A 114,647-nucleotide genomic window follows, 5' to 3' on the forward strand; every position below is an offset into this window, starting at 1 on the left:
ACCGCCACCTTCTCCGACATCGCCAACAGCGTGGCCAAGGAGTACGGCTTCTGGCTCGGCGACGCCTTCGCCTCCGGCGGCTCGGTCGGCTACGACCACAAGGCCATGGGCATCACCGCCCGCGGCGCCTGGGAGTCGGTCAAGTACCACTTCCGCACCATGGGCGTCGACGTGCAGACCACCGACTTCACCGTGGCCGGCATCGGCGACATGTCCGGCGACGTGTTCGGCAACGGCATGCTGCTCTCCCAGCACATCCGGCTGGTGGCCGCCTTCGACCACCGGCACGTCTTCATCGACCCCACGCCCGACGCGGCCCGGTCGTTCGCCGAGCGGCAGCGCCTGTTCGACCTGCCCCGCAGCTCCTGGGACGACTACGACCCCTCGCTGATCTCCGCGGGCGGCGGCGTGTTCCCGCGTACGGCCAAGTCGATCCAGATCACCCCGCAGATGCGCGAGGCGCTGGGCATCGAGGCGGGCGTCAACTCGCTGGCCCCCAACGACCTGATCAGCGCCATCCTGCGGGCCCCCGTCGACCTGCTGTGGAACGGCGGCATCGGCACCTACGTCAAGGCCGGTTCGGAGTCCCACGCCGACGTCGGCGACAAGGCCAACGACATGCTCCGGGTGGACGCCGCCGACCTGCGATGCAAGGTCATCGGCGAGGGCGGCAACCTGGGCTTCACCCAGCTCGCCCGCATCGAGTTCGCCCTGAACGGCGGCCTGGTCAACACCGACTTCATCGACAACTCGGCCGGGGTGGACACCTCCGACCACGAGGTGAACATCAAGATCCTGCTCGACCAGGTCGTGCGCGACGGCGAGCTGACCGACAAGCAGCGCAACCAGGTCTTCACCTCGATGACCGACGAGGTCGCCGACCTGGTGCTGCGCGACAACCACGCCCAGAACGTGGTGCTCGACGCGACCCGCGCCCAGGCGGTCGACATGCTCCACATCCACGCCCGCTACCTGCGCAAGCTCGAACGCGACGGGCTGGTCAACCGGGAGCTGGAGTTCCTGCCCTCGGACAAGACGCTGGCCGAGCGGCGGCAGGCCAGGCTCGGGCTGACCGCGCCGGAGTTCTCGGTCCTGCTGGCCTACACCAAGCTGGTGGCCGACGCCGAGGTGCTGGGCTCCGAGCTGCCCGACGACCCGTACCTGGCGTCGTGGCTGGTGTCGTACTTCCCGTCGGACCTGCGCGAGCGGTTCCGGACGTACATGGACGCCCACCCGCTGCGGCGCGAGATCATCACGACCTGCGTGGTGAACGAGCTGGTCAACGCCATGGGCACCACGTTCATGTTCCGCTTCGCCGAGGAGACCGGCGCCTCCACGTCCGACATCGTGCGGGCGTACCTGGTGGCCCGGGAGGTCTTCGACCTGCCGAGCTTCTACCGGGCCGTGGAGGCGCTGGACAACGAGGTCGACACCGCCACCCAGATCGCCATGCTGCTGGAGGCCCGCAAGCTGGTCGAGCGCGGCACCCGCTGGCTGCTGGTCAACCGGCGTCCGCCGCTCGACCTGGCCGGGTCGGTCGGCTTCTTCCTCAAGGGCGTCAACGGGCTGTCCGCGCACATCCCCAAGCTGCTCACCGGGCCCGACCTGGCCGCGTACGAGGAGCGCCGCGACTCCTTCGTGGCCCGCGGGGTGCCGCAGGAGCTGGCCGAGCGGGTGGCGGCGATGGTGCCCGCGTACTCGACGCTGGACCTGGTCGAGGTGGCGTCCCTGACGGGCCGTCCGGTGAACGAGGTGGCGGAGGTCTACTTCGACCTGGCCGACCGCCTGCAGCTGGCCCGCCTGCGCGAACGCGTCATCGCCCTGCCCAGGGACAACCGGTGGAACTCCATCGCCCGCTCGGCCCTGCGCGACGACCTGTACGCCGCGCACGCCTCGCTGACGCGTGACGTGCTGGCCCACAGCACGTCCGGCCTGCCCCCCGAGGAGCGGCTGGCCCGGTGGACCGACGGCAACTCGGCCGCCGTGGGACGCGCCCGCCAGACGCTGTCGGAGATCTGGGAGAGCGACCACTTCGACCTGGCGACGCTCTCGGTGGCCCTGCGCGCGATCCGCACGCTGGTGGCCGCCAGCAACCTGCCTCACACGGAGGCGTAGGAACCGCCCGAAGGGGCCCTCACTCGCCGCTGGCGCGGGTGAGGGCTCCGTCGTGGGCGACGACCCGGGCGGCGGCCGGGGCCGACAGCGGGGGCACCGCCGTGGCGTACTGGTGGACCTCGGTGAGCTTGAGGCTGCGGCGCACCGACGAGGTCGAGATGGCCCAGCCCGCCTCCGGCGGCACCGGGATGATGTAGGTGTTGTTGGCGACGGTGCGGGTCGAGGTGTTGCGCGACAGCGAGTACTGGATCAGCGCGCCGCCGTCGGCCGTGCGCAGCGCGTAGACCGGCCAGTTGTCGGCGCTGAAGATCGAGTCGTAGCTGAACCCGTCCTCCCAGGCCGTCTTGCGGGTGTCGGCGATCTGCCTGGCCACGTCCGTCGTGTACGGCCCGTCGGCGAGCAGGCCCGCCGTCACCCCGGCCGACCCGGTCTCGGCCACGCTGGCGTGCACCGGGCCCATGTACTGGGGGCTGATCGTGACGGTCTTGTCGTCGGGCGTCAGCGCGGTGGCGTAGCCGTCGGCGTCGAGCTTGACCTGCGGCAGCCTCTGCCCCGGCAGGAGCTGCGCGGCCGAGCTGAGCAGCCAGTCGTCGCCGCTCTTGGCGAACGTCAGCAGCGTCGGCTGCCCGTTGCGCGTCGCCAGCGCGCTGAACCAGGGCGCCCGCTCGCCCTGGGCGAACCTGGGCACGTAGAGGGTCGGCGAGCCCCAGGCGTAGCGCGGCGGGCGGTCGCCGGTGGACTCGAAGGCGGCCTGCGTGAGCGCCAGCTGCCCGCCGCTGACCAGGTCGCTGTCCAGGTTGAGCCGCCCCGGCACGGGGCTCTCCACGCGCAGCACGTCGTCGGTGGGCAGGATCTCGGCGACCGCCTCGGCCGCCTCCTGCCGCGTGACGGCGGGCGCGGGGACAGTGGGCGAGGGGCTCGCCGCGCTGGTGGCGGCGGCCTTTCCCGAGGGCCCGGCGGGGGACGTCTGGGCCGGGCCCGTGCACGCGGCCGCCGTGGCCAGCACGCCGACGGCGAGCGCCAGCATCTTCCCCCGACCGTATGCACGCACCTCGCCATGTTATTCGTGCACGCGAGGGTCGCGTACCCTAGGGAGACGTGGCAGGCATCGATCCGGCAGAAGAGATCAACGAGCTCGCGAACACGCTCCGCAGCATCCAGGACGTGCTCGACCTCGACGCGATGCGCAAGCAGATCGAGGAGCTGGAGCAGCAGGTTGCCGCCCCAGACCTGTGGGACGACCCCGAGCAGGCGCAGAAGGTCACCAGCAAGCTCTCCCACCTCCAGGGCGAGCTCAACCGCGTCGAGGGCGTCGCGCGCCGTCTCGACGACCTGAAGGTGCTCTACGAGCTCGCGGACGAGGAAGGCGACGACGACACGCGCCTCGAGGCCGACAAGGAGCTGGAGTCCCTCAAGACCGACATCGGCGCCCTCGAGGTGCGCACGCTCCTGTCGGGCGAGTACGACGCCCGCGAGGCGCTCGTCACCATCAACTCCCAGGCAGGTGGCGTCGACGCCGCCGACTGGGCCGAGATGTTGCTGCGCATGTACCTGCGGTGGGCCGAGCGCAAGGGCTACTCCACCGAGGTCTACGACACCTCCTACGCGGAGGAGGCCGGCATCAAGTCGGCCACGTTCACCATCAAGGCCCCCTACGCCTACGGCACGCTGCGCGGCGAGCACGGCACCCACCGGCTGGTCCGCATCAGCCCGTTCGACAACCAGGGCCGCCGCCAGACCTCGTTCGCGGGCGTCGACATCGTGCCGGTCGTCGAGCAGACCGACCACATCGACATCAACGAAGACGACCTGCGCATCGACGTCTACCGGTCCTCGGGCCCCGGCGGCCAGGGCGTCAACACCACCGACTCGGCGGTGCGCATCACCCACCTGCCGACCGGCATCGTGGTCTCCTGCCAGAACGAGCGCTCCCAGCTCCAGAACCGCGCCTCGGCCATGAACGTGCTCCAGGCCAAGCTGCTGGAGCGCAAGCGGCAGGAGGAGGCGGAGAAGATGTCGGAGCTGCGTGGCGCGACCACCACGTCATGGGGCACGCAGATCCGCAACTACGTGCTGCACCCGTACCAGATCGTGAAGGACCTGCGCACGGGCACCGAGGCGGGCAACCCGTCGGCGGTGCTCGACGGCGACCTCGACGGGTTCATCGAGTCGGAGATCCGCTGGATGCGCAGGGCGGAGTCAGGCACCGACTAGGTGCCTGAGCACCAGCGTCGCGAAGAGCAGTACGAGGAGCAGGACGGCGACGAGAGCGGGTGACAGTCCGGCGAAGCCGTGATTGTGCATCCGCTCCCTGTTGGCTCGGCAGAGGGGGCAGCGGCCCTCGATCACGGGGTGGGCGCACTGCGCGCATACGAGGTGTTCACAACTCATGACAGCCCCAAGTCTAGCCGCACAATCGTTTTGTTTCCGTTATGGACGTTCCATGCCAGTCTTCCCCCTAGACTGTCGTCTGGCCAATCGGAACGTCGATCATCAGTAAAGACGGCGCCCCCGATCGGCCGGCGGCGGGAAATGGGCATGTGCCACCCTCGCTTCCGTCCTGACCCCTAGACTGGCATGCCGTGATGCTCTCGTGATCCATTTCGATAATGTCACCAAGGTCTACGCGAACCAGAACCGGCCCGCTCTCGACCACGTCTCCGTCGACGTGGACAAGGGCGAGTTCGTGTTCCTCGTCGGCCCTTCGGGGTCAGGCAAGTCCACGTTCCTGCGTCTGGTCCTGAAGGAGGAGCGGCCCAACTCCGGGGCGATTCACGTCGCCGGCAAGGATCTGGCCCGCCTCTCCAACTTCAAGGTGCCTCACCTGCGCCGCCGCATCGGCTGCGTCTTCCAGGACTTCAGGTTGCTCCCGAACAAGAACGTCTACGAGAACGTGGCGTTCGCCCTAGAGGTGATCGGCAAGCCCCGGCGGTTCATCCGCAAGGTCGTGCCCGAGGTCATCGAGCTGGTCGGCCTGGAGGGCAAGGCCCATCGCATGCCCGACGAGCTGTCCGGCGGCGAGCAGCAGCGTGTCGCCATGGCCCGCGCGTTCGTCAACCGGCCGATGATCCTGCTGGCCGACGAGCCCACGGGCAACATCGACCCCGCGACGAGCATCGGCATCATGAAGGTGCTCGACCGCATCAACCGAACTGGCACCACGGTCGTCATGGCCACGCACGACGCGGCCATCGTGGACTCCATGCGCAAACGCGTCGTCGAGCTGGAGGACGGGAAGATCGTCCGTGACCAGTCGCGTGGCGTGTACGGCCAGGCGTACTGACAGGGAGCGGCAGACAGAACATGCGGGCGAACTTCATCTTCTCCGAGGTCTGGATCGGCCTCCGTCGCAACCTGACCATGACGATCGCGGTCGTCATCACCGTGGCAGTCGGCATGGCGATGCTGGGCGTCGGCCTGATGATCAACGCCCAGGTCTCCATGCTCAAGTCCTTCTGGTTCGACAAGGTCGAGATCTCGGTCTTCCTGTGCACCAAGGGCACCGCGATCCCCGAGTGCAACGGCAAGGCCGTCACGCCGGCCCAGACCAAGGCGTTGAAGGACCGTCTTGAAGGCCTCCAGGGCGTCAAGGAGGTCTTCTACGAGAACCAGAGCACGGCGTACGAGAACTTCAAGACGGCCTACCAGGCCAGCCCGACGCTCGTCCAGGCCACCAGGGTCGAGGACATGCCGCAGTCGTTCCGCGTGAAGCTGGTCGACCCCGACAACTACCAGCCGGTGATCGACGCCGTGAAGGGCCAGCCGGGCGTGTCCCAGGTGATGGACCACAAGCAGCTCATCGGCAAGTTCTTCGACCTGCTCGACAAGTTGTCCTTCTACGCGCTGGCCGTCGCCATCGTCCTGGTGCTGGCCGCGGCGCTGCTGATCGGCAACACGGTCCGGTTGTCGGCGTTCAACCGGCGCCGGGAGACGGGGATCATGCGCCTGGTGGGCGCCTCCAACCTCTACATCCAGCTGCCGTTCGTCATGGAAGGCGTGATCGCCGGCCTGATCGGCGGCGTCTTCGCGGCCATCATCCTGATCGTGACCAAGGTCCTGCTGTTCGAGGAGATCGCCGGCTACTTCGGCAGCGGCATGGCCCAGCTCGGCTGGGACGCGGTGGCCCAGACCATCACGCTGACCATGGCCATCGGCGTCGTGATCTGTGTGCTGGCCTCGTTCGTGACGCTCCGCCGATACCTCAGGGTGTGAGGAATCGCCGGTAAGGTCGAAGCATGCCACGTGAGACCGGGCGGAAGGTCATCGCCCAGAACAAGCGGGCCCGGCACGACTACCACCTTGAGGACACCTTCGAGGCGGGGCTCGTGCTCCAGGGCACGGAGGTGAAGTCGCTCCGCGAGGGCCGCGCCTCGCTCGTCGACGGCTACGCCAGCATCGACGGTGGCGAAGCGTGGCTGCTCAACGTGCACATCCCCGAGTACACGCAGGGCACGTGGACCAACCACGCCGCCCGCCGCAAGCGCAAGCTGCTGCTGCACCGCAAGGAGATCGAGAAGCTGGCCGCCATGACGAAGGAGGGCGGCCTCACGATCATCCCCACGGTCCTGTACTTCCAGGACGGCCGGGCCAAGATCGAGATCGCCGTCGCCCGGGGCAAGAAGGACTGGGACAAGCGGCAGTCGCTGGCCGAGCAGCAGGCCAAGCGGGAGATGGCGCGGGCCCTGCGGCACCGCAACCGATGAGAGCGGCGGCACTCTAACCGATGACACGCGCGCGCCGCACCCTTGCCGCGACCGTCACCCTGGCGGTCGCGAGCATGACGCTGACCGGCTGCTTCGAGGAGTCCTCGCCGCACGACGCGGTGCGCGACTTCCTCGTGGGCTGGCAGTCCGAGGACTACGCCCTGGCCGCGGGCCGCACCGACGGCGACCCCGCCAAGGTGGGCAAGGCCCTGGCCAACGCCAAGCTGGAGCTCGACGCGGCCTCGTTCCGCTTCAAGATCAAGAGCGTGAGCCTGAACGGCGAGGAGTCCAAGGCCGACTTCCGCGCCGAGGTCGACCTGGGGGAGAACACCCCGCTCTGGGCGTACGACGGCTCGCTGCCGCTGCACCTGGTCGACGGCAGGTGGAAGGTGCGCTGGTCGCCGTCGGTGCTGCATCCGCAGCTCAAGGAGGGCCAGCGGTTCGCGGTCGAGACCAACCCCAAGCCGCGCCAGCCCGTGGTCGACCGGGCCGACGACCCCCTGCAGAACGAGCTCTACGTCTACGTCGTGGGTGTGGTGCCGTCCGAGCTGGGCGGCCGGGCCGAGGACGTCGTGGCCAAGCTGTCGGCGATCACCGGCTACGCCCAGGACCGACTGCTGAGCCGGATCAGGTCCTCGCCGCCCGACAAGTTCGTGCCGCTGGTCACGTTCGGGCGCTCGCGTTACCTGTCGATGAAGTCGAAGCTGGCCGGCATCTCCGGCATCCAGACCGACCCGCAGCCGCAGCCCATCGACCCGGCCGCCCCGAAGCAGATCGTCGGCAAGGTCAGCGCGCTCACCCCCGAGGACGAGCAGAAGCTCGGCGGCCCTCAGCGGGCCGGCGACTCGATCGGCCAGAGCGGCCTGCAGCAGGCGTACCAGGACTATCTGACCGGCTCCACCGAGACCAGGGTGATCACCCTCGATCTCAAGACCGGCCGGCAGGTGGCCGAGCTGCAGGAGTGGCCGGGCCGCCAGAACGTCTCGGTCAAGACCACGATCGACAGCCGCGCCCAGGCGGCGGCCGAGCGGGCGGTGGCCGAGACGGCCACCAGCGCGCTGGTGGCCGTGCAGCGCGACACCGGCGAGATCCTCGCGGTCGGCGCCAGCGGGCTCAACCAGGAGAAGGACGCGCTGGCGGGCAGGTTCCCCGCGGGCACGGCCTTCTCGATCGTGGCGGCCGACGCGCTGATCAAGAGCGGCGTCAGCACCAAGCAGCGGCTGGCCTGCCCGGCCGAGCGCACGGTGGGCGGCGCCAAGTTCGTGCACACCAGCCAGACCGCCGGGGTCACGTCGTCGTCCACGTTCCAGGACAACTTCGCCAAGGGCTGCGTGACCGCGCTGGCCTCACTGGCCCGCCGGGCCAGCGCCGGCGGCCTGGCCACGAGCGCCAAGGCGTTCGGCATCGGCGAGCCGTGGCGGTTGCCGCTGAAGTCGTTCAGCGGGGCGATGCCCGAGTTGTCCAGCGACGCCGACAAGGCCAGGGCCATCGCGGGCCAGACGGTCGAGGTCAGCCCACTGTCGATGGCGCTGGTCGCGGCGGCCGTGGGGTCGGGCACCTGGCGGCCGCCGGTGCTCGTGACCGCGCCCACGTCGCCCGATCCGGCCGCTGAGGTCGTCCCGGCCAAGCAGCCGGCGCCCGTCCCGATGGACCCGAAGGTGCGCACCGCGCTGACCGCGATGATGCGCGCCGGCGCGGCCGGCAGCCCCGCCCAGGCGGGCCGGGGCAGGGTCTATGGCGTGCGCGCGACGGCCGGCACCCAGGACAAGCCGATGACCTGGTTCGTCGGCTGGCAGGGGGACGTGGCGATCGCCGTCCTGGCCAAGAACTACGACGCGGCGGCCGTCGCGGGCAGCTTCTTCGCGGGCCTTCGTGACTCCGCGTGAAAATCTTGTGACGGCGAGCAACCGTTCCGGGTGGCGGCTGCGTCTTACTGAATGACTGGGCCCGCTCGGGGGGTTGCGGACTCAGTCGCCGTGATGAGATCAGGACTTCATCTCGGGGGAAGTCCTGCCGTCCGGACCGGCTCGACCCTGCCGGTCGGCCCCCGGGAGCGCGTGCTGCTGTGCCACGCTCCCGGGGGTTTCGCCATGCTGGAATTAAGTTGGCGTTGGGGGCGTTGTCCCCTGTAGATTCAGTGTTGCTCGCCTCTGTGTGATCAGCGTGAGGCGTGTTGACAACTGCACAGGGGGTGACTGGCTTCGACTTCGATCTTGCAAGCCAGGTGAAGCGGGCCGAGGACTGCGGACATAACCTCGTTAATCCTGTGACCGCAAAACAATAAGTGCCAATTCCAAGCGCACTGAGGTCAGCCAGGGTTCCCTGGCTCTCGCTGCCTAAGTAGCGAAACCTCTGTCAGCCCGGGAGTGCCTTCGGCCCGGTGTCTGGCATCGTTAGAAGGCTCAACCGATCGACCCGGCCACGGGGGAGATCGGGAAATCAAACAGTGGCTGAGCCCGTCGGCGACTCGCCTGTGTGATCGCCGGGGCTGAGAAAAGCACAACAGGCTGCGCCCGGAGAAGCCCTGACTTGAGGTTGAAGGACGCGGGTTCGATTCCCGCCACCTCCACGTGATCAAAAGCCTCCGACCTGCCGATCACCTCGGCGGGTCGGAGGCTTTTCGCTGTCCAGGGGCGTGCCGGCGAGGTCGGTCACCACCCATCCGAGGGCCCAGCCGGCGGTGCCCAGGCCCAGCACCAGCAGCGCCCACAGGAGCCGGCCGCCGCGGGTCGCGCCGAGGACGGACACGCCGCGGGTGGCCCTGATCACGATGACCAGGTAGCCGAGCAGGGCCGCCACGCCCAGTGCGGCGGCGGCGAGGAACACCGCCTCGCTGCCGGCGAACAGCACGGCCGGCAGCACCAGCCACGCCGTCGGCAGGAAGACCGAGCCCGCCGCCCAGGCGCCGGCGAGATGGGCCAGGACCAGCAGCGGCCGCGACGCGACCGCGCCGGGTGGACGGTCGCTCCCGATGTCCGTGCGCACCCCGGTCTCCGTTCCTCGTGGCAGCCGTCGCCCCTGTGCCGGACGACTGCCGGGCGGCGCGGGTTCGGTCAACGGGACCGTTCGAGAGTGGTCTTGATGTGCCGGTTGCGCATGGTGATGAGGTGGGTCATGTGGCGGCGCAGGACCAACAGCTCGGCCAGACGGCCCAGGGGGCCGGCGGGGGCGGCGAAGTCGACGACGTCGGTCATGAGGGTGGCGCCCGCGTGCGGCGCCGCCTCGAAGCGGTGTTCGTGACGCCAGTGGCGGAACGGCCCGGACACCTGCTCGTCCACGAAGTACGCGGGCCGCTCCCAGGCGCTGATCGTCGAGGTCATCCGCCAGGTGAGGCCGAAGTGCCTGGCCTGCCAGGTGACCTGGTCGCCGAGGCCGAGCAGGCCCGTGGTGACGCCGGCGACGGCGCGTTCCGACGAGACGGCCATCGACGCGGTGTGGGTCTCGACCGACAGCGACGTGTCGAAGAGCACGTCAGGGGGAGCGAAGACCAGGGTCACGGTCTCGAAGCGTGCCATGGCGGCATCCTAGGGACCCCGGCGGGTGCGGGGCCGAGGGGGATCGGCTGCCGGGCTGGTGGGGGCAGTCGGCGTACTCGTCGAGGCGTCGGAACATGGCGGCCAGCATGAGCGGGAACATCGCGACGTGCGCGACGAGCATCAGGACGCCGCCGTCGATGACGTCGAGCCAGAGCAGCGGATAGAGCGGCACGATCGGGACGAACATCGCCGCGCACATCTCCAGCGTCGGCGGCCAGCGGTGGCCGCGGAAGCGCATCCACACGGCCATGCCCACCGACATGTCGACGGCCATGATCAGGTACGCGAGCTCGGGCGACTCGTCGTGGGAGACGGAGAGGCCGACGGCCGACTGGAGGGCGCCGAGCGCGAACATGCCGACGAACATGGCGACGATCATCTCCACGTAGTGGAGGGCGAACTTCGACCAGCGGCGTCCGGTCGCAGAGGGGGTCGCGGGTGCAGGGGGCGTCGGTGTCATGGTTCCGACTGTGGCCGGATGGGGGGACGGGGAGGAGAGGGCGAAGCCGTACATGTCCGGAAACTTGGGTTCTTTGTCTTCCGGACCTACAGTCGTGCCATGGAGTACCGGCGGGTCGTGGTCGTCGCCTACGAGGCGGCCGAGTTGCTCGACATCGCGTGCGTCACCTCGACGCTGGAGAACGCGAACTGGCACGGCGCCTCACCGTACTACCAGGTACGGCTGGCCACCCCCGGCGGCCACCCGGTGACCACCGCCGGAGCGCTGGTGCTGCAGGCCCAGCTCGCGCTGGAGCGGATCACCGGGCCGGTCGACACGCTCATCGTCTCCGGCGGCACCGGTCACGTGGACGCCGCCGCGAACCCGCTGGTCGTCGGCCATGTCCGCAGGCTGGCGCGGGAGAGCAGGCGGGTCGCGTCGGTGTGCACCGGCGCGTACGTGCTGGCCGCCGCGGGGCTGCTCGACGGCAGGCGTGCCACCACCCACTGGCGGGAGGCGGCCGACATGGCCGCCCGCTACCCGCGCGTCACCGTGGACCCCGCCCCGATCTTCGTCCGGGACGGCGAGGTGGCCACGTCCGCGGGGGTCACCGCCGCACTCGACCTCACGCTCGCCCTGGTCGAGGAGGACAACGGTGCCGAACTGGCCAGGACGGTGGCCCGCGGCATGGTCACCTACCTGCAACGGCCGGGCAACCAGGCCCAGATGAGCATGTTCGTCAGCCCTCCGGCGCCCGCCGACGGCCTGGTCAGGCGGGCCGTCGAGCACATCTCCGCGAACCTGGCCGCCGACCTCACCGCGGCCACGCTGGCCGCCGCGGCGGGCGTCAGCGAACGCCACCTGACCCGGCTGTTCCTCAAGCATCTGGGGCAGACGCCGGGCAGGTTCGTGCGGCGGGCCCGTACCGAGGGGGCGGCGCATCTGCTGGCCTCGACCTCGTTGCCCATGTCCGCGATCGCCGCGCGTTGCGGGTTCGGGACGGCCGAGACGCTGCGCCAGGCGTTCGTGGACCGGTACGGCATCCCGCCCTCCCGCTACCGGCTGACCCAGTCGTCCGCGGCCGGTTGATCGGGATTTATCCGGCCCGAAATGAGCAATCCGGGCTAGGGTGTCTGACTTGGGCCTTTTCTGAGCATTAAGGTGATCAGCAGATGCGAAAGACGATCGTGCTCATCGGGGCGGCCGTCGTCCTGTCAGGGTGTGGCATGTTGCCCGGCGGGCAGCCGCAGACCGCCGCCAAGGAGGCGGGCACCACCGCCCCCGCGCCGCCGCAGAGCGCACCTCAGCAGACCGCGCCGCCGCAGGCGGACGTGGTCATCGCCACCCGTGCGGCCAAGGTCGGCTCCGGCGGCCAGTACGGCGAGGCCCGCGTCGACATCACCGCCCTCAAGCGCCAGGGCAGGACCGTCACCCTCAACTGGACGATCACCGCCGTCGACGGCAAGGTCAATGTGCACAACGGCCTGGGCGGCGGCGTGCTCGACTACACGGTCTCCAACGTCTCCCTGATCGACCCGGTGAACGCCAAGCGTTACCGCGTCGCCCGCAACGGCACCGGCGCCGACGCCACGTGCGTGTGCTCCGGCACCCAGGGCCAGTTCCTGGAGGCCGGGAAGTCCAGCACGCTGTACGCGGTCTTCGCCGCCCCGCCGCCGGAGGTCACGAAGGTCAACGTCGAGATGCCGATGCTGGGCGTGCTCACCGATGTTCCGCTCTCTTAGCCTCGCGCTGGCCCTCGTCCTGACGCCCACGCCCGCCCCGGTCCCGTCCGATGCCGTGGGCCCGGTGGAGGACCTGGTGCTGCCGGTCGAGGACATCGTCGGCGAGGTCGAGTCCATGGACGGCGCGCAGAGCGAGATCAAGCAGGGCCGCAAGGTGACGGTCGCGCTGACCAGCGACGTGCTGTTCGCGCTGGACAAGTGGCGGCTCACGCCCAAGGCCAGGAAGCGGCTGGCGGACGTGGCCGCGAAGGTCGAGGCGGAGGGCGCGGGCGGCCTCGTCAGGATCGAGGGGCACACCGACGACCAGGGGAGCGACGCGTACAACCTGGCGTTGTCGCGGCGGCGTGCGCAGGCCGTGCGCGCGGCCCTGGGGAGCCTGCTCGGCGGCGGGAACGCGACCCTCCAGGCCGCCGGATACGGCGAGACGCGGCCCAAGCTGCCCAACCTGGTCGAGGGCAAGCCGGTGGAACGGAACCGGGCGAAGAACCGGCGCGTGGAGATCGTCTTCACGGCCCGGCAGTGACGCACCGTCATCTCGCCCTGTCTCGCCTTGGGTGACGACCCGCCCGGTCGGGCCGTCACTCGGCCTTGAGCTCGCTGAGCGTCACCGTGACGGTCTGGGTGCTGCCGTTGGGCCGCAGGATCTCCACCTTGACCTGATCGCCGGGCTTGAAAGCGGTGATCTCCTCCGCCAGCGCGGCCATGGTCGTGGTCTTCTTGCCGTTGATCGAGAGGATCACGTCACCGGCCCGGATCCCGGCCTTCTCCGCGCCGCCGCCCTTCTCCACGCTCGCCACGCCCACGCCGCTCGGCTGCCCGGTGGCGCCGATGACCGTGCTGCCGCGGATGCCGAGCGCGGCCCGGTGGCTGTTGGTGACCTTGCCGTTCTTCACGATCTGGGCCGCGATGTCGGTGGCCGTGTTGCTCGGGATCGCGAACCCGATGCCGGGCGCGGCCCCGCCGCCGAGCTGAGGGTCGGTGGCGGCGAGGGTCGGGATGCCGATGACCTCGCCGGCCAGGTTCACCAGCGCGCCGCCGCTGTTGCCGGGGTTGATCGCGGCGGAGGTCTGGATCGCGCCGCTGATGGTGGCGCCCGGCGACTCGGGGCTCTGGGGCTCGCTGACGGTACGGCCGAGCGCCGAGACGATCCCGTTCGTGACGCTGCCCGACAGGCCCAGCGGGTTGCCCATGGCCAGGACGATCTGGCCCACCCGCAGCTTGCCCGAGTCGCCGAACCTGGCCGGGCGCAGCCCGTCGGGCTGGTCGACCTTGATCACCGCCAGGTCGCCGGCGCCGAACGCCTTGACCAGCTTGGCCGGGCGGGGCGCGCCGCCGGTGGCGATCGTGACGTTCATCTCGGTCGCCTCGCCGACGACGTGGGCGTTGGTGACGATGTGACCCGCCGTGTCGTAGACGATGCCGGAGCCGAGGCCCACCTTGGTGTTGATCTGCACGATCGACGGCAGGACGTCCGTGATGACCCGCTCGTACGCGCTCTCCAGCGACTGCGGCGCGCTCCCCGGCGCCCCCTCGGAGGCGGTCGGCGAGCCCGGCGTGGTCGTGGCAGGGCTCGCGGTGGCCGTCGAGGTGGACGTCGAGTTGGACGTGGACGGCCCGCAGGCGGTGAGCAGTGCGACGGCTGCCAGTCCGGCGACGATCTCCCTCATGGGGAGGTCTCTGCCCAGCTCAGCAGGAAAGATACGCCTCCCGGACGTCGCGTCTGCTGAGTTTGCCCGTCGGGGTGCGCGGCAGCGACTCCCGGTACTCGATCACCCGGGGGTGTTTCATCCTGGCCAGCCGGGGCGCGCAGTGCCGCAGCAGCTCCGCGGTCAGCTCCGCGCCGCCCGTCACGCCCGGCGCGGGCTGGACCAGCGCCACGACCTGGTGCCCCCACTCGGGGTCGGGCACGCCGATCACCGCGACGTCGGCCACCGACGGATGTTCGAGCAGCGCGGCCTCGATCTCGGCGGGGTAGATGTTGACGCCGCCCGAGATGATCAGGTCGGTCCTGCGGTCCAGCAGGAACAGGTAGCCGTCGGCGTCGAGGTAGCCGATGTCGCCCGGGGTGTAGGCGGCGCCGCGCATGGCCGAGGCGGTCTTGCCGGGGTCGCCGTGGTACTCGAAGCGGTTGATGCCGCCGATGTAGACCGTCCCGGGCTCGCCGGGAGCCGCCTCGTGGCCGTCGTCGCCGATGATCGTGAAGGCCATCCCGTCGAGGGCCCTGCCGACCGTGCCCGGCCTGTCCAGCCACTCCCGGGACGACACCATCGTCGCCACCGCGGCCTCCGTCGAGCCGTAGTACTCCCACAGGACGGGACCGAGCCAGTCGATCATCGCCTGCTTGGTGGCCGGCGGGCAGGGGGCGGCGCCGTGGTAGAGGTGGGTGAGGGAGGACAGGTCGTAGGTCTCCCGGTCCGGCACGGCGAGCAGCCGGTGGAACATCGTGGGCACCATGAACGCGTTCGTCACCCGGTGCCGCTCGATCAGCGCCAGCGCCTCGGCGGCCTCGAACCGTTCCGGGGCCACGATCGAGTGGCCGAACTGCAGCGCCATCATCGCCTGGCCGTAGGGGGCCGAGTGGTAGAGCTGCGAGCACACCAGATGCACCCCGTCGGACGGCAGGCCGAAGTGCCGCCAGCTCTTGCGCATCAGGATGGGGTGGAGGTCCTCGGGCGTGAGGTCGAGCAGCCGGCGGCGCACGCCCTTGGGGCGGCCCGTGGTGCCGGAGGTGTAGAGCATCATCGAGCCGGCCCGGCGGTGCTCAGGGGCGGTGTCCGGCCGGCCGTCGGTCAGGTCGGCGACCGCGAGCACGCCGGGGGAGACGACGACGTCGGCGCCGCAGTCGGCGACGATGTAGTCGATCTCCTCGGCCGTGAAGTGCCAGTTGACCGGCACCAGGTAGACGCCGATCTGGTAGGTGGCCAGCATCATGGTGAGGGCGTCGAGCCCGTTCTTCAGCACGGTCACCACGGCGCCGCCCGGCCGGACGCCGCGCGCGAGCAGGCCGTGGGAGGCTCTGTTGGCGCGGGCGAGCAGCTCGCCGTAGGTCGCGCCGTCGTCGCCGAGCAGGGCGGGACGGTCCGGGTCGGCGGCTGCGATCTCGTAGAAACCCCTCATGTCCGCAGACCATACAGAATTAGATTCTGCTGGGGGAATAGAGGAATTATCCTGCTCTTCGGTGACGTAACCTCAAGGCCATGGCGGACGTCGGCGACGAGAGATCAGCACAGGACACCCAACCTTTCCGCAAGGTCGTCGTGCCGCCTGCCGAGCAAACGGTCAAGATCCCGCGTCCTCCGCGGCCGGGGGCGTCCCAGCCGGTGCGGCCCGCTCCGCAGCCGCCGTCGGGCCCGCAGCCGCCGTCGGGCCCGCAGCCGCGGTCCGGGCCTCAGTCTCTTCGTCCGGCACCGCCTCAGGCTCCCCGGTCCGGCCCGCCGCGCACGCCGCCCGCTCCGTCGTCCATCCAGCCGTCCGCCCAGCCGCCGTCGGGTCCGCAGGCGCGTCCCCACCCCGGGCCGCCCTCGGGTCCCCAGGCGCGCCCGCAGCCCCCGTCCGGCCCGCAGGGCCGCCCGCCGCACCCGCAGCCTCCGGGCGGGAACCAGCAGTTCCAGGGTGGCGGCCGACAGGGGCCGGGACAGGCGCAGGGGCCGGGCCAGGGGGGCGCGCAAGGGCCGGGACAAGGGCTCGTGCAAGGGCCGGGGCAGGTCCATGGGCAAGGGCCGGGGCAGGGGAGGGCGCCGGAGCATCAGCCCGTGCAGGTGTGGCCGCCGGGAGCGCCCAGGTCGCCGCGGCCGGGCCCCGCCGGTCACGTGACGCCGGTCGTCACCAAGCCGCACAAGCGCGGCATCGGGGACATCCCCATCCGCGCGATCTATCTGGCGGGCGCCATCCTCGTCACCGTCACGGCGGTGCTGCTGGTCTTCGTGGTGTTCTCCGGCGACGTGCCCACGACCCGCGACCCCGCCGGGACGACGGTCTCCGTCGCCCCCGTGCCGGCCGCGACCGCCACCCCGACCGCCTCCCCGGCCCCCAGCGAGACGCCGGCCGTGCTCCCCTCGGTGCCGGCGAGCAAGGCGTTCCCCACGTTGCCGGGCAAGGCGTCCGTGGTGAGCGGGATCATCTCCGACCGGACGAGCGGCATCAGCTACCCGCGCCTGGCCGCGCCCTGGGACGCCAAGTCGTTCGCGCCGTTCGCCGTCGCCCAGCGCATCGGCAAGGTGGCGGTGCCGCACACCGTGATCGCCTCGGCCATGTTCCCCGGCGACGCCCCGGAGAAGAAGCCCTCCAAGGACGCCGACTACCGCGACATGGCCGTCCGCGCGGCCCGCTGGGCGCTGCGTACGCAGTATCCGGCGGGCGCCGAGCTGACCTCCTGGACCGGGTCCAGGAAGGTGCCGGTCGGCAAGGGCTGGTCGCTGGGTTACAAGGTCACCTACGTTTCGGGCGGCAAGACGGAGACCGCCCAGGCCATGGTGACGATCGTCGAGGTGGGCAAGACCAAGCCGGCGATGCTGATGGCCTCGATCCCCGAGAAGAACAAGGCGCGATGGGCTGATCTGAACACACTCCTCCAGCAGGTACGGCCCCTCTAGGCCAGAAGCATGCTCTAGAATATGGTTCTGGGCATCGGGCACTGACTTTGACCTGGCTGGAGGATGAGCAATGGCGATCGGATTGAGCGAGGAGCACGAGGCGCTCCGCGATTCGGTGAGCGGCTGGGCCGAGCGGAACATCCCCTCGGAGCTGCTGCGATCCGGGTCGGACGAACGTCCGCCCTTCTGGCCGGGCCTGGCCGAGCAGGGGCTGCTCGGCCTGCACCTTCCCGAGGAGTCCGGCGGCTCGGGCTACGGGCTGCTGGAGGCGGCCGTCGCCGTCGAGGCGCTGGCCGAGAAGCTCGCCCCCGGCCCGTACGTGCCGACCGTGCTGGCCGGCGCGGTCATCCACGCCTCCAAGCGGCACGACCTGCTCCAGTCCCTCGCCGACGGCACGCTGACGGGCGCCGTCGCGCTGTCCGGCTCGCTCACCGGCTCCCGTGCCGACGACGGCTCGCTGGTCGTGTCCGGCACGGCCGACCCGGTGCTGGCCGGCTCGCTGGCCGACGTGCTGGTGCTGCCGGTGACCACGTCCGAGGGCGAGGAGTGGATCGCCGTCGACGCCTCCGCCGTCACCGTCACGCCGGTCCGGTCGCTCGACCTGACCCGGCCGGTGGCCAAGGTGGAGCTGTCGGAGGTGAGCGTGCCCGCCGAGCGTGTGCTCGACGGCGTGGAGAGCCCCGACGTGCTCAACCTGGCCGCGATCCTGCTCGGCGCCGAGGCCGCCGGGCTGGCGTCCTGGTGCGTCACGGCCGCCGCCGCCTACGCCAAGGTACGCGAGCAGTTCGGCCGCCCGATCGGTCAGTTCCAGGGCATCAAGCACAAGATCTCCCGGATGCTCGTCGCCCTTGAGCAGGCCCGCGCCACCGTCTGGGACGCCACCAGGGCCGAGGGCCGCGAGCTGGAGTACGCCGCCGCCGTCGCCGGGGTGATGGCCCCCGACGCGGCCGTCCAGTGCGCCAAGGACGCGATCCAGACGTTCGGCGGCATCGGCTACACCTTCGAGCACGACGTGCACCTCTACTACCGGCGCGCCCTCACCCTGCGCGCGCTGCTCGGCTCGTCGGCGGAGTGGGCCGCCTCGGTGACCGCGCTCGCCCTGCAGGGCGTCGGCCGCGAGATGGAGATCGACCTGCCCGAGGGCGCCGAGGAGCTGCGCGAGGGCATCCGTGCGGAGATCGCCGAGATCGCCCGCCTTGAGGGCCCGGAGCAGAAGCGGGCGCTCGCCGACCGCGGGTTCGTCATGCCCCACCTGCCCAGGCCGTGGGGCCGTGCGGCCAAGCCGCTGGAGCAGGTGCTCATCGCCCAGGAGCTCAAGGCCGCCAAGGTCAGGCTGCCCGCGATGATCATCGGGGCCTGGGTGGTGCCGTCCATCGCTGTGTACGGCACGTCCGAGCAGCAGGAACGTTTCCTGCCCAAGACGCTCAGCGGCGAGATGATCTGGTGCCAGCTCTTCTCCGAGCCGGGCGCCGGGTCCGACCTGGCCTCGCTGCAGATGAAGGCGGAGAAGGTCGAGGGCGGCTGGCGGCTCAACGGCCAGAAGATCTGGACGTCGGTCGCCCACGTGGCCGAATGGGGCATCTGCATCGCCCGCAACTCCTCCGAGGGCACCAAGCACGAGGGCATCACGTACTTCCTCGTGGACATGAAGGCGCCCGGCGTCACCGTCCGGCCGCTCACCGAGATGACCGGCGAGAACCTGTTCAACGAGGTCTTCCTGGACGACGTCTTCGTCCCGGACGACCTGGTCGTGGGCGAGGTCGGCGACGGCTGGAAGGTCGCCCGCAACACGCTGTCCAACGAGCGCGTCTCGCTCTCGTCCGGATCGGGCGGCACCGGCGCGTCCGTGCCCGACCTGCTCGGGCTGATCGGGCGGCTCGGGCGGCTCGGGCGCGAGCTCACGCCGGCCGAGGAGCAGGAGGTGGCCGGGGTCGTGTGCGAGGGGCACTCGATCAACGCGCTGTCGCTGCGGGTCACGCTCAAGCAGCTCGCCGGGAACGAGCCTGGCGCCGACGCGTCCGTACGGAAGCTGCTGTCCACCTCGCACGCCCAGCACGTCTCCGAGACGGCCGTCGGCCTGCTCGGCGCCCAGGCCGTGGTGGCCGCCGACATGAAGCTCGGCGACGCCGGCTACTGGAACCGGGCGGTGCTCGCGACCAGGGCCATGACCATCTACGGCGGCACCACCGAGGTGCAGCTCAACATCATCGGCGAGCGCATGCTCGGCCTGCCCCGGGACCCCGAGCCCGGCAAGTAACACATGTGAGGCATCGGCGGCTAATCTCCCTTGTGCCCGGATTGCCGGTCCTGGCGCGAGGGAGAGGCGGTGTCACGGTGCGCGAAGGCCGTGCGGGCCGCTGGGGGCCGGCGGCGCTGGGGCTGGGGCTGGCGGTGCTGGCGCTCGGCCCGGCGCTGGGCTGGGGGCTGGTGCTCCGGTACGACCTGCTCTTCGTGCCCGACCCGCCCCTGTGGCCCGACCGCGGCGGCTTCCCCCGGGCGGTGCCCAGCGACCTGGTCGTGGCGCTGCTGTCCAGGGCGTTGCCCGTGGAGATCGTGCAGAAGGCGGCCCTGGTCGGCGTGTTCGTGCTGGCCGCGAGCGGGGCGGCGGCGCTGGTGCCGCCGGAGCGCAGGCTCGCCCGGCTCGTGGCCGCCGCGTTCTACGCCTGGAACCTCTACCTCGCCCAGCGGCTCATGCTCGGCCAGTGGGCCCTGCTCCTGGGCGTGGCCGGGCTGCCCTGGGCGATCCGCGCGCTCACCTGGGAGGACGCACGCCCGGGGACGCTTCGGGCGGGTTTCGCGCGGTCTGGGCGGTTGGCGCTGGCGTTGCTGCCGGCGGCGGTGGGTGGCTTCCAGGCGATGCTGGTGTCCTGGCTCACCCTGATGCCGATCGCCGTCGCCCGGCGCAGGGTGCCGGTCGCCGCCGGGGTGCTGGTCGCGTTCAGCCTGCCGTGGGCGGTGCCCGCGCTCGGCTCGGGCGCCGTGACCGACCCGGCGGGCGTGGACGCGTTCGCGGCCCGCGCCGACGGGCCCTTCGGCGTACTGGGCAGCCTGCTCTCGCTCGGCGGCATCTGGAACGCCGAGGCCGGGCTGCCGGGCCAGGAGGCGTGGTGGACGGCGACCGCCCGGCTCATCCTGGTCCTCGCCGGCCTGTACGGCTACGCCCGCCTCCGCTCGGCCCCCGAGCGGCCCGCCTGGTGGGGCGGCCTGGCGGTGGCGGCGGCCGCCGGGTTCTGCGTCGCCGGGCTGGGCGCGGTCCAGCCGGGACGGGAGGCGCTCAAGTGGCTCATCGCCCTGTGGCCGGGGTTCGGGCCGCTGCGCGACGGCCAGGTCCACCTGGCTCCGCTGGCCCTGCTGACGGCGGTCGGCCTGGCCTCGGTCCTGCGGTCGGGCGCGCTCGCGCTGGTCGGGGTGCTGGCCCCGGTGCTGGCCCTGCCGACGTTCGCGCTGGGCGCGTTCGGCCGGCTGGAGGCGGTGACGTACCCGGCGGAATGGACGGCGGTCCAGCGGATCGTGGACGGTGACCCCGCGCCGGGTGCGCTGGTGTCGCTGCCGTGGGGCGCCCACCGGGCCTTCGCCTGGAACGGCGGCCGGGTGGTGCTCGACCCGGCGACCAAGTTGTTCCGCCGCCGGGTGCTCTGGGACGACACGTTGCTCGTCGGCCTGCCCGGCGGCGGCCGGTTGCGGGTGCGCGGCGAGGACCCGCTGAACCGCCGCACCGGCGACCTGCTGGCCGCCCGTGCCTACGGCGAACTGCCCGCCAGGTATCTCCTCATGGCCGCGGGCGAGAACGGGTTCCCGTCCGCGCCGCCCGGTTGGAGAACGGTCTTCGACGGCAAAGAGCTGCGCTTGCTGCGGCGTTGACCGGCTGTTTCATGATGTACCGGAGGGTAACTTGCTTTATCACGGTTTGACCAATGTTATGGATTCAAGACGAAACACGTTCTAGTCTCGGCACACCGCGTAACCGGAAGGAAGGGAGAGCTTCGTGTTGCGACTTCTCGTGGCCCTGGCGATAGGAGCCCTACTGGCGGTCGGAGCCTCCGTCGCGGTGGTCAACGTGGCCTCACCGTCGCTCACCCCGCCCAACCAGCCGCTCTACAACTACGGCACCAGGTGATCCATCCCGCTTGACGCGGGGCCATACACAGCGAGCACGGAGTGTGGCTCCGCCATGCCCGCATGCCCGCCGACGAGGAGTGATGGTGGTCTTTACCGGTGAGCGCAAGGCGGACACGGCACGGCTGATCGAGCCGCGGACGAGCGACGCGACGGCGGACGAGCGGCCACTCGCGGGCGTCCGCGTGGCGATGCTCAACTTCCGCGAACCCCACCAGTCCACGGCCGGCGGTGCCGAGGAGTACGCCTGGCAGGTCAGCCGGTTCCTGCTGACCCAGGGCGCCTCGGTCGTGTTCGTCACCGGCCGCCAGCGCGGGCAGCGCCGCGCCGAGGTGCTCGACGGCGTCGACCTGCGCAGGATGGGCAACCCGTACCTCGTCTACCTGCTGATCCCGCTCTGGCTGCTGATCCACCGGCGGCGCGTGGACGTCGTCATCGACACCATGAACGGCATCCCCTTCTTCTCCCCGCTCGTCGTCCGCCGCCGCACGCCCGTGATCAGCCTCGTGCACCACGTCCACGACCGGCAGTTCCACGCCTTCCTGCCCGCCTGGCTGGCCCGGATCGGCTGCTTCGTGGAGGGCGAGGTGGCCCGGCTGGTCTACCGGCGCTGCCTGACGGTCACGGTCTCGGAGTCGTCGAGGCGCGACCTGGCCGTCAAGCTGCGCTGGCTCGCGCCCGTCACCGTCGTGCCCAACGGTTGCGCCGAGCCCGCGCGGAGCGAGCCGCCGGCCGCCGCGGGCGAGCCCGCCCTCGTGTACGCCGGCCGCCTGATCGGCCACAAGCGCATCGAGCGCGTCGTGGACCTGGCCGCCGAGCTCGGCGATGCCTGGCCGGGCCTGCGGGTGCACGTCGTGGGCCGCGGCCCCGAGCACGACGCCCTGGCCGCGCGGATCTCCGGCCGGGGCCTCGACGGCCGGGTCGAGCTGCACGGATTCCTGCCCGAGCCGCGCAAGAACGCCCTGCTGGCCGCCGCCCGGCTGAACGTGACGGCCTCGGAGTTCGAGGGCTGGGGGCTGACCGTGATCGAGGCCGCCGCGCTCGGCGTGCCGACGGTGGCCTACGACGTGGCCGGGCTGCGCGACTCCGTGCGGGACGGCGTCACCGGCTGGCTCGTCCGGGACGGCGAGAGCCTGGCCGAGGTGACCGGCCGCGCGCTGGCGGAGCTGGCCGACCCGCGGCGGCGGGCGGAGGTGGCCGCGGCCTGCCGTACCTGGGCCGGGGAATTTACGTGGGCCCGAACTGGGGCTAACATGACCGGACTTATCCTGGCGAAACTCCAAGATTGCGGCGGAGCCCCTCAGTGACCCAAGCCTCGCCTGGACCCCCGGGGGAACGCGGGGACTCCACCGTCGAGAGCTACGAGGCCCGGATCAGGCACAGGCTGCGGCTGCTCGCCTCCTGTCTGCTGCTCGGTGCCATCGCGTTCAACACCTCGACCGAGAAGATCATCCCCGAGACGAAGCTCGACATGGCGGTCAACCCGCTGGGCTTCCTCGGCCGGGCGCTGCACCTGTGGGACGGGGCCTACTTCGGCCACCTGCAGAACCAGGCGTACGGCTACCTGTTCCCGATGGGCCCGTTCTACGCGATCTTCCTCAAGCTGGGCATGGAGTCGTGGGCCGTCCAGCGGCTGTGGATGTCGCTCGTGCTGTGCGTCGCCTTCCTCGGCGTGGTCCAGCTCGCCCGCGCGTTCGGCGTCGGCGGCCCGCACACCCGCGTCCTGGCCGGCTTCGTCTACGCGCTCGCGCCGCACGCCCAGGCGCTCATCGGCATCAACTCCTCGGAGTTCCTGCCCAGCGCCGTGCTGCCGTGGATCCTGCTCCCGCTGGTCAAGGGGGCCAAGGGCGAGCTGACGCCGCGCCGGTCGGCCGCGCTGTCGGCGTTCGCCTTCCTGTTCTGCGGCGGTGTCAACGCGGTGGCCGAGGCGGCCGTGCTCGTGGTGCCGACGGTGTACCTGCTGACCAGGCGCGGCGGGCCGGTCAAACGCCGGCTGATCGCCTGGTGGCTGCCGCTGGTCGCGCTCGCCTCGCTGTGGTGGGCGGTCCCGCTGCTCACGCTCGGCGGCTACATCTTCTCCTTCCTGCCCTACATCGAGACCGCCACCGCGACGACCGGCGTGACGTCGCTGGTCAACGCGCTGCGCGGCACGTCGAGCTGGCTCAGCTTCCTGACCGTGGACGGCCAGACCTGGCTGCCCGACGCCCACCAGCAGTCCACCGTCCCGTGGCTGATCGTGGTCACCGCCGTTGTGGCCGGGCTCGGCCTGGCCGGGCTCACCCTGCGCCGGCTGCCCGAGCGGCCGTTCCTGCTGATCAGCCTGCTGTGCGGGATCGCGATCATCACCACCGGCCATCCCGGCACGCCGCACGAGCAGTTCATGGTCGGGCTGCTCGACGGCCCGCTCGCCGCCTTCCGCAACCTGCACAAGTTCGACGCGCTGATCCGGCTGCCCGTCGCGCTCGGCCTCGCCGGGCTGCTCTCACTGGCCCGCCCGCGCCTGCGCACGCCCCTGACCGTGCTGGCCGCCGGGCTCGTGACCCTGTCGGGCCTGCCCGTCCTGTACGCCGGCCTCGCCCCCGCCGGCGGCTTCACCGCCATCCCCGACTACTGGCGGCAGGCCATCACCTGGCTCAACCGCAACGCCGGCGACGGCATGGTGCTGGCCGTGCCGGGCGCCAAACGCGGCGAGTACCTCTGGGGCCGCCCCCTGGACGAGCCGCTGCAGGCGCTCTCGCAGGCCCGCTGGGCCACGCACACGATCGTGCCGTGGGGCTCGGCCGGCATCTCGCGGCTCATGGCCGCCGTGGACGACCGCCTGGCCACCGGCAAGGGCTCGCCGGGGCTGGCCGCAACGCTGCGCCGGATGGGGGTTTCGTACCTGGTCGTCCGGAACGACCTGGACCGGGCGACGATCGGCACGGCCTGGCCGGTCCGGGTGCACCAGGCGCTGGAGGACTCGCCCGGCGTCTCGCTCGTGGCCCGGATGGGACCGGGCGTCGGCATCGCCCAGTACGGCAGGGCCGCCGCCTGGCTGGACCAGCCGTACCCGGCCGTCGAGATCTACCGCGTGGCCGGCGCCGCGCCGCTGGTCGGCACCGTGGACGCCACCCGCCCGCTGCGCGTCGGCGGCGCGCCGGAGTCCGTGCTCTCCCTGGCCGAGCAGGGCCTGCTGGACGACGACCGGCCCGTCCTGCTCAACGACGACGCGGGCGTGGTCAAGGTGCCCGCGCACGACACGATCCTGACCGACACGCTGCGCCGCAGGGAGGTCGCCTTCGCCGACCTGCGCCGCAACGCCAGCGCCACGCTCACCGCCGACGAGCCGCTGCGCGGCAGCTCGCCCTCCAACGACCTGCTCGACCCCGGCTGGGCGCGGTACGTCTCCACGGCGGGCCTCACCGGCGTCGCGGGCGTCACCGCCTCCAGCTCCGAGGCCGACGTCGGCGCCGCCGCCGGCAGCCGCGAGCCCGGCCACCAGCCCTTCGCCGCCCTGGACGGCGACCGGCGCACGAGCTGGCGCTCCACCGGCTGGAACGGCGCGGTCGGCGAGTGGCTGGAGGTGACCTTCGCCGACCCGCTGACCATCCCCACGATCCAGGTGGCGTTCGAGAACTCGCCGATCGGGCCGCCGCCCAGCGAGGTCGTCGTGGAGACCGGCGCCGGTTCGCTGCGCCAGAAGGTGCGCGCGACCGCCGACCCGCAGGAGCTGGCCGTGCCGAAGGGGCCGGTCGAGCGGCTGCGGGTGAAGGTCGTCGCCACCGCGGACGAACCGGCGAACCGCCTCGGCGGCCGGGTCGGCATCACCGAGCTCGGCATCCCCGGCGTCCGGCCCGGACGCTCGATCGTCGTGCCCGACCCGCGCGAGGACACCGGTGAGCCGGCCACGATCGCGGTCGCCAGGACCGGCGACGTGCCCGGCTGCGTCCGGGGCTCGGCCGCCTGGAGCTGTGCCAAGGGCCACGAGGTGCTGGGCGACGACGGCAACGGCTTCGACCGCGCCTTCGTCACCGGCAAGGACGGCGCGTACGGCATCTCGGGCCGCGCCACGGTCACCGACCGCGCGACGATCGAACGCCTCAGCACGCTGCCCGGCGACTCCCTGAGCGTGCGCGCCTCCTCCACCGCGGTGGACAGCGGCGCGGCGGGCGGCCGCTGGGCCTTCGACGGCGACCCGAAGACGGCCTGGTTCGCCGACCCGCTCGACCCCAGGCCCACGCTGAACGTCGAGCTGGCCCGCGAGACGAAGCTGTCGCAGATCCGCGTCATCACGCCCGACTCCTACCTCGGCGCCCCGCCCGTCCGGGTGACGATCCGGGCGGAGGGCGGCGTCCGGCAGAGCTGGATCGGCACGGACGGGCTCGTCCGCTTCCCCGGGATGACGGCCAGGAAGGTCGCGCTGGAGTTCGGGGCGTCGGGCGGCCGGCCGATCGAGATCAGCGACGTGGCCTTCCCCGGCGTGCGGCCGCTCGGCGCGCTGACCGGCTTCAGGCTCACGCTGCCGTGCGGCTTCGGGCCGACGCTCACCATCGACGGCAACGAGGTGCACACCGCCGTCACCGGCGGCACCCTGCACGACGTGGTCACCGGCCGGCCGGTGACCTTCGAGACCTGCGAACGGCTCCAGCTCGTGGCCGGTCCGACCCGGCTGTCCGTGCGGCCGGGGGAGTCGTACCGGGTCGAGTCGGCCGTCGTGCGGCACGAGCCGGGCAGCCCCGCCGCCGGGCCCACCGTCATGCGGCGCACGCCGGTCACCAAGTGGGCGGCCGGCGAGCGGGTCGTCCAGGTGAACGTCCAGGACGACGCCTACCTGGTGGTCAACGAGAACTTCAACGCCGGCTGGAAGGCCACGCTGGGGGCCGCGGCGCTCAAGCCGGTGCGGCTCGACGGCTGGCGGCAGGCCTGGTTCCTGCCCGCGTTCACGGCCGGGACGGTGACGCTCACCTACGAGCCGGATGAGCCGTACCGGGCGGGGCTCGCGGCGGGCGGGGCGCTGGCGCTGCTCGTCGCCGGGCTGGCCCTGGTGGGCAGGGGCCGGCCGGGACGTCATCTGGCGCCCGTCCTGGCCGCCCGGCCGCGGGTCCGGCATGTCGCGGTCTTCGCCGTGGTGCTCGGCTACTGGGTCGGCGGCCCGGCCGGGGCGGGCGTGGCCGGGGTGGCGTTCGTGCTGAGCGCCTGGTCGCGTCCGCTGCGGGAGGCCGAGCACCTGCGCGGGCGGCGGCGCTGGACCCTGCTGCTCGGGCCGCCCGGCGGGCTCGCGCTCTACCTGGCCGCCACGGTCGCGGTGGCGCTCGGCGCGGGTGGCCTGTGGGCGCAGCTGCTCTGCCTGCCGCTGCTCGGGCAGCTCCTCGTCGAGGTGGCGGCCAGGCGCGCGCCGGTCAGGCAGACCACCGTACCGATCACCGTCGCCGCAGGCGGCCCGACCATGACGAGTGTTCCGTGACCGACACGATCAAGCCGCGTCCGGGGACCGTCATCACGGTTCCCGGCCCGGTGGCGCGTGCCGCCCGCTGGGTCCGCCGCCACGGCGTCCTGCTGGCCGGGCTCGTGCTCATCGCCGCCGCGGTGGCGGGCAAGGCGGCCGTCGTCCAGGAGGCGTACTTCAAGGAGGACGACTACGAGTTCGTGGCCAGGGCGATGGAGAGCGGCCTGTCCTTCGACTACCTGACCCGGATCCACTTCGGCCAGTTCATGCCGGGCGGCTTCCTGGTGGCCTGGCTGGTCTCCCGGCTGCACCCCTTCGACTGGGGGTGGGCGGCCGGCACGGTGCTGGCGCTGCACGCCCTGGCCGCCCTGGGCGTGCTGCGCATGTCGCGGGTGGTGTTCGGCAGGCGGCCGGCGACGCTCGTGCCGCTGCTGGTCTTCCTGCTGGCGCCGGTGACCGTGCCCGCGCTCGCCTGGTGGGCGGCCGGGCTCAACACCGTGTTCCTCCAGGTCGCGCTGCCCATGGCGGTCGCCTCGCACTGGCATCACCTGCGGACGGGCCGGCTGCGGCACGCCGTGGCCGCGGCGCTGTGGGTGCTGGTCGGGCTGCTGGGCTTCGTCAAGGGGTTCGCGCTGCCGCTGCTGCTGTTCGCCCTCACCGCGATCTACCACGGCGGCCTGCGCGCCGCGCTGCGCCGCCACCTGGCCGCCTGGGCCATGTACGCCACCGTGCTGGTGGCCTTCGGCGCGCTCTACGTCCAGCGGTCATTGTCGGCGCCGAACACCGGGGCGCTGCCGATCTTCGACCAGGCCCTGGGCTTCCTGTGGGAGCTGCTGGGCAAGACGTTCGCCACCACCGTGCTCGGCGGGCCGTGGCGGTGGTTCGCGGGCGGCGACTGGGGGGTGGCCTCGCCGCCGCTGCCGCTGGTGGTCGCCTCCCTCGTCGTCCTGGCCGCGCTGGTGGTGGTCACCAGCCGGTACCGCAGGCGGGCGATCCTGGCCTGGGCCACGCTGCTGGGCTACCTGCTCGTCGCGGACGCGCTGCCGGTGTTGTGGGGACGCGTGCACCTGCTGGGCTCGTTCGTCGGCACCGACACCCGGTACGTCGCCGACGCCGTCCCGCTGCTCGCGCTGGTCGTGGGCCTGGTGCTGCTGCCGTTGCGCGGCGAGGAGGAGCCGTACCGCAGGGCGCTGCCGGCGCGGGAGCGGGTGACCGGGGCGGCCGGCGCGATGCTCGGGCTGTTCGCGGGCGCGTCGCTGGTCACGGTGACGCTCTTCGCCGGGTACATGGGGGCCGAGCGGCGGCACGACTACATCGAGACCGCCCGCGCCGAGCTGGCCAGGGCGGCCCCCGACAGCGTGATCTACGACCGGCTGGTGCCGACGGAGGTGCTGCCGAACTCGTACGGGGCCTACAGCCTGACCTCGCGGGTGCTGGGCGCGCTGGCCACGCCCGCGCTCAGGGCCAGGATGCAGGCGCCGCCCGCCGCGCTCGACGGCCTGGTCTTCGACGACCAGGGCCGGCTGCGGCCGGTGGACGTGCAGGGCATCCCGCTCGTGCCCACCACCCGCGACCGGTGCTGGCCGGCGACCGGCGGGACCGTCCAGGTGCCGCTGGACAACCGCGTCACCCGGGTGGAGGGCACCCTGGTCAGGCTGGGGTACGCGGCCCGGTCCGACACGACGGTCACCCTGTGGATGGGCGACCGCGCCACCGACATGAAGCTGCGCGCGGGCTTCGGCAGGGTCTTCGTGCTGGCCGTGCCGGGGGCGGACCGGATCGTCGTGCACGACGTGCCGCCCGGCCTGTGCCTGGGCGACGTGACGCCGGGACAGGCGGTGCCCCGGCCGTGACCGCCCCGAGCCGAAGGAGCCTCGCGCTGGTGCTGGCCGCCGTGGGGGCCTTCCTGCTGACGCTCATCCCGCTGAGCCGCCTGTACGTCTACGACCGGGTGCTCAAGGCCCCCCTGGAACAGCAGAGCATGACCAGGGCGACCGCCGGGTCGGCGACGTACGTGGACCCGGCGACCATGCGGCAGACGACCGGCGACCTGGTCCAGACCCGGTGGCTGATCGGCGACGTGCTGGCCGGCGACGACGACCGCGCGGTGTGGGGCGAGTCGGTCTCCCTGGCCACCCGCGACGGCCACCGCCTGGACTACCACGAGCGCCGCCTGGCCTTCGACCGGCGTACCGGCGAGATCGTGAACTGCTGCGGCGAGTACCTGGACGAGGACGTCTCCGTCCGGCAGACCGGGCAGGTCTTCCGCTGGCCGTTCAACGCGGAGCGCCGCGACTACCCGCTGTTCGACCTGCGCCTGCGCCGTCCGGTCACGGCCGTCTTCGACGGGGTCGAGCGGGTGCGCGGCGTCGAGACCTACCGCTACGTCCAGCGCACGCCGCGCCAGCTGGTGCCCGGCGAGACGCCGCCGTTGCCGCGCCGCCTGCTGGGCCTGCCCGGCAAGGGCGACGTCGGCCTCGGCCGGTACGCCGAGATCCGGCGCACGTACTGGGTCGAACCGGTCAGCGGCCTGCCCGTCAGGACGCTGGAGGAGGTGACCGAGACGCTGGTCACCGCGGACGGCCGGGGCCGTCTCACCGCCCTCGACGCGGCCTTCCGCACCGCCGAGCCGGACGTGGCCGCGGCCCTGGCGACGGCGGCCGCCTACCGGCGCTGGATCCTGCTGCTCGGCACGGTGGCGCCGATCGGCGGCGGCCTGCTCGGCGCGGGCTGCGTGGTGGCCGCCCTGTGGTTGTCGCGGCGGCGCTCACCTGCGGCGCAGGACGAGGAGCAGGTTCCAGGTGACCAGCTCGCGGATGCCAGGTAGGTGGACGACGTGCCTGGCCCAGCGTGGGTGGTAGCGGGGGACCGCGTCGAGGACCTCCACGTCGCGCCTCCCACGCGCCCAGGCCAGCGGCTTGGCCACGCCGATGGCGTACATGCTCTCGCCGTAGACGTTCTTGGGCGGCTTGCCGTGGGTGCGGGCGTAGCGGCGGGCCGCGTAGTGGCCGCCGAGGTAGTGCCAGGGAGAGGTCTCGTGGCCGCCCCAGGGCGAGAACCAGATCGTGTACGACAGGTAGACCACGCCGCCCGGCCGGGTCACCCGGACCATCTCGTCGGCCATCCGCAGCGGGTCGGGCACGTGTTCCAGCACGTTGGAGGAGAAGCACACGTCCACCGAGCCGGTGGCGAGCGGCAGGTCGAGCGCGCTGCCGAGCACGGCGTCGCGGGGCGGCACGCCGTCGCGCAGGCGCATCTCACCGGCGTCGCAGTCGACGCACAGGGGCCGCGCGCCGACCGCGCGCAGGGCGTCGGCGAAGTAGCCGGGGCCGCCGCCGATGTCGGCCACGGTCGCGCCGGCCAGGTCGGTGTAGGTGGCGAGCTGGGCCACCGTGTCCCTGGCCAGGGTGCCGTAGAAGAAGTCGGGGTCGCTCTGCTCCAGACGGAAGGCGCGCAGCAACCGGACGGATCTGCCGAGATCCGCTCGGAACGGTTCGGTGTCCACGGCGCGGAGCTTACTGCAGTGGAGGGATACGTCCATGGCTGAAGACGTCAAGCGAGCCGAGCCCTTCCAGATCACCATCCCGGCGGTGCGCACCGGGCCGGTCATCGGCGTGGGCCTGCTGATCGTGCTGATCTCGCTGGTGTTCCGGGCGAGCCTGCTCAGCAAGGCCTACTTCGTCGAGGACGACTTCCTCTTCGTGGCCGGGGCCGGCGACAGCGGGCCGACCTGGGAGTACCTGATGAGGGTGCACAAAGGGCACCTCATGCCGGGCGCGCTCGGGCTGGTGTGGCTGCTCACGTCGGTCGCGCCGTACAGCTGGGCGCTGGTGTCGTTCGTGACCGTCGCGATCCAGGGGGCCGCCTCGGTCATGTTCCTGGTGCTGCTGCGGCGGCTGTTCGGCGACCGGGCGGCGGTGCTCGCCGCGCTGACCGTCTACGCGTTCGCGCCGCTCACCGTGCCCGCCATGAGCTGGTGGTCGGCCGCGCTCAATGCCGTGCCGCTGCAGCTCGCGCTGATCGCGGCGCTGGCCGCGCACGTCAGGTACGTACGCGAGGGCAAGGGCCGCTGGCGGGCCCTGGCCTGGACCGCCGTCGGGATGGCCTTCTCCACCAAGGGGGTGTTCATCCCGTTCGTGGTGCTCGGCGTCAGCAGCGCCTACCTCGGCCGGGGCCTGTGGGCCCGCGCCCTGCTCGCCGAGCTGCGCAGGCCCGTCTGGTGGGCGCACGGCCTGCTGCTGGCCGGGTACGCGCTGCTCTACTGGCTGCGCCGCGACACCGCCGGGGCCGACGCGCTGACCGGCCCGAAGGCCGAGGTGGTCCCGGGGCTGCTGCGCAGGCTGCTGGGCGAGACCTTCCCCACGGGGGCGGTCGGCGGCCCGCTGCGCTGGGGCGGCGTCACCTCGACCGGCGGGCTGGCCGACCCGGCCCCGGTGACCGTGGCCGTGGCGTGGGCGGTGCTAGCGGCGCTGGTCGTGGTCACCTGCGTGTACCGCAGGCGGGCCTGGCGGGCGTGGGCGATCCTGGCGGCCTACGTGGTGGTCGCCGACGCGGTGCCCACCGTGATCGCGCGGGCCACCGCCTGGGACCTGGTCGGCGCCGAGACCCGGTACGTCGCCGACGCCGCCGTGCTCTTCGCGCTCTGCCTGGCGCTGGCCGTCATGCCGGTGGAGGAGGAGCCCGACGCCTTACGCCGGCCGGTGCCGCCGAGCATGCCGGCCGTCGGCGGCGCGCTGACCGCCGTCTTCCTCGTCGTGTCGCTGATCTCGATCAACACCTTCGGCGACACGCTCACCGGCGACCGGGTCAGGACGTACCTGGACAACGCCAGGGCCTCGCTGGCCGCGGCGGCGGGGGAGGCCGACATCTACGCCCGTCCGGTGCCGCCGGGGATCGTCCTGCCGTGGAACGGGGAGCGCCGGATGACCTCGTACGTGCTGGCGCCGCTGGTCGACGCCGAGACCAGGGAGCGCATGCGCGACCCGCGGCCCTCGTCGGAGCCGTACGTGCTGGACGACACGGGCAAGCTCGTCCTGGTGGGGCGGGTGGTGCCGTTCTTCGACGCGGTCAAGGGGCGCAAGTGTTACCCGGCGGGCAAGGAGTTCCCGGTCGAGTCCTTCGGCGGGCCCGGCGTGGTGGTGGCCATGTCGTACGTCAGCCCGCGGCCCGTGCAGGTCGTGGTGGTGGTCGGCGAGGCGCAGCGGGCGGCCACGCTGCCCGCGACCGGCGCCATGGGCGCGCTGTTCTACGTGCCGCACGACGGGCCGGGCAAGGGCATGCGGATCACCGCGGCCGGGGCGCAGGGTCAGGCGTTCTGCCTCAGGGCGGTGGCCTTCGGCGAGCCGGGCCCGGCGGCGCGCTGAGGCACCAGGCGGATCAGCCGCCTGGCGGGCTCCTCCACGTAACGGTGGGTGAGCCCGGCCATGGTGACCGTGATGGCGGTGACGGCGACCAGGTTGACCAGGAGGTTGCCGGTCCACGGCCGCTGGCCGGTGAAGTCGTACCAGAGGTAGAGGATGACGAACTGCCACAGGAAGACGCCGTAGGAGATCTGGCCCAGGTAGCTCATCACCCGGCCGCCGAGCACCTCGTGCACCCGCGTGGGCCGTCCGGCCGCCAGCGCGGCCGGGGCGACCAGGCAGAAGGCGACGAGCGTGTAGAGGCCCTGCTCGGTGAACGCGGTCCAGATGCTGCCCAGGCCGACCGCGCGCGGCCCGGTGAGCGGCGTGGCGGCGATGAGGTAGGCCAGGCCCGCGATGACCCACAACGTGCCCCAGGAGGAGGCCAGCGCGGCGCTCAGCCGCCGTGCGCGGCCGTCCTCGGCCCTGGCCCAGACCGTCAGCACGGCCAGCGCCATGCCGGGCACGAAGAACGTCCAGGAGCGCGGCAGCCACACGTTCATCCAGGGCCGGTAGTCGGGGAAGTACTCGAAGACCGTGTACACGTAGGACAGCGCGCCGAAGACGGCCAGGCCGATGAGCAGCCGCCGTCCCCTGGTCCGCAGGTCGGGATCGCCGCGCAGGGCGAACCTGCGCAGCACCGCCGCCATCAGCGGGAGCGTGAGGTAGAAGGTCAGCTCGACCGCGAGGCTCCACATCTGGCCGAGCCCCTTGGGGCCGAGGCCGTACCACCAGGGGGTGATGTCGTAGGTGTGCACGAGGAACAACATCTGCGCCCACGTCCAGGGGTCGGCCCGGTGCGCGTCGCCCCACAGCAGCAGCGCCACGGCGACCACCAGCCAGTACGCCGGCATGATCCGGAAGAAGCGTTTCCACAGGTAGCGCCGCGTGTCCGGAGCTCGGTCGCCGAGCAGCACCTGCGCCGCCCACGGCCGGTACAGCAGCAGGCCGGAGAGCGTGAAGAAGATCGGCACGCCGATCTCGCCCCTGGACAGCACGCCGCCCAGGAACCCCGGGTCCAGCGCCGTCCCCGCCTCCATGGACACGTGGAACAGCAGGACGGCGAAGGCGGCCACGGCGCGCACGCCGTCGAGCGAGGTCTGGTGTCCTGAGACCACCGGCACCCCGCCCGAAGTAGAACCTGTTTCGGTCACGTTTCCGCATCCCTGGTGACGTCGGTCACTCGTCGCAATAACATACCGGCGAGTAGGTAGTTCGTTTCAGTACTTAACCACCCAAACAGGCGTCAGTGCACCTGCGCACATGGAGGGTCCATGAACCGGGTCGTCGTTGGCAGCGTCCTCATCGCCGTCGGGGCATTCCTCATCGTTCTGGCTCCCCTGGTACGTCTCCAGGTCGCGCCCGCCTTCATGGCCGCCAAGGGCGACCAGTACAGCATCAGCAAGCTGCACGCGACGGGCGCCCAGTACTTCAGCATCCCGGACGGCAAGGTGCTGACCGCCGACCTCGACATCATCGTGACCACCCGCGGTGACGTGAAGGAGGCCAACGACGACCGCGTCGTCTGGGACGAGTTCACCGCCGTCAACGACGTCACCAACAGCAAGCCGGGCATCAACTTCAGCGAGCGGCGCAGCGCCTTCGACAAGCGCTCCGGCGTCGGCCTCAACTGCTGCGGCGCCAGCATCGACAAGGCCCCGGTGCAGCTCCAGGGCCAGATCTACAAGTTCCCGTTCGACGTGGAGAAGAAGACCTACCAGGTCTTCAACGCCAGCGCGGGCAAGGCGTTCGACGCCAGGTTCGTCGGCGAGGAGCAGGTCAACGGGCTGGCCACGTACAAGTTCGAGCAGACCGTCCCCGAGACCAGGACGCAGACGCTGAACGCGCCCGCCGCCTGGTTCGGCATGGGCACCTCGGGCGACGTGCAGCTGAACCGGTTCTACTCCGGCACCGTCACCTACTGGATCGAGCCCACCACCGGCGCGCCCGTCAGGCAGGAGCAGGTGCGCAACGAGGTGCTCAAGAGCCAGGACGGCATCGAGCGCTCCAAGGCGTTCGTGGCCACCGCCAAGATGACCGACGACACGGTCAAGGGCCTGGTCGACAGCGCCTCCGAGGGCAAGAGCCAGATCAACCTGATCAGGACCACGCTGCCGATCGTGCTCGGCGTGGTCGGGGTCGTCCTGCTCCTGGGCGGCCTGCTGCTCGCCCTGCGCGGCCGCCGGTCCGCATGAGCCAGGGCGTGGTCGCCCGGCCCTGGTCGCCCGCGCCCGCGCTGGCCCTGGTCAGGGCGGCCCGGCCGCGCCAGTGGCTGAAGAACCTGCTCGTCCTGGCCGCCCCCATGGCGGCCGGGGTGCTCGGGCAGCCGGGCCGCCTGCTCGCGGCGCTGCTCGTCCTGGCCGCCTTCTGCCTGGCCGCCAGCGGCTCCTACCTGCTGAACGACGCCTCCGACGTGGAGGCCGACCGGCTGCACCCGCGCAAGCGCCGCCGGGCCGTCGCCTCCGGCGCGGTGTCGGTGCGCACGGCCCGGGTGGCGGGCGTCGTCCTGCTGGTCCTCGGGCCCGCGGTCGCCGCGCTCACCGGCGGCTGGCAGTCGCCCGCGGTCGTCGCCGGGTACGTAGCCCTGACCCTGGCCTACACGACCTGGCTCAAGCACCAGGAGGTCGTGGACCTCATCGCGGTCGCCGGATGCCACGTGATCAGGGCCTACGCCGGCGCCGTCGCCGTCGGGGTGCCGGTGACCGGCTGGTTCCTCGTGGTCGTCTCGCTGGCCGCGCTGCAGCTCGTGGCCGGCAAGCGCGAGGCCGAGCTGCGATCGCGGGGCGTGTCGGGGACGCGGGCCACGCTCGCCGCCTACCCGGCCGCGTACCTGACGCACGTGCGGATCATGGCGTCCGGGGCGATGATCGTCACGTACTGCCTGTGGGCGCTGAACGCGCACGAGAACGTGTTCTACGGGCTGAGCATCGTCCCGTTCCTGCTCCTGGTGCTCCGGCACAACCTGCTCGTCGAGCGGGGCAGCGGCGAGGAGCCCGAGGAGCTGGTGATCCGCGACCGGCCCACCCTCGTCTTCGCCGCCGCGCTGGTCGTCCTGGTGGGGCTGGGGATCTACGCGTGAGCACGTTCCTCACCGGCTGGGGCCGCACCTCGCCCACCCCCGCCGTGCTGCGGCGCCCGCGCTCCCTGGCCGAGCTGCGCGACCTGGTGGTGGCCGCGCCGGGCCGCGGTGTCGTCGCCCGCGGGCTCGGCCGCTCGTACGGCGACGCCGCCCAGAACGCCGGCGGCCTCGTCCTCGACTGCACCGGCCTGGACGCCTGGAGCTTCGACGAGCGCACCGGCGTCGTGACCGCGGCGGGCGGGGTCAGCCTGCACGAGGTGATGACGGCGCTGGTGCCCCGCGGCTGGTTCGTGCCCGTGAGCCCCGGGACCAGGCACGTCACGGTCGGCGGGGCCGTCGCGGCCGACGTGCACGGCAAGAACCACCACCGCGACTCCTCCTTCGGCGCGCACGTCCGCTCCCTCACCCTGGTGACCGCCGACGGCGCCGCCAGGGTGCTGCGCCCCGGTGACCCGCTCTTCCGGGCGACCCTCGGCGGCATGGGCCTGACCGGGGTGGTGGCCGAGGCGACGTTCGGCTGCGTGCCGGTCGAGACGGCCCGGATGCGGGTGGACGTACGGCGCACCGCCGACCTGGACGAGACGCTCGACGTCATGACCCGCACCGACGACCGCTACCGCTACACGGTGGCCTGGATCGACCTGCTGGCCCGCGGCCGCCGGATTGGCCGCAGCGTCCTGACCAGGGGCGACCACGCGCCCCGCGACGCGGACAAGCAGCCGCCGGTCTTCGCGCCGCGCGCCCGGCTGCACGCGCCGCCGTGGGTGCCGGACGGCCTGCTCAACGGGCTCAGCGTGCGGGCGTTCAACGAGGTCTGGTACCGCAGGGCGCCGCGGAGCGCGACGATCACGCAGGGCATCGCGCCGTTCTTCCACCCGCTCGACTTCGTCGAGGGCTGGAACCGGATGTACGGCTCGCGCGGCTTCGTGCAGTACCAGTTCGTGGTGCCGTTCGGCGCGGAGGAGACGTTGCGCGGCATCGTCGGGTCGTTGTCGGCGCACGGGACGGTGTCGTTCCTGACCGTGCTCAAGCGGTTCGGTCCCGGTTCGGGCGGGTTCCTGTCCTTCCCCGTGCCCGGCTGGACCCTGGCCCTGGACATCCCGGCCGGTCAGCGCGGCCTGAGCGGGCTCCTGCGCGGCTTCGACGAGCGCGTGGCGCAGGCCGGGGGACGGGTGTACCTGGCCAAGGACGCGCGGCTGCGCGCCGACATGATGGCGGCGATGTACCCCGAACTGGAACGATGGCGGAGCATCAGGGACGAGGCCGACCCGGAGGGCCTGTTCCGCTCGGACCTGTCCAGGAGACTACGACTGTGACCGACACTTCTGACGTGCGCCGTGCAGCCGCCGCTCCGGGGCGGAGGGCGGCGTGAGGAACGCGCTCGGGGCCGTGGACAGCGTGCTGTTGCTGGGCGGGCGGAGCGAGATCGGCCTGGAGATCGTCCGGCTGCTGGTCGGGCTGGGCGCGACCAGGGTCGTGCTGGCCGCCAGGGGCGAGCTCACGCCGCCCGCGGACCTCGCCGCCGAGGTGCACGTCCTGCCGTTCGACGCGCTGGACCTGGGGTCGCACGCCGCCGTCCTGGCCAGGGCCGGGCAGCTGGTGGGCGACCTCGACGTGGTGATCTCCGCGTTCGGCGTGCTCGGCAGCCAGGACGACTACGACGCCGACCCGGCCGCCGCCGCCGAGGCCGTCGCGGTGAACTACGGCGGCCACGTCTCGGTGGACCTGCACGCCGCCAGGGTCCTGCGCGAGCAGGGGCACGGCACCCTCGTGGTGCTCTCGTCGGTCGCCGGGGCCCGGGTGCGCAAGGCCAACTTCGTCTACGGCTCGGCCAAGGCCGGGCTCGACGGGTTCGCGCAGGGGCTCGGCGACGCGCTGCACGGATCGGGCGCGCGCGTGCTGATCGTCCGTCCGGGCTTCGTGATCGGCCGGATGACGAAGGGCCTGCCGCCGGCGCCGCTGTCCTCGACGCCCCGCCAGGTGGCCCTGGCCACCGTGCGCGCGCTGCGCGAGGGCGCGTCGTCCGTGTGGGTGCCGCGGGCGCTCGGCCCGGCGTTCGGCCTGCTGCGCCTGCTGCCCCGGCCGCTCTGGCGCCGGCTGCCGCGCTAGAACGCGTTCCAAGCCGGAAGCCGCCCGACAAAAGGTTCTAGAGTAGAACACGTTGCAGTTCGGTGGTGGCGCGGCTTATCGTCGGGCCATGCGGACACGGGTCACGGACATGTTCGGAATCGAGCTCCCGATCTTCGCCTTCAGCCACTGCAGGGACGTGGTCGCCGCGGTCAGCCGCGCGGGCGGCATGGGAGTGCTCGGCGCGCTCTACTTCACCCCGGAAGAGCTCGAAATGGAGCTCAAGTGGATCGACGACCACGTCGACGGCAAACCGTACGGGGTGGACGTGGTCATGCCCGCCTCCTACGAGGGCGCCGACTTCGCCCCCGAGGAGCTGGTCGGCCGTCTGCAGGCGATGATCCCCGAGGGGCACCGCGCGTTCGTCGAGAACCTGCTGGGCAGGCACGGCGTGCCGCACCTGTCGTCCGACGCCGACCCCGGCCGGGTCCTGCTCGGCTGGACCGACGCGACCGCGCGTCCCCAGGTCGAGGTCGCGCTGCGCCACCCCATCGCCCTCCTGGCCAACGCCCTCGGCCCGCCCCCGGCCGACGTCGTGGAGCTCGCCCACCGGCACGGCGTCAAGGTCGCCGCCCTCGCCTCGACCCCGCGGCACGCGCTCAAGCAGGTCGAGGTCGGCGTGGACGTCGTCGTCGCCCAGGGCACCGAGGCCGGCGGCCACACCGGCGAGATCTCGACCATGGTGCTCATCCCGCAGGTGGTGGACGCCGTGGACGTCCCCGTCCTCGCGGCGGGCGGCATCGGGAACGGCCGGCAGATGGCGGCCGGCATGGCGCTGGGCGCGGAGGGCGTCTGGACCGGCTCCCTCTGGCTCACCGTCGAGGAGGCCGACACTCCCGAGATGGCCAGACGCCGCATCCTGGAGGCCACCTCGCGCGACACCGTGCGCTCCCGGAGCTGGACCGGCAAGCCCGCCCGCCTGCTCAGGAACGAGTGGACCGAGGCGTGGGAGTCGCAGGAGTCGCCGGGCACGCTGCCGATGCCGCTGCAGTTCATGCTCGTCTCGGACGCCCTGCGCCGGATCGGCCGCTCGGACGCCTCGGAGCTGGCCACGTTCCCCGCCGGGCAGGTCATCGGCCTCACCAACCAGGTGCGCTCGACGAAGGACGTGGTGTTCGGGCTCGTGGAGGAGTACGCGGAGGCCCTGGAACGCCTCGACCGCATCACCCGGGACTGATCGCCCGGCTGTTACCGCGGGGACGTGTCGGTCCTATACGTGCCGTACCACCTCGACGAGCACCAGCCTGATCTCGACGTGCCGCTGCCTCGGCGGCATGGCGCTGCGCTTCCTGCTCGGCTACCGCCCCCGCGACGTGGCCGACCGCCTGGCCCTGCGCCCGCCGCCGGAGGACCGCGTGCTGCTCGTCGACGCCCGCGACCTCGACCCGTCCCGCCTGGCCGGCCTGCGGGACTGACTGCTTCCCGCAGGCCGCGGTTCTCCGTCGGCTCTCCGTCAGCCGAACATGCCGGGCACGTAGTCGCCCGCGGGCTGCTGGATGATGACGTTCACCCGGTTGAAGGTGTTGATCAGGGCGATCAGGCACACCAGCGCCGCGAGCTGCTCCTCGTCGTAGTGCTTGGCGGCGTTCGCCCAGACCTCGTCCGGGACGCCGCCGGCGGCGTCGGCGATGCGGGTGCCCTGCTCGGCCAGCTCCAGCGCGGCCCGCTCGGCCTCGGTGAACACCTTGGCCTCCCGCCAGGCGGCGACCAGGTTGAGCCGGATCTGGGTCTCCCCGGCGTGCGCGGCGTCCTTGGTGTGCATGTCGGTGCAGAAGCCGCAGCCGTTGATCTGGCTGGCCCGGATCTTCACCAGCTCCTGCGTGGCGTGCGGGAGGCTGGAGTCCACGATGACCTTGTTGGTGCTGATCAGGTGCTTCATAACCTTGGCCGCGACCGGGTTCTCGAAGAGGTTCAGACGGGCTTCCATGACGCGCTCCTTGTCGTCGTCGACTGCTTCCACCTCTCGGACGGGGCAGCCTGACCCGATGTGACAGGAACGGATGTGACGTGCGTCTCTCCGGCCGGGGTCGCTGGAAGGGGTCAGCGGCCTTCGTAGCGGGCCGGGCGCTTCTCGCGGAACGCGCGGGTGCCCTCCTTGGCGTCCTCCGAACCGATCACCGGCCAGCCCAGGTCGTCCGACACCTTCAGGGCCTCGGGCTCCGGCATGCCCAGGGTGTCCCGGTACGTCCGCAGGATGGCCTGGACCGCCAGGGGCCCGGAACCGGCGATGTCCGCCGCCAGTTCCCGGGCCGTCGCCAGCGCCCGCCCGTCCGGCACGACCCGGTTGACCAGCCCCATCGACAGGGCCTCGGCGGCGGTCACGGAACGGCCGGTGAGCAGCAGGTCCATGGCGTGGCAGTACGGGATCTGGCGGGGCAGCCGGACCGCGCAGCCGCCCATGGGGAACAGCGCACGTTTGGCCTCGAACAGCCCCAGGGTGGCCGATTCCGCCACCACCCGCAGGTCCGTCCCGACCAGCAGCTCCGTGCCGCCGGCGACCGCGTACCCCTCGACAGCGCTGATGATGGGCTTTGTCGGCAAGTCCTCCCTTAGAAGCCCTTTCCAGTGAAAATTCGGGATCTGGGCGGCTCTTGCTTGCACGTCTGGATCGGTCGAGGGTTGGCCCATGGCCTTGAGGTCGGCTCCGGCGCAGAACGTGCCCTCCGCCCCGGTCAGGATCGCGACCCGGATCGAGGGCTCGGCCGACGCGTACGCCCACGCCGAGGCCAGCCCGATCAGCATGTCCGAGGAGAGGGCGTTGCGGGCCTCCGGCCGGTTCATCGTGACGGTCAGGACGTGGCCGTCGCGTTCCACCCGGCAGTGCGGGGTGCTGATCGGCAGAAGCTCCATGTACGCCTCCCAAGTCCCAGAAGCTACTGAATCAAGCGCTTGCTACGAACTTTACCCGCGGGATACGCTCCCCACAGCAAACGAGAACAAGTTCCTGTTTTGCTACGCCTGAGCTGAGGAGATCAGATGGGCACGCTCGGTTTCTGGAGGCTGGCGCAGGCGGATCCCGAGTGGATCGCGGCCGTCGACCCCGACGGCACGGAGCACCGCGCGGGTGACCTCCTGGCCCGTTCGAACCGCCTCGTCCACGGGTTACGCGAGCTCGGCCTGGAGCCGGGCGACGGAATCTGCGGCCTGGTCCCGAACGGCGCGGACGGCCTCGTCCTCTATCTGGCCGCGCTCCAGGCCGGCTGGTACTACACGCCGATCAACTGGCACCTCACCGGCCCGGAGATCGGCTACATCGTGTCCGACAGCGAGGCCAAGGCGTTCTTCGTCCACCCCCGCTTCCTCCAGGAGGGCGCCAGGGGAGCCGAGGCGATCGAGCCGCACCGCCGCTTCCTCCTCGGGGACGGCGGGCAGGACGGCTTCCGCCCGGCGAGCGAGCTGACCGCCGGGCAACCGGACACCGCGCCGCCCGGCCGCACGGCCGGCGCCACCATGCACTACACCTCGGGGACCACCGGCCGGCCCAAGGGCGTCAGACGCACGCTGAGCGGCCTCGACCCCGACGACGGCGCCGAGCTGATGACCTTCCTGCTCGGCCTGTTCGGCATCACGTCCGGGCCGCCCAACGCGCACCTGGTCACCTCGCCCAGCTACCACACGGCCGTCACCCAGTTCGGCGGCAGCGCCCTGCACATGGGCCACACCCTCGTCTACATGGACAGATGGGACGCCGAGGAGACGCTCCGGCTGTGCGAGCGCTACCGCGTCACCAACTCGCACCTGGTCCCCACGCACTTCAAGCGCCTGCTTGCGCTCCCCGAGGCCACCAGGGCCAAGTACGACCTGTCCTCGCTCAGGTGGATGATCCACGCCGCCGCCCCCTGCCCGGTCCCGGTCAAATGGGCGATGCTCGAGTGGTGGGGTGACTGCATCTACGAGTACTACGCGGCCACCGAGGGCGGCGGCACCCTGGCCACACCCGAGGGCTGGAAGGCGCATCCGGGCACGGTCGGCTCCGCCTGGCCGATCAGCGAGCTGCTGATCGCGGACGACCAGGGCGAACCCGTGCCGACCGGCACCCCCGGGACGATCTACATGAAGATGATGGGCGTGCCCTTCGAGTACAAGGGCGACCCCGCAAAGACCGCCGCGAACCGGCTCAAGGACTACTTCACGGTCGGCGACATCGGATACCTGGACGAGGACGGCTTCCTCTTCCTCTGCGACCGCAAGGCCGACATGATCATCTCCGGCGGGACGAACATCTACCCGGCCGAGATCGAGAACGAGCTCATGATCCACCCCAAGGTCGCGGACGTGGCCGTGTTCGGCATCCCGGACGACGACTGGGGCGAGCAGATCAAGGCCGTCGTCGAGCCCGCTCCGGGCGTCGCGCCGGGGCCCGAGCTCGCGGCCGAGCTGATCGCCTCGCTGGAGGGCCGCCTGGCCCGGATGAAGTGGCCCAAGAGCGTCGACTTCATCGCGGAGATGCCCCGCGAGCCCAACGGCAAGCTGCTCAAGCGCAAGCTCCGCGCACCGTACTGGGAGGGTCACGACCGTGCCATCTGACGATCCGCTGGTCGCCCAGCACGTCCTGGAGTTCCCCGGCGGCTACACCCGGACGACCGGGCCGGTGATCGGGCGCTTCCTCACCGAGCTACGCGGCCGCCGCATCGTCGGAGTGCGCACGAAAGAGGGCAAGGTGCTCGTGCCGCCCCTCGAGTACGACCCCGCCACCGGCGACCCCGTCACCTCCGAGTACGTCGAGGTCGGCCCGGCCGGCACGGTGACCTCCTGGGCCTGGGTGCCCGAACCCCTGGCGAACCACCCGCTCGAACGGCCCTTCGCCTGGGCCACGATCCTGCTGGACGGCGCCGACACCGCGCTCGTGCACGCCGTCGCCGCCGACGGCCCCAAGGCGTTGTCGAAGGGCTCCCGGGTCTGGCCGGTGTGGCGCGACCGGCCCACGGGCCACATCACCGACATCTCCCACTTCGCGCCCGAGGTCACGAAGATCGTGTGCAACGTGCGGGCGGAGTACCGCCTCCAGGCGGGCGGCTCGCTCCGCGTCTTCCTGGAGGGCGTCGAGCGCGGGGTCTTCCTCGGCGGACGTTGCGAGCGGTGCGACCAGGTGTACGTGCCGTACCGGATGTCCTGCCCCCAGTGCGGAGGTCTCATCCCGGAGACGCTCGAACTGCCTGACACCGGGACGATCACCACGTTCGCCATCAACAACCTGCCGGATCCGCGTGCGCCGGAAGTGCCGTTCGTCTCCGCCTACATCCTGCTCGACAACGCCGACATCCCCATGATCGCCCTGATCGGCGACGTACCCGCGCACGAGGTGCGCCAGGGCATGCGGGTCAGGGCCGTCTGGGCCCCCGAGGAGGAGCGGAGCAAGTCCATGGCGAACATCCGCTGGTTCGCCCCCACCGGCGAGCCCGACGTGGAGCTGTCATGAGAGAGGTCGCGATCGTCGCGTTCGCGCAGACCGTCCACACCGACCACGACACCGGGCTCACCGAGCCCGAGCTGATCCTGCCCGTGATCAGCGAGGTCAAGGAGCGGACCGGGCTGACCAGGTTCGGCTTCACCTGCTCGGGGAGCTGCGACTACCTGGCCGGGGCGCCGTTCTCGTTCGTCAGCGCCCTGGACGCGCTCGGCGCCTGGCCACCCGTCTCCGAGAGCCACGTCGAGATGGACGGCGCCTGGGCCCTGTACGAGGCGTGGGTCCGCCTCCAGCACGGCGACATCGACTCCGCCCTGGTCTACGGCTTCGGCAAGTCGTCGCTCGGCGACCTGCGCACCCTCATGACCCTCCAGCTCGACCCCTACTACCTGGAACCCCTCGGCCTCGACCAGCTCTCCCTGGCCGCACTCCAGGCGAACGCGCTCGACGCGGACAGGAAGCGGCTCGACGAGGTCGTCCGCAGGTCCAGGGCGGACGGCAGGAGCAACCCGTACGCGCTCGACCTGCCCGAACCGGATGGCGAGGAGGTCGCGGTCGAACCCCTCAGGAAGACGGACGTGCCTCCCGTCACGGACGGCGCGGCGGCGATCGTGCTGGCCACGGCGGAACTGGCCGGACGGCTCACCAGCCGCCCCGCGTTCGTCAAGGGCATCGCCCACCGCATCGAGCCCCACTACCTGGGCATGCGGGACCTGGCCAGGTCGGCCTCCGCGGCCGACGCCGCACGGGCCGCCGGGGTCGGCAAGGGCCCGGTCGAGGTGGCCGAGCTGCACGCCCAGTTCCCGCACGAGGAGCTCATCCTGCGCGAGGCGCTCGAACTGGGCGGCGACACGGTGATCAACCCGTCCGGCGGCCCGCTCGCCGCCAACCCCGTCATGGCCACGGGGCTCATCCGCATCGGCGAGGCCGCGCGGCACATCCTCGACGGCGGGGCGAGCCGCACCGTCGGGCACGCCGCCGGCGGCCCCTGCCTGCAGCACAACCTCGTCACGGTCCTGGAGGCGTGAATCATGGGCAACCGGTGCGCGGTGATCGGGGTCGGGCAGACGCACTACACCACCAAGCGCAGGGACGTCTCCATCGCGGGCCTGGTCCGCGAGGCGGCGCTGCGGGCCCTGGAGGACGCCGGGCTGACGTTCAAGGACATCGACGCCGTCGTGGTCGGCAAGGCGCCCGACCTGTTCGAGGGCGTGATGATGCCCGAGGCGTACCTCGCCGACGCGCTCGGCGCGGCGGGCAAGCCGATGATGCGGGTGCACACCGCCGGCAGCGTCGGCGGCTCGACGGCGCTGGTCGGCGCGAGCCTGATCCAGGGCGGCGTGCACGAGCGGGTGCTCGTGGTGGCCTTCGAGAAGCAGTCGGAGTCCAACGCCACCTGGGCGCTGTCCACGCACCTGCCCTTCAGCGCGTCGCTCGTGGTCGGCGCGGGCGGCTACTTCGCGCCGCACATCCGCGAGTACATGCGCAGGTCCGGCGCGCCCGGCCACATCGGCACGCTGGTCGCCGTCAAGGACCGGCTCAACGCCCTGAAGAACCCCTACGCCCACCTCAGGATCCCCGGCATCGACCAGAAGATGGTCGAGTCCACGCCGATGCTCTGGGAGCCGATCCGCTACCTGGAGACCTGCCCGTCCAGCGACGGCGCGTGCGCGATGGTCCTGGCCGCCGAGCACAAGGTCACCGGCACCCCCGCCTGGGTGCACGGCACCGCCATGCGCTCGGAGCCCATCTTCCGGGCCGGCCGCGACACCGTCAGCCCCCAGGGCGGCAAGGACTGCGCCGCCGACGTCTACCGCCAGGCCGGCGTCACCGACCCGCGCCGCCAGATCGACGTGGCCGAGGTGTACGTGCCCTTCTCCTGGTACGAGCCGATGTGGCTGGAGAACCTGGGATTCGCGGCGGAAGGCGAGGGCTGGAAGCTGACCGAATCCGGCGCCACGGCCCTCGACGGCGACATCCCGTGGAACGCCTCCGGAGGCGTGCTGTCGAGCAACCCCATCGGGGCCTCGGGGCTGATCAGGTTCGCCGAGGCCGCGCTCCAGGTGCGCGGCCAGGCCGGCGAGCACCAGGTGGACGGCGCCCGCACGGCGCTCGGCCACGCCTACGGCGGCGGAGCCCAGTTCTTCGCGATGTGGATCGTCGGACGGGAGAGACCCTGATGGAGTTCAACCACGCGGACCTGTTCGAGGCGCTCGCCGACGCGATCGGGGACCGCACCGCCGTCATCTGCGGCGACCGTCGGCGCACCTACGCCGAGCTGGACGCCGAGGCCAACCGGCTCGCCCACTACCTCGCCGACCTGGGCGTGCGGCCGGGCCAGCACGTCGGGCTGCACCTGTACAACGGCGTGGAGTACCTGGCCGGGCTGCTGGCCGCGCTCAAGATCCGGGCCGTGCCGATCAACGTCAACTACCGGTACGTCGAGGCCGAGCTGCTCTACCTCTACCAGGACGCCGACCTGCGCGCGCTGGTCTACGACGTCGAGTTCGACCCCCGCGTGGCCGCCGTCGTGCACCAGGCGCCGCTGCTGGACCACCTGATCGCGGTCGGCGGCGAGTCGTCGATCGCCTCGGCGGTGCCGTACGAGGCGGCGCTGGAGCGCGGTGATCCGGAACGCGGCTTCGCCCCGCGCACCGGCCAGGACGTCTACATCATCTACACCGGCGGCACCACCGGCATGCCCAAGGGCGCGATGTGGCACGTCGAGGACCTGTTCATGGCCTTCGGCGGCGGCAACCCGTACGGCGACCCGCGCACCACGCCGCAGGAGGTCATAGACGAGGCCGTCAAGGCCGCCCCCATGATCATGATGGCCACCTCGCCGCTCATGCACGGCGCCGCGCAGATGGCCACCTTCATCAGCTGGTGGGCGGGCGGGACGATGGTGCTCGTCCCCAAGTTCGACGCCGGCGAGGTGTGGCGGGCGGTCGAGCGCGAGCGCGTGCTCACCATGAGCATCACGGGCGACGCCATGGCCAGGCCGCTGGCCGAGGCGCTGGAGACGGGCACGTACGACCTGTCGTCGCTGTTCGTCGTCAGCTCGACCGGCGCGATCCTGAGCGGCGCGGTCCGCGACCGGCTCCAGAGCCTGCTGCCCGACGTCATGATCGTGGACAGCTTCGGCTCGACGGAGTCCGGCTACACCGCCTCCGCGCTGCCCGGCTCCACGCCCGAGACCGGGCTGCGCTACCAGCCCAACCCGTCGGCCAGGATCAGCGTCCTGGACGAGCGGGGACGTCCCGTTCCGCCGGGTTCAGGGCAGATGGGGACGGTGGCCAGGTCCGGGCGGGTGGCGTTCGGCTACTACAACGACCCGGACAAGTCGGCGCGCACGTTCGTCACCGACCCCGACGGCACCCGCTGGCTGCTCACCGGCGACCTGGCGACCGTGGACGCCGACGGCACCGTGCACGTGTTCGGCCGCGGCTCGCAGTGCATCAACACCGGCGGCGAGAAGGTGTTCCCGGAGGAGGTCGAGGCCGTGCTCAAGGGCCATCCGGCGGTGTTCGACGCGGTGGTGACCGGCGTGCCGGACGACCGGTGGGGGAGCAGGGTGGCGGCCGTGGTCGAGCCGCGTCCCGGCGTCGAGGTGACCGCCGCCGAGCTGGACGCCCACTGCCGGGCGTCGTTGTCGGGGTACAAGGTGCCGCGTTCGTACGCGTTCGTGAAGGAGATGGTCCGCTCGCCCGCCGGCAAGGCCGACTACCGCTGGGCCAGAGAAACCGCCGCGGCCGCCACCCCCTGACCACCCTTGCCGCGCCGCCCCGGGGGCTAGGTCCTGCGGAGTTCGGCCTCCACCTGGGCCGCCTCCTCGCGCCTGCCGGACTTCTCCAGCAGCCGCAGCCGGCCGCGCAGCACGTCGCGCAGCAGCTCGGTGAGCTCGCCGTTCGCGCCGGTGCCGCCGGCGGTCAGGAGGCCGCGCAGCAGGCCGTGCGCGACCCGGAGCGCGGTGTCGGCCGCATCGTCCCTGCCCAGCTCCTGCTGGCAGAAGCCGAGCCGGGCGTGGGCGACGGCGGCGGCCGGCTCGTCGCCGATGACCTGGGCGCCGCGATGGAAGACCAGGCTCGCCTCCAGCGCCCGGCCCGACTCCATCAGCGCGTCGCCCAGCATGAGCATGGCGCGGGACAGGATGCCGCCGAGCAGGGGGTTCGCGGGGGCGTGGCGTTCGAGCGCGGCGACGGCCTCGCGCAGCGGCCCCACCGCCGCGTCCGGCTGCTCGCGCAGCCGGAGCGCGGCCGCCAGCGTCAGCCCGGCGCCCGCCCGGCTGACGTGCAGAGCCTCGGCGTTCATGCCCGTGGTCAGCAGCTCGTCGTAGATCGCGATGGCCTCGCGGGCCCGCTGCTCGGCCTCCGCCGCCGCGCCGGGCCGCAGCAGGGGCAGCAGCTCCGAGCTCTGCGCGAGCGAATCGGCCAGGATCGCCCGGTACGTCAGCTCGCCCGGCGCCCGCCTGGCCAGCCGGATCAGCTCCTCGGCCAGCGCAGCCGCCTCCCGCGCCTCGCCCAGCATCATGTGGCACCTGACCAGGCGCTGGGTGGCCAGGGCATGCCTGAGCGTGCGCGGCGGAAGGCCGGTGACGGCGATCCTGGCGTACTCGGCGGCCTCCTCGGGACGCCCGGCGGCCAGCAGGTCGTCGGCGACCGTCCCGGCCACCTCGGCCGCCGCCGCGGGCCGGGCCAGCCGGACGTGCAGACGCATGGCCTCCACCAGGTGGGCCAGCGCCTCCTGCGTCCTGCCGGACGCGCGCAGCACCTGCCCGCGCACCTGGATCGCCTGCGCGCGCACGCCGAGCAGCCCGGCCTCGCCGCCCCGCGCCTCCGCGGCGCGTTCCTGCTCGGCCAGCGACCAGGTCACCGCCTCCAGCGCGGCCTGCGGGCGGTCGAGAACGGCCAGAGCGGCGCCGAGCTGGGCGTACGTGACAGCGGCGACGGCGGGCTCGTCCAGCTCGTCGCAGAGGTCGGCGGCGCGTTCCGAGTGGGCCAGCGCCTCCACCGGCCGACCGGCCTCCAACAGCCTGACCGCGTACCTGTTCAGCGTCTCGGCCAGCGCCCTCCCGTCCTCGGACAACAGGTCCACGGCCTGCTCGAGGACGGCCAGGTCGGCGTCGCCCAGCGCGGCCAGCGCCAGGCCCAGGGAATGCCGGTGGCGGGCGTCGTACGCGGCCAGGCCCTTGTGGACGTGTACGGCCGGAGCCGCCGTCGCGCCGCTGAGCATGAGACAGCGGCCGAACCGCTCGTGCAGCGGCGCGTTCTCGCTGACCGGGGCCTCCCGCTCCAACGCCTCGGCGAACGCCGTCAGCAGCGGCAGCAGCCGGGCGGCCGTCCTGGGGGTGGCCGCGCGCAGATGGGCGGACAGCTCGTCCACGACCGTGGATAGCACGTCGGGGGTTGGCAGCGGGCGTACCCGGAGGATCTGGGCGTACAGGTCGGTTCCGGCGGACGGGCCGTGACCGGTCACGCGGAGCCGGGCCAGGCGGGCCAGCGCTCGTACGTGCACGCCGGCCAGGTCCCGGGTGAGCGGGCCCTCATCGGACATCAGGGCGATGCCCTTGGCCAGCTCGGCGGCGGCGAGGTCGCGTTCGGCCAGGTCGGCGTGGCACAGACCGCTGAGCTCCAGGCAGGTGGCGGTGAGCAGACGGGTGCGCTCGGGCGGCTCGGGCACGAGGATGTCCAGCGCGCGGGTGACCGATTGGAGCGCTCCTGCCAGGTTCCCGGCGGCCAGCCGGAGGCCCGCGTGCAGACGCAGCGCCCCCGCGAGCACGACCGGGGGCTCCAGCCGCTCGGCCACCAGCCCCTCACACACCGCGACCAGCCGCTCCGCCTCGCCATCGGCGTCCTCCAGGCGGCCCGTGGCCTCCAGCGCCACGACCTCCAGGACGAGCAGCTTGGCCAACTCCTGCTGCACCACGAAACTGACCTCAGCCTGCGGCCCGCACGCCTCGATGGCACCCCGAAGGTACGGCACCGCCTCCCGATGACGCCCCAGCCCCACCAACGCCCGCCCGACCGCCCCCACCACCGCCCCACCAACGACCGCCCCACCCAACATCCCCCCGCCGACTCCAGCCCCCTCCGCACCCGCGCCGCCCGTGCCTGCGCCCCCCGTGCCTGCGCCCCCCGTGCCTGCGCCGCCCGTGACGGCTGCTTCTGTGCCGCTCGGCATGGCCTGAGGGTGGTTGAGTGCCGCGTGGCGTCGTAGCAGGTCGGCGGCCTGGGTCGAGAGGAGGAGCCCGTCGCGGGCGCGTCCCGTTTCGGCCCAGGCGCGTGCCAGTCCTGCCTGTGCGGCGGCGTACGCTTGCACCCGCTCGGCTTGCGGCGGGTTCGCGGCCTGCGGCCCGTTCGCGGTCGGTGGTCCGTCGGGGAGCTGCGGCCCTTCCACGGCCCCAGGCACTCCTGCCACCTGCGGCCCCTTCACGCCCGGCGACCCTCCCACGCCTCCAGGCTCACCGGCGCCCTGCGGCTCTCCTGCGGCGCCAGGCCCACCGGCGCCCTGCGGCTCTCCTGCGACGCCAGGCGCTGCCGCGACCTGCGGTCCTTCCAGGGCCACAGGGCCGTTCGCGATCACAGGCCCGTCAGCGGACTCCAGGGCGGTGCGGCGTTCGGCGAGGGTTCGTTCGGCTCTGGCCACGTCGGGTGGCGGGGTGATCAGGGTTGTCATCCAGGGCTGTTCGGGTTCTCCGGCGGCGGCGGGGTCGGTCATGGACTCCTGCCAGGCTCGGATCTCCTCCCGATGTCGCCGGTAGGACGCGTCTTCGGTGCTCAGGGCGTCGTACAGACCGGCCGCTGCCTCCAAGTGGGCTCGGGCGTCGGCGGAGCGGTCGAGTTCGGCCAGGCAGAGGGCGAGCAGGTGCCTGGAGCGGGCCCTGGCGGCCGTGTGCCGTACGTCCAGTTCGGCGGCGAGGATCGCGGCGTCCTGGAGCGGGTCGAGCGCCTCGCGGGGGCGCGCGTCGGTCAGCAGCAGTTCGCCCAGGTCGAGGAGCTGGGCGGTCAGGGCCGGGCGGTGCTCGTCGGGTTCGAGCGCGACCAACGAGCGCAGGTTCCGCACGGCCTCGGCGGCGAACCGTTCGGCCGGGTCCGGATCGTCCAGCTCCCGGTGGAGCCCGGCCAGCAGGCTCGCGGCCTCGGCCAGCATCAGCCGCAGGCCGGGCTCCTCGCCCGCCAGACCGCGCAGCCGTACGACGGCCTCTGCGGCGGGGGCGACGGCCTCGGCCGCCCTGCCGTGTTCACCGAGCCACCCGGCCAGCAGGCAGAGCCGCTGAGCCAGATCCCTGTCGGTCGGCGCCGCGCCCGCCACGGCGGCGGTGGCCGCCATGGCAAGACAGGCGGCCAACTCAGGCAACGCCCCGAGCCCGGGGGCGGGGTCGGCGAATGGCGGGACAGACGCGGGCGCCCGCCTGACGACGCCGGGCGGTCCTGAGCCGGGTGTGGTGGCCTGTTCGAGGCTGGGTGAGGGGGCTTGTCCGGTGGTGGGCGCGGGGGGAGTGGGGGTGGGGCCGGCTGGGGAGGTGTTTGCCGTGAGGACGTCGGCCAGGGCCGTGGCGATCTCGCCGGCACCGCCCGCCGCCGCGAACGCCTCCACCGCCTCGGCCGTCCGCCCCGAGTCCAGCAGCGCGCACGCCAGGTTGTGGTACGCCTGCCCAGCCCGTCCCGCGTACCGGGGGTCGTCCTCGGCCAGGATGCGGAACCGGGTCGCCGCCTCCTGGGCGGGCCTGAGCGCGCTGCCGGACTCGCCCGCGAGCAGCAGGCACGCCCCCAGGACGAACAGCGCCTCCGCCTGACCCGCCGCCTCCTCGTACGGAGGTGCGGCCGCGAAGATCTCCACGGCCTCGGCGGCGGCCACCACCGCCTCACCCACCCGGCCCACGGCCGACAACCGGGACGACAACCGGGCCAGCGCCCCCGCCAGCGCCGTCCGCCTGCCACCTGCACGGAAGTGCCGTACGGCCAGCTCGGCCAGCGTCACCTCAAGAGCCCGCAGCCCGAGCGGCGACTCAGCCAGGGAAGCGCCCCATGAATCCGCCCGGGAAGCCGCCCGGGAAGCCGCCCGGGAAGCCACCTGCGCATCCATGGGCGGCTCAGCCTGCGGTTCGCGGGGCAGCGCGGCCACCGCCGCGATCGTCGCCCGGTCGGCCGGCAGCCGCGTGAGCACGGCGTTGAGCAGGTCGCCGAGCCGGGTGGCGGGGTTCGCCGCCGCCTCCGCGACCAGCGCCCCGATCCTGGACGTCACCAGCGAACGCAGCGCCCGTCCCACCTCCGCCCGCTCCGCGCCCAGGCGGAGCACGTCGAGCAGGCGTGCCAGGTGCCCGGCCGTCCGCCGCTCGTGGTCGTGCACGGCCAGGACCAGCGCGTCCAGGTCGTCGGTCTCGGCGAGCGCCTGCTCGGCCACCAGGTCCGGCCCCAGCGGGCACAGCCGGTCGACGCCGGGGAAGACGCGTCCCAGCCAGTCGGCGACGACCGCCGCGGCCTGCGGGTCGCCGTGCAGGGCGGGCACGGCCGACAGCAGGCCGGGCAGCTCGGCGGGGGTGGGGGCGGTGAGCGTGAGCAGGGCGACGGACTGCCGGGCGGTGGTCTCGTCCACCTGGTCGCGGCCGGCGGGCCAGACGGTGGCCCACTGGTCGCGTTCGCGGTCGAGGAAGCGGCTGAGCAGCTCCTCGCCGACGGTCACCACCGCGCGCGTCCGGGTCCCGCTCCGGCCGCCGGGACGGAAGGCGTTCCAGGACGTCCCGGCGCGGGGCTCGGGCGCCGTCCGGTAGGGCGGGGCGCCGAGCCCGCCGCCCGGCAGGGCCCCCGGGGCGGTGGGCGCGGGCAGCACCTCCGACTCACCGCCGCGCAGCCGCAGCAGGGCCGCCAGGTGGACGCGGAGCGGCAGGCCGTACTCGGGGTCGTCCAGGCGCGGCGGCGTGGGAAGCGCGGCCCGGCTCGGCGCGAACGCCTTCATGGCCGTGAACGCGTGCTCGGTGCGCTCGTTCAGGGTGAGCGGATGCTGGTTGAGCTGCACGGTCGTGGTGTTGAGCCGGCGCAGCCGGCCACCCGTCGCCGTGTCCAGCCGCCGCCACCACTCCGCCTCGCCGGGCTCGCGGGCCAGCAGCAACACCCGTACGCGGGGGTTGTGCCCGTGCTTGGCCAGCCGCCGTACCAGCTCGCCCACCAGCGGAGCGGACGGCTCCGGCGACTCCACGACCACCAGCGAGGGCCGTACCGCCTCCAGCGACACCGCCGCGCGCCCGGACAGGGCGGCGAGCGCGGCGTCCATGGCCAGGAAACCGGCGTCCCAGCCCGCTTCCCGCAGTTCCTCGCACAGCTCCCCGGCCAGCCGGGTACGGCCCGTGCCGCTCCGCCCGGTCACCACCGCGACCGACAGCGCGGCGCGCTCCCCGGCCCAGGCCCGCAGGGCGGCGAGCTGCCCGTCCCGCCCGGAGTACGGCACCACGGCGTGCCGCGGCAGCAGCAGCCGCCAGTCCGGGCAGTCGGACGGCAACGGCTCCCGCGCCGGCAACAGCAGCCCGGACAGGACCACCCGCCCGTCACCGGCGGAAACGCCCTCCGGCGAACCCGGCGCAGCCCCGGTCAGCTCGCGGAACCGGTCGTCGCCCAGCAGCACGCCCACGGGCACCGCGTCGAGCCGTCCCCGGGCGTGCCCGGCAGCCGAGGCCGTGACGACGGCGGCGACCTGCCCGGCGGGCTCGGCCAGCAGCGCGGCCCCGGCCAGGCCAGCCCACACGTCCATGGGAGGCGGCGGGCCGGGCAGGTCCATGCCGAGCGTCCGCGACGCCGGGCCCGTGGGGGCGGTGGCGGTTCCGGACAGCACCCGGACGTCCCTGAACCCCGACCGCCGCCGCGCCTGCGGGAACCCCATGGCCAGGCACGGCACGCGTGCACCGGACAGGGCGGCCCACCGGACGTGGCCGATGCCCGGCACGTCGGCCCAGGGCGGTCCGGGCACCCGCAGCAGCGCCGCGCCGTGCCCGCGCCAGACCTGCTCGGCCGCCGCCCACCGGGACGACCAGGGCGGGCGCACCTGGCAGGGCGCGCCGGGGTCCACCAGGAGGGACGAGGTCAGCACAAGATCCGTGCCGATCACATGGCCGGTCCCGGTCACGCCGACCACGTCGTCGTGACCCGAGTAGACCTCGACGACTCGTTCGAGGCCGAGGCGGTGCGGTGGCGCGTCCATGGGTCCGCCTAGCTGCTACGTCCCGGCTTTTCGTCCCCCGATCGATCTCACTATCGCATTAAGAGCGGGAAATTTCGCGGCTTGTCATGCCTTCTCGGTTGTGAGCCACGCGGCCAGCCCGAGGTACACCAGGCCGCTGCTCACGTCCAGCCGCCGGCGTGCCCGTACGGACCCGCGCAGCCGTCCGGCCAGCGCCGACGACAGCAGCGCGTACGCGCCGTCGCTGATCATCCCCAGCACCAGCCACAACCCGCCGAGCAGCAGGATCTGCGGCCCCACCGGCCCCGCCGACGGGTCGGTGAACGGCGGCAGGAACGCCAGGAAGAACACGGCCGTCTTCGGGTTGAGCACGTTGACCACGAACCCCTCCCAGAACAGCCGACGCCTGGACTGCACCTTCAGCTCGACGACCTCCTCGGGCTCGCCGCCGCGCCGCACCAGCTTGCGCAGGCCGAGCCAGAGCAGGTACGCCACGCTCACGTACTTGACGACCGTGAAGGCGGTCGCCGAGGCCGCGATCAGGGCGCTGATGCCGACGGCCGCCGCGCCGATGTGGACCAGCGAGCCGGTGTGCACGCCCAGCACCGAGACGAACCCGGCGGAGCGGCCCTGGGAGACGCTGCGGGTGACGATGTAGAGCACCGCGGGGCCCGGGACCAGCAGCAGTCCCATCGTGGCCACGCAGAACAACGCGATATGCGTGATGTCCGGCATGTGCTCATGGTAAGGACGCCGTCAACGCCTTTCCCTCATGTGCTCGTCGTGACGCCGTCAACGGCTCTCCCCGGCGGGCGGCAGGCTCGCGCCGAGCGCTTCGAGCAGGGCGCCGGTGGCCGGCGGGTGCGGCGGCTCGCCGTAGACGGCGGCGTAGACGTGCCTGGTGGAGCCGGGCACCTGGGTCGCCTCGACGTCGGGGTTGCGGTGGGCGGTGAGCGCCAGGCCGGGCAGCACGGTCAGGCCCATGCCGGCCGCCACGAGCGCCTGCACGGCCACGATGTCGTCGCTGGTGAAGGAGATGCGCGGCTCGAAGCCGGCCTTGGCGCAGATGTCGAGCAGGTGGCTGCGGCAGCGGTCGCAGCCGGCGATCCAGGGGGAGTCGGCGTGGTCGGCCAGCTCGCCGCCCGGCTCGGGGGAGACCAGGTAGCTGGGGTCGTCGAGGAGGTGGATCAGGTGCAGGCCGGCGTCCTCGGGGGCGGTGTCGTCGTACCGGAACATGACGGCGACGTCGACCCGGCCGGCGCGCAGCAGCCTGAGGGCCTCGGGCGGCTCGGTCTCGGTGAGCTCCAGGCGCAGCCCGGGATGGGCGGCCGCCAGGCGGCGGACGGCGGACGGGATGAACGTGCCGAGCGCCGACGGGAAGGCGGCCAGCCGCACGCGGCCCTCGCGCAGGCCCACGTGGGCGGCCAGCTCCTCGGCCGTGGCGTCGATCCGGCCGATGATGTCGGCGGCGCGGTCGGCCAGCAGCCGGCCCGCCTCCGTCAGCCGGATGCCGCGCCCCACCCGCTGGACGAGCTTGGCGCCGGTCTCGGCCTCCAGCCGGGCCAGGTGGTGGCTGATGGACGGCTGGGAATAGTGGAGCTCCTTGGCGGCCGCGGTGAGCGACCCCTTGCGGGCCACCGCGACGAGGACGCGGAGCCGGGCGACGTCGAGCATTCATCAATCTTATCTATCAATAGGCCAGAAGACTTCTGTTGGACCTATCGATCGCCATGGGCCACCGTAGAGAGGGAGGACAAATTGCCGCGTTTTCCCTAGGGGGACACCGTGAACATGGTCGCGACCACCACCAGGCCAGGGCTCGACGTTCTGGTGTCCGGCATCTCCGAGATCGTGGCCAGGAAGCTCGGCGCCCGCGAGACCGCGTTCGCCGTCGCCGACGTGCTGCGCGACCGGCTGCCCGGCATGGACATCCTCACGCCCGAGGAACGCCTCGGCACGCCCGGACGCTATTCCTCCCACCTGCTGCACGCCCAGGACGAGTTCTCGATCGTGGCCGTCGTGTGGCGTCCCGGCCAGTACACGGTGATCCACGACCACGTGTCCTGGTGCACGTTCGGCATCCTCAGCGGCATCGAGCACGAGACGCTCTACCGCGACATGGGCGACCACCTGGTGGAGATCGGGCGCGCCGACAACCGGCCGGGCGAGGTCAGCGGCTTCGCCCCGCCCGGCGACATCCACATGGTGCTCAACACCAGCGACGAGGTCGGGGTGTCGCTGCACGTGTACGGCGCCGACGTCGGCAAGCTGGGCAGCAGCGTGCGCCGCGTCTACGAGCTGCCGGTGCGCTGACGCCTCACCTGATGCGGCCGTGGAGCAGCTCGACCAGGGTCTGGTGGGTCTGCTCGATCGGCCGCTCGGGGTAGAGGGCGCGGCGCTCGATGGCGACCGTCAGGACCATGCCGAACAGGGCGGTCGCCGCCGTCTCCACATCGAGGTCGGCGCGGATCTCGCCGCTCGCCGCCGCCCTGCGCAGCACGCCCGCGTACACGCCTAGCGCGCTCTCGCGCAGCCGCGCCACCGCCTCCTGCCAGGCGGTGCGCCACATCTCGGCCAGCAACACCCGGGCGAACGGGCCGTGCTCCTCGAAGAAGCGCAACTGGCCGAGCACGACCGAGTCGAGGGCGGCCACACCGCTCTCCCCGGTGTCGGCGGCGGCCAGCGCGCCCGCCAGCCGCTCGATCGAGTGCTCAAGCAGCGCGGAGAACAGGCCCTCCTTGCTGCCGAAGTTGTAGAACACGGTGCCCTTGGCCACCCCGGCGCGCTCGGCGATCGCGTCGACCGTGGTGGCCGCGTAGCCCTGCTCGGCGATCAGCTCGACCGCCGCCGTGAACACCTTCGCCCGGGTGTCCTGCCTGCTCACAGTGACAGCTCGGGGTGCAGGCGCTTCATGGACCAGACGCGGCCGCGCTCCACCGCGAGGGTGGTCAGCGCGAGCCCGAGCACGAGGAATGCGGACAGCACGCCGCAAGCCTGCCACACCACGGTCAGATCGCCGCCACTGATCAGCCTGCGCAGCGCCGAGACGACCCAGCTCATCGGCAGCCACGGCGAGATCGTCTGGAAGAACCCGGGCGAGGTCTCGATCGGGTACGTCCCCGCCGCCGAGGTGAGCTGGAGCATCAGCAGCGCCAGCCCCACCACCCGGCCGGGCGGCCCGAGCAGCGCGTTGACCGCCTGCACCACCGCCAGGAACGCGGCCGCAGCCAGCAGCAGCAGCCCGATCACCCCGAGCCAGTGCGCCGCCTCCAGGCCGAGCGCGAACCGCAGCACCGCCGCCAGCACCCCGACCTGGGCCGCGCCCAGCGCCACCGCGGGCAGCCAGCCGGCCAGCGCGATGCGCACCGCGCCCTGGGTGCCGGCCAGCCGCCGCTGGTTCAGCGGCTTGAGCACCATGAACGTGATCATCGCGCCCACCCACAACGCCAGCGGCAGGAAGAAGGGCGCGAATCCGGTGCCGTAGTTGGGGACCTCGTTGTCGACCGTCTTGGCCAGCCGCACCGGGTCGCTCATCACGTCGGCGCGGGCGGCCCGCTGCCGGGCGTCGTAGTCGGGGATCTTCTCCGCGCCGTCGCCGAGCCCGCCCGCCAGGTCCTTCGAGCCCTCGGCGAGCTGGTCCATGCCCTTGTCCACCTGGCCCGCGCCGTCGTGCAGCCGGCCGACCCCGGTGCGCAGGGTGCTCGCGCCGTCGCTGAGCTTGACCAGCCCGCCGCCGAGCTGCCCGAGGCCGCTGGTGACCTGGGCCGAGCCGTCGTGCAGCTTGGTCGCGCCCTGGTAGAGGGTGCCCGCGCCGGTGCCGGCCTTGGCCAGGCTCGCGTCCACGGTCGCCGCGCCCGCGGCCAGCTTGGCCAGGCCGTCGTCCAGGGCGTTCACCTGGGTCCTGACCTGGTCGACCTTGGGGCCGATCTGCGGGGCCACGGCCGCGATCTTCCTGGCGTTCCTGGCCAGCTCGCGGGCCTGGGCGGACAGGTCGGAGGCGCCGCCCGTGCCGCCGGTGCCCGCCGAACCGGCCTGCTCGGCGGCGCGTTCGGCGGCGTTGGCCGCGCTGCGCAGCAGGGAGCGCACCTCGGGGTCGGCGTCCGCGCCGAGGCGGTCGAGCGCGGCCTGGGCCTGGGAGGCGGCCTCGCGGGCGCTGCCCGCCGCGCGGGTCGCGCCGGTGCCCGTGTCGGAGCCGTCCGCCAGCCGGTCGGCGGCGTCGGCCACCTGCTCGGCGGCGTCGGCGACCTTCGGGCCCCACTCGTCCAGCACCGGCACGTACTTGTCGGCGAGCTGGTTGACCGCGCGCGTCTGGGTGTGGACCTGGTCGGCCGCCTTCTTGGTGCCCTTCCGCAGCTCGGAGGTGCCCTCGCTGCGGAGCTTGCGCAGGCCGTCGCGCAGCTCGCCGATGGCCTGCTGCGCCTTGCCGATGCCGCCGGTGACCTGGGCCGAGCCGTCCCGCAGCTTGCCGGTTGCGGTGTTGGCGCTGTTCAGGCCGACGGAGAGCTGCTGGGCGCCGTTCTCGGCGGTGCCGAGGCCGGAGTTGAGGCGAGAGACGCCGTCGCCGGCCTTGACCGCGCCGTCGTGCAGCTTGCCGGCGCCGTCGGCGGCCTCGGTGGTGGCGTCGTGGATGTCGCCGATCGAGACGAAGACCTTGTCGAAGTAGTCGTGGATGGCCGTGCGCTCGGCGGCGGCGCGCACCTCGTTGAAGACCGCGTCGGAGATGCTGCCGACGATGTAGCTGCGGCCGGTGTCCACCCGCACGCCGAGCTGGGCGGGGGTGGGGGTCGTCGTGTCGTCGGAGGGGGAGGCCAGGCGGGCGCTGAAGTCGGCGGGCACGGTGAGCGACAGGTAGTAGCTGCCGTCGGCGACCCCGTCGGCCGCCTGCCGGGGCGTGGCCTCGTGCCAGGCGAACGTCCTGCGCTCGCGCAGCTCGTCGGCCAGGTCCTGGCCCGCGTGCAGGGTCTTGCCGTCGACCGTGGCCGGGCGGTCCTCCATGACCAGCGCGACGGGGACCCGGTCGAGGTTGCCCTGGGGGTCCCAGAACGACCACAGGTACAGTCCGGCGTACAGCAGCGGCAGCACGATCACCGCCGCCAGCGCAGCCCGGGTCAACCGGGACCGCAGCATGCCCTTCATCACAGCTCCACGAGGTGGTCGTAGCGGGCGGGCGGGCGCACGCAGGTCGCGACCACGGCCGTGCCGAGGCCGGCGCCGAGCTCGCGCAGGAGGTCCCAGAGCTCCCGTACGCGGTCGTCGGGCAGGCCCGCGTCCACGTTGTCGGCGAGGATCACCGCGGGCTCGTCCAGTAGGGCCAGGGCGACGCCGAGGCGCACCTGTTGCTCGCGGTCCAGCTCGCTCACCGGCGTCGTGTCCGGCGCCGCGAGCCCCGCCCGCTTCAGGACTTCCTGGTACGGCCTGCGCCTGCGCTCCCGCAGGTGCTCCTTGACCGTCAGCGCTCTGTCGAGATCCGTCACGCCGTCCACCAGCGCGAGCGCCGCCGCCTTGCGGACGGCCCGCGGCCGGGTGTGCCCGGCGACGGAGAGCGTGCCCGTCGTCGGCTTCATCCGCCCGGCCAGCGTGAGCAGCAGGCTCGTACGCCCGCTGCCCGCCGGCCCGGCGACCGCCGTGAGCGTCCCGGGGCCCGCCTTCAGCGAGACCGCCGGGTACACCCCCTCGATCGACAAGCCCTCCGCGACGATCACCACAACCCCACCTCTTGAACTGACTGGTCAGTACAAAAGATTACCTCGTGATGCGGTGCCTCACACTGTGAGATACGCCTCGAACCGCTCGGCCAGCTCCTTGGGCCGCGAGAGCATGACCATGTGACTGCCCCCGATCTCGTCGGGCATGACACCGAGCCGTTCCCGGACCACCCGCCGCATGAACTCGGGTGGGAAGAACCGGTCGTCCCGGCAGAGCAGGAACCTCGTCGGCACGTCGGGCCACGCCGCCCCCGGCCACGGCTCGACGGACGACTTCTCCGCCTGCGGACGCCCCCGCGACAACTCCTCCTCCGCCAGCTCCTCCGGGACGTCGTGCATGTACTGGGCGATCGTGTCCAGGCCGTCGGCGCCTTGGTACCCGGTGTTGGCCCACCAGTCGCCCGGCGGCTCGCCCGGGGCCGGGATCATGGCCGTGACCAGCACGAGCAGCTTGACGGGCAGCCGGTCGCAGACCAGCGGGCCGACGAAGCCGCCCCACGAGTGGGCCACCACGACCAGCTCGTCCGCCTCGCCGACGGCCCGCGCCACCGTGTCGGCGTAGTCGGCCAGGCCGGCCGACTCGTCCTCGATCGGCAGGTCGACGGCCACCGTCCGGTGGCCCCGGGCGCGCAGCTCGGCCTCGACCAGGTGCCAGTCCCATGCGGAGCTCCCGCCGCCGTGGATCAGCGCGAACGTCGCCATCCGCCTCACCCCCGCGCCGTCGTGCCGGAAACGCCCCGCGGTGCCTCGCTCATGGCTCCTGCTCCCATCGTCGGTGTCCCTGTTCTCGACGCAGTATGGCGAGCGCCTGAGACAGAAAATCCCGCAACCTTTATTGCGCAATTTTCCTTTCGCACCTAGCGTGGAAGTATGGCAAGCCACGATCGGCCCCGCGTCCAGGACGTCGGCACGCTCAAGGCGCTGGCGCACCCGCTGCGCATGAAGCTGTACCGCGCGCTCAAGGTCGCCGAGCTCGCGACCGCCTCGCAGCTCGCCGAGCAGGTGGACGAGGCGGTCTCCCTGGTCAGCTACCACCTGCGCAAGCTGGCCTCGCACGGCCTCATCGAGGAGACGGAGGGCGGCCGGGGCGACGCCCGGGAGCGCTGGTGGCGGACGTCGGCGGAGAGCTTCTCCACCCGTAACTCCGACTTCCGCGACAGCCCCGAGGGCGTCGTGGTCCACCAGACCCTGTCCCGCCTGCACGCCCGCCAGCTCGCCGAGATGTATGACGGCTACCTCGACGCGCAGTGGGCCTGGAGCGAGTCCTGGCAGGACTCGTCCTTCGGGTCGGAGTTCCTGCTGTCGCTGACCGCGCGGGAGTTGCGCGACCTCAGGCAGGAGATCGACGACGTGGTCGTGAAGTGGACGGCCCGCGGCAAGGCGGCCGGCGAGGCGGGTGACACCGAAGGCCGCGAGAACGTGGCCGTGCACTTGTACGGGTTCCCGTTCACGACGTGAGGAGAGCAGGATGAATCCCGACTTATACCTACTTGTCGAGCGAGTACGTGGGCAGGAGCTGCGCGCCGCCGCCCAGGCCCCCCGCCGGACAAGCCGAACAGACCGAACAGGCCGGATAGACCGGACTCACCCGGGGACGGTCGCCCGCGCCTGGGAACGGCGGCTGGGCTGGGCACTGGTGGAGACCGGCCTGCGCCTGGTCTGCCGCGGCACGACCAAGCCCCGCCGCCTGGCGGACCATCACGCCTGACCCGCGCCGCCTGGCGCTCTGATCGGGTCGCGCCGCCGGGCGTCCTAAGCCGGAGCGGTGCCGTTCAAACCCTTCAGGACCGCGCGCTCGACCGGCGTCGGCGCGGTGCCGGTGAGGTCGAGCAGGCCGGTCGGCACCAGCGGCGGCTGCGCCATGAACCGCGGCACGCTCCCGTGATGCGGCTGGGCCGAGTGGATCAGGAACGGATGGCACAGGAAGACGTCGCCGGGGGAGCCGGTGACGGTGACCTCCCGGCGCCCCTCGCTGAGCGGCACGGCCTCCCCGCACAGCGGGAACCATTCACGCCCTTCGTCCCCGGAATCGGCGAGCAGGGCGGGCACGTCCAGATGTGAGCCGACGCGTACCCGGGTGGGGGCGTCGTCGGGGCCGACCTCGGAGAACAGGAACAGCATGAGGAGGGCCCGGCCGCGCGAGCGCAGGTTCACCCGGTACTCGCCGGCGTCACCGGCGAAGCTCGCCTCCAGATGCCAGCCGTCGTCGCCGGGCTCCTTGTCGCTGGGGAAACGCAGCGGGAAGGTGCCGAGACCCATGGGCGCGGTCCATCGCCCGGCGCCCACGAGCTGGTCGTAGGCCTCGTGCAGCGCCTGCGTGTTGGCCGCCGCGCGGAACGGCGGGGTCGCGATCCAGCCCAGCCGCACCACCGGCTGGGTCCAGCTCGACGGGTCGTCCGGATCGCTGCCGCTGGCCGCCCACAGCTCGGCCTGGCACTGCTCGGCCGTCTCCCGGGGAACCGCGCCGGGAAGCCGGACGAACCCGTCCTCCACGAACGACTCGACCTGCTCGTCGGTCAACATGCGCAGCCCTTCCTGACGGTTCCGGGAACGTCGTGCAGTCTGACGAACGACGGCCAGGAAGGGCAACGCAATTTCCGCCCGGGGCGGAGCGGGCGAGGGTCAGACGCCGAGCGCCGACGGCAGGCTCAGCTCCTGGAGGAACAATGCCTCGGCGGTGGCCACCCGGCGCAGCTCGTCGAGGTCGACCCGCTCGTTGGGGGCGTGGATGGCGGCGTCCTCGTCCTCGGCGCCGAACAGCAGGATCTCGGCCGCCGGGTACTGCTTGAGCAGCGTGTTCACCAGCGGGATCGACCCGCCCGCGCCCACGTCGCGCGGCGGACGGCCGAACGCGCGCTCCATCGCCCGGTTGAGCGCCGCCCGCGCCTTGCCGCCGGAGTCGGCCTGGAAGCCGGACCCGACGGTGAAGTCGTCGAACGACACCTGCACGCCCCACGGCGCCACCTGGCGCAGGAACTCCACCACGGCGTTGACCGTGGTCTTCGGGTCGCCGGACGGAGGCACCCGGACGGTCACCCGGGCCCGCGCCGCCGGCTGGACCGCGTTCACGGCGCCCGACACGCTGGGCACGTCGAGGCCCGTGACGGTGATGGCGTACGAGGCCCACAGCCGGTCGGCCAGCGAGCCGGAGCCGACCAGCGAGACGCCGTCCGCCACGCCGGCGGTCTTCCTGAACTCCTCCTCCGACGGCCCCTGGCCGAGGAAGCTGCCGCGCGGCAGGCCGGGCACCCGGATGTCGCCGTTCTCGTCGTGCAGCGCGGTCAGCATGCGCATCAGGGCGGCCAGCGCGTCGGGGGCGGCGCCGCCGAACGAGCCGCTGTGCAGGGCCTCGCGCAGCGTGCGCACCTCGATGGTGAAGGCCGCCATGCCGCGCAGCGACGTCGTGACCGCCGGGTCGCCGACGCGCGGGTTGCCGGTGTCGGCGACCACGATGGCGTCGGCCCGCAGCAGCTCGGGGTTGCGCTCGACGAAGGACTCCAGGCGCTCGCCCGCGTACTCCTCCTGGCCCTCGATGATGACCTTGATGCCCACCGGGAACCGGCCCTGGAAGGCGCGCAGCGCGGCGATGTGGGAGATGATGCCCGACTTGTCGTCGGCGCAGCCGCGGCCGTACAGCTTGCCGTCGATCAGGGTGGGCTCGAACGGCGGCGTGCGCCAGGCGGCCAGGTCGCCGGCCGGCTGCACGTCGTAGTGCGCGTACAGCAGGACGGTGGGCGCGCCGGGAGGGGCGGGGGCCTCACCGTAGATCGCGGGGAAGCTGCCTTCGACGGCGACCTGCTGGACGTGCGGCAGGCCCGCCGAGCGCACGAGCTCCTCCGTCACCGCCGCGGCGGCGAGAACCGGCTCCTCAGGGTGCCCGGGGAAGGCCACGGAGGGGATGGCGGCGAGCCGCTTGAGCTCCTCGATGGCTCGGGGCATCGCGGCGGCGACGGCGCTCTCGATCTGGTCAGGAGTCACGGGACGGTCCCCCGGGGGTCGTTCTCGGCAGTTTGGTCTCATTGGATCACAGAAGGTTCCACAGTATGGAAACAGGCATGACCCGCGCGTTAATCTACCTGCGGATTTCGTTGCTGTTACACAACGGTTCTGCGGATCTCGATTTTCTTGCATAGTGCTGCGACCGATTCGCTTGGCAAACCGCAGGTGAAGATGCACACTGTGGAGAGTTCGACACGAGGGAAGATAACCATGACGCAGCCGGAAAACGACGTCCTGAAGGCCGCGCAGGACAACCTGTGGTTGCACTTCACGAGGCACAGCGCCTACCAGGAGAACGAGATCCCGACCATCGTGCGCGGTGAGGGGTCCTATATCTACGACATCCACGGCAAGCGTTACCTCGACGGCCTGGCCGGGTTGTTCGTGGTCCAGGTCGGGCACGGGCGTGCCGAGCTGGCCGAGGCCGCCGCCAAGCAGGCGCAGGAGCTGGCCTTCTTCCCGTTGTGGTCCTACTCGCACCCCAAGGCGGCCGAGCTGGCCGCCCGCCTGGCCGAGCAGGCGCCGGGCGAGCTGAACCGGGTCTTCTTCACCACCGGCGGCGGCGAGGCCGTCGAGACCGCGTGGAAGCTGGCCAAGCAGTACTACAAGCTCGTCGGCAAGCCGCTCAAGCACAAGGTCATCAGCCGCCAGATCGCCTACCACGGCACCCCGCAGGGCGCCCTGTCGATCACCGGCATCCCGGCGTTCAAGCAGATGTTCGAGCCTCTCGTGCCCGGCTCGGTGCGCGTTCCGAACACGAACTACTACCGCGCCGACGAAATCAGTGGCATCCCTGGCATGTCGCCGGAGGAATACGGCATCTGGGCGGCCGACCGCGTGGCCCGCGCCATCGAGATGGAGGGCCCCGACACGGTGGCCGCCGTCTTCGCCGAGCCCGTCCAGAACGCCGGCGGCTGCTTCCCGCCGCCCCCCGGCTACTTCCAGCGCCTGCGCGAGATCTGCGACGAGTACGACGTGCTGCTCGTCTCCGACGAGGTCATCTGCGCCTTCGGCCGCCTCGGCACCATGTTCGGCGGCCAGAAGTTCGACTACGTGCCCGACATCATCACCTGTGCCAAGGGCCTGACCAGCGGCTACTCGCCCATCGGCGCCATGATCGCGCACGAGCGGCTGTTCGAGCCGTTCAAGCAGGGCGACAACATGTTCGCCCACGGCTACACCTTCGGCGGCCACCCCGTGTCGGCCGCCGTGGCCCTCGCCAACCTCGACATCTTCGAGCGCGAGGACCTGCTCGGCCACGTCACCAAGAACGAGCCCCTCTTCCAGGCCGCCCTCGACGACCTGCGCGACCTGCCGATCGTCGGCGACGTGCGGGGCTCGGGCTACTTCTGGGGCATCGAGCTGGTCAAGGACAAGGCCACCAAGGAGACGTTCAACGCCGAGGAGTCCGAGCGGTTGCTGCGCGGATTCCTGTCCAAGGCGCTGTTCGACGCCGGACTCTACTGCCGGGCGGACGACCGCGGCGACCCCGTGATCCAGCTCGCGCCCCCGCTGATCGCGGGGCAGAGGGAGTTCGACGAGATCGGATCCATCCTGCGGGGTGTGCTCTCGGAAGCGTGGGCGCGCCTCTAACACCCTCCCCACCCGGTACGACGAAGTGCCGGTCTCCGAAAGGATCCCTACGATGAAGATCGGCGTCCCTGCCGAGGTCAAGAACCACGAATACCGTGTGGCGGTCACCCCCGCCGGTGTTCACGAGCTGGTGCGGAACGGTCACGACGTCACCGTCCAGCGGGGTGCCGGCCTCGGCTCACACATCACCGACGAGGAGTACCTCGCCGCGGGCGCGAAGATCCTCGACAACGCCGACGCCGTCTGGGCCGGGGCGGACATGGTCCTGAAGGTCAAGGAGCCCATCGCCGAGGAGTACCACCGCCTGCGCGAGGGCCTGGTCCTGTTCACCTACCTGCACCTGGCCGCCTCCCGTCCGTGCACCGACGCCCTGCTCGCCGCCAGGACGACCGGCATCGCGTACGAGACCGTGCAGGTGGGCCACACGCTGCCGCTGCTGGCCCCGATGTCGGAGGTCGCGGGCCGGCTCGCGCCGCAGGTGGGCGCCTACAACCTCATGCGCTTCAACGGCGGCCGGGGCGTGCTGCCCGGTGGGGTGCCCGGCGTGGCCCCGGCCAAGGTCGTCGTCATCGGCGGCGGCGTCTCGGGCCTCAACGCGGCGCAGATCGCCGTCGGCATGGGCGCGGACGTGACCGTGCTCGACACCAACATCGACCGGCTCCGCCAGATCGACGCCATCTACCAGGGCCGGCTCAAGACCCTCGTGTCCACCTCGTACGCGATCGAGCGCGAGGTCCTGCAGGCCGACCTGGTCATCGGCGCGGTGCTGATCCCCGGGGCCAAGGCCCCGACGCTGGTCTCCAACGACCTGGTCGCGCGGATGAAGCCGGGCTCGGTGCTCGTGGACATCGCCATCGACCAGGGCGGCTGCTTCGAGGACTCGCGGCCGACCACGCACGCCGAGCCGACGTACACGGTGCACAAGTCGATCTTCTACTGCGTGGCCAACATGCCCGGTTCGGTGGCCAACACCTCCACCTACGCCCTGACCAACGCGACGCTCCCGTACGCGGTCAAGCTGGCCAACCTGGGCTGGCGCGACGCGCTGAAGGCCGACCAGGGGCTCGCGGGCGGTCTGAACACCCATGACGGCCTGCTCACCAACGAGCCGGTCGCCCAGGCGCTGGGGCTGGCGTACACGCCGGTCGCCGACGTTCTCTGATTCTCTTCCGGGGGCGCGGCCGGCGGTCGCGCCCCTAACACACTCCCAGGCGGCGCCGCAGGTCACGGGCGGTGGCGAGGACGTGCTGGATCTCGCCCGTGCCCGGCCACGGCGCGCTGCCGGGGCGCAGCAGCGTGCCGCGCACCGACGCCAGGTGCTCGACCGCGCTGCGGTGCACCCCGCTCCGCTCCACCAGCCAGCCGATCACGTCGGAGTGGTCGTGCAGCGGCCTGGTCACCAGGTCCCAGGTGCCCAGCACCTCCGTCAGGTCGGGCACCGGCAGCGGCACGCCGCCCCTGCGGCCGGTGGCCGCCGCCGCCAGCTCCGCGCGGGCGGCCAGCTCGGGCTCGGCGGTGCGCGCCCACGCCTGCGGCGGCGGGTCGGCCAGCCACTCCTCGGCCTCGCCCAGCTCGCCGGCGACCGTCAGCAGCCCGCCCAGCTCGACCGCCGCGCCGTGATGGCCCGCCTGCGCCGCCTGGCGGAACCAGTGGCGGCCGCCGGCCAGGTCGCCGAACTCGGCGATCAGCAGCAGGCCGTAGTTGAAGGCGGACTCGGCGTCGCCGCCCGCCGCCGCCCTGCCGAACCAGTGGCTGGCGGCCGGGGTGTCGCCGAGCTCCACGCAGACGAACCCGGCCATGCGCTGGTCCTCCAGCCGCCCGGCCGCGGCCGCCCGCTCGTACCAGGCGCGGGCCGTACGCAGGTCGCCGCGGGACAGGGCGATGGCGCCGAGCCGGGAGGCGGCGCCCGGGTGCTCGTTCTTGGCGGCCAGCCGGTAGTAGGCCTCGGCGCCCTCGGGGTCGCGGCTGGCGTGCAGGTAGAGGCCCATGCAGTGGGCGGAGTCGGCGTGGCCGCCCCTGGCGGCGTACTCCCACCAGCGCACGGTCTCCTCGTCCTCGCCGGCGGAGTAGGCCAGGAAGCCGAGGTCGTGGGCCGAGGCCATGTCGCCCTCGTCGGCCGCCCTGCGGTGCCACTCGCGGGCCACGCCGGTCTCGCCGGTGTCCTCGCACAGCAGCGCCAGCCGGCGGGCCGCGGCGCGCGACCCGGCCATGGCCGAGCGTTCGAACCAGGCCCTCGCGGCGCCGGCGTCGCCGCGCTGTTCGAGCAGGAGCGTGGCCAGGTTGGCGGCGGCCTCCGCGTCGCCGGTGGCCGCGGCGGTCTCGTACCAGATGACCGCCTCCTCCAGGCTGCCGTGCTTCTCGTGCCAGACGCCCAGGTTGTAGGCGCTGTCGACGTTGCCGCCCGCGGCCGCCAGCTCCCACCAGAGCCGGGCCGCCGCGCGGTCGCCGCGCTGGGCGTAGAGCTTGCCGAGCCGGTGGGCCGCCTGGGCGTCGCCCTGCTGCGCGGCCACCAGCAACTCCGGCTCGTCACCCACCCGTGGCGCCGGAACGGCCGGCGTCGCCACCTCTCCCTGCCACCAGGCCATGGCGACAGAGTGGCACGTGATCATACGATCGCGAACCGTAATCGCCGACAACGGCCCTAGGAGAACCTGATGAACCCGGAATACATCCCCATCCCGCACACGTAACGCAGCGAGCCGGGGCGGTGGGGCGGCAGCCGTACGGTGGCGGGCAGGGTCACGTCGCGCCCGTCGATGGTGACGGTGCCCGTGCAGCCCGGATCGACCAGTTTGAAGATGACCTCGACCGGCACGTTCGCCGGAACGGACACGGCGGCGGGCCGGTAGCCCTCGCGGGTGGCGTAGACCGTGACGGTCCGGGCGGTGGGCCCTGCGGCGACCGGCGCGGCCTCCCCCGTCCAGCCGCCCAGGTTGAGCCCGGCCACGACGGTCCAGAGCCCGGCGCCGACGGCGACGACCCCCGCGAACCTGGACAGCCGGGTGCGGGAGATCCGCCGCAGCACGTAGCCGAGCAGCGCGAACGCCGGCGCCGTGCCGACCACGAACCCCGCCATGGCCGCCGCGCCCGACAGCGGCGAGCCGCTGGAGACGGCGAGCATCTCCATGCCGATCGTCACGCCGCAGGGCACGAGGACGGTGGCCGCCCCCAGCAGCGGCGCCTTGTAGCCGGACGGCCGGACGGGCTCGGCGCACGAGTGCCCCCCGCCGCGCATGAGCCGGATCGCGAACACGATCACGGCGCAGCCGGCCGCGACCAGCAGCACGGCCCGCGCCCGCGGCGGCAGGCCGACCGCCGAGCCCAGCAGCCCGAGCAGCGCCCCCACCAGCGTGTACGCCGCCATCCGGCCGACCAGGAACCAGGCCACCAGCGCCGGGTCGCGGCCGGGGCGGTGGCCCACCAGCCCCACGAGCAGCCCGCCCTGGGCGGCCGTGCACGAGGCGGTGCCCGCCACCAGCCCGGCTGCCACGCCCCCGGCGAACAGGGTGACGGCCTCCACGCTCAGCCCTCCCCGCTCGCTCGCTCGCGATGCTTTCGGGGGAAACGTAACGCGGCAGGCTGGATGCGGCCAGTGACAGTTCTTGTACCCTTAGTGATGTTTAGGTGGTTGCGCCCTTGAGCACGGACATCTTCTCGAAGAACTCGTCGTCGCCCAGCTCGCCGCGGGCGTACCGCTCGGCCAGGATCCGCTCCGCCGACGCTGTGGGCCGGTCGGGGACGGCCGCCGGGCGACGCCCCCACCAGCCCTTGCGGCGGGCCGTGACGGCGAGTGCGATGAGCGCGACCCAGAACAGGCCCCAGAAGACCGGGAAGACCGGCCAGAGATGCGGATGCATGACTTCCTCCTTCGTCCTGCCTCCAGGGTCCGCCTTCCGGCGGCGCGGCGAATCGCCCGCCGGGAGCCGCCGCCGCTGCGCCCGGGGGAGTGCTCAGGCGGGCCCGGCGTACGCCTGAGGCGGTAGCGCGCCGGTGCGTCTCATCATCCGAAGGACGGGTGCGCGCAGGGCCGCCGGGCCTCGATGAGGAACCTGGACGAATGGGCGACGAACGGGCCCTCGGCCTCGATGAGCTCGTGCAGCTCGCGCAGCCTGTCGCCGTAGCGGCCGACCGAGAAGCCCGGCACGATCCAGATCACCTTGCGCAGGAAGTAGATCACCGCGCCGATGTCGCGGAACTCCATCCGCAGCCGCTCGGCCCGCAGGTCGACCACCTCCAGCCCGGCCGCCTCCGCCTCCGCCACGGCCTGGCGCGGGTCACGGGCCGAGCCGTCCTGCGGGCCCATGAAGAACTCGGTCAGCTCGAACACGCTGCGCGGGCCGACCTGCTGCGAGAAGTACGCGCCCCCGGGACGCAGCACCCGGGCGATCTCCGCCCACCAGGTCGCCACCGGATGGCGGCTGACCACCAGGTCGAAGACGCCGTCGCGGAACGGCAGGCGCGGCTCGTCGTCGTCGGCCACCACCTGAGCCCCACGCGGGTGCAGCCGGGCGGCGGCCAGCGCCAGGTTGGGCGGCCACGACTCGGTCGCCACCGTCACCTTCGGCAGCGTGGGCAGCCCGGCCAGGATCTCACCGCCGCCGGTCTGGACGTCGAGCGCCGCCTGCGCCGCCGCCATCCGCCCGGCCAGCAGGCGGGAGTAGCCCCACGAGGGCCGTTCCTCGGTGGCCCGGCCCTCCAGCCAGGAGAAGTCCCAGCCGGCCACGGACACCGTGTCGGCCTCTTCGACCAGGTCATCGTATGTACGCCGCATCCTTCGACCATGTCAGCGCCCCGGCCGCGGGTTCAACCGGATTTCTCCCGTGTCGCCGATCAGGCGACACGGGCGCGGACGGCCGCGCGGTCGATCCCGAGCTGGTCGATCAGCCGGGCCACCGGGTCGTGGCGGTCCCGCTCCAGGAGGGCGAGCAGGAGATGGCGGGGCGCCTGTGGCCTGGTCTTCCGCCGGGTGGCCCTGATGGCGGCGTTGACCACCGCGCGGGCGCTCGACGTGAGCGCGGTGCCGGGGACCGGCGGGTGCCGGCGGGGCGTCGCGCGCGGGGCCTGGCCGAGGTCGAGGCCGATCGAGCGCAGCGCCTCGCGGTCGAGCTCGTCGAGCGCGGCGCGCGCCCCGGCCAGGTCCACGCCGAGCGCCCGCGCCGGCTCGGCGGCGGGATCGTGCAGCAGGCCGAGCAGCAGGTGCTCGGTGCCGAGCCGGCGGTCGCCGCGCTGCCTGGCCTCGTCGAGCGCCGCGCTGACGACGGCCGCGAAGGGGCTCTTCTCCTTGCCGAACATGGCGATCCTCACTTTCCGTATCTGGCGTGCACGGACTGCCGCGACATGCCGAGCGCGTCGCCGATCTGTTCCCAGGTCCAGCCCTGCTCCCTGGCAGCCGCCACCGACGCCGCCTCGACCTGCTCGGCCAGCCGGTGCAGCGCGCCCACCGCCCGCAGGCCCAGGGCGGGGTCGTTCGACCTGATGCGTTGAGACAGCTCTTCCATGTCCACGTCGTCAGGCTAGATTGACAACCACGATTTTGTCAATCTAGCCTGACAGGCATGGACGACGTGATGATCGTGGGAGCGGGCCCGGTCGGGCTCATGCTCGCGGGCGAGCTGGCGCTGGCCGGCCTACGCCCGATCGTGCTGGACAAACGCCCGGAACCGAGCGAGCTGCCCAAGGCCAACGGGCTCGCCGGGCAGATCGTGGAGCTGCTCGGCCACCGCGGCCTGCTCGGCCCCCTCGCCGAGGGCAGCGGGTTCGCCGGCCCCGCCCCGGGGTTCCCGTTCGGGCAGGTGCCGCTGCGGTTCGCCGGGCACGACGACATGCCGCTGCGGCTGCTGCTGATCCAGCAGCCCCGGCTGGAACGGCTGCTGGCCGAGCGGGCCGCACGGCTCGGGGCCGGGATCAGGCGCGGCCACGAGGTCCTCGGGCTGGCCCAGGACGAGGAGGGCGTCACGCTGGAGCTGTCCACCGGCCGGGCCCGCGCCCGGTACGTGGTCGGCTGCGACGGCGGGCACAGCACCGTCCGCGCCCTGGCGGGCATCGGCTTCCCGGGCACCACCGACGACGAGGTGCTACGGCTCGGCCACTTCGCCTGGTACGAGCAGGGCCCGTTCGAGGCGCCGCGGGTCGAGGGCCTGGAACCCGGCTGGAACCGCACCCGGGCCGGCCGCCTGCTGCTCACCTCGCTGCAACCCGGCGTGCTCATCGCGGGCGTGCGCGAGCGCGGCACGCTGCCCGGCGGCCCGGTGACCCCGGACGACTTCCACGCGGCCGTACGCCGGGTGATCGGGCGGGACCTGCCGCTGGGCGAGCCGATCTGGCTGTCCGGCACGGTCGCGCAGGCCAGGCTCGCCGAGCGTCACCGGGCCGGGCGGGTGTTCCTGGCCGGGGACGCCGCCCACCTGTTCCCGGCGGGCGGGTCGGCGCTCAACGTCGGCCTGACGGAGGCGGCCAACCTGGCCTGGAAGCTGGCCGCCGTGCTGCTCGGACGGGTGCCCGCCGGGCTGCTCGACACCTACGAGGAGGAGCGCCGTCCGGTGGCCGCGCGGGCGCTCGCCCAGACCCGCGCCCAGGCGGCGCTGGAACGGGCCCCCGGCGAGGACGGCGACGCCCTGCGCGCGCTGCTCGGCGAGCTGTTCGCCGACGAGCAGCCGCTGCGCCGGCTCGCCGCGCTCCTGCACGGCTCCGACACCCGCTACCCGCCCGCCCGCGGGCCGGCGCACCCGCATCCGCTCGCCGGACGGTTCCTCCCCGACCTGGAGCTGAGCACGGCGGCGGGGGAACAGCGGGCGGCCGGGCTGCTGCGGGCCGGAAGGCCGGTGCTGCTCGACCTCCGCGACGGGCCGGCCCCGGCGCCGCCCGGCGACCCTGACGACGGGCCGGACCCGGCGCTGCCTGAGGGCGGCTGGATCGACGTGGTGCGGGCGCGGTGCGCCGAGCCGCCCGCCGACGTGCTGCTCGTCCGCCCCGACGGGTACGTGGCCTGGGCCGGGACCGGCGGCCTGGCCGAGGCCGCGCGGGCGTGGTTCGGCGCCGGTCCGGCCGCCGTCAGAGCCACCCCGGCTTGACCAGGCCGGACTCGTAGGCGATGACCACGAGCTGGGCGCGGTCGCGGGCGTGCAGCTTCATCATGGCCCGGCTGACGTGGGTCTTGGCCGTGGCCGGCGACATGAACAGCTTGGCGGCGATCTCGTCGTTGGTCATGCCCGTGCCGACCAGGGAGAGCACTTCGCGCTCGCGTTCGGTGAGCTGGTCGAGGCCCTGGGTGGCGACCGGCTCCTTGGCGCGCGAGGCATATTCGGCGATCAGCCGCCGGGTCACGCTCGGCGACAGCAGCGCCTCGCCCGCCGCCACCACCCGCACGGCCTGGATGAGCTCGGCCGGCTCGGTGTCCTTGACCAGGAAGCCGGACGCGCCGCCGCGCAGCGCCTCGAAGACGTACTCGTCCAGCTCGAAGGTGGTCAGGATGATGATGTGCGGCCCGGGCGGCATCAGGCGGGTGGCGGTCAGGCCGTCGGTGCCGGGCATGCGGATGTCCATCAGCACGACGTCCGGGGCGTGCTCGCCGGCCAGGCGCACCGCCTCCGCGCCGTCGGCCGCCTCGGCCACCACGGTCATGTCGGGCTGGGCGTCCAGCAGGGCCTTGAAGCCCGCGCGGACCAGCGCCTGGTCGTCGGCGAGCAACACCTTGATCACGTTGGGTTCTCCTCGGGTAGGGGCAGACGGGCCTCGACCTGGAAGCCGCCGTCCGACGGGCCGGCGACGAGCGTGCCGCCCAGGGCGGAGGCGCGCTCGCGCATGCCGGGGATGCCGTTGCCGCTGCCTTCCTCCGACAGCACGGCGGGCTTGGTCGCCCCCGTGTCGGCGACCACGATGACCAGCTCCTCGGCGCCGTACTCCAGGCGCACCGACACCCGCGAGCCGGGCGCGTGGCGGGCGGCGTTGGTGAGCGACTCCTGCACGATCCGGTACGCGGCCCGCTCGACCTGCGGCGGCAGCGGCCGCGACCCCACCCGCCGGAGCGAGACCTCCATCCCCGAACGCTGGACGAGGTCGTCGAGCCGGTCGAGCCCGGCCGTCGGGGAGCGCGGGGCGCCGTCGCGCAGCACGTTGAGCACCGAGCGCATCTCGCCCAGCACCTCCTTGGACGCCGTCTTGATCGTGGCCAGGGCCGAGCGCGCCTGCTCGGGGTTGGCGTCGATGAGGTGCAGCGCGGTGCTGGCCTGCACGTGGATGAGCGAGATGTTGTGCGCGAGCACGTCGTGCAGCTCCTGGGCCATGGTCAGGCGCTCCTCGCTGGCCTGCCGCCTGGCCTCCTCCTCCGCGACGCGCTCGCGCTCGGCCCGGCGTTCCCTGACGATCCTGACCAGCTCGGCCACGACCATGAACAGCATGATGAACGCGAGGATCGACAGGCTGTGGAACAGGTCGCGGTTGCCCACCCACCAGGCGTAGCTGAGCAGCGAGGTCACCGTCATGGTCGCCATCGTCCAGGCCATCAGCCGTCTGCCCCCCGTGACCAGGAGGAACAGCAGGACGCCGGGGCTGAGGAAGGCGGGGCCGTAGGCGTAGCCGCCGATGAGGAACAGGTCCATCGCGGCGAGCGCGACGGAGACCGTCAGCAGCGGGAACCGCCTGCGGAAGAGGATGGCCAGCGGCCCGACCAGCAGCAACGCGTACGCGTACGGGTCGAGCTGCTCCCTGAGGAGACGCTGGCCCCACGTCGCGCCTTGGGCGATCACCAACTGGGCGACCGCCACGATCAGGGCGAGATAAGGGTCGAAACCGGACTTCGTGCGCACGCCACCACGCTAGGCCACCGGCGGCGCGCACGACATCATCCCCTTGTCCGAGGGGGCCCTACCACGACGGGCGTAGCTGGGTCATCGTGGACACCATGCGCCGTGTGATCTTCTCCGCAGCAGCAGTCCTCATCTCCCTCCTGCCCGCCGCGCCCGCGTCGGCGGGCCCCCAGCAGAAAGCCCCGGTCGCCGAGGGGTACGGAGGCGCCGTCGCCACCGTCGACCTCGACGCCAGCAAGGCCGCGATCTCCGTGCTGAGACGCGGGGGCAACGCCGTCGACGCGGCCGTGGCCGCCGGAGCCGTGCTCGGGGTCACCGAGCCGTACTCGGCCGGCCTGACCGGCGGCGGCTTCATGGTGTTGTACGACGCCAGGCAGCGCAAGGTCGTCACCATCGACGGCCGCGAGACCGCCCCGCGCGCGATGACCGCCACCAGCTTCGAGGGCATCCCGTTCGACGAGGGCGTCACCAGCGGCCTGTCGGCAGGAGTGCCCGGCACGCTGGCGCACTGGGACCTGGCCCTGCGCCGGTTCGGCACGCTCTCGCTCGGCCAGGCGCTCCAGCCCGCCATCGAGGTGGCCTCCCGCGGCTTCGTCGTGGACCAGACGTTCCACGACCAGACGGCCGCGAACGCCGCCCGCTTCAAGGACATCACCTCGACGGCCCGCCTCTACCTCCCGAACGGCGCCCCGCCGCCGGTCGGCTCGGTGTTCCGGAACCCGGAGCTGGCGAACACGTACCGGGAACTGGCCCGGCGCGGCCCCGGCTGGCTGTACGGCGGCCGGCTCGGCGCGGAGATCGTGGCCACCGTGAAGAAGCCGCCGGTCACCCCCGGCAGCACCCGCAACGTCAGGCCCGGCCTGATGGAGCTGTCGGACCTGCGGGACTACCGCGCCCTCCTGCGCGAGCCCACCAAGATCTCCTACAACGGCATGGACGTGTACGGCATGGCCCCGCCGTCCTCGGGCGGCTCGACCGTCGGCGAGGCGCTCAACATCCTCGAAGCCCTGCCCAAGGTGGGCCTGCACGAGTACCTGGAGGCGTCCAGGCTGGCCTTCGCCGACCGCAACGCCTACGTCGGCGACATCCCCGGCGTGCCGCTGCGCGAGCTGCTGTCCGACGGGTTCGCCAAGGAGCGCGCCTGCCTGATCGGTGACCGGGCCCTGACCAGCCCGGTCGCCCCCGGCAGCCCCGACGGCACGTACGGCGCCTGCGCCACCCCGACCGGCAGCGCGACCCCGATCGCGGACGAGGGGCCGGAGACCACGCACATGGTCGTCGCCGACCGCTGGGGCAACGTGGTCGCCTACAACCTCACCATCGAGTCGACCGGCGGCAACGGCATCGTGGTGCCGGGCCGCGGCGTGCTGCTCAACAACGAGCTGACCGACTTCACCTTCGGCCCCGCCCCCGGCGACCCCAACCTGCCCGGCCCCGGCAAGCGGCCGCGCTCGTCGATGGCTCCCACGCTGGTGTTCGAGCACGGCAGGCCGGTGCTGGCCGCGGGCTCGCCGGGCGGCTCGACGATCATCACGACCGTGCTGCAGATCCTGGTCAACCGGTACGAATTCGGCATGAGCCTGCCCGACGCGCTCGCCGCGCCGCGGGCCACGCAGCGCAACACCGCCCAGACGCAGGCCGAGCAGGCGTTCCTCGACAAGTACCGGACCGAGCTGGAGGCCAAGGGGCACGGCTTCGTGCTGAACCCCGAGATCGGCGCGGCCACGGCGCTGGAACTGCGCGGCCACGGCCTGGTCCAGGCCGTCGCCGAGCCCGTACGGCGGGGCGGCGGCAGTGCCCTGGTCGTGAACCCGCGCTGAGCGCGCACGGCGGCGGCCCCCCGCGGGCCGCCGCCCCTCGCCGGACAGTGCCGGCTCGACTCCGGCATGAGGGAATGTTTGCCCAGGTCACAGGGTTGTGACGGGCATCGCGACGCGCCATGCCGCCGGGCGGGAACCGCCGGCCGCAGCTCGTCAGCCGCCGTCGCGGCATCCCGACAGACACCCGTGGGCGGCTCCGGCCTGCCCCCAGGAGGAACCCTGTGAAGCCGAACGCCAAGAAGCTGTACGCGAGCCGAGGCCGACCACTTCCTGTCCGTGGTCGACCGGCAGCCGGCCGCCGAGGGCGACCTGCTCGCGCTCGACCTGGAGACCACCGACGGCCGGTCGGTGACCGAGGTCAACGCCTGGGCCAAGAAGTGGCTGGCGCACGTCCAGGCCAGGACCGGCGGCACGCCGCTGTTCTACAGCGGCTGGAACTTCGCCGACGAGTACGGCCACGGCCTCCAGCGGTACCCGCTGTGGGTGGCCCGCTACGGCAAGGGCCCCGGCCAGGTGACCGCCCCCGCCGACTGGAAGACCTGGACCATCCACCAGTACGCCGACGCGCCGGTGGACCAGAACGTCTCCGCGCTCACCCCCGTCCAGCTCAAGGCGCTGGGCCGCAGGTGACCCGCCGTCCTCAGTAGATGAGCTCGTACGCCTCCGGCCGCACCTTCCGCGTACGGGCCCAGTACTCGAAGGTGAAGCCCGGCCAGATCGTCCGGTTCACTCCGTGCTCGTCCAGATACCAGGAGCGGCAGCCGCCCGCGTTCCACACGAGCGGGTCCAGGCGCGTGTGCAGCCGGCGGTTGAAGGCGTCCTGGGCGTCCTTCCTGACGTCCAGCGCCCTGGCCTGGCTTCTGGAGAGCAGGCGCAGGCACTCGACGACGTAGCGGACCTGCGACTCGATCATGAAGACGACCGAGTTGTGCCCGAGGCCGGTGTTCGGGCCGAGCAGGAAGAACAGGTTCGGGAAGCCCGCGGTGGTGATGCCGTGGTAGGTCTCTATGCCGTGCTGCCAGGCGTCCTGGATCTTCAGGCCGTTCCGGCCGGTGATGCGCTGGTCCTGGAGGGCCTCCACGACCTTGAAGCCGGTGCCGTAGACGATCACGTCGGCCTCGTGCTCCTCACCGGTCGTGGTCACGATCGAGCGGGGCCGGATCTCGGCGATGCCGTCGGTGACGAGGGTGACGTCCGGCCTGGTCAGGGCTGGGTAGTAGTCGCTGGAGACGAGCACGCGCTTGCAGCCGATCGTGTAGTCGGGCGTCAGCCTGCGGCGCAGGCCGGGATCGGGCACCTGCGCCGCCAGGTGCCTGAGCGCCAGCAGCTCGTGCGCCTTCATCAGGCGCGGGTGCACCGCGAAGCCGAGCGCCCGGCTCTCCAGCGCCCAGTAGACGGCCCCGCGCAGGGCCCGCGCCATGCCGGGCAGGGCCAGGACGCGCCGGGCGGCGGGGGAGAAGGCGAAGTCGGGCTTGGGATGGATCCACGGGGGCGTGCGCTGGAAGATGGTCAGCTCGCGTACCCGGGGGGCGAGCTGGGGGACGAACTGGACGGCGGACGCGCCGGTGCCGACGACGGCGACGCGCTTGCCGGTCAGGTCGACCGAGTGGTCCCATTCGGCGGAGTGGAAGGAGGGGCCGGCGAAGGATTCCCTCCCCGCAATTTCCGGAAATTTCGGGATATGGAGGGCGCCGATGCCGGAAACGATGGCGTTCGTCCGCATGGTTGCGCCGTCGTCCGTGGTGACCGTCCAGTTCCGGCGGTCGTCGTCGTACTCCAGGGACGTGACGTGCTTGTTGTAGCGGATGTGGGGGGTTACTCCGTACTTGTCCGCGCAGGTGCGTACGTAATCCCAGATCTCGGCCTGCGGGGCGAACATCCGCGACCAGCCCGGGTTCAGCTCGTACGAGTAGGAGTACATGTGCGACGGCACGTCGCACGCGCACCCGGGGTAGGTGTTGTCCCGCCAGGTGCCACCGAGGTCGGCGGCCTTCTCCAGGATCACGAAGTCGTGGTAGCCGGCCTCCTTGAGCTTGATCGCCATGCCGATCCCGGCGAAGCCGGTGCCGATGATCACCAATCCTGGCTCAGCCACTGAACCTCCTGAACTCCGCGTGGGCGGGCGAGACGGCGATGTAGTCCAGCGCCTCGATCGCGGCGATCATCGCCAGCCGTTCCCGCAGCCAGGACGCCCTGGCCGACGGTGGCGCCGTCCCGTCGCCCAGCAGCCGCCCGAACAGCCACTCGACGTTGTCCACGTACGGCGCCGGGTCGAGGCCCTGCCCCTTCAGATGGTCGAGGACGCGCTGGTGGGCGACCGCGTGGGTGCCCTCCTGCCCCATGAACCCCTTGACTCGCTCCTTGAGCCCTTCGTCGGCGATGAGCGGAAGCACCTGCTTGAAGACGTGCACGAACCAGCGTTCACCGGCGGGCAGCAGCAGGTGCAGGGCGTTGAGGGCGTGCGTGCTGGTGGGGTCGCCGGGCAGCCGGCGCGGCTTGATGTCCGGTGTATTGGACATGTTGTCCAATGTAGTCAGTCGTCGGCCGCCGGTCCAGAGGTGTCCGGATATGAAGCCCGCCACACCGACCGGCCGGTATGTCCAGGGTGTCCGGAGACGACAAAGACCCGCCACGGCGTCGGGGCGGGTGGGTGGTCCGTATGCGGTTGGGTGCTAGCGGAGCAGCAGGAAGGCGGCGACGCCGATGATCACGATCACCACGGCGACCGCGAGGATCGGCAGCAGCGGCGACTTCTTGGGGGCCGCCGCGGCCTCCTGCTCCTGGCGCTGTGCGAAGGCGCGGAACTGCTGGGTGTTGCCCGCGGGATCGATATGCTGGTCAGACATGGCCAGCAGCCTAGCGCGATGACATGGTCCATTTGCACCCCTTTGCCACTACCTATAGGCATGGGCTGATGAGGGGACCACTCCACCCGGCGGATAGCTTTGGGGCATGCTCCGGACCCTGCTCTCACCCCGCGTCGTGGGGCTGCATCTGCTGACGATCGGGGTCCTCGTCGCGTTCATCCTGCTCGGCCGCTGGCAGCTCGGCGTGTTCCAGGACTCCGGCAAGCCGCACGCGGCCGTCGATCCGGCCCCCGTGGGGGTCGCCACGCTGGCCCAGGTGGGCGGGCAGATGGAGGGCGAGGCCGTCGGCCGCAGGGTCGCCGCCGAGGGCACGTACGAGGCCGCCCGGCAGCTCCTGGTCGCCGACCGGCGGCCCGACGTCGACGCCCCCGGCGGCAACGTCTCGCGTGGCCACGGCTACTGGGTGCTCACCCCGCTCAGGCTCGACGACGGCACGCTGATGCCGGTCGTGCGCGGCTGGACGGCCAAGGCGGACGATCCGGGCGTCACCGCCGTGCCCCAGGGCCGGGTCTCGGTGCACGGCCGGCTGCGGGGCCAGCAGGGCACCGACAGCGTGCAGCGGCGGGCCGAGGGGCTGCCTCCGGGACAGGTGCAGACCGTGTCCACCGGAGAGCTGATCAACCTGTGGACCGGCCAGAAGCTGCGGACCGGCTTCATGGTGGCGCAGCCGCCGTCCGGCTCGCTCACGCAGGTGAAGATCCGGCCGCCGGAGGTCGGCGGGACGCTGACCTGGCGTAACCTGGCTTATGCCGCAAACTGGTGGATCTTCGCTGGATTCGCCGTCTTCATGTGGTTCCACTTCGTCCGCGACGCCGTACGGGCGGATCGGGACCGCGACAAGTCCCCCGAGATGGTTCTGGAAGGTTAACGGTGGAATCGGCTCTCAAGCCCTTCCGGGTGCTCGCCTACGTGGTCGGCGTCATGCTGCTCATCCTGTGCGTCGCCATGGTGCTGCGCTACGGCTTCGGCGCCGCGGAGCTGTCGAAGATCGTCGCGCCCATCCACGGCGGCCTCTACATGATCTACCTCATCACCGTCATGAACCTGGGCATGAAGGCACGCTGGAGCTGGCCGTACATGCTCGGGGTGATGCTCGGCGGCACGGTGCCGTTCCTGTCGTTCTACGTGGAGCGCAGGGTGCACAACCGGGTGCGCACCGAGCTGAGCGCGGCGAGGGCCTGACGACCCCCGCCGCGGCTCGCGGGCCTCAGCCGCCGATCCCGCGCCTGCGGGCCCGCTTGAGCCGCTCGCGCTGCGACGGGTCGAGCATGAGGTAGCCGACCACCGGCGCCGCGACCGCGCCGAGCACCACCAGCAGGGTGATCCAGCCCGGCAAGAAGATCAGCGAGAGCAGAACCGCGGCGCCTGCGCCGATGACGTACTTCTGAACTGGCGACATCCCTGGCTTCCTCCGAACGCGGAGCCCGCGCCCCGCCTCTCCCACATTCTGCGTCGCCCGTCCAACGAGTGGACCCGTGCCTGAGGTTCCATGACGCGATGTATCTCAATTGTTGCGGGACCAGAGGGTGAGGTGGATCGAGCCGTATGTGCGGGTCTGTCCTGGGGTGAGCGTTCTTTTGAGGGTGCGGTAGCGCTCGTCGTCGGCGTACTTCGTCCCGATCCTGGGGGAGATGAGCCACACCCGGTCCACGCCCTTCAGGGCCGCGTCCAGTTCGGCGGCCGTGCGCGGGCCGGGCGCGCCGGGCGCGCGGGTCAGGTCCGTCAGGCGGTCGTACGGGGCGCCGTACACGGCCACGAACAGCCGGAAGCGCTGCGGCACGAACAGCACCCGGTCGCCCGGACGTTCCTCCTCGGCCAGCGTGGCGGCCAGCGTACGCAGGTCGTCGGGACGGGCGGCGGGCTGCCTCAGCGCCGCCTGCGCGGGAAACACGAGCACGGCGAACAGCACCAGGACGGCGACCGGCACGGCCCGCCACCGCACCCCCGCCAGGCCGATCCCGGCGAGCAACGCGAGCAGCGGGACCGCGAAGAGCACGTAACGCGGATGGTAGACGGGCTGGACCTGGGAGATCGCGAACGAGAGCGCCACCGGCAGCACCGCCCACACCGCCACGGCCGGGACGCGTACGGCTCCCCACAGGGCAGCGGCGAACAGCACGACCGCCCCCGCCCCCGCGACCTCGCCGGGGAAGGTGGCCACCTCGGCCCACCCGGGGGTCCTGAGCCAGAACACCTGGGCGTCACGCTGACCGGCGGCCAGGACGAGCAGCGGCACGAGCGCCGCTCCCGCCGCGCCGACCGCGACCAAGGACGGCACGACGACCGGCGACCGGTTCGCGGTGAGCGGGCGGCGGAGGGCGGGCAGCCAGGCGGTGAGCAGGTGGGCGGGGACGAGCAGCAGGGCGTACAGGTGCAGCCAGCCCAGCAGGGCCACGCTCGCGCCGTAGGCCGCGCAGACCGCCGCGCCCGGACGGTCGAGCAGCTTGACCAGGAGCCACGTGGCCAGCACGGCGACCGCGCTCACCAGGGCGTACGAGCGGGCCTCCTGGGCGTACCGGGCGGCGATGGGGGTGAGGGCGTACAGGAGGCCGGCGTACAGGCCGGCGGGGGTGCCGGCCAGACGGCGGCCCAGGGCCGCGACCCCGAGGGCGGCGGCCGTGAAGGCGAGCACCGAGGGCAGGCGGACGGCCATCTCCGGCGGCCAGGGAAGGGCGGCGAAGGGCCGCAGGAGCAGGTAGTAGAGGGCGTGGACGGCGTCGAGGTCGGCGAGGAAGCGGCGCAGCTCGCCGAACGGCATGCGCGCGACCAGCGCGCTGACCGACTCGTCCCGCCACAACGACGGCCCGGAGAGCCCCCAGACCCCGGTCGCCGCGGCGACGGCCGCGGGCACGACCGGCCACCACCGGCCGGCGTCCCGCGTGGCGGCACCGGCGCCGGCGGGGCGCGGCAGGACGGGCAGGCGGGTCATCGGCGCGGGCTCATGACCGCCCGGAATTCGTGCCGGAGTGCTTCGGGGGCGGGACGGTCGGCCGGGTTGCCGGACAGGAGGCGCACCAGGACGGGAGCCAGCGCCCCGGCCCGCGCCAGCGACGCCCCCGGCGCGGGCGGCACGCCCTCCACGGCCAAGAAGAGGGTGGCGCCCAGGGACCACAGGTCGGCGGCCGGGCTCGCCACCCCCTCCGGAGCCGTGTACGCCGGGACGGTGCCCGACCGCAGCGGGGCGACCAGCGTGGCCCGCCCCTGGTCGGAGATGAGCACGCCGCTCGGCTGCACCGCTCCGTGATGGCCGCCCCTGGCCTGGAGCTGGTCGAGCAGGGCGAGCCCGATCTCGGCCACCTCGGCCGGCGGGAGCGGTCCAAGGGCGCGGACGACCTGGTCGAGCGGCTGGTCGAGGGCCAGCCTCTCCAGCGTCTCGCGGACCACCTCCACCGGCGGCGACCCGGCGGGATGCAGCATGGCGCGGATCAGCGACCGCAGCGGGTCGGCGCCCTCGGCGGGCACCTGGCCGGGCGGGCGGCCCTCGACGGCGAAGTGCAGCGTGGCGGCCAGCGACCACAGGTCGGCCGAGGGCCGCATGCTGAGGCTCGGCACCCCGAACCCGGTGAGCACCGCCCTCCCGGTGCCGGTCAGCAGCACGTTCCCGGGGCTGACCTGCCCATGGACGATCCCGGCCGCGTGCGCCACCGACAGCGCCGACAACACGCAGACGCCCATCCTGGCCACCTGGACGACGGGCAGCGGCTGCCGCGCGCGGACGGCCTGCTCCAGCGACACCCCCGAGACGAACTCCATGACCAGCCAGGGCGTCCGGTCCTCGACCAGCACGCCGAGCACCCGGGCGATCGAGGCGTGCCGCAGCCCGGCTGCCCTGCGCGCCTCGTGCAGCGCGGACTCGCGCAGCTCGGGCGGGACGCGCAGCTCTCTGACCGCGACGTCGCGGTGTTCCGTCTCGTCGAAGGCCAGCCGTACGGACCCCGCGCCCAGGGGGTTGAGCAGCCGGTAGCGCCCGGCCAGCTTCCTGGTCTCAGCCATGTCGAGTGCACGATAGCGCTCGCCCGGCCCGCCCGGCCATCACGCGGTCCGGCCGGTCAGCCACGCCTCGTGGGCGTCGTGCAGCCTGCTCCAGAGCCGCTCCGCGTTCCGCTCGGTCAGGTCGTCGAAGGTCAGCGAGAACACGTCGGCGAGCGCCGCGAAGTAGTCGCGCGCCGTGTCCAGGGTGATCGAGTGGCTGCCGGCGCCGACGCGGGTCAGGACGAGCCCGCGCAGCGTGTCCACACCCGAGGCGTCGCGTCTCTGCACGACGGCGGTGCGCACGAACCCCGACGACGGCGACGTCGACAAATGGTTGTGCATATCAGCGAAGGCGGACATCTCCGTTGGGATCCGCTCGAAATCCATCCCTATGAACGAACCGCTCGCGTCATGGTCGAACCGCCACCCGCCGGGCGCGACCTTCGACGGCCCCAGGACGTACGTGAACGGCCCCTGCCGGTACGCGCCCGCGACCAGCGGCAGCGGCTCGTGCACGCCGTCCCCGAGGCCGAGGTCGGCCAGCCACTCGCCGCCCGGATTGTCCTGGCTCGGCAGGCCGCGCACGGTCAGCACGAGGTGGTTGCCGGTGACGCCGGGCTCGCTGCCGGGGTTCTGCACGCCGCCGACGTGCCTGGTCACGTCGTAGCCGAGGCTCCTGATCAGCTCGGAGAAGGCGCCGTTCAGGTGGTAGCAGTAGCCGCCGCGGCCCCTGATGATGCGCTCGGCGGACTCGACGGGATCGAGGGAGGTGGGGCGGCCGAGCCAGATCTCCAGCGCCTCGTAGGCGACCTTCTCGACGTGCGCGACGTGGAGTGCGCGCAGGCCCTCGGCGCTCGCGGGGGCGCCTGTCAGGTGGGGCAGGCCCAGACGGCTGAGGTAGCCAGCGGTGTTCACGCGGCAAGTCTGCACCAGATGTGCACAAATTATGGAGTGTCGTCTGCACGGCGCACTTCTAGGCTTTCGTACGTGGCAGAGCAGCGGTGCGTCCTCGTGGTCGAGGACGATGTGACGATCGCCCTGGCCGTACGGAACAGGCTGGCCGCCGAGGGCTTCGACGTCCGGGTGGCGGGCGACGGGCAGGACGCCCTGGTCCAGTACGGGAAGGCGGAGCCCGACCTGGTGATCCTCGACCGGCTGTTGCCCGGTCTGGACGGGCTGGAGGTGTGCCGCAGGATGCAGGCGGCGCGCCCGGTGCCCGTCCTCATGCTGACCGCGCTCGGCGAGGAGACCGACGTGCTGGTCGGGCTGGGGGTGGGGGCCGACGACTACCTGGCCAAGCCGTTCAGCATGCGCGAGCTGGTGGCCAGGATCCACGCGCTGCTGCGCCGGGTCGAGCGGGCCGCCCAGCTCGCCGTCGAGGACACGGTGATCAGGGTGGGCGAGGTGGAGATCGACACGGCCGCGCGCCGGGTGTTCGTGGGCGGGATCGAGGCTCAGCTCACCAGGACCGAGTTCGACCTGCTGCGGCGGCTGGCCGAGCGCCCAGGGCAGGTCTTCGAGCGCGACCGGCTGCTGTCGGACGTGTGGGGCTTCTCCGAGGCCGCCGCGACCAGGACCGTGGACAGCCACGTCCGCGCGCTGCGCCGCAAGCTCGGCTCCGACGTGGTGCGCACCGTCCACGGCGTGGGTTACGCGCTGGTCCGGCAATGAGGCCGCTCGACTTCCTCGGCCGCATCAAGGTCAAGCTGGGCATCGTCATCGTGCTGGCGGTGGGCACCGCGTTCGTGGTGAACGAAGTGGGGCTCAACGCGGGGTTCACCCGGGACGTCCGGATCGTGGTCGCGGTCGTCCTCGCGCTGATCATGGTCCAGGTGCTGGCCATGGGCATGACCAAGCCGCTGCGCCAGATGGCCAGGGCCGCCCAGACGATCGCCAAGGGCAGCTACGGCCTGCGGGTCAGCGCCACCTCGCGGGACGAGGTGGGCGAGCTGGCCAGGGCGTTCAACGCGATGGCCGCCGACCTCGGCGAGGTGGACCGGCAGCGGCGCGAGCTCGTCGCGAACGTCAGCCACGAGCTGCGCACCCCCATCACCGGCCTGCGCGCGGTGCTGGAGAACGTCGTGGACGGCGTCTCCGCGCCCGACCCGGTCACCATGAGGACCGCACTCGCCCAGACCGAACGGCTCGGCCGGCTGGTCGCCCAGCTGCTCGACCTGTCCAGGCTCGACTCCGGTACCCGGCTGATCGAGCCCGAGGCCGTCGCGCTGGCACCGCTGGTCGAGCAGGCCGTGCGGGAGGCGTCGCTGGCCCGCGAGGACGTCACGATCGAGGCGTCGGTGCCCGGCGGGCTCGGGGTGCGGGCCGATCCCGACCTGCTGGCGCAGGTGCTGGCGAACCTGCTGGACAACGCCGTACGGCACAGCCCTCCCGGGGGCGTGGTGACGGTGGCGTGCGGCGCGGAGCGGGACGGGGCCCGGGTGGTGGTGGCCGACCAGGGGCCGGGCATCCCGGAGGCGGCCAGGGGGCGGGTGTTCGAACGGTTCTCCCGGCTGGACGCCGGGCGCGCGGCCGACTCCGGGGGCGCGGGGCTGGGGCTGGCGATCGTCAAGGAGGTCGTGGAGCTGCACAGGGGGTCGATCCGCATCGACGACTGCGCGGGGTGCCGCATGGTCGTCGATCTACCAGGAAGGACGACGATGACGGACACACCGTTCCCCACGGGGGCGGACCGGGGGCACGACGACCGCCTGGAGGACGCGCTTCCCCCGGCCGACGCGCCCCTGGCAACCGGCGACGGCCATGCCCCGCCTGCCATCCCGACCCCCGCGCCCCCGCCCGCCACGATGGCCCCCGGCACCCCGGCGGCCCCGGGCACGACGGCGGATCCAGACATGGCAGCAGGCCAGAGCATCACGGCAGGCCCAGGAACGACGGCGGGCCACGGCATCACGGCCGATCCTGGAACGACGGCGGGCCACAGCATCACGGCCGATCCTGGAACGACGGCGGGCCACAGCATCACGGCGGGTCCTGGAACGACGGTGGGCCAGGGCATCACGGCCGGTCAGGGTGCGATGGCGGGGCTGGGCGCGGCGGCAGGTCAGGCCGCGATGGCAGGTGATGGCGCGGCCACGGGTCAGGCCGCGATGGCGGGTGATGGAGCGGCCGCGGGGCAGGACGCGATGGCGGGTCCGGGCGCGGCCGCCTCGGGAACGCCGGACCGGCCGGCCACGGCCGAGGATGCGCCGCAGCCCGCCCCGGCAACGACGGGCCCCGGCCCGCTCGCGGCGTCCGGCACGCCGCGAGGGAGCGGCTCGCCCACAGGGTCTGGAGCGCCCACAGGGTCTGGAGCGGCCACAGGGTCCGACATTCCCGCAGGGGCTGGCACTCCCGCAGGGGCGGGCGCCCTCACAGGCGGCATCCCCTCAGGGGCGGGCATCCCCACCGGTTCCCCCATCCCCGCAGGGGCCGGGGCGCCCGCAGGGGCCGGGGCGTTGGCGGGGGCCGGGGCGTACCAGGCGGCCGGTCCGGTGCACCCCGCGCCGACGGGTGCGGCTCCGGCGGCGGTGGGGAGTGGGGGGCTCGCCAGGCTGGTCGGCGGCGGGATCCTCGGGGTGATCGTGGGCTTCCTGGGCGGCCTGTTCGCGGCCGTGCTGGTCTCGATGACCGTCGGCGACGGCCTCGCGCTCGTCACCCTCGTCATGGTGACCGCCCTGGGCGGCGCGCTCGGCATCGCACTGGGCGCGGGCTCGGTGCGCAGAACGGCGGCCTACCAGGCCGCCTACCAGGGCGCCGCCTACCAGGGCGCCACCTATCAGGGGGCCACCTCCCAGGGCGCCGCCTACCAGGGGGCGGTGGCGGGCCGGGGCCCGGCCGGACCTCCGGCAGGGGGCGGCCAGGCGTACGTGCCGCCGCCGCTCTTCCCCAGGCCCGAGCTGCCCGCCGCGCCGCGCTGGCTGCTGCCGGCCGCCGCCGGCGCGGGCGTGTTCGCCGCGGTGGCGCTGCCCGACGCGCAGGTCGGGCTGGGGATCGTGCTCGTCGCCATGGTGCTCGGCGCGGCGGCGCTGCCGGCCGCGCTGCGCAGGATGACCCCCTGGACGCTGGCGTTCGGGATGACGGCGTACTGGCTGATCTCCATGGCGGCCGTGCGCGACGCGGACTGGCTGGTCGCGATCCTGCTCATGGCGGGGGCCGGGCTGGGCGCGCTGGCGGTGTCCGGGGCGGGGGCGGGATGGCTGGGCGTGATCAGGGGCGGCATGTCCGTGGTGCTCGCGCTCGGTCCGGTGCCGTGGTTCCTCGCCGGGCCGTTGCGGAAGCTGACCGCCAGGCGGCGGATCCTGCCGGTGCTCGCGGGGCTCGGCATCACGGTCGTGCTGGTGCTGGTGTTCGGGCTGCTGTTCGCCTCGGCCGACGCGGTGTTCGCCTCGTACGTCGAGCGCCTGACCAGCACCCCGGCCTGGGCCGACTCGGTCCCTTCGCGGATCTTCGTCTTCGGGTTCGTCGCCGTGCTGCTGGCCGCCACGGTGCTGGTCGCGCTGCGGCCGGTGATCGACCCGGTCGGCCCGGAGCACAAGTTCGGCGTGAGCAGGAGCGTGTGGCTGGTGCCGCTGGTCGGGGTGAACCTGCTGTTCTCGGCGTTCGTGGCGGTCCAGATCAGGGTGCTGTTCGGCGGCGACGGCTGGGTGCTGAGGACGGCGGGCCTGACCTACGCCGAGTACGCCAGGCAGGGCTTCTTCCAGCTCGTGGTGGTCAGCGTGTTCGTGCTGGGCATCGTCGCGGTGGCCGGCGGGCTGCTGCGGACCGAGCGCGGCGAGCGCTGGCTGCTGGCCGTCATGCTCGGCGTGTTGTGCGGGCTGACCCTGGTGGTGCTGGCCTCGGCCCTGCACCGGATGAGCCTCTACACCGACGCCTACGGCCTGTCGCGGCTGCGGATCTCGGTGCAGGCCACGGTGTGGTGGCTGGGCGCGCTGTTCGCGCTGGTGCTGCTGGCCGGGGCGGTACGCCTGGCGGGCCGCGGCTCCGGCTGGCTGCCGCGCACGATCGTCCTGGTCACCGGGCTCGGCCTGGGGGCGTTCGCGATGGTGAACCCCGATCTCCAGGTCGCGCAGACCCAGGTAGAGGTGCGCGGCGTGACCAACATGGACTCCGACTACCTGGGCGACCTCGGCGCGGAGGCCGTGCCCGCGCTCGACCGGCTGCCCGAGCCGCAGCGCAGTTGCGTGCTGGCCGACGTCGTCCGCGCCAACGGGCTCGACCGCGCCGACCCGTGGAACGGCTGGAACCTCGCCCGCGACCGGGCCAGGGACCTGCTGTCCGAGCGGCCCGTCGGCCGCTCGATCACGTGCCCAACGGCGTCCTCGCGCGGCTCTGATTGAATCTTGGTGTGAGGTTCGACGTAGTCATCAGCGGTGGCCGGGTGCTCGACGGCACGGGCGCGCCGCCGTACCGGGCGGATGTGGGGATCGCGGGCGACGAGGTCGTGGCGGTCGGCAGGCTGGGCGGCGCGCAGGCGGCGACGGTGATCGACGCGACCGGCCGGTTCGTCGCGCCGGGCTTCGTCGACTGCCACGCCCACGGCGACGCCGCCGTTTTCGACCCGGCCGTGCAGCTCGCGGCGTTGCGGCAGGGGGTGACCACGTTCGTCCTGGGGCAGGATGGTCTGTCCTTCGCGCCGGGGTCGGCCGAGACCGTCGCCTACGCCTCCCGCTACTTCGCCGCCGTCAACGGCGCCCTGCACGAGGGCCCGCTGAGCGTGGCCGAGCTGCTCGACGGTTACGACCGCGCGGTGGCGCTGAACACGGCCTACCTGCTGCCGCACGGCACGATCCGCTACGACGTCCTCGGGCCCTCGCCGGAGGCGGCCTCGCGGGCGGAGCTGGGCGCGATGGTCGAGCGGGTCGAGCGCGGCCTGTCCGAGGGCGCGGTCGGGCTGTCCAGCGGGCTGGAGTACCTGCCGGGCCGCTACGCCGACGCCGCCGAGCTGGCCGCCCTGTGCGCGCCGCTCGGCGGCCTGCCGTACGTCACCCACATGCGGGCCTACGGCGCGAACGCCGGGGTCGGCATGGCGGAGGTCGTGGACATCGCCGGTCGTTCGGGTGCGGCCGTGCACGTCTCCCACCTGCATGGGCCGGCCGACGTGCTGCTGCCGCTGGTCGGCAGGGCGCACGACGAGGGCGTCGACCTCACCTTCGACACCTATCCCTACCTGCGCGGCAGCACGATCCTGGCCATGGTGGTGCTGCCGCCGTCCGTGCCGGGCGCCGACACCGACGCGGCGCTGGAGATGATCGACTCGCCCGAGCTGGACGACTGGTGGGCGGGGCTCGGCGAGGTCTACCCCCGGCTGACCGTCTCCCACGCGCCCGGCCTGGAATGGGCCGAAGGGCTCGCCCTGCCGGACGCCGCGGAGCGGGCCGGCATGACGCCCGCCGCGTTCTGCCGCCACCTGCTGGTGGAGACGCGGCTGGAGGCCGGGTGCGTCTCCGCCCGTCCCGACGAGGGCCCGGCGGGTGAGGAGTCCGTACGCCGGATCCTGCGCCATCCCTCCCACACCGGCGGCTCCGACGGCATCTACGTGGGCGGTCATCCGCATCCGCGAGGGTTCGGGGCCTTCGCCAGGTTCCTCGGCCGGCACGTCCGCGAGCTGGGCGACTGGACGTGGGAGCAGGCGGTCGTGCACCTGGCCTCCCACCCGGCCCGGCGGTTCGGGCTCGACCGGCGCGGGCTGGTACGCGGCGGGTACGTCGCCGACCTGGTGGTGTTCGACCCGCTCACGGTGTCGGACCGGTCGACGTACGCCGATCCGCGCACCCCCGCGCACGGCGTGGACGACGTGCTCGTGTCCGGCGTACGGGTGCTGACCGGCGGCGAGCTGACCGGGGCCGGTCCCGGGCGGGCGCTTCGATCACGCTGATCCCGCCTGGGATAAGGTCAGACGCGGATAAAAGGGGGGTGTCGTGCAGGTGATCCTTGGGCAGTCCGTCCTCGACGGCGAGCTCGGCTTTCCGCTGATGATCGTGCACCGCGACGCGCTGGAGCACAACGTGGCCACGATGGCGGCCTTCGCCCGCGACCACGGCATGGAGCTGGCTCCGCACGTCAAGACGCACATGTCGCCAGAGATCTCCGCGATGCAGCTCGAAGCGGGCGCCTGGGGGCTGACGGTCGCCACGACCCGGCAGGCCAGGATCGCCCGCGGCTACGGCGGCGACCGGATCATGGTGGCCAACCAGGTCGTCGACACCGCCGGGCTGACCTGGGCCGCCGGAGAGCTCGACCGCGACCCCGCCTTCGACTTCCTCAGCTTCGTCGACTCCGAGGCCGGAGTGGACATCCTCGCCCGGCACGCCTCGACCCGGCCGTTCCGGGTGCTGGTGGAGCTCGGGCACGAAGGCGGACGAGCCGGCTGCCGCACCCTCGACGAGCTGCTGAAGGTGGCCGCGTACGCGCAGGAGACGCCCGGCGTCGAGCTGGCCGGCGTCGCCGGTTACGAAGGGGCGCTGAAGAGCGCCGACGAGGTCCGGCGGTACCTGCGCGGGCTGCTGGAGGCCGTCGAGCACGTCCGCGTGCGCACCCCGATCCTGACGATCGGCGGCAGCCAGTGGTTCGACGTGATCGGGCGCGAGCTGGTCACCACGCACGCCAGGATCCTGCTGCGCAGCGGCGCGTACGTCACCCACGACGACGGCTACTACCGGGAGCGCACGCCGTTCAACCGGATCGAGGGCGAGCTGCGGCCGGCTCTTGAGGTGTGGGCGCACGTGTTGTCCACGCCGGAGCCGGGCCTCGCGATCGTGGGCATGGGCAAGCGCGACGCGCCCTACGACGAGGGCCTGCCGGTGCCGCGCCGCAGCGGCGTCACGATCACCAAGATGCAGGACCAGCACACCGTCGTCAGGGCCGACGGGCTCAAGCCGGGCGACCTGCTGGCCTTCGGGATCTCACACCCGTGCACCGCGTTCGACAAGTGGCGCGTGCTGCCGTTGGTGGACCGGGACTACCGTGTCGTCGGCACGATCCACACCGATTTCTAGGGAGATTCCGTGAAGAAAGAGCTCAAGACCACCGAGGGCGCCGCGCCGGTCGGGGCGTACTCCCAGGGGCTCGTGGTGGGCGACTTCGTCTTCACCTCCGGCATGGGCCCGCTCGACCCGCACACCGGCGAGATCGTCGGCGACGACGTGGCCGCCCAGACCCACCAGGTCATGAAGAACCTGGGGGCCATCCTCGCCGCCCACGGCCTGGGCTTCGACGACGTCGTCAAGTCGACGGTCCACCTCCAGAACGTGAAGGAGGACTTCGCCGCGTACAACGAGGTGTACAAGTCGTACTTCACCCAGCCGTACCCGGTGCGGACGACGGTGGGCTCGCAGCTCATGAACATCCTGGTGGAGATCGACTTCGTCGCGCACAAGAGCGCGTAAGGTCTGCACGTGGACAGTTCGGTATACGTCTTCGCCGAGGACCTGCACGGTGAGGGCGTCGAGCGGGTGCTCGACAGGATCAGCGCGTACGGCGTGGGCGGGGTCACGGTCGGCGCCGTCCACCACGCCGCGCGCGACGTCACCCCGCACGGACTGTCCCGGCTGACCGTCAGGCACGACGGCGCCCACTTCACCCCGCCGGCCGAGCTGTTCGACGGGCTCCGGCTCGCTCCCGTGCCCGGCCACGTCCACGCCCTCGACGGGCTGCGCGAGGCGTGCGCCGGGCGCGGCCTGAAGCTGCACGGCTGGACGGTCTTCCTGCGCAACGCCACGCTCGGCAACGAGCACCCCGACGTGACCGTGCGCGACTGCTTCGGCGACCGCGGCTCGCTCATCGACCTGTGCCCGGCCCATCCCGACGTGCGCGAGTACTCCGTCGCGCTGGCCAGGGCGGTGGCCCGGCTGGGCGTCGAGAGCGTGGTCGCCGAGGCGCTGCACTTCACGCCGGTCGAGCCGCAGCGCTCCTTCGTGCAGCTCGGCCCCATGGACTCGTTCCTGTTCGGGCTCTGCTTCTGCGACTACTGCATGCGCCGGGCCACCGACCTGGGCGTGAACGCCGAGGTGGCGCGCGAGGAGTGCGCGCGGATCGTGGGCGGCGTCTTCGACGGCGACCCGGCCGCGCAGGGCGAGGTGACCAGGGCGGCGCTCACCGCCTACGCCGGGCCCGAGGTGGTGGCGTACGCGCGGGCGCGCTCCGAGACCGTCACCACGCTGGTCTCCGAGGTGTCCTCGGCGGTCGCCGAGGAGGGCTCCAAGCTGGTCTTCATCGACTCGACCGGGGCGGTGAAGGGCTACCGGGACGGCCTGCCGACGCCGGGCCTGGCCGCCCACGACGCCTGGCAGCTCGGCGTGGACCTGGTGGCGCTGGGCGACCTGGTGCCCGCCTTCGGCGTGCTGGCGTACGCGCGGGACGCGGCGCGGGTGGCCGACGACGTGGGCGCGTACCTGCGCTCGGTGGGCAAGGATCGCGAGGTGCGCGCGGTGCTGCGGCCCGGCTACCCCGACAGCGACTCGACCGACCGCCTGGTGGCCAAGGCCAGGGGCGCGAAGGCGGCGGGCGCGCTGGCGGTCGACTTCTATGCCTACGGTCTGGTGCCGCACCCGGTGCTCGACCGCATCCCGGCCGCCCTCGCCGCCGCCGGCTGACCCGCCAGGCCCCACATCACGCGCAGCCGCTCAGAAGGCGTCGAGCAGGGCCGAGACGGCCTTCTCGGCGTAGCCGCCGGGCAGGGGCAGGCCGCGGAAGACCGTGCGCATCCACACGGCCCCGGCCAGCAGATCCATGATCAGCAACGGGTCGGCCGACGCGCTCAGCTCACCCCGCCGCACCGCGCGCTCGAACACCACGCGTTCCCGCGCGAACCGGTCGGCGAAGAACCGGCGGGCGTCGAGCTCGGGATGGCGCACGGCGGCGGCCAGCGCCGCGACCGCGATGTCGCTGCCGGGCGGCTCGGTGAGCAGCCGCTCGACCTGCTCGACCAGCGCCACCAGGTCACCCCGGAACGACCCGGTGTCCGGCGGCTCGAACGCCAGCACGTCCGACTCGACCAGCGCGGCCCCCAGCAGCGCAGCCTTGGACGGCCACCACCGGTAGATCGTCGTCTTGTTGACCCCCGAGCGTTCGGCGACCCCCTCGACGGTCAGCCCGTCGTAGCCCTTCTCCGCGACCATCCACAGCGTCGCGTCGAAGATCTCCTGCTGCTTCCTCGGCGCCATAGGTCATTTTCTCCCGGCGAACGCCATGGCCACGCCGAGCCCCAGGTAGACGACGCCGCTGACGTACCGAAGAGCCTTGGCGCCCCTGGTCAGACGGGTGCCGAGGGTGCCGGCGGTGAGGGCGTACACGACGTCGGAGACGAACCCCAGGAGCAGCAGCGTCAGGCCGAACACGACGATCTGCAGCGCCGGCGAGCCGGCGCCGGGGTCCACGAAGTGCGGGAGGAACGCCACGAAGAACAGCGCCACCTTGGGGTTGAGCACGTTGACCAGGACCCCTTCGAGGAACACCTTGGCCAGCGGCTGCACGGGCGGCGTCCCGGCCTGCGCGTCCTTGGCGGTGAAGGCGCGCACGCCCAGGTAGACGAGGTAGGCCACGCCGGCCCACTTGACGACCGCGAACAGCGTCGCCGACCGCGAGATCACGTACGAGAGCCCGGCCGCGGCGGCGGCGATGTGCACCAGCGTCCCGGTCTCCACGCCGAGCGCGCTGGCCAGCCCGGCGGCCCTGCCCTGGGCCAGGCCCCTTGCGGCGATGTAGAGGTGGTTGGGGCCGGGGACGAGCACCAGGGTGAGCGAGGCCGTCGTGAAGAGCACGAAAGTCGTCAAGGAGATCACGAAAGAGCAGCGTAGAGCGGGTCCGGCAGGACGATGAGGGCCAATTCCGCGGCGGCCGGGCGGACCAATGGAATGTCACCGGCGCGTGGCACACTTGCTGGCGTGAACGGTCTTCTCGTCGGGCGCTCGGCCGAGCTGTCCAAGCTCGTGCGTGTGCTGGAGTCCGCGGCCGACGGCACGGCCGGGGTCGCGCTCGTCGGCGGCGACGCGGGGATCGGCAAGACACGCCTGGTCGGTGAGCTGGTCGCCGAGGCGCGCGAGCGCGGCTTCCACGTCATGGTCGGCCAGTGCGCCGAGCTGGGCGACGCGCTGCCCTACCTGCCGCTGGCCGACGCGCTGCGCGGGGCCGAGCCCGGCGTGCGCGAGGCCGTCGCCGCCCATCCCATGCTGGGCCAGCTCCTGCCGGGCCGGGAGAGCGGGGCGCCGTCGGCCGGGCTCACCCAGCAGCGGCTGTTCGGGTCGCTGCTCGGGCTGCTGACCGACGTCCAGCCGGTGCTGTTCGTGATCGAAGACCTTCACTGGGCCGACCGTTCCACCCGCGACCTGCTGGTCTTCCTCAGCCGCATGCTCCAGAGCGAGCGCGTCTGCGTGGCCGGCACCTACCGCACCGACGACCTCCACCGCCGCCATCCGCTGCGCGCGGTGCTGGCCGAGCTGAAGCGGCTGCCGTCGGTGACGAACGTGGAACTCGGCCCGCTGGAATCCGGCGAAATGTCGGACTATGTCACCACTTTGGGGCAGGTCGACGCGCAGGAGCTCGGGCTCATCGTCTCGCGCGCCGAGGGCAACCCGTTCTACGCCGAGGAGCTGTTCGCGGCCATGTCCGAGGGCGACAGCCTGCCCGACGGGCTGGCCAGCCTGCTGCTGTCGCGGGTCGAGGTGCTGTCCGAGGCCGGGCAGCGGGTGCTGCGCGCCGCCGCGGTGGCCGGCCGCCGGGTGGAGGACGACCTGCTGCGCGAGGTGGCGGGGCTGCCGCTGGCCGAGTTCGAGGAGGCGGTCAGGGAGATCGTCTCGCGCGGCCTGCTCAAGGTGCAGGGCCACGGCTACGCCTTCCGCCACGCCCTGCTGCAGGAGGCCGTCTACACCGACCTGCTGCCCGGCGAGCGCACGAGGCTCCACGCCGACTTCGCCCGCCTGCTCACCTCGCCCGCCGAGCTGGCCCACCACCACCTCGCCGGCCACGACCTGGCCGGGGCGCTCGCGGCCTCGGCGCAGGCGGGCCGCGAGGCCGAGCGGCTGGGCGCGCCCGCCGAGGCCCACAACCACTACGACCAGGCGCTCGGCCTGTGGGACCGCGTCGAGGGCGCCGCCGGGCTGGCCGGGGAGAGCCGGGTCGTGCTGGCCTTCCGCAGCGCCGTCGCGGCGGCCGACAGCGGCGACAACCACCGGGCGGTCCACCGGCTGCGCGCGCTGCCCTCGACGTCCGAGGTCGAGGAGCGGCTGGCGTACTACCTCTTCGAGACCAACGACCCGCCCGGCGCGATCGCGGCGGCCGAGCGCGCGGTCGAGAGCGCCGAAGACGAGCCGAGCCTCGCCCGTGCCCTCGCCACGCAGGCCCGCACGCTGCTGTGGACGCCGCGCCACCACGAGGTCGAGCCGCTGACCGCGCGCGCCCTGGACACGGCCCGCGCCTGCGGCGCCGTCGACGCCGAGGTGGGCGCGCTGCTCACGCTGGCCAGCTACGTCGAGCAGCGGGGCGACGTCGCCCGCGCCCATTCGCTGGTCGAGAGCGCCTCCGCCCGGGAGACCGGCGACCTGGCGATGGACCTGCGGGCCCGCTTCCACCACGCCCGCATCCACTACGAGCAGGGCCTGCTGGCCCAGGCCGCCGAGGTCGCCGACGGCGGCATCAAGCTGGCCGTCCACACCGGCCTCAACTGGAGCACCTACGGCACCGACCTGCGCTTCCTGCGCCTGCTCATCCACTACGTCGCGGGCGAGTGGGACGCCGCGGAGGCGGTGGCGGCCGGGTTCGGCGCGCGGGTGGGCACGTTGTCGGAGGCCATCCTGTCGTCGTTCGCCCTGTTCATCGAGGTGGGGCGGGGGTTGCCCGCGGTCGAGGCGCGGCTGGGGTGGCTGCGTCCGTTCTGGCACGATCCGCTGGCGACGTACATGTCGCGCGGCATGGCCGCCGAGCACGCCCTGTGGAACGGCGACCCGGCCGCCGCGCTCGACCACGCCCACGCGGCCATGGCCACGCTCGACGAGGGCGAGTCCGGCACGCTGCGGCTGGCCGCCGTCAGCCTGTGGGCGATGGCCGAGCTGGGCACCACGGAGGGGGCCGACGACCTGCTGGCCCGCGCCCGGTTCGCCGCGACGAGAGGGCCGACCGGCGACGGCGGGCACCTCGGTCCCGAGGGGCAGGCGTGGGCGCTGCGGGTGGAGGCCGACTGGCATCGCCTCCACGGGCGGCTCGACGTCGCGCTGTGGCGCGAGGTGGTCGCGGCGTTCGACTTCGGCTTCGTCTACGAGGTGGCCAGGGCGCGCTGGCGGCTGGCCGAGGCGCTGCTCGCGGCCGGCGAGCGGGAGGCGGCGCAGGAGGAGTGGGCCCGGGCCAGGGAGGCGGCCGGCCGGCTGCGGGCCGCGCCGCTGGAGGCCGCGCTGCTGGAGTTCGGCAGGCGGGCCCGGTTCGGCGGCGGGCAGGCCGAGGGCGGGCTCACCGCGCGCGAGGTCGAGGTGTTGCGGCTGGTCGCCGAGGGGCTGACCAACAAGGAGATCGCCGGGCGGCTGTTCATCGCGCAGAAGACGGTGAGCGTGCACGTCTCCAACATCCTGGGCAAGCTGGAGGTCTCCACCCGTACCCAGGCGGCCGCCGCCGCCCGCGCGCACGACCTCCTCTGATCGCCGGCTCAGGCTGCCGGGCTTCCTCGCCCGCGCTGCCGGACGGCCGATGGCGGGACAGGCAGGGGTGAGTCCGTACATCTGGGACGCCACGTGCGGCCATTTGGGGCGATGTTTGCGGTTCGCCTCGTAGCGTCCGAGATCGGGACCTCTCACCGGAGAGCGATGGCGGGCCCGGCCGGCGGCTCGCGTCGACCCGTCCTGTCGCGACAGGTCGGCCCGATGCGCCGACCAGTCCTGCCTCGAAAAGGAGCAGTCATGCCCATTCTCGCCACGTCACTGCCCGCCCTGGCCGCCGCCGGGCTGACCATACTGGCTCCGGCCGTCGTCCCGGGGGCCGCGCACGCCGCGGCCGTGATCTCCTGCACCGTGTCCGGCCAGGCACAGTACATTCCCGGGGCGCAGCGGCTGCTGCACCCTGACCGTTCCGTCAGCCACCGGGAGCCGTGGAACTGCGTCGACCGCAGCGGCACGGGCGTCACCGCGGCACGGCTCAGAGCCAGCTTCAACGGCGTGAACCCGAGCTGCGGCGGACGCACCACCACAAGGGGCCGCCCGTCCGGCGAGGGCAACGCCTTCGACCGCGTGTTCGGCAACCGCGACGCCGAGAACCGCAGCCTGTCCAACCGCATCGTCTACAACCGCGAGGGCCACAGCCTGGCCGACCGCATCATCCACGACCAGGACGAGCGGAACCTGGCCGACCGCATCGTCTACGACCGCGAGCGCTGGGGGCAGTCCGACGGCGTCATCCGCGACCGCGCCGCCGCCGCCGGGACCGCCGCGCCCACGGGCACCGGCACGGTCACCATCGACTGGACCATCAGGGGCACCAGGCAGACCAGCAAGGCCGCCGCGCGCATCGTCGAGGTCATGCACGACACGGCCAAGGTGTCGGGGACGATCCAGTCCGGGCCGTTCAGGGGCAAGACGTTCACCGGCCGGTTCGACACCAGCCTGCTCGGCGGTTCGGGCACGTGCGCCTCGGGCTCGTCCGGCAGCGTGCTGCACGCGGGCTTCAAGGGGCAGTTCAACGTCGGCTGACCCAGCCACCTCACCGGACGCGACCGGCGCACTGGCTCGTACGGGCCAGTGCGCCGGTCCCGTCCGGCCGCGCCTCTTGGTAGGTTGTCCTGAGGTGTGCCGGGAAGTCTGGTCGGCGATTCCGTCGTCGATCGTGGAGTTCTCCTGGAAGGCTTTCCCGGGTGGTCCGCCGTGACCGTCACCGCGTGGCTGGCGGTCGCCGTCTTCCTCGTCTCGTACACGCTGATCGCCACCGAGAAGGTGCACCGGGTCGCCGCGGCGCTCGGCGGCGCGGGGATCATGCTGGTGCTGCACGCCACCGACGGCGGTGCGGCCTTCTTCGACGAGCACACCGGCATCGACTGGAACGTCATCTTCCTGCTGCTCGGCATGATGGTCATCGTCGGCGTGCTGAAACAGACGGGCGTCTTCGAGTTCCTGGCCATCTGGGCCGCCAAACGGGCCAGAGGGCGCCCGTTCCGGCTCATGGTGCTGCTGATCCTGATCACCGCGGGCGCGTCGGCGCTGCTGGACAACGTGACCACCGTGCTGCTGATCGCGCCGGTGACGTTCCTGGTCTGCGAGCGGCTGGCGCTGCCGGTGGCGCCGTTCCTCATCGCCGAGGCGATGGCGTCCAACATCGGCGGCACCGCCACCCTGGTCGGCGACCCGCCCAACATCATCATCGCCAGCCGCGGCGGGCTGACCTTCAACGACTTCCTCGTGCACCTGGCCCCGCTGATCGTGGTGCTGATCGTGGTCTTCATCGGGCTGTGCCGGGTGATGTTCCGCCGGTCGTTCAGCTACGACCCCGAGCTGGCGGCCGAGATCATGACGCTCGACGAGCGCGAGGCCATCGCCGACCGCAGGCTGCTGTGGCAGTCGCTGACCGTGCTCGCGGTGGTGATGGCGGCGTTCGTGCTGCATCCCGTGCTGCACTACGAGCCGTCGGTGGTGGCGCTGCTCGGCGCGGGCGTGCTGGTGGCGCTCACCAAGGTGACCACCGAGGAGGCGATCGCCGAGGTCGAGTGGCCCACGCTGGTGTTCTTCGCGGGGCTGTTCGTCATGGTCGGGGCGCTGGTGGAGACCGGGGTCATCGCCCAGGTCTCCCAGGCCGCCGCGCAGGCCACGCACGGTCAGCTCGGGCTGACGACGATGGTCCTGCTGTGGGCCTCGGCGGGCCTTTCCGCCATCGTCGACAACATCCCGTACGTGGCCACCATGAGCCCGATCGTCGCCGACCTCGTCCAGGCCAACGGCGGCGAGGGGCCGGCGCAGGTGTTGTGGTGGGCCCTGGCGCTCGGCGCCGACCTGGGCGGCAACGCCACCGCCGTGGGCGCGGCGGCGAACGTGGTCATCCTCGGCATCGCCGCCCGCAACGGCACCCCGATCAGCTTCTGGCAGTTCACGAAGTACGGCCTGATCGTCACGGCGACGACGGTCGCGCTGGCGACGCCGTACCTGTGGCTGCGTTACCTGGTGTGACGCAGGTCATGTCACACCCGGGGGCCGCGAAGGCTCTCAAAGGACATGATGCCTGGAATGACGGACGTTTTCGGCGGCCACAGGGAACTGCTGTTCTCCATCGTCTACAACATGCTCGGCAGCGTCTCCGACACCGAGGACGTGCTCCAGGACACCTGGCTGGCCTGGTCGTCGAGGAACCCGGACGAGATCGGCAACCCGCGCGCCTACCTGGTGCGCATCGCCGTGAACCAGGCGCTCGCGCACCAGTCGGCGCTGCGCCGCCGCCGCGAGACCTACGTCGGACCATGGCTGCCCGAACCGCTGGTCACCGAGGCCGACGGGGCGGCGGACGTGGTACGGGGCGAGTCGGTGTCGCTGGCCCTGCTGGTGGTGCTGGAGACGCTGACCCCGCTGGAGCGGGCCGTGTTCATCCTGCACGAGGTGTTCGCCTTCCAGCACACCGAGATCGCCGGCATGCTCGGCCGCAGCCCCGCCGCCGTACGCCAGCTCGCGCACCGGGCCCGCGAGCACGTCCAGGCCCGGCGCCCGCGCAACCGGGTGGACGCGCACGTCCAGCAGGAGGTGACCGAACGGTTCGTGGCCGCGGCGTTCGGCGGCGACCTCGACGCGCTGATGGAGCTGCTGGCGCCGGAGGTGACCCTGTGGGCCGACGGCGGCGGCAAGTCCGCGGTGGGCGGGCCGCGTCCGGTCCGGGGCCGCGACAAGGTGGCCCGGCTGCTCGTCGCGCGCACCGCGCAGCCGATGGAAGGGCTGGACATCCAGTACCGGGAGACCAACGGGGACCCCTCGGCGGTGGTGTTCGTGGAGAACGCGCCGTTCGCCGTCATGGTCGTCGACCTGACCTCCGACGGGTCGCAGGTTCGCGACATCTACACGGTCGCGAACCCCGACAAGCTCTCCCGGGTGCGGAAGGAACCGGGATCGGACCCGTCCTAGCCGACGGCCTCGGGCACCGGGCTCTCCACTGGCGCGGCGGCGGCGCGGGCACGCAGGCCGAACGCGGTGACCAGCACGGCCGCCACCGCGGCGGCCACCGGGACGGCCAGGGCGATCCGCAGCGAGTCCAGGGTCGGCGCGGCGCCCCCGCCGAGCGCGGCCACGTTCACGGCGGTGACCGCCGACAGGCCGAGCGCGGTGCCGAACTGCATCGCCGTGTAGAGCAGGCCACCGGCCAGGCCCTGCCGGTCCTCCTCCACGCCCTCGGTCGCGGCCATGGTCAGCGGGCCGTAGGTCAGCGAGAAGGCCAGGCCGAGCAGGAGCATGGTGGGCAGCATGGCGGCGTACGTCCAGTCCGGGCCGACCGGCAGGAACAGCGCGTACGCCAGCGCCGACAGCACGATCCCGGCGAACAGCACGCGGGCGTTGCCGAACCTGTTCACCAGGCGCGGCGTGAGCGTGGGGGCCAGGACGGTGTCGATGCCGATCACCAGCATGGCCAGGCCGGTCTGCAGGGTGCTCCAGCCGCGCACCTCCTGGAGGTAGAGCGTGGCCAGGAACTGGAACCCGGCGAACGAGGCCAGGAACAGCAGCGCGCCCAGGTTGGCCCGGACGAGCGGCCCCGAGCGCAGGATGTCCAGCCGGACCAGCGGGTTGGACGAGCGGCGTTCGATCAGCACGAACAGGGCGAGCAGCAGCAGCCCGGCGGCGAACGTCGCGATGGTGGTGCCGGAGCCGTCCGCGGGCGCCTCCAGGCGGACCACACCGTACACGAGCAGCAACATCGAGCCGGTGATGGTCAACGCCCCGCCCAGGTCGAACGAGCCCCGCGCCCGTTCGCCGGAGTCCTTGACCAGCGGGACGGCGGCCAGCAGGATCACCGCCGACAGCACCACGGGGGCGAAGAACACCCAGCGCCAGCCGATCGAGGCCAGCAGGCCGCCGGCGACCAGGCCGAGCGAGAAGCCGCCCGCCGCGGTCCCGGCGTACACGCCGAGTGCCTTGGTGCGCTGCGGGCCCTCGGGGAAGTTGCCGGTGACCAGCGCCAGCCCGGCGGGCGCCATGAACGCGGCGGCGACCCCCGTGACGAACCGGGCAAGCAGCAACATCCATCCTTCGGTCGCGAACCCGCCCAGGCCGGAGAAGAGCAGGAACACCGTCAGCCAGGTCAGGAACATGCGGCGGTGGCCGAGCAGGTCGGCGGCCCGGCCGCCGAGCAGCATGAACCCGCCGTAACCCAGCACGTACGCGCTGACCACGCCGCTGAGCGTGCCGGTGGACAGGCCGAGGTCGGCGCGGATCGACGGCAGCGCCACGTTGAGCATGGCCACGTCGATGCCTTCCAGGAAGACGGCCCCCGCCAGGACGAACAGCGCGCTCCACGCGCGTGCCCCCATGCGGTCGTTCGAGGGAGACGAGGGAGACGAGGGAGACATGGTGCATTCCTTCCACAATGGTCGGTTCCTTCTTGTAACCAGCAGCATTTTTGGTCACCATGAGGAGCCATGGAAGACGGAACTTCGATGTCCCTCGGTCACTGCGGGGATACCGACTACGACGTGCTGCAATGGGACCAGCGGGAGGACTGCGAGGTCAGGCAGATCCTCGACCGGATCGCCGACAAGTGGTCGCTCCAGGTGATCGCGCTGCTCGACCGGCGCAGCCTGCGCTTCACCGAGCTGCGCCGCATGATCGACGGCGTGAGCCAGCGCATGCTGACCAGGACCCTGCGTCACCTGGAGCGCGACGGCCTGGTGAGCCGTACCGTCCATCCGACCGTGCCGCCCCGCGTGGACTACGCGCTGACGCCCCTCGGCGGCACGTTGCACGCCACCATCCGCGCCCTGGTCACCTGGACCGAGGAGCACCAGGGCGAGATCGCCACGGCCCGCGCCGCCTACGACGTACGGGTGGCGGCCGAGCAGGCGGCGGCGGCCGAGGAGGAGGCCGAGCGGGAGGCCGTCGCGCGCGGCGTGCTCGCGGGCCTGCGCTGACCGCGGCCCGCGAGGACGCCGATCAGCGCCGGCCGGCCGCGAACTCCCCGATGCTCACCGGACGCCGCCCGCCGACGCGCTCGATGCTCTCGGTGACCCGGTAGAGCGGGTGGTCGCCCGAGCCGATGAAGCGGAAGATCGCCCACAGGTGGGTCTGGTGCTCGACGGCGTACGGGTCGCGGTACACGTCGTGCGCCCGCCGCTGCCACTCCTCGGGCGGCAGGTCCGCGTAGCGCACGCCGAGGGCGTCGGCGGCCTCGGCGGCCGTCGCCATCTGGCCGGTCACCAGGCACACCGGGTCGGCGGGCGCCGGGTCCAGCAGGAGGCCCGCGCCCACCCGCGCCCAGTCGAAGACCTGCTCCGAGCTGGACCGGCTGCTGTCGGCGCTGCGGCCGTCAGTGGCCGGTTGAGTGGCCGGTCCGGTGCCGGGGAGCGTGGGGCGGCGCGTGGCCCGGCGCCGCCGGAGTGGTCGCGGGGCCGGCCGGGCCGGCGGGGGCCTGGCTCGCGTTCTGCTTCACGGGCACGAACACGCGCACGGCCCCGGCGTCGCGGAAGGTGAAGGTCATGGGCACGGTGGTGCCGCGGACGCCGGTGACCGTGCCGAGCGGCTGGTCGCCCGCGCCCACGGGCTGGCCGGGCCGGATGTCGGCGGCGGCGCCGGAGAGCTGCACCGAGCCGCCGCCGTCGACGGTGATCTGCTGGAGCTGGTCGGGCTTGTGGCCGTCGTTGATCAGCACGGCGTAGAGGGCCTGCTCGGCGGCGGGCGAGGACGGGCCGGCCGCCTGGCCGGGAGCGGCCCGGAGGTGGGCGTTGCGCACGTGCATGACGCCCTTGGCGTCGGCGTTCGCGCCGTCGTTCTGCGGCAGGTGCTGCCCCGTGTCGTATCCGGTGTTCGTGCAGCCTGTGACGCCCAGGGCCAGGATCGCGACACAGATGATGGGACGCTTCACGACGCCCTCCCCGTTCGATACTCGACGTCACCGTTCCGTTACCCGCGATGATGGAGGCGAACCCTTGAGAAAAGGCCAATTTTCCTACCGGAAGTGTGGGAGAATGGAGTATGGGCTTGGACCGGACCCGCTCGCCGAGTGAGCGCGCCGAGACTCCGCTGACCGCCGCGATCATGGCGGGCCGCTGGATCCGCACCGCCGCCGTCGACGACGGCAGAGGCCGCCACTGGCGTGCCAACCCCGACCCCCGTGGCAGGTCGGCCGCCGCCGGCGACTCCGCGTCCCTGTACGCGGGCGCGGCCGGCATCGTGCTGTTCTTCCTGGAACTGGCCGCCGCGACCGGCCACGAGGCGTACCTGGACGACGCCCGCAGAGGCGCCCGCTACCTGGCCGCCACCTGGCGCGAACGCGCCGACCTGACCCTCTACCACGGCCTGACCGGCACGCTCGTCGCGCTCGTCGAGGCCGGCTGGGCCTTCGGCGACGGCGTCTTCGAGGAGGAGGCCGTCGCGGTGGCCGACGCGATCGTCCGCGCCGCGCGCCCGCTGGACGGCGGCCCCGGCTGGACGCGCGAGCCCGCCCAGCGCGGCGACGGCGGGATCGTGCTCGGGCTGCTCCAGGCCGCCGCCGCGCTCGGCGTACGCGGCTACGAGGAGACGGCGGTGGCGGCGGGCGAGCGCATCGCCGGGCTCGCCGTGCCCGGCCATCGTTTCGGCGACTGCGCCGACCTGCCGCTCGACGCCGTCACCCCGGGCTTCCTGTCCGGCACGGCGGGCACCGCCTTCCTGCTGGCCAGGCTCTACGGCGTCACGGGCGAGCGGCGTTTCCTGGAGGCGGCCGCCCGTGGCGCGGGCTTCGTTCGCGAGGTGAGCGCGGTGGCGGGCAGGTGCGCCGTCGTCCCGCACCACGTGCCGCAGGGGCGCGAGCTGCACTACCTGGGCTTCTGTTCGGGCTCGGCGGGCGTCGCGCGGATGTTCTACGAGCTCTACCGGGTCACCGGCGACCCCGGCCACCTCGACTGGGTCGAACGGCTCGCGCACGGCGTCGTCGAGAGCGGCGCCCCCCTCCGGCAGACCGACGGCTTCTGGAACGTGGCCTGCCAGTGTTGCGGCGCGGCCGGGCTGCTCGAACTGTTCGTCGGCCTGTGGGCGGCGACCGGCGACGAAGCCCGCCTCGCGCAGGCCCAGGTGCTCGCCGGGCACCTCATCGGGCGTGGCGACAACCACGACGGTCAGGGGTTCCGCTGGTACCAGGCGTACCGGCGGCTGCGGCCGGGCGAGGTGAGCGCGGACACCGGGTACATGGTCGGCGCGGCCGGCATCGGGGCCGCCCTGCTCCACCTCGACGCCGCCATGCAGCCCCGGCAGGCGCGCAGGGTCATCCTGCTGCCGGACAACCCCTTCCCGGCGATCCCGGTGCCGCCCGCCAAACTTCGCGATTCATCCCAATAAGGTATTCCCTTTAAAACCAGTAGGGAATATTGACTTGAGGCTCGCGGCGGCCTAGCGTCGTTGGCATGAGCCAGGGCACTCTCCTGACCAGGCGCCCGCACGTGGACTTCGGCCACGTCGCCAGCGCCCAGTGTCGTTGATCACGGACCAGCAGCCGCCCGCCTTCCCCTGAGCGCTCCAGCGTGGCCGACGCCGTCCACGCCTCCGCTGACGAACCCCTCCGTGCCCCCTTCCCGGCGCTCCCGGCCCGGCCGCCGGGAGCGGCGTGAGCACGCCCTCTCTCCCGTGAGGAGCCTTTCCGTGATCGCAATCAGACCCGTCCGCCCGTACCGAGCGGAGGCCGGCGCATGACCGACACCCTGCCCGACCAGCAGGCCGTCGGCGCCGACGTGTTCCGCCAGGCGCTCGCCGTGCACGCCAGCGGAGTGGTGGTGATCACCGCGCAGAGCGAGGGCATCCCCGTGGGGCTCACCGCCACCTCGTTCTCCTCGGTCAGCCTCGACCCGCCGCTCGTCTCCTTCTACGTGGACCAGTCCTCCACCACCTGGCCGTGGTTGCAGGGGGCCGACCACTTCGCGGTCAACATCCTGGCCAGCGACCAGGCCGAGCTGGCGGCGCGGTTCGCGCGCAAGGGGGTGGACAGGTTCGCCGCGCCCACGCGGTGGCGGGCGGGGCCGCTGGGCGCGCCGCTGCTCCAGGACGTCTCCGCCCACCTGATCTGCCTGCCGTACGAGACCGTCGAGGTCGGCGACCACGTGCTGGTCGTCGGCCTGGTGGCCGAGGCGGCCACGCACAACGCCGGCCGCCCGCTGCTCTACCACCAGGGCCGGTTCGGCCGCTTCCTACCCCACCAGGAGAACCTGTGACCGCCACCACCGGCACACCGGTCTACGCAGGCCCGCTCGACCGGATCGCCTACGGCCGCTACGGCCCCGGCCGCCTGCACCTGTCGGCCGGCTGGGACCGCCCGGTCTACCCCTTCCAGGACCGCGTCACCGCCGACGGGACCAGCGGCTACCGTGCCGAGCCCGGCCGCTACCACCTCTACGCCGCCTGGACCTGCCCCTACGCCCAGCGCGTCGCGATCGTCCGCAAGCTCAAGCGCCTGGAGGACGTCGTCTCGCTGTCGTACGTGGACGACGAGCGCGACGGCCGGGGCTGGGCCTTCAGGGAGCGCAGGGGCCCGGACCCGGTCAACGGGTTCGCCTTCCTGGAGCAGGCCTACGACGCCACCGAGAAGGGCTACCCGGGCCACATCTCGGTGCCCGTGCTCTGGGACAGGGTGCGGCGCAGGATCGTCAGCAACAACTTCCCCGACATCACGATCGACCTGGCCACCCAGTTCGAGAAGTGGGCCGACACCTCGGTCGACCTCTACCCCGAGCACCTGCGCGCCGAGATCGACAAGCTGAACGCGTGGATCCACCACGACATCAACACCGGCGTCACGCGGGTGGCCCCCGCCGGCACCGAGGCCGCCCGCGAGAACGAGCGCCACCGCGTCGTCTCGGCCCTGGAGCGCCTGGACGAACGCCTGGCCGAGCGGCGCTTCCTGACCGGCGACACGATCACCGAGGCGGACGTGCGGCTGTGGGTGACGCTGGCCAGGTTCGACGCGCTGCACAACCGCGAGCACCTCATCAGCGAGCGCGAGCTGCCCGACTTCGAGCACCTCTGGGGCTACGCCCGCGACCTCTACCAGCGCCCGGCGTTCGGCGAGACCATCGAGGGCCTGCCCGCCGCCTGGGACACGCCGCACGGGCGGGGCCGGTGACGCGCAGGAGGCAGGTGCACCTCGCCGCGCACTTCCCCGGCGTGAACAACACCACCGTGTGGGCCGACCCCCGGTCGGGCAGCCAGATCGACTTCGCCTCGTTCGTCCACCTCGCCAGGACGGCCGAGCGCGGCACGTTCGACTTCTTCTTCCTGGCCGAGGGGTTGCGGCTGCGCGAGCTCAAGGGCCGCATCCACGACCTGGACGTGGCCGGCAGGCCCGAGGCGCTGACCGTGCTCAGCGCCCTGGCCGCCGTGACCTCGCGGCTCGGGCTCGCGGGCACGGTCAACGCCACCTTCAACGAGCCGTACGAGCTGGCCAGGCGGCTGTCCACGCTCGACCACCTGAGCGAGGGCCGGGCCGGCTGGAACGTGGTGACCACCTCCGACGCCTTCACCGGCGAGAACTTCCGCCGTGGCGGCTTCCTCGACCCCGCCGACCGGTACCGGCGGGCCGAGGAGTTCGTCCGGCTGTCGCGCGAGTTGTGGGACTCCTGGCAGCCGGACGCCGTGCTCGCCGACCAGGGCGCGGGCCGCTTCCTGCGGGAGGGCGCGATCGGCACGGTCAGCCACCGGGGCAGGCACTTCACCGTCGAGGGCCGGTTCACGCTGCCGCGCTCCCCGCAGGGACACCCGGTGATCATCCAGGCCGGCGACTCCGACGACGGCCGCGAGTTCGCCGCCGCCCACGCCGACGTGGTCTTCACCCCGCACGGCAGGCTGGAGGACGGCAGACGTTTCTACGCCGACGTCAAGGGCCGCCTGGCCCGGTACGGCCGCGAGCCCCACCAGCTCAAGATCATGCCCGGCGTGACGTTCGCGCTGGGCGACACCGAGGAGGAGGCCGCCGAGAACGCGGCCCGGATCCGGCGGCAGCAGGTCGGGCCGCAGACCGCGATCGCGTTCCTGGAGCAGGTGTGGGGGCGCGACATGTCGGCCTTCGATCCAGATGGACCGTTCCCCGACGTCGAGCCGGACCTGTCCCAAGGCGTCTCCCAGGGACGGGTGCCGATCAAGGACCGCGCCGAGGTGGCGGCCAAATGGCGGGCGCTGGCCGCGGAGAAGGGGCTGAGCATCCGCGAGCTGGTGATCGAGGTCACCGGGCGGCAGACGTTCGTCGGCACCCCCGAGGGCGTGGCCCGGCAGATGGACGAGCACGTGCAGGCCGGCGCGGCCGACGGCTTCATCCTCGTCCCGCACCTGACCCCCGGCGGGCTGGACGAGTTCGTCGACCGGGTGGTGCCGGCGCTGCGCGAACGCGGCGTCTTCCGCGCCGAGTACACCGGGACCACCCTGCGCGACCACCTGGAGCTGTCATGACGCTGCACCTGGCCGTGGCGCTGGACGGCGCCGGCTGGCACCCCGCCGCCTGGCGCGCGGCCCCCGCCCCGCGGCTCTTCTCGGCCGGCCACTGGGCGGGGCTGGTCGCCGAGGCCGAGCGCGGGCTGCTCGACTTCGTCACCATCGAGGACGCCCTGGGCCTGCAGTCCACCCGGCCCGACGGCCCCGACGACCGCATCGACCAGGTACGCGGCCGGTTCGACGCGGTGCTGCTCGCGGCCCGGCTGGCGCCGCTGACCACCCGGATCGGCCTGGTGCCGACGGCCACCACCACGCACACCGAGCCGTTCCACGTGGCCATCGGCATCGCCACCCTCGACCACGTCAGCGGCGGCCGGGCCGGCTGGCGGCCGCAGGTCTCGGCGCGGGCGAGCGAGGCGGCCCACTTCGGCCGGCGCCGGTTCGCCCCGCTCGACCTGGTGCTGAACCGGCCCGGCGGGGTGGACCTGTCGGCCGACCCGCACGTCCGCGCCCTGTTCGCCGAGGCCGCCGACGCCGTGGAGGTGGCCCGGCGGCTCTGGGACAGCTGGGAGGACGACGCCGAGATCAGGGACGTGGCCACCGGCCGGTTCGTCGACCGCGGCAGACTCCACCACATCGACTTCGAGGGCGGCTTCTTCTCGGTGCGGGGGCCGTCCATCACGCCCAGGTCGCCGCAGGGACAGCCGGTGGTGGCCGCGCTGGCCCACGCGCGGCTGCCGTACGAGTTCGCGGCCGGCGGCGCCGACGTCGTCTTCGTCACGCCGCACTCGGCCGAGCACGCGCGGGAGATCGTCGAGGAGGTCCGGGGGCTCTCCGGCGACCTGCGGATCTTCGCCGACCTGCTCGTCTTCCTGGGCCCGGACGCGGCCCGGCGCAAGGCGCGGCTCGACGAGCTGGACGGGGCCGAACTGACCTCCGACGCGGCGATCTTCGCCGGCGGCGTCGGGGAGCTGGCCGGCCTGCTGCTGGAGTGGCGGCGGGCCGGGATCGAGGGCTTCCGGCTGCGGCCGGGGGCGGTGCCGTACGACCTGGAGCGGATCAGCCGGGAGCTGACGGCCGAGCTGCGCGGGCGCGGGGCCTTCAGGAGCGGGTACGAGGCCCGGACGTTACGCGGGCTGCTCGGCCTGCCGCGCCCGGCGAGCAGGTACGCGGAGGTGTCATGAAATTTCTGGGCATCACATTGATCGTCCACAACGACGGCCGGTCACCCACGGAACGATTCCGCGAGGTCGTCGGGAACGCCGTGCTCTTCGAGGAACTGGGCTTCGACGGCTACGGCGTGGGCGAGCGGCACGAGCGGCCCTTCATCTCCTCCTCGCCCCCGGTCGTGCTCAGCCACATCGCCGCCAGGACGTCCAGGATCAGGCTGTTCACCGCGGTCACCACGCTGAGCCTGCTCGACCCGGTCCGCGCCTACGAGGACTACGCCACGCTCGACCACCTGTCCGGCGGCCGGCTCGAACTGATCGTCGGCAAGGGCAACGGCGCGGCGCAGGCCAGGCTCTTCCACGTCACCGCCGCGGACCAGTGGGAGCGCAACCGCGAGTCGTACGAGCTGTTCCGCCGCCTGTGGCGGGAGGACCGGGTCACCTGGCAGGGCCGCTTCCGCCCCGCGCTGACCGGCGCCGAGACCTGGCCGCGCCCGCTGCAACGGCCGATCAGGGTCTGGCACGGCAGCGCGACCAGCAAGGAGTCGGTCGAGCTGGCCGCCCGGCACGGCGACCCGCTGTTCTCGGCCAACGTCACCAACCCCATCGAGCCCTACGCCGAGCTGATCGACCACTACCGCGAACGCTGGGCGCACCACGGCCACGACCCCGCCGACGCCCTGGTCGGGGCGGGCAGCGCGGGCTACTACGCGGCCCGCACCTCGCAGCGGGCCCTCGCCGAATACCGGCCGATCTTCCAGGCCCGTCTGGAGACGTTCCGGCGGGCCGGCGTGCAGCCGGTCTTCCCCACCCTGGAGGACGCCATCGAGCGCGGGTCGATCCTGGTCGGCAGCCCGCAGCAGATCATCGACAAGGTGCTGCGCTACCACAAGCGGTTCGGGCACGAGGTCATGCACCTGCCCGCCGACGCCGACGGCCTGACGCCCGGGCAGCACCGGGAGACGCTGGAGCTGTTCCAGGCCGAGATCGCGCCGGCGCTGCGCGCGGAGATCCCCAGCCGCCCGTTCCCGAGGAGCGCGTCATGAGCCTGTCCATCCTCGACCTGGCCCCCATCAGCTCGGGCGGCACCGCGGGCCAGGCGTTACGCGACACGATCGAGCTCGCCCGCCGCGCGGAGCAGCTCGGCTACGCCCGCTACTGGCTGGCCGAGCACCACTTCGCCCCGGGCGTGGCCGGCTCGGCCCCCGCCGTGCTGATCGGCCTGGTGGCGGCGGCCACCTCGACGATCAGGGTCGGCTCGGGAGCCGTGCAGCTCGGCCACCGGACGCCGGTGTCCGTGGTCGAGGAGTTCGGGATCATCGACGCGCTGCATCCGGGCCGGCTCGATCTGGGGATCGGGCGCTCGGGGCGGCGCGGGGCCGAGCCGGCTCCCGCACGTCCCGCGAGCAAGGAGGCCAGGGTGGTGGACGGGCTGCTCATCCCGCCGCCCTTCGACTGGTCGCGGCTGGCGAAGATCCCCCGTCTGGCCTTCCAGGCGAGCCTGCTCCAGCAGCCCGGAGCGGTGACGCCCGACTTCGCCGACCAGATCGACGAGGTGCTGGCCCTGCTCGACGGGACCCACGAGGCGCACGTGACGCCCGGCGAGGGGGCCGACGTCCAGGTGTGGATCCTGGGCAGCAGCGGCGGGCAGAGCGCCCGGGTCGCGGGGGAGCGCGGGTTGCCGTTCGCGGCCAACTACCACGTCAGCCCATCCAGTGTGCTGGAGGCCGTGGAGGCGTACCGCGAGGCGTTCAAGCCGTCGGACGAGCTGGCCGAGCCGTACGTGATCGTGTCGGCCGACGCGGTGGTGGCCGAGGACGAGGCCAGGGCGCGCGAGCTGGCCTCGCCGTACGGGTTGTGGGTGCGCAGCATCAGGACGGGGGCGGGCGCGATGCCGTACCCGACGCCGCGGGAGGCGGCCCGGCACGTCTGGTCCGAGGCCGACCGCGAGCTGGTCAAGGACCGGATCGACACCCGGTTCGTCGGCACGCCGCAGGCCGTGGCCGAGCGGCTGCGCGTGCTGCGCCGGGTCACCGGGGCCGACGAGCTGCTGGTCACCACCATCACCCACGACCCCGCCGACCGCGTGCGCTCCTACGAACTGCTCGCCGAAGCCTGGGCGCGCCCGTGACCCGGAAACGCCTCTGACGCCCGGACCGAAACCCCTGGTGGTTTCGGTCGCGCGCATGCTGTAGCCTTTTCCTACTTTTTAGGTATGTTTTGTCTGAAAGGCAGTACCCCCATGTCCTCATCCAGCCTGCGCACCGCAGCCGTCATGCTCGCCGTCGTTGGGCTCCTCGGCGCCTGTGGTGGTCAAGGGGGTGCTGCCGGCGCGGCGCCGTCCAGCGGTCAGCCGGTCTACGGCGGCACGCTGACCTACCTGGAGCACCAGCCGCCCACCTGCCTCTACCTGCCGGCCGCCGGCTTCTATCCCAACGGCGGCATCCTCCACCAGATCACCGACAAGCTGACCTGGCAGAACCCGCAGACCCTGGAGATCGAGCCCTGGATCGCCACCAAGTGGGAGGTGACCGACGACGCCACCGAATACACCTTCCACCTGCGCCAGGGCGTGACCTTCAGCGACGGCAGCCCGCTCGACGCCGCCGCCGTCGCCGCCAACTTCGACGTGTACGGCCTCGGGAACACCGAGCTCAAGCTGCCGGTCGCCGAGTTCGTCAACAACTACGAGCGCAGCGAGGTCGTCGACCCGCTGACCGTGAAGTTCCACTTCAAGAAGCCCTCTCCCGGCTTCCTCCAGGGCACCTCGGTCATCGGGGCCGGGCTGGTGTCGAAGAAGACCATCGCGCTGCCGTACGAGCAGCAGTGCCAGCTGAAGAACATCGTCGGCTCGGGCCCCTTCACGCTGAAGAAGCAGATCGTCGACAAGGAGGTGGACCTGGCCGCGCGCAAGGACTACGACTGGGCGCCGCCGTCGTCGAAGCACCAGGGGCGGGCGTACCTGGACGAGATCAAGATCATCGTGACGCCCGAGGACAACGTCCGGGTCGGTGCGCTGACCTCCGGCCAGGCCGACTTCGTGCGCTACGTCCAGGCGTACGACGAGAAGACCGTCAAGGACGCCGGCTTCCAGATCTACGCCGAGCCGACCAGGGGCGTGAACAACGGCCTGTACCTGCGGCCGTCCAACAGCATCCTGAAGGACCTCGACGTGCGCAAGGCGCTGCAGGCGGGCACCGACGTCAAGGAGGTCGTCGACACCCTGTTCACCGCGAGCTACCCGCGGGCCACCTCCGTGCTCAGCCACCTCGCCCAGGGCTACCTCGACCTGTCCAAGGACCTGACCTACGACCCCGCCAGGGCGAACCAGCTGCTCGACAAGGCCGGCTGGACCAAGGGCGCCGACGGCGTGCGCGAGAAGGACGGCGTCAAGCTGCGGCTGGGCGTCTTCGTCGCCGGCCCGCAGCCGCTGTCCAAGCAGACGCTCGAACTCGTCGGCCAGCAGTGGGCCAAGCTCGGCGTGCAGCTGGAGATCCGTCCCGCCGACGCCGGCACCCAGGCCGTGGACATCAAGGACGCCGAGAAGACCGCCGTCGCGCACAGCATGGTCGGCCGCGCCGACCAGGACGTCATCAAGAGCCACTTCCACAGCCAGAACCGCGACGTCATCCTGTCCAAGGACAAGAAGCTCGACACCCTGCTGGAGGAGGAGTCCGCCGAGCCCGACAACGCCAGGCGCAACGCCAAGGTCGCCGAGATCCAGCGGTACGTGATCGAGCAGGGCTACGCCATCCCCCTGTTCGAGGAGCCCCAGGTGTACGGCGGCGCGCCGTACGTCAAGGGCGTGGCCTTCGAGGCGGTCGCCCGGCCGTGGTTCTACTCGGCCTGGAAGTCCCAGCAATGACCAGGTATCTCCTGACGCGGGCCGGGCAGGCGGTGCTCGTGCTGTGGGCCGCCTTCACCGCGAGCTACGTGCTGCTGCAACTGCTGCCCGGCGACTCGATCCTGATCAAGTTCCAGAACCCCGAGCTCGGCCTGTCGCCGCAGCAGATCGCCGACATCCGGGCGTACTACAGCGGCGGCTCGCCGATCGGCGAGTACCTGCGCACCCTGACCGGCTTCCTGACCGGCGGCTTCGGCTACTCGATCGACACCGGCACCCCGGTGGTCGAGCGCCTGGGCGAGGCGTTGCCCGAGACGGCCCGGCTGGCCTCGGCGGCGTTCGCGCTGGCGGTGCTGCTCGCCGTGGTGATCGCGTTCGTGGCGAGCTACAGCAGGACGTCGTGGCTGCGCGGGGCGCTGCTGTCGGTGCCGTCGCTGTTCATCTCGGTCCCGGCGTTCTGGCTGGGGATCCTGCTGATCCAGGTCTTCTCCTTCCGGCTGCGGCTGGTGCCGGTCATCGGTGGCGGCGAGCTGCAGCAGCTCGTCCTGCCGGTGCTGACGCTGGCCGTGCCGATTTCGGCGCCCATCGCGCAGGTGCTGGCGCGCGGCATCGACCAGGTGTACGCGCAGCCGTTCGTGCCGGTGATCGCGGCCAAGGGCGCCACCCGCTGGTGGATCCTGTGGCGGCACGTGGCGCGCAACGCCGTCCTGCCGACGCTGACCGTGGCGGGCCTGACGTTCGGCGAGCTGATCGCGGGCTCGGTCGTGACGGAGACCGTCTTCGGCCGCAACGGCATCGGCCGGCTCACCGAGCAGGCCGTGACCGCCCAGGACACGCCGGTGATGCTGGCCGTCGTGGTGCTCGCCGCGGCGGTGTTCGTCCTGGTCAACTTGGTGGTGGACGTGTTGTTCCCGGTGCTCGACCCGCGGCTGAAGGCGGCGTCGTGAGGGCGGGCCTGATCCTGTCCTGGACGGTGATCGCCGTGGCGCTGCTGTGGGCGGTCGTCCCGGGGCTGTTCACCGGGTACGACCCGATCGCCGGCGTGCCGGTCGAGAAGCTCCAGGCGCCGAGCGGGCAGCACCTGTTCGGCACCGACGCCGTCGGGCGGGACGTGTTCGCGCGGGTGGTGCACGGGTCCGTGCACTCGTTGTCGGGGGCGTTCGTCGCCGTCGCGGTCGGCCTGCTGCTCGGCACGCTGCTCGGGCTGCTGGCCGGCTCGCTCGGCGGGGTGCCCGACGCCGCCGTCATGCGGGTCGTGGACGTGCTGCTGTCGGTCCCCGGCCTGCTCCTGGCCCTGGTCGTGATCATCCTGCTCGGCCCGGGGACGGTGCACGTGGCCGTCGCGGTCGGCGTCGGCTCGGTCGCCGCGTTCGCCCGGCTGTCGCGGTCGGAGGTCGTCCGGGTGCGCCGCACCGACTACGTCGAGGCCGCGTTCGGCAGCGGCGGCCGGTTCACCGCCGTGTTGTGGCGGCACGTGCTGCCCAACTCGCTCGGCCCCGTCGTCGCGCTGGCCGCCCTGCAGTTCGGCGTGGCCATCCTGGCCATCTCGACGCTCGGCTTCCTCGGCTACGGCGCCGAGCCGCCGACCCCCGAGTGGGGCCTGCTCATCGCCGAGGGCCGCAACTACCTGGCCACGTCCTGGTGGCTGACCACGCTGCCCGGGGCCGTGGTGGTCGCGGTCGTGCTCGCCGCCGGCCGGATCAGCCGGTCCATCGCCAAGGAGTCCTCGTGAGCCTGCTCGACGTCCGCGACCTCGCGGTCTCCTACGACGGCCGTCCGGCGGTCCACGGCGTCTCCTTCACCGTCGAGCCGGGTGAGGTGGTCGCGGTCGTCGGCGAGTCGGGGTCCGGCAAGACCACGACCGCGCACTCGATCATCGGCCTGCTGCCGCGCAACGCCTCGCTCGACCGGGGCAGCGTCCTGCTGGGGGAGAACGACCTGGCGACCTGGTCGCCGCGGCGGATGGAGTCCGTCCGCGGGGCCCAGATCGGGCTGGTCCCGCAGGACCCGTCCAACTCGCTCGACCCGGTCAAGACGGTCGGGGCGCAGATCGCCGAGGTGCTGCGCATCCACAAACGCGGCGACCGGGCCGCCGTCCGGCGCCGGGTCGTCGAACTGCTCACCCGCGTCGGCCTGCCCGACCCCGAGACGCGGGCCCGCCAGTACCCGCACGAGCTGTCCGGCGGCATGCGCCAGCGCGTGCTGATCGCCATCGCCGTCGCGCTCGAACCCCGGCTGATCATCGCCGACGAGCCCACCAGCGCCCTGGACGTCACCGTGCAGCGGCGCATCCTGGACCTCGTCGACGACCTGCGCGCCGAGTTCGGCACCGCCGTGCTGCTGGTCACCCACGACCTCGGCGTGGCCGCGAGCCGCTCGGACCGGCTGGTCGTCATGAAGGACGGCCGCGTCGAGGAGCAGGGCCCGACCAGGGGCGTCCTGGCGGCGCCCGGCGCCGACTACACCCGCAGGCTGCTGCACGACGCCCCCGCGCTGTCGGCCCGCCCCTTCCGCGAGCCGGTGGCGGCCGAGCCCGCGATCGTGGTGCGCGACCTGGTCAAGGAGTTCCGGTCGGGACGGCGGGCCTTCCGGGCCGTGGACGGCGTCTCGTTCGAGGTGCCGCGCGGCACCACGCACGCGCTCGTCGGGGAGTCGGGGTCCGGCAAGACCACCACCGCGCGCATGGTGGTGCGCTTCGCCGAGCCCACGTCGGGCACGGTCACCGTCGCCGGGGCCCCCGACGGCCGCGGCTTCCGCCGTCACGTCCAGCTCGTCCACCAGAACCCGTACGGGTCGCTCGACCCCCGCCAGGCGGTCGCCGACATCGTGGAGGAGCCGTTGCGCAACTTCCGGCTCGGCGACCGGGCCGCCCGCAGGGCCCGCGTCGCGGAGCTCCTCGACCGGGTGGCGCTGCCCGCGGACGTGTCGTCGCGCAGGCCGCGCGAGCTGTCGGGCGGCCAGCGGCAGCGGGTGGCCATCGCCCGCGCGCTGGCCGCCGGCCCGGAGGTGCTGGTGCTCGACGAGGCCGTCTCGGCGCTCGACGTCACGGTCCAGGCGCAGATCCTCGACCTGCTCGGACAGCTCCAGCGCGACCTCGGCCTGACCTACCTCTTCATCTCGCACGACCTGGCGGTGGTGCGGCAGATCTCGCACACCGTCTCCGTCATGAACAAAGGACGCATCGTGGAATCAGGATCCACCCGGCGGGTCTTCACCGACCCGGCCGACGACTACACCCGCGAGCTGCTCGCCGCCATCCCGGAGCCGGTGCGATGAGGCTCGGCTTCTTCACCCGGGTCCTGGACGAGGCGCCCCCGGCGGAGCGCTACCGGCTGGCCGCCGAGCAGATCGCGCACGCCGAGTCGCTCGGGTTCGACACCGCCTGGGTGGCCCAGCACCATTTCGACGGCGAGGAGGGCGGGCTGCCCGCGCCGCTGGTGTTCCTCGCCCACGCGGCGGCCCGTACCAGCCGCATCCGGCTCGGCACC

The 114,647-nt window shown here is 72.7% G+C and carries 99 protein-coding genes, 1 other RNA gene and 1 pseudogene (2 of these 101 cut by a window edge); 62 read left to right on the forward strand and 39 right to left on the reverse strand.

What is annotated here, in order from left to right; genetic code table 11:
* Positions 1–2,115, forward strand: partial view of an NAD-glutamate dehydrogenase gene (locus ABZ444_RS00515; protein ID WP_357990605.1) — the final stretch only. 2,754 nt of this gene lie to the left of the window's left edge; the window shows 2,115 of its 4,869 coding nt (coding positions 2,755–4,869); its start codon lies off the left edge, out of view; its stop codon occupies positions 2,113–2,115.
* A 19-nt stretch (positions 2,116–2,134) separates the two neighbouring features.
* Here ABZ444_RS00515 and ABZ444_RS00520 read toward each other — a convergent pair whose 3' ends face one another.
* On the reverse strand, positions 2,135–3,166 hold the full coding sequence (locus ABZ444_RS00520; protein ID WP_357990608.1) for a hypothetical protein: 1,032 nt from the start codon (positions 3,164–3,166) through the stop codon (positions 2,135–2,137).
* 47 nt (positions 3,167–3,213) lie between these two features.
* Between ABZ444_RS00520 and prfB the strand changes: the two genes are divergently transcribed.
* From prfB to ssrA, 6 genes are all read left to right on the forward strand, one after another.
* A complete protein-coding gene (gene prfB / locus ABZ444_RS00525) occupies positions 3,214–4,329 on the forward strand; it encodes a peptide chain release factor 2 (protein ID WP_357990611.1) in 1,116 nt (371 codons plus the stop codon).
* Between the two features lie 379 nt (positions 4,330–4,708).
* Positions 4,709–5,398, forward strand: coding sequence for a cell division ATP-binding protein FtsE (gene ftsE, locus ABZ444_RS00530; protein ID WP_020541427.1), 690 nt, complete (start codon positions 4,709–4,711; stop codon positions 5,396–5,398).
* A 20-nt stretch (positions 5,399–5,418) separates the two neighbouring features.
* Positions 5,419–6,327: a permease-like cell division protein FtsX gene (gene ftsX / locus ABZ444_RS00535; RefSeq protein ID WP_357990614.1), complete on the forward strand. Its 909-nt coding sequence runs from the start codon at positions 5,419–5,421 to the stop codon at positions 6,325–6,327.
* A gap of 23 nt (positions 6,328–6,350) precedes the next feature.
* Entirely contained in the window at positions 6,351–6,818 is a 468-nt protein-coding gene (gene smpB / locus ABZ444_RS00540) for an SsrA-binding protein SmpB (RefSeq protein WP_357970350.1), read from the forward strand.
* 20 nt (positions 6,819–6,838) lie between these two features.
* On the forward strand, positions 6,839–8,704 hold the full coding sequence (locus ABZ444_RS00545) for a penicillin-binding transpeptidase domain-containing protein (protein WP_357990617.1): 1,866 nt from the start codon (positions 6,839–6,841) through the stop codon (positions 8,702–8,704).
* A 301-nt stretch (positions 8,705–9,005) separates the two neighbouring features.
* Positions 9,006–9,390, forward strand: a transfer-messenger RNA (tmRNA) gene (ssrA, locus tag ABZ444_RS00550).
* A gap of 2 nt (positions 9,391–9,392) precedes the next feature.
* On the opposite strand, the gene ABZ444_RS00555 is transcribed toward ssrA, so the two are convergent.
* From ABZ444_RS00555 to ABZ444_RS00565, 3 genes are all read right to left on the reverse strand, one after another.
* Positions 9,393–9,803 carry a hypothetical protein gene (locus tag ABZ444_RS00555; RefSeq protein ID WP_357990620.1) on the reverse strand — a complete coding sequence of 137 codons (411 nt, stop codon included), beginning with the start codon at positions 9,801–9,803 and terminating at the stop codon, positions 9,393–9,395.
* A gap of 68 nt (positions 9,804–9,871) precedes the next feature.
* Positions 9,872–10,333, reverse strand: a complete 462-nt coding sequence (locus ABZ444_RS00560; protein WP_357990623.1) for an SRPBCC family protein — start codon at positions 10,331–10,333, stop codon at positions 9,872–9,874.
* Positions 10,290–10,814, reverse strand: a complete 525-nt coding sequence (locus ABZ444_RS00565) for a hypothetical protein (protein WP_357990626.1) — start codon at positions 10,812–10,814, stop codon at positions 10,290–10,292. The genes ABZ444_RS00560 and ABZ444_RS00565 overlap by 44 nt, the downstream gene beginning before the upstream one ends.
* A 99-nt stretch (positions 10,815–10,913) precedes the next feature.
* On the opposite strand from ABZ444_RS00565, the gene ABZ444_RS00570 reads away from it, so the two are divergent.
* The 3 genes from ABZ444_RS00570 (at position 10,914) to ABZ444_RS00580 (ending at position 13,058) form a co-directional block, all read left to right on the forward strand.
* Positions 10,914–11,882 carry a helix-turn-helix domain-containing protein gene (locus ABZ444_RS00570; RefSeq protein WP_357990630.1) on the forward strand — a complete coding sequence of 323 codons (969 nt, stop codon included), beginning with the start codon at positions 10,914–10,916 and terminating at the stop codon, positions 11,880–11,882.
* A gap of 83 nt (positions 11,883–11,965) precedes the next feature.
* Positions 11,966–12,535: a lipoprotein gene (locus tag ABZ444_RS00575; protein ID WP_357990632.1), complete on the forward strand. Its 570-nt coding sequence runs from the start codon at positions 11,966–11,968 to the stop codon at positions 12,533–12,535.
* Positions 12,519–13,058: an OmpA family protein gene (locus ABZ444_RS00580; protein ID WP_357990636.1), complete on the forward strand. Its 540-nt coding sequence runs from the start codon at positions 12,519–12,521 to the stop codon at positions 13,056–13,058. The genes ABZ444_RS00575 and ABZ444_RS00580 overlap by 17 nt, the downstream gene beginning before the upstream one ends.
* 55 nt (positions 13,059–13,113) lie before the next feature.
* On the opposite strand, the gene ABZ444_RS00585 is transcribed toward ABZ444_RS00580, so the two are convergent.
* Both ABZ444_RS00585 and ABZ444_RS00590 read right to left on the reverse strand, forming a co-directional pair.
* A complete protein-coding gene (locus ABZ444_RS00585; RefSeq protein WP_357990639.1) occupies positions 13,114–14,202 on the reverse strand; it encodes a trypsin-like peptidase domain-containing protein in 1,089 nt (362 codons plus the stop codon).
* Between the two features lie 19 nt (positions 14,203–14,221).
* Positions 14,222–15,652 carry an AMP-binding protein gene (locus ABZ444_RS00590; protein WP_357990642.1) on the reverse strand — a complete coding sequence of 477 codons (1,431 nt, stop codon included), beginning with the start codon at positions 15,650–15,652 and terminating at the stop codon, positions 14,222–14,224.
* 635 nt (positions 15,653–16,287) lie between these two features.
* Here ABZ444_RS00590 and ABZ444_RS00595 point away from each other — a divergent pair.
* From ABZ444_RS00595 to ABZ444_RS00630, 8 genes are all read left to right on the forward strand, one after another.
* Complete coding sequence (locus tag ABZ444_RS00595) at positions 16,288–17,127, forward strand: hypothetical protein (RefSeq protein WP_357990645.1); 840 nt, start codon at positions 16,288–16,290, stop codon at positions 17,125–17,127.
* Between the two features lie 70 nt (positions 17,128–17,197).
* Complete coding sequence (locus ABZ444_RS00600; RefSeq protein WP_357990648.1) at positions 17,198–19,384, forward strand: acyl-CoA dehydrogenase; 2,187 nt, start codon at positions 17,198–17,200, stop codon at positions 19,382–19,384.
* 77 nt (positions 19,385–19,461) lie between these two features.
* Entirely contained in the window at positions 19,462–20,988 is a 1,527-nt protein-coding gene (locus tag ABZ444_RS00605) for a hypothetical protein (RefSeq protein WP_357990651.1), read from the forward strand.
* 124 nt (positions 20,989–21,112) lie between these two features.
* A complete protein-coding gene (locus ABZ444_RS00610) occupies positions 21,113–21,244 on the forward strand; it encodes a hypothetical protein (protein WP_260477562.1) in 132 nt (43 codons plus the stop codon).
* A gap of 82 nt (positions 21,245–21,326) precedes the next feature.
* Positions 21,327–22,550: a glycosyltransferase family 4 protein gene (locus tag ABZ444_RS00615; RefSeq protein WP_357990654.1), complete on the forward strand. Its 1,224-nt coding sequence runs from the start codon at positions 21,327–21,329 to the stop codon at positions 22,548–22,550.
* Positions 22,547–26,686 carry an alpha-(1->3)-arabinofuranosyltransferase family protein gene (locus ABZ444_RS00620; RefSeq protein ID WP_357990656.1) on the forward strand — a complete coding sequence of 1,380 codons (4,140 nt, stop codon included), beginning with the start codon at positions 22,547–22,549 and terminating at the stop codon, positions 26,684–26,686. Before ABZ444_RS00615 ends, ABZ444_RS00620 begins: the two co-directional genes overlap by 4 nt.
* Positions 26,683–28,521, forward strand: coding sequence for a hypothetical protein (locus ABZ444_RS00625; protein ID WP_357990659.1), 1,839 nt, complete (start codon positions 26,683–26,685; stop codon positions 28,519–28,521). Before ABZ444_RS00620 ends, ABZ444_RS00625 begins: the two co-directional genes overlap by 4 nt.
* Positions 28,518–29,495 carry a DUF3068 domain-containing protein gene (locus ABZ444_RS00630; protein WP_357990661.1) on the forward strand — a complete coding sequence of 326 codons (978 nt, stop codon included), beginning with the start codon at positions 28,518–28,520 and terminating at the stop codon, positions 29,493–29,495. Before ABZ444_RS00625 ends, ABZ444_RS00630 begins: the two co-directional genes overlap by 4 nt.
* Here ABZ444_RS00630 and ABZ444_RS00635 read toward each other — a convergent pair.
* Entirely contained in the window at positions 29,436–30,173 is a 738-nt protein-coding gene (locus ABZ444_RS00635; protein ID WP_357990664.1) for a methyltransferase domain-containing protein, read from the reverse strand. The genes ABZ444_RS00630 and ABZ444_RS00635 overlap by 60 nt on opposite strands.
* Before the next feature lie 34 nt (positions 30,174–30,207).
* Between ABZ444_RS00635 and ABZ444_RS00640 the strand changes: the two genes are divergently transcribed.
* Positions 30,208–32,031, forward strand: coding sequence for a hypothetical protein (locus ABZ444_RS00640; RefSeq protein WP_357990666.1), 1,824 nt, complete (start codon positions 30,208–30,210; stop codon positions 32,029–32,031).
* Here ABZ444_RS00640 and ABZ444_RS00645 read toward each other — a convergent pair.
* Complete coding sequence (locus tag ABZ444_RS00645) at positions 31,974–33,221, reverse strand: acyltransferase (RefSeq protein WP_357990669.1); 1,248 nt, start codon at positions 33,219–33,221, stop codon at positions 31,974–31,976. The two genes, ABZ444_RS00640 and ABZ444_RS00645, sit on opposite strands and share 58 nt — an antisense overlap.
* A gap of 120 nt (positions 33,222–33,341) precedes the next feature.
* Here ABZ444_RS00645 and ABZ444_RS00650 point away from each other — a divergent pair, with 120 nt between their 5' ends.
* The 6 genes from ABZ444_RS00650 (at position 33,342) to ABZ444_RS00675 (ending at position 38,688) form a co-directional block, all read left to right on the forward strand.
* On the forward strand, positions 33,342–34,262 hold the full coding sequence (locus ABZ444_RS00650; RefSeq protein WP_357970392.1) for a DUF3068 domain-containing protein: 921 nt from the start codon (positions 33,342–33,344) through the stop codon (positions 34,260–34,262).
* Positions 34,259–35,146, forward strand: coding sequence for a decaprenyl-phosphate phosphoribosyltransferase (locus ABZ444_RS00655; RefSeq protein ID WP_357990672.1), 888 nt, complete (start codon positions 34,259–34,261; stop codon positions 35,144–35,146). The genes ABZ444_RS00650 and ABZ444_RS00655 overlap by 4 nt, the downstream gene beginning before the upstream one ends.
* Entirely contained in the window at positions 35,143–36,462 is a 1,320-nt protein-coding gene (locus tag ABZ444_RS00660; RefSeq protein ID WP_357990675.1) for an FAD-binding oxidoreductase, read from the forward strand. The genes ABZ444_RS00655 and ABZ444_RS00660 overlap by 4 nt, the downstream gene beginning before the upstream one ends.
* 52 nt (positions 36,463–36,514) lie before the next feature.
* Positions 36,515–37,255 carry an SDR family NAD(P)-dependent oxidoreductase gene (locus tag ABZ444_RS00665; protein WP_357990677.1) on the forward strand — a complete coding sequence of 247 codons (741 nt, stop codon included), beginning with the start codon at positions 36,515–36,517 and terminating at the stop codon, positions 37,253–37,255.
* Between the two features lie 88 nt (positions 37,256–37,343).
* Positions 37,344–38,450 (forward strand): nitronate monooxygenase family protein, encoded by a 1,107-nt coding sequence (locus ABZ444_RS00670; RefSeq protein ID WP_357990680.1) that lies wholly within the window; start codon positions 37,344–37,346, stop codon positions 38,448–38,450.
* A 97-nt stretch (positions 38,451–38,547) separates the two neighbouring features.
* Positions 38,548–38,688 carry a hypothetical protein gene (locus tag ABZ444_RS00675; protein ID WP_357990683.1) on the forward strand — a complete coding sequence of 47 codons (141 nt, stop codon included), beginning with the start codon at positions 38,548–38,550 and terminating at the stop codon, positions 38,686–38,688.
* Between the two features lie 38 nt (positions 38,689–38,726).
* Here ABZ444_RS00675 and ABZ444_RS00680 read toward each other — a convergent pair whose 3' ends face one another.
* Positions 38,727–39,200, reverse strand: coding sequence for a carboxymuconolactone decarboxylase family protein (locus tag ABZ444_RS00680; RefSeq protein ID WP_357990686.1), 474 nt, complete (start codon positions 39,198–39,200; stop codon positions 38,727–38,729).
* Positions 39,201–39,313: 113 nt separating this feature from the next.
* Positions 39,314–40,123: a crotonase/enoyl-CoA hydratase family protein gene (locus ABZ444_RS00685; RefSeq protein WP_357990689.1), complete on the reverse strand. Its 810-nt coding sequence runs from the start codon at positions 40,121–40,123 to the stop codon at positions 39,314–39,316.
* 126 nt (positions 40,124–40,249) lie between these two features.
* On the opposite strand from ABZ444_RS00685, the gene ABZ444_RS00690 reads away from it, so the two are divergent.
* Genes ABZ444_RS00690 through ABZ444_RS00710 form a run of 5 tightly spaced genes read left to right on the forward strand, consistent with a single transcriptional unit; the run spans position 40,250 to position 46,446 of the window.
* Positions 40,250–41,800, forward strand: a complete 1,551-nt coding sequence (locus tag ABZ444_RS00690) for an acyl-CoA synthetase (RefSeq protein ID WP_357990692.1) — start codon at positions 40,250–40,252, stop codon at positions 41,798–41,800.
* The gene (locus ABZ444_RS00695) at positions 41,790–42,692 is read left to right on the forward strand and encodes an OB-fold domain-containing protein (RefSeq protein WP_357990694.1); all 903 of its coding nucleotides are present in this window, start codon (positions 41,790–41,792) and stop codon (positions 42,690–42,692) included. Before ABZ444_RS00690 ends, ABZ444_RS00695 begins: the two co-directional genes overlap by 11 nt.
* Entirely contained in the window at positions 42,689–43,708 is a 1,020-nt protein-coding gene (locus ABZ444_RS00700; protein ID WP_357990697.1) for a thiolase domain-containing protein, read from the forward strand. Before ABZ444_RS00695 ends, ABZ444_RS00700 begins: the two co-directional genes overlap by 4 nt.
* Before the next feature lie 3 nt (positions 43,709–43,711).
* Entirely contained in the window at positions 43,712–44,860 is a 1,149-nt protein-coding gene (locus tag ABZ444_RS00705; RefSeq protein ID WP_357990700.1) for a thiolase domain-containing protein, read from the forward strand.
* The gene (locus ABZ444_RS00710) at positions 44,860–46,446 is read left to right on the forward strand and encodes an acyl-CoA synthetase (protein ID WP_357990703.1); all 1,587 of its coding nucleotides are present in this window, start codon (positions 44,860–44,862) and stop codon (positions 46,444–46,446) included. Before ABZ444_RS00705 ends, ABZ444_RS00710 begins: the two co-directional genes overlap by 1 nt.
* A gap of 26 nt (positions 46,447–46,472) precedes the next feature.
* On the opposite strand, the gene ABZ444_RS00715 is transcribed toward ABZ444_RS00710, so the two are convergent.
* From ABZ444_RS00715 to ABZ444_RS00725, 3 genes are all read right to left on the reverse strand, one after another.
* Positions 46,473–52,871 (reverse strand): tetratricopeptide repeat protein, encoded by a 6,399-nt coding sequence (locus ABZ444_RS00715; protein WP_357990706.1) that lies wholly within the window; start codon positions 52,869–52,871, stop codon positions 46,473–46,475.
* Positions 52,872–52,955: 84 nt separating this feature from the next.
* A complete protein-coding gene (locus ABZ444_RS00720; RefSeq protein WP_357990709.1) occupies positions 52,956–53,585 on the reverse strand; it encodes a LysE family translocator in 630 nt (209 codons plus the stop codon).
* A gap of 57 nt (positions 53,586–53,642) precedes the next feature.
* On the reverse strand, positions 53,643–54,524 hold the full coding sequence (locus ABZ444_RS00725; RefSeq protein WP_357970431.1) for a LysR family transcriptional regulator: 882 nt from the start codon (positions 54,522–54,524) through the stop codon (positions 53,643–53,645).
* Positions 54,525–54,641: 117 nt separating this feature from the next.
* On the opposite strand from ABZ444_RS00725, the gene ABZ444_RS00730 reads away from it, so the two are divergent.
* Entirely contained in the window at positions 54,642–55,163 is a 522-nt protein-coding gene (locus tag ABZ444_RS00730; RefSeq protein ID WP_357991595.1) for a cysteine dioxygenase family protein, read from the forward strand.
* 4 nt (positions 55,164–55,167) lie between these two features.
* On the opposite strand, the gene ABZ444_RS00735 is transcribed toward ABZ444_RS00730, so the two are convergent.
* The 4 genes from ABZ444_RS00735 to ABZ444_RS00750 are packed head-to-tail and all read right to left on the reverse strand — an operon-like array spanning position 55,168 to position 59,257.
* Complete coding sequence (locus tag ABZ444_RS00735; protein WP_352349411.1) at positions 55,168–55,734, reverse strand: TetR/AcrR family transcriptional regulator; 567 nt, start codon at positions 55,732–55,734, stop codon at positions 55,168–55,170.
* Entirely contained in the window at positions 55,731–57,986 is a 2,256-nt protein-coding gene (locus ABZ444_RS00740) for a YhgE/Pip domain-containing protein (protein ID WP_357990712.1), read from the reverse strand. The genes ABZ444_RS00735 and ABZ444_RS00740 overlap by 4 nt, the downstream gene beginning before the upstream one ends.
* On the reverse strand, positions 57,986–58,555 hold the full coding sequence (locus ABZ444_RS00745; RefSeq protein ID WP_357990714.1) for an ATP-binding cassette domain-containing protein: 570 nt from the start codon (positions 58,553–58,555) through the stop codon (positions 57,986–57,988). The genes ABZ444_RS00740 and ABZ444_RS00745 overlap by 1 nt, the downstream gene beginning before the upstream one ends.
* 57 nt (positions 58,556–58,612) lie before the next feature.
* Positions 58,613–59,257, reverse strand: a complete 645-nt coding sequence (locus ABZ444_RS00750; RefSeq protein ID WP_357990717.1) for an alpha/beta hydrolase — start codon at positions 59,255–59,257, stop codon at positions 58,613–58,615.
* A gap of 168 nt (positions 59,258–59,425) precedes the next feature.
* Here ABZ444_RS00750 and ABZ444_RS00755 point away from each other — a divergent pair, with 168 nt between their 5' ends.
* Positions 59,426–60,013, forward strand: a complete 588-nt coding sequence (locus ABZ444_RS00755) for a helix-turn-helix domain-containing protein (protein ID WP_357990720.1) — start codon at positions 59,426–59,428, stop codon at positions 60,011–60,013.
* Positions 60,014–60,307: 294 nt separating this feature from the next.
* Here the strand turns inward: ABZ444_RS00755 and ABZ444_RS00760 are convergent, their stop codons facing one another.
* Both ABZ444_RS00760 and ABZ444_RS00765 read right to left on the reverse strand, forming a co-directional pair.
* On the reverse strand, positions 60,308–61,078 hold the full coding sequence (locus ABZ444_RS00760) for a phytanoyl-CoA dioxygenase family protein (protein WP_357990723.1): 771 nt from the start codon (positions 61,076–61,078) through the stop codon (positions 60,308–60,310).
* 99 nt (positions 61,079–61,177) lie between these two features.
* Entirely contained in the window at positions 61,178–62,533 is a 1,356-nt protein-coding gene (locus ABZ444_RS00765) for a dipeptidase (RefSeq protein WP_357990726.1), read from the reverse strand.
* 231 nt (positions 62,534–62,764) lie between these two features.
* Here ABZ444_RS00765 and ABZ444_RS00770 point away from each other — a divergent pair, with 231 nt between their 5' ends.
* Both ABZ444_RS00770 and ald read left to right on the forward strand, forming a co-directional pair.
* On the forward strand, positions 62,765–64,147 hold the full coding sequence (locus ABZ444_RS00770) for an aspartate aminotransferase family protein (protein WP_357990729.1): 1,383 nt from the start codon (positions 62,765–62,767) through the stop codon (positions 64,145–64,147).
* A 52-nt stretch (positions 64,148–64,199) separates the two neighbouring features.
* On the forward strand, positions 64,200–65,309 hold the full coding sequence (gene ald / locus ABZ444_RS00775; RefSeq protein WP_352349429.1) for an alanine dehydrogenase: 1,110 nt from the start codon (positions 64,200–64,202) through the stop codon (positions 65,307–65,309).
* A gap of 34 nt (positions 65,310–65,343) precedes the next feature.
* Here ald and ABZ444_RS00780 read toward each other — a convergent pair whose 3' ends face one another.
* The 6 genes from ABZ444_RS00780 to ABZ444_RS00805 all read right to left on the reverse strand — a co-directional run bounded on the left by ABZ444_RS00780 (position 65,344) and on the right by ABZ444_RS00805 (position 69,645).
* Positions 65,344–66,732 carry a tetratricopeptide repeat protein gene (locus tag ABZ444_RS00780; RefSeq protein WP_357990732.1) on the reverse strand — a complete coding sequence of 463 codons (1,389 nt, stop codon included), beginning with the start codon at positions 66,730–66,732 and terminating at the stop codon, positions 65,344–65,346.
* Positions 66,733–66,788: 56 nt separating this feature from the next.
* Positions 66,789–67,667, reverse strand: coding sequence for a sulfite exporter TauE/SafE family protein (locus tag ABZ444_RS00785; protein WP_357990735.1), 879 nt, complete (start codon positions 67,665–67,667; stop codon positions 66,789–66,791).
* Positions 67,668–67,767: 100 nt separating this feature from the next.
* Complete coding sequence (locus tag ABZ444_RS00790) at positions 67,768–68,004, reverse strand: SHOCT domain-containing protein (RefSeq protein ID WP_357990737.1); 237 nt, start codon at positions 68,002–68,004, stop codon at positions 67,768–67,770.
* Between the two features lie 143 nt (positions 68,005–68,147).
* Complete coding sequence (locus ABZ444_RS00795; RefSeq protein WP_357990740.1) at positions 68,148–68,918, reverse strand: class I SAM-dependent methyltransferase; 771 nt, start codon at positions 68,916–68,918, stop codon at positions 68,148–68,150.
* A gap of 59 nt (positions 68,919–68,977) precedes the next feature.
* A complete protein-coding gene (locus ABZ444_RS00800; RefSeq protein WP_357990743.1) occupies positions 68,978–69,451 on the reverse strand; it encodes a Clp protease N-terminal domain-containing protein in 474 nt (157 codons plus the stop codon).
* The gene (locus tag ABZ444_RS00805) at positions 69,448–69,645 is read right to left on the reverse strand and encodes a helix-turn-helix domain-containing protein (RefSeq protein ID WP_352326953.1); all 198 of its coding nucleotides are present in this window, start codon (positions 69,643–69,645) and stop codon (positions 69,448–69,450) included. Before ABZ444_RS00805 ends, ABZ444_RS00800 begins: the two co-directional genes overlap by 4 nt.
* A gap of 57 nt (positions 69,646–69,702) precedes the next feature.
* On the opposite strand from ABZ444_RS00805, the gene ABZ444_RS00810 reads away from it, so the two are divergent.
* The gene (locus ABZ444_RS00810) at positions 69,703–71,217 is read left to right on the forward strand and encodes an FAD-dependent monooxygenase (RefSeq protein ID WP_357990746.1); all 1,515 of its coding nucleotides are present in this window, start codon (positions 69,703–69,705) and stop codon (positions 71,215–71,217) included.
* Here the strand turns inward: ABZ444_RS00810 and ABZ444_RS00815 are convergent.
* Positions 71,198–71,845, reverse strand: a complete 648-nt coding sequence (locus ABZ444_RS00815; protein WP_352349443.1) for a response regulator transcription factor — start codon at positions 71,843–71,845, stop codon at positions 71,198–71,200. The genes ABZ444_RS00810 and ABZ444_RS00815 overlap by 20 nt on opposite strands.
* A complete protein-coding gene (locus ABZ444_RS00820) occupies positions 71,842–72,951 on the reverse strand; it encodes a sensor histidine kinase (protein WP_357990749.1) in 1,110 nt (369 codons plus the stop codon). The genes ABZ444_RS00815 and ABZ444_RS00820 overlap by 4 nt, the downstream gene beginning before the upstream one ends.
* 95 nt (positions 72,952–73,046) lie before the next feature.
* Here ABZ444_RS00820 and ABZ444_RS00825 point away from each other — a divergent pair, with 95 nt between their 5' ends.
* A complete protein-coding gene (locus tag ABZ444_RS00825) occupies positions 73,047–74,771 on the forward strand; it encodes a gamma-glutamyltransferase family protein (RefSeq protein ID WP_357990751.1) in 1,725 nt (574 codons plus the stop codon).
* A gap of 258 nt (positions 74,772–75,029) precedes the next feature.
* Positions 75,030–75,401 (forward strand): annotated as a pseudogene (locus ABZ444_RS00830) (GH25 family lysozyme); the annotation flags it as partial.
* Positions 75,402–75,411: 10 nt separating this feature from the next.
* Here the strand turns inward: ABZ444_RS00830 and ABZ444_RS00835 are convergent.
* The 3 genes from ABZ444_RS00835 to ABZ444_RS00845 all read right to left on the reverse strand — a co-directional run bounded on the left by ABZ444_RS00835 (position 75,412) and on the right by ABZ444_RS00845 (position 77,617).
* Positions 75,412–76,866 carry an NAD(P)/FAD-dependent oxidoreductase gene (locus tag ABZ444_RS00835; protein WP_357990754.1) on the reverse strand — a complete coding sequence of 485 codons (1,455 nt, stop codon included), beginning with the start codon at positions 76,864–76,866 and terminating at the stop codon, positions 75,412–75,414.
* On the reverse strand, positions 76,859–77,290 hold the full coding sequence (locus ABZ444_RS00840) for a metal-dependent hydrolase (protein ID WP_357990757.1): 432 nt from the start codon (positions 77,288–77,290) through the stop codon (positions 76,859–76,861). The genes ABZ444_RS00835 and ABZ444_RS00840 overlap by 8 nt, the downstream gene beginning before the upstream one ends.
* A gap of 153 nt (positions 77,291–77,443) precedes the next feature.
* Positions 77,444–77,617, reverse strand: a complete 174-nt coding sequence (locus ABZ444_RS00845) for a hypothetical protein (protein WP_357990759.1) — start codon at positions 77,615–77,617, stop codon at positions 77,444–77,446.
* A 106-nt stretch (positions 77,618–77,723) separates the two neighbouring features.
* Here ABZ444_RS00845 and ABZ444_RS00850 point away from each other — a divergent pair, with 106 nt between their 5' ends.
* Positions 77,724–78,506, forward strand: coding sequence for an SURF1 family protein (locus ABZ444_RS00850; protein WP_357990762.1), 783 nt, complete (start codon positions 77,724–77,726; stop codon positions 78,504–78,506).
* A gap of 2 nt (positions 78,507–78,508) precedes the next feature.
* Positions 78,509–78,820: a DUF3817 domain-containing protein gene (locus tag ABZ444_RS00855; protein WP_357970492.1), complete on the forward strand. Its 312-nt coding sequence runs from the start codon at positions 78,509–78,511 to the stop codon at positions 78,818–78,820.
* 25 nt (positions 78,821–78,845) lie between these two features.
* Here the strand turns inward: ABZ444_RS00855 and ABZ444_RS00860 are convergent, their stop codons facing one another.
* From ABZ444_RS00860 to ABZ444_RS00875, 4 genes are all read right to left on the reverse strand, one after another.
* Positions 78,846–79,037: a hypothetical protein gene (locus ABZ444_RS00860; RefSeq protein ID WP_352322643.1), complete on the reverse strand. Its 192-nt coding sequence runs from the start codon at positions 79,035–79,037 to the stop codon at positions 78,846–78,848.
* 105 nt (positions 79,038–79,142) lie between these two features.
* Entirely contained in the window at positions 79,143–80,567 is a 1,425-nt protein-coding gene (locus ABZ444_RS00865) for a glycosyltransferase family 39 protein (RefSeq protein WP_357990765.1), read from the reverse strand.
* The gene (locus tag ABZ444_RS00870; protein WP_357990767.1) at positions 80,564–81,631 is read right to left on the reverse strand and encodes a protein kinase; all 1,068 of its coding nucleotides are present in this window, start codon (positions 81,629–81,631) and stop codon (positions 80,564–80,566) included. Before ABZ444_RS00870 ends, ABZ444_RS00865 begins: the two co-directional genes overlap by 4 nt.
* Before the next feature lie 39 nt (positions 81,632–81,670).
* Entirely contained in the window at positions 81,671–82,525 is an 855-nt protein-coding gene (locus ABZ444_RS00875; protein WP_357990770.1) for an arylamine N-acetyltransferase, read from the reverse strand.
* Positions 82,526–82,621: 96 nt separating this feature from the next.
* On the opposite strand from ABZ444_RS00875, the gene ABZ444_RS00880 reads away from it, so the two are divergent.
* Genes ABZ444_RS00880 through ABZ444_RS00905 form a run of 6 tightly spaced genes read left to right on the forward strand, consistent with a single transcriptional unit; the run spans position 82,622 to position 91,200 of the window.
* On the forward strand, positions 82,622–83,281 hold the full coding sequence (locus ABZ444_RS00880) for a response regulator transcription factor (RefSeq protein ID WP_352350467.1): 660 nt from the start codon (positions 82,622–82,624) through the stop codon (positions 83,279–83,281).
* Positions 83,278–86,946, forward strand: coding sequence for a DUF4153 domain-containing protein (locus ABZ444_RS00885; protein ID WP_357990773.1), 3,669 nt, complete (start codon positions 83,278–83,280; stop codon positions 86,944–86,946). Before ABZ444_RS00880 ends, ABZ444_RS00885 begins: the two co-directional genes overlap by 4 nt.
* A gap of 8 nt (positions 86,947–86,954) precedes the next feature.
* Positions 86,955–88,484: an amidohydrolase family protein gene (locus tag ABZ444_RS00890; RefSeq protein WP_357990776.1), complete on the forward strand. Its 1,530-nt coding sequence runs from the start codon at positions 86,955–86,957 to the stop codon at positions 88,482–88,484.
* 43 nt (positions 88,485–88,527) lie between these two features.
* Positions 88,528–89,604 carry an alanine racemase gene (locus ABZ444_RS00895; RefSeq protein WP_357990779.1) on the forward strand — a complete coding sequence of 359 codons (1,077 nt, stop codon included), beginning with the start codon at positions 88,528–88,530 and terminating at the stop codon, positions 89,602–89,604.
* A gap of 9 nt (positions 89,605–89,613) precedes the next feature.
* Complete coding sequence (locus ABZ444_RS00900; protein WP_352349473.1) at positions 89,614–89,994, forward strand: Rid family detoxifying hydrolase; 381 nt, start codon at positions 89,614–89,616, stop codon at positions 89,992–89,994.
* Positions 89,995–90,003: 9 nt separating this feature from the next.
* The gene (locus tag ABZ444_RS00905; RefSeq protein WP_357990782.1) at positions 90,004–91,200 is read left to right on the forward strand and encodes a hypothetical protein; all 1,197 of its coding nucleotides are present in this window, start codon (positions 90,004–90,006) and stop codon (positions 91,198–91,200) included.
* Positions 91,201–91,230: 30 nt separating this feature from the next.
* On the opposite strand, the gene ABZ444_RS00910 is transcribed toward ABZ444_RS00905, so the two are convergent.
* Positions 91,231–91,770: a TetR/AcrR family transcriptional regulator gene (locus ABZ444_RS00910; protein WP_357990785.1), complete on the reverse strand. Its 540-nt coding sequence runs from the start codon at positions 91,768–91,770 to the stop codon at positions 91,231–91,233.
* 3 nt (positions 91,771–91,773) lie between these two features.
* Positions 91,774–92,388, reverse strand: coding sequence for a LysE family translocator (locus ABZ444_RS00915; protein WP_357990788.1), 615 nt, complete (start codon positions 92,386–92,388; stop codon positions 91,774–91,776).
* A gap of 102 nt (positions 92,389–92,490) precedes the next feature.
* Here ABZ444_RS00915 and ABZ444_RS00920 point away from each other — a divergent pair, with 102 nt between their 5' ends.
* The 4 genes from ABZ444_RS00920 (at position 92,491) to sigJ (ending at position 98,676) form a co-directional block, all read left to right on the forward strand.
* Positions 92,491–95,229 carry an AAA family ATPase gene (locus tag ABZ444_RS00920; RefSeq protein WP_357990790.1) on the forward strand — a complete coding sequence of 913 codons (2,739 nt, stop codon included), beginning with the start codon at positions 92,491–92,493 and terminating at the stop codon, positions 95,227–95,229.
* Positions 95,230–95,487: 258 nt separating this feature from the next.
* Positions 95,488–96,273, forward strand: a complete 786-nt coding sequence (locus tag ABZ444_RS00925; RefSeq protein WP_357990793.1) for a hypothetical protein — start codon at positions 95,488–95,490, stop codon at positions 96,271–96,273.
* Positions 96,274–96,444: 171 nt separating this feature from the next.
* The gene (locus ABZ444_RS00930) at positions 96,445–97,737 is read left to right on the forward strand and encodes an ArsB/NhaD family transporter (RefSeq protein WP_357990795.1); all 1,293 of its coding nucleotides are present in this window, start codon (positions 96,445–96,447) and stop codon (positions 97,735–97,737) included.
* A gap of 57 nt (positions 97,738–97,794) precedes the next feature.
* Complete coding sequence (sigJ, locus tag ABZ444_RS00935) at positions 97,795–98,676, forward strand: RNA polymerase sigma factor SigJ (protein ID WP_357990798.1); 882 nt, start codon at positions 97,795–97,797, stop codon at positions 98,674–98,676.
* On the opposite strand, the gene ABZ444_RS00940 is transcribed toward sigJ, so the two are convergent.
* Positions 98,673–100,073, reverse strand: coding sequence for an MFS transporter (locus tag ABZ444_RS00940; RefSeq protein WP_357990802.1), 1,401 nt, complete (start codon positions 100,071–100,073; stop codon positions 98,673–98,675). The two genes, sigJ and ABZ444_RS00940, sit on opposite strands and share 4 nt — an antisense overlap.
* A 108-nt stretch (positions 100,074–100,181) precedes the next feature.
* On the opposite strand from ABZ444_RS00940, the gene ABZ444_RS00945 reads away from it, so the two are divergent.
* Complete coding sequence (locus ABZ444_RS00945) at positions 100,182–100,670, forward strand: helix-turn-helix domain-containing protein (protein WP_357990805.1); 489 nt, start codon at positions 100,182–100,184, stop codon at positions 100,668–100,670.
* Between the two features lie 22 nt (positions 100,671–100,692).
* Here the strand turns inward: ABZ444_RS00945 and ABZ444_RS00950 are convergent, their stop codons facing one another.
* Together ABZ444_RS00950 and ABZ444_RS00955 are read right to left on the reverse strand one after the other, a co-directional pair.
* Positions 100,693–101,007, reverse strand: a complete 315-nt coding sequence (locus tag ABZ444_RS00950) for a hypothetical protein (RefSeq protein WP_357990807.1) — start codon at positions 101,005–101,007, stop codon at positions 100,693–100,695.
* 58 nt (positions 101,008–101,065) lie between these two features.
* Positions 101,066–101,620 carry a hypothetical protein gene (locus ABZ444_RS00955; protein WP_357990810.1) on the reverse strand — a complete coding sequence of 185 codons (555 nt, stop codon included), beginning with the start codon at positions 101,618–101,620 and terminating at the stop codon, positions 101,066–101,068.
* A gap of 110 nt (positions 101,621–101,730) precedes the next feature.
* Between ABZ444_RS00955 and ABZ444_RS00960 the strand changes: the two genes are divergently transcribed.
* The 12 genes from ABZ444_RS00960 to ABZ444_RS01015 all read left to right on the forward strand — a co-directional run.
* Complete coding sequence (locus tag ABZ444_RS00960) at positions 101,731–103,071, forward strand: lanthionine synthetase LanC family protein (protein WP_357990813.1); 1,341 nt, start codon at positions 101,731–101,733, stop codon at positions 103,069–103,071.
* A 347-nt stretch (positions 103,072–103,418) separates the two neighbouring features.
* Complete coding sequence (locus ABZ444_RS00965) at positions 103,419–103,937, forward strand: flavin reductase family protein (protein ID WP_357990816.1); 519 nt, start codon at positions 103,419–103,421, stop codon at positions 103,935–103,937.
* Positions 103,934–104,845: a glutathione S-transferase C-terminal domain-containing protein gene (locus tag ABZ444_RS00970; RefSeq protein WP_357990819.1), complete on the forward strand. Its 912-nt coding sequence runs from the start codon at positions 103,934–103,936 to the stop codon at positions 104,843–104,845. Before ABZ444_RS00965 ends, ABZ444_RS00970 begins: the two co-directional genes overlap by 4 nt.
* Positions 104,842–106,164 carry an NtaA/DmoA family FMN-dependent monooxygenase gene (locus ABZ444_RS00975; RefSeq protein WP_357990822.1) on the forward strand — a complete coding sequence of 441 codons (1,323 nt, stop codon included), beginning with the start codon at positions 104,842–104,844 and terminating at the stop codon, positions 106,162–106,164. The genes ABZ444_RS00970 and ABZ444_RS00975 overlap by 4 nt, the downstream gene beginning before the upstream one ends.
* Entirely contained in the window at positions 106,161–107,330 is a 1,170-nt protein-coding gene (locus ABZ444_RS00980; RefSeq protein ID WP_357990825.1) for an LLM class flavin-dependent oxidoreductase, read from the forward strand. Before ABZ444_RS00975 ends, ABZ444_RS00980 begins: the two co-directional genes overlap by 4 nt.
* Positions 107,327–108,361 carry an LLM class flavin-dependent oxidoreductase gene (locus tag ABZ444_RS00985; protein ID WP_357990828.1) on the forward strand — a complete coding sequence of 345 codons (1,035 nt, stop codon included), beginning with the start codon at positions 107,327–107,329 and terminating at the stop codon, positions 108,359–108,361. Before ABZ444_RS00980 ends, ABZ444_RS00985 begins: the two co-directional genes overlap by 4 nt.
* Entirely contained in the window at positions 108,358–109,446 is a 1,089-nt protein-coding gene (locus tag ABZ444_RS00990; RefSeq protein ID WP_357990831.1) for an LLM class flavin-dependent oxidoreductase, read from the forward strand. Before ABZ444_RS00985 ends, ABZ444_RS00990 begins: the two co-directional genes overlap by 4 nt.
* A 111-nt stretch (positions 109,447–109,557) precedes the next feature.
* Entirely contained in the window at positions 109,558–111,180 is a 1,623-nt protein-coding gene (locus ABZ444_RS00995; protein WP_357990834.1) for a TIGR04028 family ABC transporter substrate-binding protein, read from the forward strand.
* On the forward strand, positions 111,177–112,106 hold the full coding sequence (locus ABZ444_RS01000; protein ID WP_357970566.1) for an ABC transporter permease: 930 nt from the start codon (positions 111,177–111,179) through the stop codon (positions 112,104–112,106). Before ABZ444_RS00995 ends, ABZ444_RS01000 begins: the two co-directional genes overlap by 4 nt.
* Positions 112,103–112,891 carry an ABC transporter permease gene (locus ABZ444_RS01005; protein ID WP_357990837.1) on the forward strand — a complete coding sequence of 263 codons (789 nt, stop codon included), beginning with the start codon at positions 112,103–112,105 and terminating at the stop codon, positions 112,889–112,891. The genes ABZ444_RS01000 and ABZ444_RS01005 overlap by 4 nt, the downstream gene beginning before the upstream one ends.
* The gene (locus tag ABZ444_RS01010) at positions 112,888–114,435 is read left to right on the forward strand and encodes an ABC transporter ATP-binding protein (RefSeq protein ID WP_357990840.1); all 1,548 of its coding nucleotides are present in this window, start codon (positions 112,888–112,890) and stop codon (positions 114,433–114,435) included. Before ABZ444_RS01005 ends, ABZ444_RS01010 begins: the two co-directional genes overlap by 4 nt.
* Positions 114,432–114,647: the start of a putative FMN-dependent luciferase-like monooxygenase gene (locus ABZ444_RS01015; RefSeq protein ID WP_357990843.1), read on the forward strand. The gene runs 777 nt beyond the window's last position; 216 of the gene's 993 nt are visible here — the first part of the coding sequence; the start codon lies at positions 114,432–114,434; its stop codon lies beyond the right edge, outside the window. Before ABZ444_RS01010 ends, ABZ444_RS01015 begins: the two co-directional genes overlap by 4 nt.

This window comes from Nonomuraea sp. NPDC005730 (assembly GCF_040630865.1).
Taxonomy (GTDB): domain Bacteria; phylum Actinomycetota; class Actinomycetes; order Streptosporangiales; family Streptosporangiaceae; genus Nonomuraea.

What these genes read in the sequence shown, in the direction of transcription:
- ABZ444_RS00805 (WP_352326953.1), bottom strand. Translation starts at nt 69,645, where the DNA reads ATGGAAGAGCTGTCTCAACGCATCAGGTCGAACGACCCCGCCCTGGGC.
- ABZ444_RS00770 (WP_357990729.1), top strand. Translation starts at nt 62,765, where the DNA reads ATGACGCAGCCGGAAAACGACGTCCTGAAGGCCGCGCAGGACAACCTG.
- ald (WP_352349429.1), top strand. Translation starts at nt 64,200, where the DNA reads ATGAAGATCGGCGTCCCTGCCGAGGTCAAGAACCACGAATACCGTGTG.
- ABZ444_RS00725 (WP_357970431.1), bottom strand. Translation starts at nt 54,524, where the DNA reads ATGCTCGACGTCGCCCGGCTCCGCGTCCTCGTCGCGGTGGCCCGCAAG.
- ABZ444_RS00840 (WP_357990757.1), bottom strand. Translation starts at nt 77,290, where the DNA reads ATGTCCAATACACCGGACATCAAGCCGCGCCGGCTGCCCGGCGACCCC.
- ABZ444_RS00720 (WP_357990709.1), bottom strand. Translation starts at nt 53,585, where the DNA reads ATGCCGGACATCACGCATATCGCGTTGTTCTGCGTGGCCACGATGGGA.
- ABZ444_RS00700 (WP_357990697.1), top strand. Translation starts at nt 42,689, where the DNA reads ATGAGAGAGGTCGCGATCGTCGCGTTCGCGCAGACCGTCCACACCGAC.
- ABZ444_RS00850 (WP_357990762.1), top strand. Translation starts at nt 77,724, where the DNA reads ATGCTCCGGACCCTGCTCTCACCCCGCGTCGTGGGGCTGCATCTGCTG.
- ABZ444_RS01000 (WP_357970566.1), top strand. Translation starts at nt 111,177, where the DNA reads ATGACCAGGTATCTCCTGACGCGGGCCGGGCAGGCGGTGCTCGTGCTG.
- ABZ444_RS00690 (WP_357990692.1), top strand. Translation starts at nt 40,250, where the DNA reads ATGGGCACGCTCGGTTTCTGGAGGCTGGCGCAGGCGGATCCCGAGTGG.
- ABZ444_RS00585 (WP_357990639.1), bottom strand. Translation starts at nt 14,202, where the DNA reads ATGAGGGAGATCGTCGCCGGACTGGCAGCCGTCGCACTGCTCACCGCC.
- ABZ444_RS00945 (WP_357990805.1), top strand. Translation starts at nt 100,182, where the DNA reads ATGGAAGACGGAACTTCGATGTCCCTCGGTCACTGCGGGGATACCGAC.
- ABZ444_RS00825 (WP_357990751.1), top strand. Translation starts at nt 73,047, where the DNA reads ATGCGCCGTGTGATCTTCTCCGCAGCAGCAGTCCTCATCTCCCTCCTG.
- ABZ444_RS00565 (WP_357990626.1), bottom strand. Translation starts at nt 10,814, where the DNA reads ATGACACCGACGCCCCCTGCACCCGCGACCCCCTCTGCGACCGGACGC.
- ABZ444_RS00980 (WP_357990825.1), top strand. Translation starts at nt 106,161, where the DNA reads ATGACGCTGCACCTGGCCGTGGCGCTGGACGGCGCCGGCTGGCACCCC.
- ABZ444_RS00870 (WP_357990767.1), bottom strand. Translation starts at nt 81,631, where the DNA reads ATGGCTGAGACCAGGAAGCTGGCCGGGCGCTACCGGCTGCTCAACCCC.
- ABZ444_RS00675 (WP_357990683.1), top strand. Translation starts at nt 38,548, where the DNA reads ATGGCGCTGCGCTTCCTGCTCGGCTACCGCCCCCGCGACGTGGCCGAC.
- ABZ444_RS00685 (WP_357990689.1), bottom strand. Translation starts at nt 40,123, where the DNA reads ATGGAGCTTCTGCCGATCAGCACCCCGCACTGCCGGGTGGAACGCGAC.
- ABZ444_RS00650 (WP_357970392.1), top strand. Translation starts at nt 33,342, where the DNA reads ATGAACCGGGTCGTCGTTGGCAGCGTCCTCATCGCCGTCGGGGCATTC.
- ABZ444_RS00795 (WP_357990740.1), bottom strand. Translation starts at nt 68,918, where the DNA reads ATGCGGCGTACATACGATGACCTGGTCGAAGAGGCCGACACGGTGTCC.
- ABZ444_RS00810 (WP_357990746.1), top strand. Translation starts at nt 69,703, where the DNA reads ATGGACGACGTGATGATCGTGGGAGCGGGCCCGGTCGGGCTCATGCTC.
- ABZ444_RS00940 (WP_357990802.1), bottom strand. Translation starts at nt 100,073, where the DNA reads ATGGGGGCACGCGCGTGGAGCGCGCTGTTCGTCCTGGCGGGGGCCGTC.
- ABZ444_RS00910 (WP_357990785.1), bottom strand. Translation starts at nt 91,770, where the DNA reads ATGGCGCCGAGGAAGCAGCAGGAGATCTTCGACGCGACGCTGTGGATG.
- ftsX (WP_357990614.1), top strand. Translation starts at nt 5,419, where the DNA reads ATGCGGGCGAACTTCATCTTCTCCGAGGTCTGGATCGGCCTCCGTCGC.
- ABZ444_RS00600 (WP_357990648.1), top strand. Translation starts at nt 17,198, where the DNA reads ATGGCGATCGGATTGAGCGAGGAGCACGAGGCGCTCCGCGATTCGGTG.
- ABZ444_RS00715 (WP_357990706.1), bottom strand. Translation starts at nt 52,871, where the DNA reads ATGGACGCGCCACCGCACCGCCTCGGCCTCGAACGAGTCGTCGAGGTC.
- smpB (WP_357970350.1), top strand. Translation starts at nt 6,351, where the DNA reads ATGCCACGTGAGACCGGGCGGAAGGTCATCGCCCAGAACAAGCGGGCC.
- ABZ444_RS00615 (WP_357990654.1), top strand. Translation starts at nt 21,327, where the DNA reads ATGGTGGTCTTTACCGGTGAGCGCAAGGCGGACACGGCACGGCTGATC.
- ABZ444_RS00990 (WP_357990831.1), top strand. Translation starts at nt 108,358, where the DNA reads ATGAGCCTGTCCATCCTCGACCTGGCCCCCATCAGCTCGGGCGGCACC.
- sigJ (WP_357990798.1), top strand. Translation starts at nt 97,795, where the DNA reads ATGACGGACGTTTTCGGCGGCCACAGGGAACTGCTGTTCTCCATCGTC.
- ABZ444_RS00740 (WP_357990712.1), bottom strand. Translation starts at nt 57,986, where the DNA reads ATGAAGGGCATGCTGCGGTCCCGGTTGACCCGGGCTGCGCTGGCGGCG.
- ABZ444_RS00885 (WP_357990773.1), top strand. Translation starts at nt 83,278, where the DNA reads ATGAGGCCGCTCGACTTCCTCGGCCGCATCAAGGTCAAGCTGGGCATC.
- ABZ444_RS00670 (WP_357990680.1), top strand. Translation starts at nt 37,344, where the DNA reads ATGCGGACACGGGTCACGGACATGTTCGGAATCGAGCTCCCGATCTTC.
- ABZ444_RS00750 (WP_357990717.1), bottom strand. Translation starts at nt 59,257, where the DNA reads ATGGCGACGTTCGCGCTGATCCACGGCGGCGGGAGCTCCGCATGGGAC.
- ABZ444_RS00960 (WP_357990813.1), top strand. Translation starts at nt 101,731, where the DNA reads ATGGGCTTGGACCGGACCCGCTCGCCGAGTGAGCGCGCCGAGACTCCG.
- ABZ444_RS00655 (WP_357990672.1), top strand. Translation starts at nt 34,259, where the DNA reads ATGAGCCAGGGCGTGGTCGCCCGGCCCTGGTCGCCCGCGCCCGCGCTG.
- ABZ444_RS00790 (WP_357990737.1), bottom strand. Translation starts at nt 68,004, where the DNA reads ATGCATCCGCATCTCTGGCCGGTCTTCCCGGTCTTCTGGGGCCTGTTC.
- ABZ444_RS00710 (WP_357990703.1), top strand. Translation starts at nt 44,860, where the DNA reads ATGGAGTTCAACCACGCGGACCTGTTCGAGGCGCTCGCCGACGCGATC.
- ABZ444_RS00985 (WP_357990828.1), top strand. Translation starts at nt 107,327, where the DNA reads ATGAAATTTCTGGGCATCACATTGATCGTCCACAACGACGGCCGGTCA.
- ABZ444_RS00580 (WP_357990636.1), top strand. Translation starts at nt 12,519, where the DNA reads ATGTTCCGCTCTCTTAGCCTCGCGCTGGCCCTCGTCCTGACGCCCACG.
- ABZ444_RS00995 (WP_357990834.1), top strand. Translation starts at nt 109,558, where the DNA reads ATGTCCTCATCCAGCCTGCGCACCGCAGCCGTCATGCTCGCCGTCGTT.
- ABZ444_RS00925 (WP_357990793.1), top strand. Translation starts at nt 95,488, where the DNA reads ATGCCCATTCTCGCCACGTCACTGCCCGCCCTGGCCGCCGCCGGGCTG.
- ABZ444_RS00780 (WP_357990732.1), bottom strand. Translation starts at nt 66,732, where the DNA reads ATGGCCTGGTGGCAGGGAGAGGTGGCGACGCCGGCCGTTCCGGCGCCA.
- ABZ444_RS00865 (WP_357990765.1), bottom strand. Translation starts at nt 80,567, where the DNA reads ATGACCCGCCTGCCCGTCCTGCCGCGCCCCGCCGGCGCCGGTGCCGCC.
- ABZ444_RS00545 (WP_357990617.1), top strand. Translation starts at nt 6,839, where the DNA reads ATGACACGCGCGCGCCGCACCCTTGCCGCGACCGTCACCCTGGCGGTC.
- ABZ444_RS00680 (WP_357990686.1), bottom strand. Translation starts at nt 39,200, where the DNA reads ATGGAAGCCCGTCTGAACCTCTTCGAGAACCCGGTCGCGGCCAAGGTT.
- ABZ444_RS00705 (WP_357990700.1), top strand. Translation starts at nt 43,712, where the DNA reads ATGGGCAACCGGTGCGCGGTGATCGGGGTCGGGCAGACGCACTACACC.
- ABZ444_RS00570 (WP_357990630.1), top strand. Translation starts at nt 10,914, where the DNA reads ATGGAGTACCGGCGGGTCGTGGTCGTCGCCTACGAGGCGGCCGAGTTG.
- ABZ444_RS00755 (WP_357990720.1), top strand. Translation starts at nt 59,426, where the DNA reads ATGGCAAGCCACGATCGGCCCCGCGTCCAGGACGTCGGCACGCTCAAG.
- ABZ444_RS00560 (WP_357990623.1), bottom strand. Translation starts at nt 10,333, where the DNA reads ATGGCACGCTTCGAGACCGTGACCCTGGTCTTCGCTCCCCCTGACGTG.
- ABZ444_RS00845 (WP_357990759.1), bottom strand. Translation starts at nt 77,617, where the DNA reads ATGTCTGACCAGCATATCGATCCCGCGGGCAACACCCAGCAGTTCCGC.
- ABZ444_RS00575 (WP_357990632.1), top strand. Translation starts at nt 11,966, where the DNA reads ATGCGAAAGACGATCGTGCTCATCGGGGCGGCCGTCGTCCTGTCAGGG.
- ABZ444_RS00965 (WP_357990816.1), top strand. Translation starts at nt 103,419, where the DNA reads ATGACCGACACCCTGCCCGACCAGCAGGCCGTCGGCGCCGACGTGTTC.
- ABZ444_RS00760 (WP_357990723.1), bottom strand. Translation starts at nt 61,078, where the DNA reads ATGTTGACCGACGAGCAGGTCGAGTCGTTCGTGGAGGACGGGTTCGTC.
- ABZ444_RS00640 (WP_357990666.1), top strand. Translation starts at nt 30,208, where the DNA reads ATGGCTGAAGACGTCAAGCGAGCCGAGCCCTTCCAGATCACCATCCCG.
- ABZ444_RS00590 (WP_357990642.1), bottom strand. Translation starts at nt 15,652, where the DNA reads ATGAGGGGTTTCTACGAGATCGCAGCCGCCGACCCGGACCGTCCCGCC.
- ABZ444_RS00860 (WP_352322643.1), bottom strand. Translation starts at nt 79,037, where the DNA reads ATGTCGCCAGTTCAGAAGTACGTCATCGGCGCAGGCGCCGCGGTTCTG.
- ABZ444_RS00730 (WP_357991595.1), top strand. Translation starts at nt 54,642, where the DNA reads ATGGTCGCGACCACCACCAGGCCAGGGCTCGACGTTCTGGTGTCCGGC.